Genomic DNA, 114,970 nt, shown 5'->3' with positions numbered 1-114,970 from the left:
GCGAAGTGAGCGGGGCACAGGCAATGCCGGGCTTTACCGGCGGCACGCTGAGCCGAGTCGCCGACCATCGCAACGACGCCGAGGCATTCGCCGCCGCGATGGGCGACTGGCGCGCGCGGCTGCTGAAGCTCGATGGTTACGACCCGGAGATCACCGAGGATGGCCGCCTCGGCTGGACGATGGTGACCGAGGCGCCCGACGACGCCCATATCGTGCTTCTCGGCTTCGACGAGGGACGGCCGCGCTTCGCCGCCGCGCCCGAAGGGGTGCCAGCGCCACCGCTCCGCTCGCCCGCGCTGTTCCGGGCGCTGGACCAGCTGGAGGCGGGTGAGGCGGCGACCTATGCCATGGCGCGTTCGGTGCTCGACTGGAACGCGCGGCATCGCTTCTGCGCGAACTGCGGCACACTGACCGAATCCTTCCGCGCCGGCTGGGGGCGCAAGTGCGGCAATTGCGCGACCGAGCATTTCCCGCGCGTCGACCCGGTGGTGATCATGATCGCCGAACATGACGGCCGGGCGCTGCTGGGCCGCCAGCCGAGCTGGCCGGCAGGGCGCTATTCGGCGCTGGCGGGCTTTCTCGAACCGGGCGAATCGATCGAGGAAGCGGTCGCGCGCGAGATTCAGGAGGAGGCCGGCGTCAGCGTCTCCGGCGTGCGCTATGTCGCCAGCCAGCCTTGGCCCTTCCCCTCACAGCTGATGATCGCCTGCATCGGGATCGCCGACGATGACGCGATCACGCTGGACGACAATGAGCTGGAAACGGCGGGATGGTTCACCCGTGACGAGGTGCGCGCCGCGCTTGCCGGCGACGGACCGTTCGTGGCGCCGCCGAACTACGCCATCGCCCATACGCTGCTGACCCGCTGGGCAGCGTAGGGATGATGCCCGGCCATCACCCCGGGGCTGGCCCGGGATGATGGCAGGAACGGCGCCGTTATTCCGCGGCGCCCAGCTGCTGCAGCACGAACGCGCCCCATTCGGCGTTCTGGCGATAGCGTTCGAAGCGGCCGGACTTGCCGCCGTGGCCCGCCTCCATGTTGACGCGGAACAGCAACGGATTGCTGTCGGTCTTCTTCTCGCGCAGGCGGGCGACCCATTTGGCCGGCTCGTAATATTGCACCTGGCTGTCCCACAGGCCGGTGCCGACGTACATCGACGGATAATTCTTCGCCGCCACCTGATCATAGGGCGAATAGCTCAGCATATAATCGTAATATTGCTTCTGCGCCGGATTGCCCCATTCGTCATATTCGAAGGTGGTGAGCGGGATCGAGGCGTCGAGCATCGTCGTCACCACGTCGACGAACGGCACCTGAGCGACGATCACCTTGTAATCCTCGGGCGCCATGTTCGCGACCGCGCCCATCAGCAGGCCGCCGGCCGAACCACCCATCGCCGCGACACGGTCCTTGGCGGCATATTTCTGCGCGACGAGATGGCGCGTCACGTCGATGAAGTCGGTGAAGCTGTTCTTTTTCTTCAGCAGATGGCCGTCGTCATACCATTGGCGGCCCATTTCCTGCCCGCCGCGGATGTGCGCGATGGCATAGACGACACCGCGATCGAGCAGGCCGATGCGGCCCGGATCGACCGACGGATCGGTCGAGGATCCGTAGCTGCCATAGGCATATTGGAAGAGCGGGGCGGTGCCGTCGCGCTTCACGCCCTTCTTGTACACCAGGCTGACCGGGATCTTGGTGCCGTCCCGCGCCGTCGCCCAGACCCGCTCGGTGACATAATTGGCCGGATCATAGCCGGGAACGGGCGCTACCTTCAGCACGCGGCGCTCGCCCGTCTTCGCATTCACCTCATAGGTGGTCGTCGGTGTGACGAGCGATCCGTAGGTGTAGCGCACCCACGGCGTGTCCGGCTCCTCATTGACGTCCAGCGTCATGCGATAGGCGGGTTCGTCCGCCTTGACCGGGATTGAGGTGCCCGCGGCATCGAGCAGGCGGATCATTCGGTTGCCGCCCTCGCGCTGGTTGATCGCGATGAAGCCGGCGAACGGCTTGAAATCCTCGATGAAGACGGTGTCGCTGGCCGGCGTCAGCGCCTTCCACGCAGCCGGCCCACCGGCGACCGCATCGTCCGCCACCGTCATCAGCGTATAATTTTTGTGATTGAGGTTGGTGCGGATGATCCAGCGGCCGTCCATGTGATCGGCCGAATAGCGCAGATCGCGCTTGCGCGGCGCGATCGTCTGGAAACTGGCCGGCGCGGTCGCAGCGGCCGCGCAACGCTGCTCGTTGCTGACGGTCGACTGGACGAAGACGCAGATGAAGCGATCGTCCGTGGTGCGGCCGATGCCCATCTGGAACGTGTCGTCCTTCTCCTCGTAGAGCAGCCTGTCCTGCGCCACCGGCGTGCCCAGGACGTGCGCCATCACCTTGTAGCCGCGCAGGGTGGTCGGATCCTTGGCGACATACAGGATCGTGCGATTGTCACCGGCCCAGACGATGTTCGGCTCCGCGTTGGTGATCGTGTCGCTGAGCAATTGCCCGGTGGCGAGGTCCTTCACCTTCAGCGTGTACTGACGGCGGCCGACGGTATCTTCGGCATAGGCGACCAGGCGATTGTCCGGGCTGACCTGCCAGTCGCTCAGCGCGAAGAAGCTGCGGTCCTTCGCCATCGCCGGCTGGTCGAACAGGATCTCGGCCGGCGCCGTCTTCTCGCCCTTGCGGCGCTCGATGATCGGATAATTGGCACCGGTCTCGAACCGAGTCTGATACCAGTAGCCGTTCGTGCGATAGGGGACGCTGCTGTCGTCCTGTTTGATGTGGCTGACCGTCTCCTGATACAATTTGTCCTGCAGCGGCTTCAGCGGGGCAAGCGCGGCATCGGCATAGCCGTTTTCCGCGTTGAGATAGGCTAGCATCTCCGGGTTCTTCCGGGTATCGTCGCGCAGCCAGTAATATTCGTCGGTCCGCGTGCCATTGGGCGAGGTGACCTGATGCGGCTTCTTCGCCGGCCGCGGCGGGGCCGGCATCTGCGCAGCGGCGCTGGCCGCCACAGTGAAGGCCACGCCAGCAAGCAACATCTTCCGCATCATCAACCCCCACGCCATGTCGTTGCTTGTGATACGACAGGCGCGGCAGGACGCAAGCCGCCCGGCTCAGCCGCGCTTGCGCGCCTGCCGATAGGTGCCCAGCACGCGCACCCATTTGGTGTGGAAGCCCAGTTCCTCCATCGCGCGGTCGAAGTTCAGGTCGCCCGGCTTCCCTTCCACATCGGCGTAGAAATCCGACGCGGCAAAGGTCCCGCCGCGCTGGTAGCTTTCCAGCTTGGTCATGTTGACCCCGTTGGTGGCAAAGCCGCCCAGCGCCTTGTACAGCGCGGCCGGCACGTTCTTCACCTCGAAGATGAACGTCGTCATCCACGGCCCGTCGCCGACCGGCGGCTTGCCGCCACGCGCCAGCACCACGAAACGGGTCATGTTGTGATCCGCGTCGGCAATGTCGGTGGCGAGGAGGTTCAGCCCGTAGATGTCGGCGGCCGCGGGCGGGGCGAGCGCGGCGATCGACGGCACGTTGCGCTCCGCCACCTCGGCGGCGGCGCCCGCCGTATCCGGATAGGCCACGGGGCGGATATCATGCGCCTTCAGCCAGTGGCGGCATTGTCCCAGCGCCTGCGGATGGCTCATCGCCTCGCGCACATCGGCCCGCTCGCCCACCCCCATCAGCGCGTGGCGAATCGGCAGGAAATGCTCGCCCGTGATGACCAGCCCGGATTCGGGCAGCAGGAAGTGGATGTCCGCGACGCGCCCGTGCAGCGAATTCTCGATCGGGATCATCGCGCGATCGGCGATCCCGCGCTTCACCGCGTCGATCGCATCCTCGAACGAAAAGCACGGCAGCGGCAGCGCGTCGGGAAAGGCTTCGCGCACCGCGACATGGCTGTTTGCGCCCGGAGCTCCCTGAAAAGCCACCGTTCGTTCGGGCGCGTTTTCGGCGGCCGCGATCATGCTGGCGACGATCGGACGGGCTGGCGCTGCGAAGTTTTCCATCGTTCTGACCGCTAAGCGACGATCTTGTTCGTCTCAAGCGCTTGCCGTTCGCCAAGGGCTTTTCTATGGACGCACGACTTTGGAGGGGTGACCTTAGACAATGGATGATCGCACCAACACGATTGCAGGCTGGGTTCTTGCTGCCTGTGGCGCCGCGCTGGGGCTGTCGATCGCCGGTGGCATGATCTTCCATTCGGGCGAAGTGGAGAAGCAGGGCTACCCGATCGAAGCAGCCGAGGAGGCTGGCGGCGGCGGCGCGGCCGAGGTTCCGATCGCGACCCTGCTGGCGAGCGCGGATGCCGCCAAGGGCGCCGACGTTTTCAAGAAGTGCGCTGCCTGCCACACCATCAACCAGGGTGGCGCCAACGGCATCGGGCCGAACCTGTACGCCATCATGGGCGATCCGGTCGCGCATGGCCGCGGCGGCTTTGCCTTCACCGATGCGCTGAAGAAGGTCGGCGGCAACTGGGACTTCGACAAGATGAACGCGTGGCTCACCAGCCCGCGTAAGTTCGCGCCGGGCACCAAGATGACCTTTGCCGGCCTGTCGAACCCGCAGGATCGCGCCAATCTGATCCTGTACATGAACCAGCAGGGCTCGAACCTGCCGCTGCCGGCAGCACCGGCGGCGGGCGAGGCACCGGCCACCGACGGCGGCAATGCGGTCGAGGGCGCTGGCGGCGCTGCGCCGGAAGCGGCCAATGCGGTCGACGCGGTCGCCACCGACGTGCGCGGCGAAACCGGTGACATCGCCAATGCCGCGACGCCGGCAAGCGGCGCGCCGTCGGTCGATCCGGCTGCGCAGAAGCAGACCGGCCGATAAGGGAAGGGCCGGCGTGCAGGTCGCGCCGGACACCCCCGCCGGGCGGCATAGCGAAATGCCCGCCCGCCCGGCCCCCATGTGGCGCGCCTTGACGCCGGCGCGCCGGAACGTGCCCAATCTTGGGACCGTCCGTGGCGACGGGCCATGGCGGTCCGGGTCGCCCCTCTCTAGGCTGGCGCGATGAACCATCGCCTGTGCCCCTCCATCCTGCGGGAATATGACATCCGGGGCACGGTCGGCCGCAATCTCGGCGCCGACGATGCAGCCGCGATCGGCCGGGCGTTCGGAACGATCGTCGCCCAGCGCGGCGGCACCCGCATCGCGGTGGGGCGCGACGGCCGATTGTCCTCCCCCATGCTCGAGGAGGCCCTGGTCCGTGGCCTGACGCAAAGCGGCATCCATGTGCTGCGCATCGGCATCGGCCCGTCACCGATGCTCTATCATGCAGAGCGCCACGCCGCGGTCGACGGCGGCATTCAGGTGACGGGCAGCCACAATCCCGGCGACGACAATGGTTTCAAGATGGTCCTCGGCCATCGCCCCTTTTTCGGCCGCGATATCGAGGCGCTGGCGCTTCTGTCGGCGGAGGGTGACTTGGCGAGCGGCAGCGGCACGGTCGATGAGGCCGACGTGCTGGACGATTATGTCGCGATCCTGCTGGCCCGCGGCCGCGACCTGCCGTCGTTCCGCATCGGCTGGGACGCGGGCAATGGCGCGGCCGGGCCGGCGATCGAGCGGCTGACGGCGGCACTGCCGGGCGAGCATCATCTGCTGTTCACCGCCGTCGATGGCCGCTTCCCCCATCATCATCCCGACCCGACGGAGGAGGAAAACCTCGCCGCCCTGCGCGCGCTGGTGGCGGACAAGGGCCTCGACGTCGGCCTCGCCTTTGATGGCGACGGTGATCGCATCGGCGTGGTGGACGGGCACGGGCGGGTGATCGCGGGCGACCAATTGCTGTCGATCCTGGCGGAATCGGTACTGCGCACCGCGCCCGGCGCGCCGATTGTCGCCGATGTAAAGGCCAGTGCGACGGTGTTCGACCGGATTGCCGAACTCGGTGGCCGGCCGGTGATGTGGAAAAGCGGCCACAGCAACATCAAGACCATGATGCATGAGGTCGGCGCCCCGCTCGCCGGGGAGATGAGCGGGCATATCTTCTTCGCCGAACTGGGCGGGCATGACGATGCGCTCTACGCGGCAGTCGCGCTGATCGGCGCCGTCGCCGAAAGCGGCGTGTCGCTCAGTGCGATGCGCGATGCCTTGCCCGATCTTGTCTCCACCCCGGAACTGCGCTTCCCGGTGGCGGAGGATCGCCGCGAGGCGGTCGTCGAGGAGGTACTTGCCCGGCTCGCCGCCGCAGGCGCGCAGGTCGACCGCACCGATGGCGCACGCGTGACGACGCCGGACGGATGGTGGCTGCTGCGTGCCTCCAACACCCAGGCGATGCTGACCGCGCGGGCCGAGGCACGCGACGAGGAGGCGCTCGGCCGACTGATCGCGGCGATCGACGCGCAACTGGCGCAAAGCGGCGTGTCGCGCGCCTGAGTTCAGCCCCGCACCGCCTCACAGCGTGACGCCGCAGGGCGCGCCGCCCGGCCCGGCGTCGGCGCGGCTGACACGCAGGTGATGACAGGAACCCTCGCAATCTCCACATGGGGTCCATGCGTCAGCAACCCAGCATCATTCGCGTCATCGACCTGGAGACCACCGGCAACGCCCCACCCACCCATGGCGTGTGCGAGATCGGCTGGCAGGATGTCGCGCTGGGCGCCGACGGCCGCTGGGAATTGTACGGGGAGGGCGGCAGCCGGCTGGTCAATCCGGGCCGCTCGATGCCCCCGATCACCCAGGCGATCCACCATATCCGTGACGAGGATGTCGCCGACGCGCCCTGGTGGCACGATGTCGCGCGCGCGGTGCTTGATCCCTATCCCCGGCGCGTCGCGCTGGCGGCGCACCGGGCGGATTTCGAACAGCAATTCTGCACCCCGGCGATGACTCACGGCGCACAATGGATCTGCACCTGGAAATGCGCGCTGCGTCTGTGGCCCGACAGCCCCAGTTTCTCCAACCAGGTGCTGCGCTATTGGCGCAAGCCCGACGGGCTGGAGCATGAACGCGGGCTGCCGGCGCACCGTGCCTTTCCCGACGCCTATGTCACCGCCCATCATCTGCGCGATCAGCTGAACGAGGCGAGCGTTGCCCAGCTGATCGAATGGTCGAGCATCCCCGCGCTCCTGCCGCGCGTTCGCTTCGGTGCCGATCGCGGCAAGCCGTGGAACGAGATCGAGGAGGAAAGTCTCGTGAAGTTCCTCACCGATCGCGATCCCGATGTCCGCTTCACCGCGGAAACCGAACTGGCGCGGCGCCGGGGCGGCGGGATGGTCGGTCGGATGAGCGCGCAGGACCTCCTTCTTTGATCCATCATAGGGCAGCGGCTCTGGTGTTCCTGGCGGCACGTCCCTAGACGCATCAACGATGGTAGCGGAAAAGGGGCAAGGCTTCGCCGTTGGCGAAGGGCGGATCGGACGCGTGCTCATCGCCTTCATGGCGGTGGGCTTCGTTGCGCTGATCGCCGCGGGCATTGCCGCCGCCTGGATGACGCGCGAATTCTCCCGGCACAGCGCGGCCGTGTCGCACACCTATGAGGTGGAACTGGCGATCGCTGACATGCGGCGGCTGATCGAGCAGGGGGAAACCACCCGTCGCGGCTATATCCTGGCGCCCGAGACCCCCGGCTTCCTGCAGGCCTATCGCGAGGCTGCCAATGCGCTGCCGAGATCCGCGAAGCGGCTGCGCCAGTTGACCTATGACAATCCCAAACAGCAGGCGAACATCACGCGCCTGGAAGGCGAGTTGTCGCAGCTGCTCGATCTGCGCGCACGCTCGGTCGATCTGGTCGCCAATGGCGAGGTCGCGCAGGCGAACGCGGAATTCCGCGAGGAGATGGGCGCGGCACGGCTGCGCGAAATCCGCGACATCTTCGACACCATGTCGAAGGAGGAACGCGTCCTGCTGATTGAGCGCGATCGCCAGCAGGAACGCGGCATCAACCTGTTCTACTCGGTGCTCACCGTCGCCGGGTTGCTGTTGCTCGCCGTGGCAATCGCCTCGCTGCTGGTCGTCGTCCGCTATACCAGTGATCTGACGCAGTCGCGCGAACAGCTTCAGCAGCTGAACGAAAGCCTGGAGGCGATCGTGGTCGATCGCACGGCGGACCTTTCGCGCGCGAACGACGAGATTCAGCGGTTCGCCTATATCGTCAGCCACGACCTGCGCTCGCCGTTGGTCAACGTCATGGGCTTCACCTCGGAGCTGGAGGCGGCCACCACTGCGCTGGGCGCGTTGGTCGACAGCGTGGAGGCCGAGGCGCCCGAGCTTCTGACCGAGGACGCAAGGCTCGCCGCGCGCGAGGATCTGCCGGAATCGATCAACTTCATCCGCACCTCGACGCAGAAGATGGATCGCCTGATCAATGCGATCCTCGCGCTGTCGCGTCAGGGGCGCCGCGTTCTCGCGCCCGAGCCGCTCGATCTGACGCGGCTGGTGGACAGCATCCGCGATTCGATGGCGCACAAGCTGGATGAAACCGGTGCGACGCTGACGATCCGCGGCACCTTGCCCAGCATCGTCTGCGACCGGGTGGCGGTGGAGCAGATCCTGTCCAACCTGATCGAAAACGCCGTGAAGTACCGCAGCCCCGATCGACCCGTTGAGGTCGACGTCAGCGGCGGGACGGTTGGCGACCGGATCTGGATTGAGGTCGCGGACAATGGCCGCGGCATCGACCCGCGCGACCATGAACGCGTGTTCGATCTCTTCCGGCGCTCCGGCACCCAGGATCAGCCCGGCGAGGGCATTGGTCTGGCACATGTCCGCGCCCTGGCCTATCGCCTGGGCGGCACGATCACCTTGCGGTCCGCGCTTGGCGAAGGGGCCACCTTCCGCGTATCGCTTCCAAAGACGCTGACCCTGCAGGAAAAACCATGAACGCACATCAATCCGTCAGCATCGTGATGATCGAGGACGATGAGGGTCACGCCCGGCTGATCGAAAAGAACATCCGTCGTGCCGGCATCCTCAATGACATCAAGCATTTCCTCGATGGCACGTCGGCGCTCGACTATCTGTTCAACTCGCCCGAGGGGCCGATGCTGAACGGCCCGGCGCTGGTGCTGCTCGATCTCAACCTGCCCGACATGAGCGGGACGGACATCCTGGCGAAGATCAAGGGCTCCGACGGCCCGGTGAAGCGCACGCCGGTGGTGGTGCTGACCACCACGGACGACAGCCGCGAGATCCAGCGCTGCTACGATCTGGGCGCCAACGTCTATATCACTAAGCCGGTGAACTATGAGAGCTTCGCCCAGGCGATCCGTCAGCTTGGCCTGTTCCTGTCGGTGATCCAGGTTCCCGACGTCGCCGACTGATGAACCGGATTCTCTACATCGACGATGACGAGGGCATTCGGCGGTTGGCGTCGCGTGCCCTTGCGCGTCGTGGATGGGACGTGACGACCGCCGACGGCGGCGAACTTGGCGTCCGGCTGGCGGCCGAGCAGAAGTTCAACCTCGTCGCGGTCGATCACTACATGCCCGGCATCGACGGGCTGGAAACGCTTGCTCGTCTGCGCGAGCTGCCCGATCCGCCCAGCGTCGTCTATGTGACGGGCTCGGAGGAACAGCGCGTCGCCGTCGCCGCGCTGCGCGCCGGCGCGTCTGAATATGTCGTGAAGTCGGTCGGCGACGATTTCTTCGATCTGCTCGACGCGTCGTTCAAGGCGGTGGTCGCCCGCGCGCAGCTCGAACGGCAGAAGGCGGCGGCCGAAGAGGAGCTGCGCCTGTCCAATCGCCGGCTCGAGGCGTTGCTGGCCGAGGTCAATCACCGCGTGGCCAATTCTCTCCAGCTCGTCTCTGCCATGGTCCGGTTGCAGGCCGGCGCGCTCTCCGATCCGGCCGCCCGCGCGGCCCTCGAAGACACGCAGCGGCGGATCAGCGCGATCGCCCAGGTGCACCGCCGCCTCTATACCGGCGGCGATGTCGAGCATGTCGACATGCGCGAATATCTCGGCGCGCTGGTCGACGAACTGGGCCAGACCTGGTCGACGGCGGAACAGCCGCGTGCCCTACGGCTGGTGGCGGATCCGATCCAGCTGCCCACCGATCGCGCGGTATCGCTGGGCGTGATCGTCACCGAACTCGTCAGCAACGCCTGCAAATATGCCTATCCCAGCGGCAGCGGCGAGGTGCGCGTGGCGCTCCATCGTGACGGCGACGACGTATTTCTGCTGGCGGTGGAGGATGACGGCGTCGGCATGTCGGGCGGGATTTCGCCGGGCGGCACGGGCGTTGGCACCAAGCTGATCCGCGCGATGGCGCAGAGCCTGCAGACGACGGTGGAATATGACGTCGCCCATCGCGGCACCCGCGCCGTCCTTCGCGCGGCGCTCGCCTGATCGTACATTGGATTGCGGCTGTCGCGGGGTGACGGGGGCTAGGGCTTTTCTCTAAAGGGCGGCGCATCAGCAAAGGAGCGCTCCATGAAGACCCGTGCCGCCGTCGCGTTCGAGGCGAAGAAACCGCTGGAGATCGTCGAGCTCGATCTCGAAGGACCCAAGGCCGGCGAAGTCCTGGTCGAGATCATGGCGACCGGCATCTGCCATACCGACGCCTATACACTGGACGGCCTGGACAGTGAGGGCATCTTCCCTTCGATCCTCGGCCACGAGGGCTGCGGCATCGTGCGCGAGGTCGGCCCCGGCGTCACCAGCGTCGCGCCCGACGATCACGTCATCCCGCTGTACACGCCGGAATGCCGCCAGTGTAAGTCGTGCCTCAGCCAGAAGACCAACCTGTGCACCGCGATCCGCGCAACGCAGGGCAAGGGGCTGATGCCCGACGGTACCAGCCGCTTCAGCTACAAGGGCCAGCAGATCTTCCATTACATGGGGTGCTCGACCTTCTCGAACTTCACCGTCCTGCCGGAAATTGCGGTCGCCAAGATCCGTCCCGACGCGCCGTTCGACACCAGCTGCTACATCGGTTGCGGCGTCACTACCGGCGTTGGCGCGGTGGTGAACACCGCGAAGGTGGAGCCGGGCGCGACGGTGATCGTATTCGGCCTGGGCGGCATCGGCCTCAACGTGATCCAGGGTGCGAAATTCGCTGGCGCCGCGCGTATCGTCGGCGTCGACATCAACCCCGATCGTGAGGAATGGGGCCGCAAGTTCGGCATGACCGACTTCGTGAACCCGAAGGACGTCGGCGATATCGTCCAGCACCTGATCGCCATGACCGATGGTGGCGGCGACTATACGTTCGACTGCACCGGCAACACGGTGGTGATGCGCCAGGCGCTGGAGGCGGCGCACCGCGGCTGGGGCGAATCGATCATCATCGGCGTCGCCGAGGCCGGTAAGGAGATCGCGACGCGGCCGTTCCAGCTTGTTACTGGACGCGTCTGGAAGGGCACGGCATTCGGCGGCGCACGCGGCCGTACCGACGTGCCGAAGATCGTCGACTGGTATATGAATGGCCTGATCGAGATCGATCCGATGATCACGCACCGCCTGACGCTGGACGAGATCAACAAGGGCTTCGACCTGATGCATGCGGGCGAGAGCATCCGCAGCGTCGTGGTTTACTGAGCCGGGATGACGCTGGCGCCGGCGCGGACTATGGGGTTCGTGCCGGCGCATGACCGGCGTTCTAGGGGAGAGGGTGAATGTACAGCCACATGATGGTGGGATCGAACGACATTGATCGGTCGAAAAAATTCTATGACGCGCTGTTCGGCGCGGTCGGCGGCAAGCCGGCGATGCAGGACGACAAGGGCCGCCTGATCTACATGCACAATGGCGGCCTGTTCCTGGTCACCAAGCCGATCGATGGGCAGCCCGCGACGCACGCCAATGGCGGCACGATCGGGTTCGCGATGGAATCGCCGGAGCAGGCGAACGCATGGCACCAGGCGGGTGTCGAAAATGGTGGCACCGCGATCGAGGACGCACCCGGCGTTCGCGAGGGTGGCTTTGCCAACCTCTACCTTGCCTATCTGCGCGATCCGGACGGCAACAAGCTGTGTGCGATGCACCGCATGGCGGGATAATCGCTACTTCCCTCTCCCCGCGCCGCGGGGAGAGGGAGGGCAGCTGATCAGGGCCGCATCGTACGGGCGTTCAGGGTGGTGGTGCGGACCAGCGTGCGATCGGTCGCGTCGCGTGCGATCGCCACGCGATAGGTGCCGGCAGCGATGCGCCAGCCCGGCAACTTGGTGTCATAATCGGCCACCACGCGCGGCTCCGCCGTCAGGGTAACTCGACGCATCTCACCAGGCTTCAGCTCGAACCGCTGGAACGCGGCGAGGCGCATCGGCCCCGCACCTTCGCGCGCGACGTACAGTTGCGGCACGTCGGCGCCGGCGCGCTTGCCGGTGTTCACGACGTCGACGGTCACGCGCAACGTGTCACCACCGCTGACCACCGGGTTGCGATAGGCAAAGCTGGTGTAGCTGAGCCCGTGTCCGAACGGGAAGAGCGGCTTCAATCCCTTCTTCTCGTACCAGCGGTAGCCGACGTCTGCGCCTTCCTGATAATCGACCGGGAAGCTCTTTGGCGCCGGCACCGGCGTCGCTGCTGAATTGGCCGCGGCGGCAAGCTCCGCCGCATTGAACATGTCGAGGCCCACCGGCGCGGGCCGCGGCGGCTGGCCGATCGAGGCCGGGAAGGTGATGGGCAGGCGCCCGGACGGGTTAACGGCTCCCGTCAGGATGGCAGCAATCGCCTCGCCGCCGCGCTGGCCCGGGTACCAGGCCTCGACGACGGCGGGCACCTTGTCGATCCACGGCATCAGCACCGGGCCGCCTGTTTCGAGCACCACCACCGTGTTCGGGTTCGCGTCGGCAACGGTGGCGATCAGCGCGTCCTGATTGTCGGGCAGCTTGATGTTGGGCACGTCCTCCGCCTCGGTTGTCCATTGGGTGGCGAACACGATGGCGAGGTCGGCCTGCTTTGCCGCAGCAATGTTGGCATTGTGGTTACGGCCGTCGAGGAACGAGATCTGCGCCCCCGGCAGCGCCTTGCGCAGTGCCGCCAGCGGTGAGGACGCATGGTAGGTGATGCGGACGAACGACGAAGCAGGTCCTTCGGATAGCGGGATTTCGATCGGTGCACCGCCGACGGAGCGCACCTGACTGGACCCCCCGCCCGACAGGACGCCGAGATCAGCCGCCCCGCCGATGACGACGATTTTCTTCGCAGTCCGGGCAATCGGCAGGACGTCGCGGTCGTTCTTCAGCAGGACGATCCCCGCCTCGGCAGTGCGCTGCGCCACGTCCGCGTTGCGGCTGTACGGCGGCGTCTGTGCGGTCGCAGGCATCGGTGCATCATAGGTGCCGGTTTCGATCAGGCCGGTCAGGTACCGGACGACCATGTCGTCGACGCGCGCCTGCGACACGGCGTTCTCCTGCACCGCTTCCTTCAGCGGCTCCCCGAAGAAGATCGCCTTGTCGAGTTCCTGGCCCGATTGCTGGTCGAGGCCGGCGTTGGCCGCCTTCACGGTCGAGTGTACGCCGCCCCAGTCGCTCATCACCCAGCCACGATAGCCCCAGTCCTGCTTCAGCACCTTGTTGAGCAGGAAGTCGTTCTCGCACGCCCAGTCGCCATTGACCTTGTTATAGGCGCACATGACGGAGCCCGGCTTGCCCTGTTCGATGGCGATCTGGAAGGCGAGGAGGTCGCTCATGCGCAGCGGGGCCTCCGCGATCCGCGCGTCGAGGATCATGCGCCCGGTTTCCTGCGAGTTGAGCGCGAAATGCTTCACCGTCGACACGATCTTGTTCGACTGGACGCCAGCAATATGCGCGCCGCCCAGCAGGCCCGACACGAGGGGGTCCTCACCGAGATATTCGAAGTTCCGGCCGTTCCACGGATCGCGCGTCAAATTGACGCCACCGGCGAGAAGGACGTTGAACCGCTTCGCCCGCGCCTCGGCGCCGATCATCGCGCCGCCCGCCCGCGCAATATCGGTTGAAAAGCTGGCGGCGGTGGCGAGTGCGGAGGGAAGGGCGGTGGCGACATCGCCCTTGCGCTGTTCGACCTGATTGGCGACGCCGAGCGACGCATCGCTTTCACGAACCAGCGGCACGCCGAGGCGCGGAATGCCATCGATATGGCCGGCTGACGGGATCAGTTCGTTGGTGGTCTTGCCCGCGGCCATCGGCGGGAACAGGCTGTGCAGCAGCTGGATCTTCTCATCGAGCGTCATGCGATCAACGATCGACTGCGCTCGCTGCCGCGCATCGGCAGTGCTCGTGGATCGCGCACTGCCCGCCCTGGGCGTTCCGCTCTGCGCGGCAAGCGGCTGAAGAGCCAGCATCGCGATAGCGGAGGCGCCGAGCCAAGTACGCTTGTTCCTGAACATGTCGATATCCCCCTGATGCTGTCCGGAAAGGCCCATTGTGGCACGCCAACAACACAATTTGGGAACGTTCACAAGTTTCGGCCGCGACTTCTTGACACCGCATGGAGCGCGGTAGAAGTGAACGTTCACAGTCCGCATTTTGCGGACCGTTCGACGTACGCAGGGTACAGGGGAGGACTTTCTGATGGGGAGCTTTGCGGCTCGCTCGCTTTCGCGCCTGGTGATTGGCGCATCGGTTGCGGCACTGGCGACAGCCCCAGGCATGGCCTGGGCGCAGGACGCGGCAGCAACGGTCGGCAGCACCGGCCCTGCCGAAACGCCCGCCACGGCTTCCGAGCCGACGCAGGGCGAGGACGATATCGTCGTCACCGGCATCCGTGCCTCGCTGCGCCAGGCGATCGACATCAAGCGCGACGCACAGGGCGTCGTTGATGCGATCTCGGCCGAGGACATCGGCAAGTTCCCGGACACCAACCTCGCCGAGTCGCTTCAGCGCATCACCGGCGTGTCGATCGATCGGTCGAACGGTGAAGGTTCGTTCGTCACCGTCCGTGGCTTCGGCCCGGAATATAATCTCGTCACGCTGAACGGCCGTCAGATGCCGACGTCGACGCTGGGCGATGGTGCCAGCGCGCCGGCCTCGCGTTCGTTCGACTTTGCGAACCTCGCCTCCGAGGGCATCGCTGGCGTCGAGGTGTACAAGACCGGCCGCGCGGCTGTTCCGTCGGGCGGCATCGGTTCGTCGATCAACATCCGCACCCCGCGCCCACTCGACAAGCCGGGCATGCGTGGCAGCATTGCCGCGCGCGGCGTTCTAGACTCCTCGCAGAACGGCAAGAACCAGATCCTGCCGGAAGTTTCCGGCATCTTCTCCACCACCTTCGCTGACGATCGCATCGGCATCATGGTCAACGGCGTGTACCAGCGCCGCAAGGCGAGCGCGAACGAGGCGTTCGTCGGCTTCCGCGACGGCTTCCTCGGCTCGCAGGACGACTGGGGCTCGCTGCCGCGTAATCCGGCGCAGGTGAACCGCCCCTCCGGCAATGACGTCTACGAGATTCCCCAGGAAGCATCGTACAACGTCCGCGACATCGACCGTGAGCGTATCAACGGCCAGGCCGTCTTGCAGATCAAGCCGACCGACACGCTGACCGCGACGGCCGACTTCACCTATTCGCGCAACAAGGTTGAAGTGCGCTCCAACAGCGTTGGCGTGTGGTTCAACTTCGGCGACGTGTCGAGCGAGTGGACCGACGGCCCGGTCGCCGGTCCGGTGTTCTACAGCGAGGCTTTCGGCCCGGGTAAGGACCTGTCGTACAGCGGCGCGCTGAGCGCCAATGTCAGCGAGAACAAGTCGCTCGGCTTCAACCTGAACTGGGAAGCGCCGGGTGGCGTCACCGTGTCGTTCGACGCGCATCACTCGACCGCGGAATCGCGCCCGACGAACGATTATGGCACCAGCACCAACATTGGCAGCGCCGTGTTCGGTGTGGCGCGCCAGACGATCGATTTCCGCAACGCGCTGCCGATCATTTCCTATTCGATGCAGCCCGGCATCGACCCGCTGAACGCATCTTTGGTCACGCCGACCGGCAATTCGTTCCGCAACGCGTATTTCCGTGACGAGATCAACCAGTTCCAGCTGAAGGGCCGGTACGAGCATGAGGGCGCGTTCCTCGACTCGATCGACTTCGGCTTCTCGTACATCGATAACGAAGTGCGGTCGGCCTATGGCTTCATCCAGAACGACACCTGGGGCGGCATCGACCCGCGCGGCGCCAGCTTCGGTGCGGCAGCGACGCCGGACGATCTGTTCAGCCTGATCAGCCTGCCGGACAAGTTCCGCGGCGTGCCGGGCGCCGGCGACGCGGCGCTGCCGCAGCAGATCCTGGGCTTCAACTTCGAACGCATGGCAGAGCTGCTGCGTGGCCAGTACAACATCTGCGGTGCGCCGCAGGTTGGTACGGCCCAGCCGGGTACCTGCCTTGCCGACTTCACCACGGACCGTCGCCTGCGCGAAAAGACGATCTCGCCATACGTCCAGGTGAACTCGAGCTTCGACCTGCTGGCCGGCTCGGCGCACATCATCGCTGGTGTACGCTACGACCAGACCACCGTTACCTCCAACGCGCTGGTGCAGGTGCCGACGGGAACCCGCTGGACGGCAGCGAACGAATTCGCGCTGGTCTATGCGCCGGAGCGCTCGTTCATCACGTCCAAGGGCAGCTACCAGAACTGGTTGCCAGCGATCGACTTCGACATGGAGCCAATCCGCAACGTGAAGCTGCGTGCGTCGTACAGCCACACCATCACGCGTCCCGACTATGGCGTGCTGCAGGGCGGGCTTGAGCTGGCGTCGAACCCGCGCATCGGCGGCGGCACCGGCACCAACGGCAACCCGAACCTGATCCCGTTCAAGTCGAAGAATATCGATGTGTCGGCCGAGTGGTATTACAACCGCGAAAGCTACATCTCGGTCGGCTTCTTCAACAAGGACGTGCAGAACTTCATCGGCACCACGCAGATCGACCAGTCGGCGTTCGGCCTGCGCAACCCTGCTGACGGCCCGCGGTATCGCGCCGCACAGGCGGCTCTGGGCGGCACGACGGATGCGATCCAGATCCGCGACTACATTCTGCGCAACTTCCCGGGATCCTCGCAGGTCACCGGCCAGGTTGAAGCAGGCGGGGTGACCTATCTGAACGGCAACATCTTCGGCCTGCCCGAGGACAATCTGTTCAACTTCCAGATCAACCAGCCGTTCAACAGCGACCAGACCGCCAATATCAACGGCTGGGAATTCGCGATACAGCACCGGTTCTGGGACACTGGCTTCGGCACGATCCTGAACTACACGATCGTGAACGGCGACGCGAAGTTCAACAACGCGCTGAACCCGAACACCAGCCAGTTCGCGCTCGTGGGTCTGAGCGACAGTGCGAACGCCGTGCTGTTCTTTGACAAATTCGGGCTGCAGGCACGTGCTGCGTACAACTGGCGCGCGTCGTTCCTGAACAGCAGCAACGGCTTCGATCCGACCTATGTCGAATCCTACGGCCAGCTGGACGCGAGCGTCGCCTATGAGTTCATCCCTGGACTCACCGTGTTCGGGGAGGCGATCAACCTGACCGGCGAAGCGCGCCGTGGGCATCGTCGATCGGACCGGATGGTCACCTTCTCGCAGCCGGGCTTTGCCCGCTACAGCGCAGGCGTCCGCTTCAACTTCTGATCGGACGCCCGGAGAGCCGCCCTTCCGCGATGGACGGGCGGCTCTTATGGGTGAAACGGCGCGTTGGTGCGCCGACAGAGGTGAGCGTGGGCGTGAAACGGCAGGTCGCCAACATCGTGATCGTCGGCGGGGGCACCGCCGGATGGCTCGCGGCCGCCACGATCGCGGCGTGCGCCGATCCTACTGCGCAACCTCCCGTGCAGGTCACGCTGATCGAATCCCCTGACGTGCCGACGATCGGTGTCGGGGAGGGGACCTGGCCGACAATCCGCCGTACGCTCGCCCGCATCGGGATCAGCGAGGCGGAATTTCTGCTCGCCTGCGACGCTTCGTTCAAGCAAGGCTCGCGCTTTGACAGCTGGCGCAATGGGGCGCCGGATGATTCCTACCTTCACCCCTTTTCAGCCCCGGTCGAGGCCGATCCGCGCGCGCTCGTTGCCGCGTGGCAGGCTGGCGGAGAGCCAGGCTTTGCGGCGGCCGTCACGCCGCAGGCGCGGGCCTGCGCACTGGATCTCGCACCAAGGCAGCGGGCAATGCCGGACTATGCCGGTGCGCTGAACTACGCCTATCATCTCGACGCGGTGAAGCTGGCTGCGCTGCTTCGTCGCCATGCGACCCAGCGGCTTGGCGTGCGCCATGTCCGCGATCATGTACTGTCGGTCGACCGCCGCCACGACGGGGACATCGCCGCCGTTCGCTGCCGCGATCATGGCGCGATGGAGGGCGATCTGTTTATCGATTGCACCGGTCATGCTGCGCTGTTGATTGGCGGCGCGCTCGGCGTGCCCTTCATCGACCGTGGCCACGAACTATTCAACGACCGCGCCTTGGCCGTGCAGGTGCCGGTGGCGGCGGGAAGTGCCATTGCGTCAACCACCAATGCCACCGCGCATGAGGCAGGCTGGATCTGGGACATCGGCCTGCCGACGCGGCGTGGCGTCGGATGCGTCTATTCGTCGGCGCACCTCACCGATGACGCGGCAGAGGGAATCTTGCGCGCGTATCTCGGGCGGACCACGCCCGCTGCCAATCTGGACGCACTTGCCCCGCGAAAGCTGACGTTCCGTTCGGGACATCGCACGCGGTTCTGGGAGCGCAATTGCCTCGCCATCGGCCTGTCGAGCGGCTTTCTGGAACCGCTGGAGGCGTCGGCGATCGTGACGATCGAACTGGCGCTGGATGCGCTTGTGGCGAACTTTCCCGCAACCCGCGCGAGCATGGATGCGCATGCCGACCGGTTCAACGCACTGTTCCGCTATCGCTGGGACCGCATCGTCGACTTCCTGAAACTTCACTACGTGCTCAGCGACCGCGGCCAGCCCTATTGGCGTGACAATCGCGATCGCTCGTCGATCCCGCATAGGCTTGCCGGCCTGCTGGCTATCTGGCGTGAGCAACCACCCAGCGGGCACGACCTTGGCATGGTGGACGAGGTGTTTCCCGCGGCCAGCTATCAATATGTGCTGTACGGCATGGGCATGGCGCCGCCCCCGCCCGGTCCCATGCGGATCGACGGCGTGCCCGCCGCGAGCGCCGCACTCCGGCAGGCGGCGCAGCGCGCGCGCGCGCTTGCGGCCAGCCTTCCCACCAATCGTGTCTATCTCGACGCCCTGCGCGCAGATCGGCAGAACGAGATCATCGCATGAACCCTCATCACTCCATTCTGACCCCCGAGGCCCATCGCGACCTGCGCGTCCGTATCGATCGCGACGTAGCACTGGGTGATGGCGTGATGACGAGCGTAGTCATGCCGGCGGAGTTCCGCGATGCGCAGCAGCATTACCCAATTCTCTTCCGGCTGAATGCGGAGCGTGACGATTTCACCGCGCACGCAATCTTCGGCTTCGAGACTGGAGAGAATCTGTTCCTGAAGGGGGCGCGCTGGGACGCCGATTACGTGCCGCTCGCGCTGGATGTGCAGCCATTCCTGATCGGTGGCCCCGACGCGTCCGGAGCGCGACAGGTCCATATCGACCTCGGCAGCCCGCGCATTGCTGGCGACGAGGGTGTGCGCGTGTTTGAGCCGGAAGGCACGCCGACGCCATTTCTCGAAGCGATCGCCGACCGGCTGGGCGCGCTGCATGCCGGTTTTGAGGAGTCGGCGGCATTTTTCGCCGCGCTTCGCCGGCATGATCTTCTCGAGCCGCTGATCCTTGAAGTGACCCTGAACGATGGTTCGACGCACCGGCTGGTCGGCTTTCACGTGATCGACGAGGGCCGGCTGCGCGCGCTCGACGGCGCGGCGCTGGGCGAGCTTCATGGAGAGGGCCATCTGATGCCGATCTTCATGGCCCTCGCCTCGCTCGGCAACCTGCGGGCGCTCGTCGCGCGCAAGAATAAGCGCGACGGCCATGGCTGACCCGGCCGCATCGCCCGGCATCTTTGCGCAAATGGCAGCGGTGCCCGAGCGCTCGGTTGCCGATGCTGCCGCGCTAGACGCGGCATTGCGCGATGCCACCGCCCCCTTCGTCGTGCGCGGCCTGGTACGTGACTGGCCGCTGGTGCAGGCGGGTCAGCAATCCGCACGGGCCGCGCGCGACTATATCGCGGCACGCGCCAAGGACGTCGCCTTCACCGTGTCCGTGGGCCAGCCGGGCAGCGGAGGGCGGCTGTTCTACGACGATACGATGGCGATGAACTTCCGCGTCGGACGCGGCAAGCTGCACGACATCTTCCGCCACATCGCCAGCGTCGAGGACCAGCGGGACGCCCCACCGATCTACCTTGCGTCGATCGACATGGAGGCGTTCTTCTCTGGCCTGACCAGCGACAATCCGATCGCGCTCGGTGATCGCGATCTTCTGAAGAGCATCTGGATCGGCACCAGAACGCGCATCGCCGCGCATAACGATTTTCCGCATAATCTCGCGTGCGTGGCGGTGGGACGGCGGCGCTTCACGCTGTTTCCGCGTGAGCAGTTCCGCAATTTGTATCTGGGACCGATCGACAACACGCCGGCCGGCCGCGCGGTCAGCATGGTCGATTTCCACGATCCCGACCTCGCCGCGCATCCCGATTTCGCGCAGGCGGTGGAAGCGGCGCAGACTGTGGTGCTGGAGCCGGGCGACGCGCTCTACATACCGTCGCTCTGGTGGCATCACGTGGAGGGCCTCGAGCCCTTCAACGTGCTGGTAAATTATTGGTGGCGGGAAACGCCGCGCTGGTTGGGGCAACCGCAGGACGCGCTGAACCATGCGATCATGTCCATTCGCGAGTTGCCGGCTGACGAACGAGCCTATTGGCGCGACATGTTCGATTATTACGTGTTCGGTGACCCCAATCTTCCGCGTGCGCACATTCCGGCGCAGGCACAAAGCGTGCTCGGCCCGCTTGATCCTGAAACGGCCGGGCGAATCCGCGGCTTCCTGTTGCGGCAGCTCAGTAAGTGACGCCGCGTCGGATCGTCATCGCGGGCGGTGGCACCGCCGGCTGGATGGCCGCCGCGGCGATCGCGCGCACCATGGGCCGCGCGGCGCAAGTGACGCTGGTCGAATCCGAGGCGATCGGAACGATCGGCGTCGGCGAAAGCACGATCCCGCCGATCGTCGGCTTCAATCGCTTGCTCGGCATCAACGAAGCCGAGTTCATGGCGGCGACCAATGCCACCTTCAAACTGGGCATCGTGTTCGATGGCTGGCGCAACGGCACCGATCGCTACGTTCACGCCTTTGGCCTGACCGGCAAGGATCATTGGGCAGCGGGATTTCAGCATTTCTGGCTCGCTGGGCGCGCCAAGGGGCATCAGGCGCCATTTGGCGATTATTCGGTTGAGCTCCAGGCGGCGCTCGCGGGGAAGTTCGCGCATCTGCCTGACGATCGCCTGAACTATGCCTACCAGCTCGATTCCGGCCTCTATGCGAAGTTCCTGCGCGGGATGGCGGAGCGCGACGGGGCGGTACGGATCGAGGGCAAGATCGCCACGGTACAGCTGGATGGCGACAGCGGAGACATCGCGGCGCTGGTGCTGGAGGATGGCACGGCGATCGCCGGCGACCTGTTCCTCGACTGCACAGGATTTCGCGCCCTGCTGATCGAGGGCGCGCTGCACGCCGGCTTCGATGACTGGACCCATTGGCTGCCGTGCGATTCCGCGATCGCGGTGCAAACGGCGAGCGTGGGGCCGGCGGTGCCCTACACCCGCGCCATGGCCCATGATGCCGGATGGCAGTGGCGCATCCCCCTGCAGCACCGGGTCGGAAACGGCATCGTGTGGTGCAGTCGCTATCTGTCACGCGAAGACGCGCTGGAACGGCTGCTCGGCAACGTCGAGGGTGAGGTGCTGACGCAGCCCAATCACCTGCGCTTCACCACAGGGGTGCGGCGTCGCCAATGGCATCGCAATTGCGTTGCCGTCGGCCTGTCGGGCGGGTTCATGGAGCCACTGGAGTCCACCAGCATCCACCTGATCCAGCGCGCCGTCCTGCGGTTGATCCGGATGATGCCGGCAGCCGGACCGATCAGCCCGCGCGACATTGCCGAGTTCAATGATCAGCAGCACGCCGACATGGTGCAGGTCCGCGACTTCCTGATCCTGCATTACAAGGCCACCGACCGGCGCGACAGCGCGTTCTGGCGGCAATGCGCCGCAATGCCGATCCCCGACAGTCTCGAACAGAAGATCGAGCTGTTCCGCGACACGGCGCGTGTGTTCCGCCGCAACGAGGAATTGTTCGCGGAGCATAGCTGGCTGCAGGTGCTGCTGGGGCAGGGGATCGAGCCGCATGCCTGGCATCCGATCACCGACAAGCTGACCGACGAGGAACTGGCGCGGCTGCTTCAGACGCTGCGTGCCCAGGTGACGCGCACGGTCAATGGGTTGCCGGCCCATGCCGATTATGTTGCCCGCTATTGCGCCGGCGCGCGCCAGACCGCTGCCTGAGGATCGTCATGGGGCGTCGCCGGCAGTCGGTCACCATCAAGCATGTCGCCGCCCATGCGGGGGTGTCGTTGCAGACGGTCAGCCGTGTCATCAACAAGGAGCCCAATGTCCGGCCCGAGATGATGCAACGCGTGCAGGAATCGATCGCGGCGCTTGGTTATGTGCCGTCAATCGCGGCGCAGCGGATGGGCGGTTCGCGATCCTATCTTCTGCTGGCTCTGAACGATCGCGACCGCACGATTGCGGACTGGCGCAAGCGCGAGGGGTCCGACTGGATCGACCAGATGCTGCTCGGTGGGATGCTGACCTGCGCGCAGCATGGCTATCGCATGATCTTTGAGCTGGTCGACACGCACAGTGACCATATCGAGCGGGAGTTGTCGGCCGCGCTCGCCGCGCTGCAACCCGATGGCGTGATCCTGACGCCGCCGCATTCGCACAACCCCATGATCACAGACCTGCTGGAAAAGGCGGGGATCGCCTTTGCGCGTATCGGGTCGCTGCGTGACGGGGGCGGGTTCCGGCTGACGATGGGTGACGAGGTGGCGGCGCGCGATGCGACGATGCACCTCGTCGGGTTGGGGCACCGGCGTATCGGTTTCATCGCAGGACCCACCGACTATGAGCTAAGCCATTGGCGGGTCGAGGGCTGGCGCTGGACGATGGAGACGGCGGGGCTTTCCGCCGATGGCCTGCTGGCGAACGGCGATTTCAGCTATGCCTCCGGCATCGCGGCGGCGAAGCAACTGATCGAGACCGGCGCCACGGCCATCGTCGCGAGTAACGATCAGATGGCGCTCGCCGCGATTGCGGAGGCGCGCGACTGCGGCATGGAAGTACCGCGCGACCTGTCCGTGGTCAGCTTCGACGACACGCCCGTCGTCCGCTTCCATCATCCGCCGCTCACCGCCATCGCGCAGCCGATCGCCGAGGTGACGGCGCGTGCCGCCGAATTGCTGATCACCACCGCCGCGGACGCCCGCGACCGCGCGCCGGTGGAGGTGCCGGCGCGGCTCGTGGTGCGCGAGTCCACCGCAGCGGTGCCGTCCGACCGCTGATCGCGTCAGGCCTTGACCATAACCGATAGCAGGTCGTCGACGTTGCCGATGGCGAAGGCGCTATATTCGTCACCGATCGCGTAGGGCAGCAGGATGCGCCGTTTGTGGAGCAGCGCGCCGCAGCTATAGGTGATGTTGGGCACATAGCCACCGCGCTGCTCCGCGCTCGGGAACAGCAGCGGCGATGCCGTGCGCAGCAGCACCCGCGATGGATCCGCCTTGTCCAGCAGGCACGCGCCGATGCTGTAGCCGCGCACCAGCCCGACGCCATGGGTGAATACCAGCCAGCCCTCGTCAATCTCGATCGGGGAGCCGCAATTCCCCATCTGAACGAACTCCCACGGGTATTTCGGTCCCATGATCTGCTGCCCCTCGTCCCAATGGTCGAGCCGGTCAGAGCGCAGCAACCAGATATTCTCATTGTCCTGGCGACCCAGCATGACGAACTTGCCATCGATCCGCCGCGGGAACAGCGCCATTCCCTTGTATGGGGCCAAGCGGCCGGTCAGCGCGCGCATCTCCACCGTGCGCAGGTCAACCCCGCGCAGCAACTCGGCGCGGGCGTGCATGCCGTCATAAGCGGTATAGGTGCCGATGACGCTTCGGGCACCATCATCATCGGTGAAGTTCACCATTCGGAGATCCTCGATCCCGGAACGCTGGCTCGGCAGCACCGGGAACAGCACGGTCTCGGACACGTCGTCGCTGTCGCTGCACAACAGACGCGTCCAGCCATCATGCTCATGATCGATGCGGGGCGGGATGCCGTGTTGGCTGGCCGGATTGACCTCGATGCGGTCGCTGCCGTCCCAGGTGCCGGTTCGGAACGTCACGGAGGAGATATGACCTTCGCCGATCCCGCGCAGCGACAGGAGGAAGGGCATCGCCTCATCATCGGGGCTGGCGTCGGGGACTCGGATGATGCTGGGATTGAACAATGCGGCGGATTCGAAGGCATATTCCTGGCTGAAATATGCTCCGATCAGAAGTCGGTCCGTGCTGTCGATGGTACCGTTGAGGTCAAGGGAGGCGGCAACCTCGTCATAGCGGCGCAGGAAGGTTTCGTCGGCGTTGCGATGGCGTTCGTGCATCGGCACGGCCAGCAGCATGCGCATCCGGGCGCGCAGTGCTGGCGGCAGCGACAGCAGCCGCTGCGCAACCTGTTTCATGCGCGCGGGGCGCCCGTCCGCCATGTCGTCGGGATAGTCGAAGCTGAACGGGCGGATCACGGTGCGGGAGGGATCGGGTTTCAGCTCGATATCCAGCGTGGTGAAGACGTCCGCTGCTTTCATCATGTCACCCCATTCCGAGTAGAAGATGATGAAGAACGGTCGAGATCGCCTGATGGTGCCTCGCCGGCATCATCGCTGGCCTCTGCGCGATCATCATTGGCGAAAAACAGCCGCCGCGCGGGTACCGCCAGCCGGATGGAGGCATCGTTCAGCCCCTCATAGATCGACAGCAAAAGGTCCTGCCGGATGACGGTGCTTTCGCCAAAGTCGCTGACCGCGATATAGGCGAAGATCTCCACCTCCAGCGCGTTCTCGCCGAAATTGGTGAACCTGGCGCGCGGGCCGTCCTGCAGCACCTTGTCGTGGCCTTTCAGCGCCCCCTCGATCAGGTCGACGGCTGCGCGAATCTTGTCGGGCGGGGTGTCGTAATCGAGCCGGATCACCGGATTGAACAGGAAGCGGTCGCGCTTGGCAAAGTTCTCGATCTGGCGGGACGAGAAATCGCCGTTGGGGATGGTGACGATCGTGCGATCGTTGGTGCGGATGCGGGTGGAACGGATCCCCACGTCTTCAACGGTCCCGACGACATCGCCGACGCGGCAGAAATCACCGACCTGCACCGGACGATCCGCAATGACCGTGACGCTGCCCACAAGATTTTCGACCGTCTTCTGCGCGCCGAGCGCAAGCGCGATACCGCCGATACCCAAAGCAGCGATGCCCGTCGTCACATCGATCCCGAACGTGTCGAGCACCGCGACGATGCTGAACACCAGCAGCAGGATCTTGGCCGCGCGACGCAGCAGGGTGACGACCGACACCGCCTGGCGTCGTGCGCGCCGCGTCATGCGCGCGATCGTGACGTCGGCGATTGCGTCGACCAGTCGCAGCCCGAACCACACCAGGGCAATCGCCGCGACACCGCCGGCGTAACGAAGCAGCGTCTGCCGGGCGACGATCGCCACCTCCAGCCGCTCCGCCCAGCCGTAAAAGGCGATGACCGCGATGAACAGGCTCAAGGGCGGCAGCGCGGCGTGGAAGAAACGGTACACGCCGCTGGAATCAGGATCGGTGATGCCGCGCCGCATCAGCGTCAGCGCCAGCGTGGCGAGCAACCGAAGAACAACAAAGCTGAGCGCCGCGATGCCGACGAGCAGCCCCCAATCCTCCGCCGGCGCACCCGCCACGGTGACGCTTGGCACGGCGGTCGGCTGAAGCGGCACGACCTGCGCGGCTGGGACCGTCATCAACCGGCGGATCGTGTCGTGTGAAATTTGCCAGACGCGCCGCCCGTCGGCCTCGCGCTGGACCAGGAAGATCGGCGCCTCGCCCTCACCGATCCGCAGGTCGCCGACCAGTTCACGGTCGACCGGCAGATTGTCGTCGATCCTGCCGCCGGGTTCGTTGGACAGGCCGGCAAAGGGCGTCAGCGACCCGCCGCTATCGAGCAGCCGCTGCAGACGACGCGCAAGCTCCGACGCGCCGTCCAGAACGCGCGGATCCTGCTGCACCGGCAGGTCGAAATAATTGGCCGCCCGCGCGTAATCGCGTTTGGCCAGCGCCTCGATCAGGCCAGTGACCGCGGCGCGCGGTGTTTCACGACCGAAAGGATCGGCCGGTACTGCAGGCGCGGTGCTGTTCGATGGGGCGGTTTCCTGCGCGGGTGCGACGGCCGGGGCCCCCGCGACAATCAGCAGCAGCAGAAGAATTTGCCGGAAGGTACGAACCACGAAAACCTGCTTGATCGAGGGAGCTGCCCAAAGAACGCGTCTATCGCGCTTACGGTCGCACGGGTCATGGCGACTGGGGAACAACTGACCGTGGCGAGCAAACCATGTTGGGTGATGTTGCCGCGTGGCGGGTTGATAGCGGACAGAATGTCCGCTTATAGCGCCGCGGCATCGGCAGCATGAAAAGGCCTCATGAGCGACCAACCACATCAGACCGCCGGCGACACGTCGATCATCGAGACGCCGGAGGCACAGGGTGAGACAACGCCGCGCCGTCGCCTCAGCGGACGCGCCCGCCTGATTCTTCTTCTAGTGCTGTTGGCAGCGATACTCGGCGGCGCGCTGTGGCTGGTGCGGTATCAGACCAGCGGCAAATTCATGCAGGAGACCAACGACGCCTACATCCGGGCCGATCTGGTCACCATCGCGCCCAAGGTGAGCGGCTATGTCGCCGAGGTGCTCGTTGCCGACAATCAGGACGTGACTGCGGGGCAGCCGCTCGTCCGGATCGATCCGCGATCCTACCGCGCGCAGGCGGCGCAAGCCGAAGCGCAGATCGCGCAGGCGGAGGCGAGTGCCAACGCCAGCCGTGCCCAGATTGCGCAGCAGCGCGCGGCGATTGAGCAGGCGCAGGCCCAGTTCGCCGCGGCGCAGGCCAAGGCACGCTACGATGCGGACGAGGTGCGCCGCTATACGCCGCTCGCCGAGTCGGGCGCCGAGAGCCGGCAGCAACTCGCCCAGCTGCGCGCTGCGGCCGATCAGTCGGCGGCGAATGCACGCGCGCAGGCCGCGGCGCTTGCCGCGCAGCAGCGCCAGGTCGCGACACTGGAGGCGCAGATCGGCCAGTCCCGCGCCCAGCGGCAGGGTGCCGCGGCACAATTGGCGGCGGCGAACGTGGACGTGTCGTCGACGGTCATCCGGTCGCCCGTGGCAGGTCGCATCGGCGACAAGACCGCGACGGTCGGCCAGTTCGCCACGGCCGGGACGCGATTGATGTCGGTGGTGCCGCTGCGCCAGATTTATGTGACCGCCAATTTCAAGGAAACGCAGCTCGCCCTGATGCGTCCCGGCCAGCCGGCGACGATCAAGGTTGACGCCCTTGACGGTACTGAGCTGCGCGGACGCGTCGCCAGCCTGTCGCCAGGAACGGGTGCGCAATTCTCCTTGCTGCCGCCACAAAATGCGACCGGCAATTTCACCAAGATCGTGCAGCGGGTGCCGGTGCGGATCGCGCTTGAGGCGAGCCCCGCCGCGCGTCGCCTGCTGGTGCCGGGCCTGTCGGTAACGGTGACGGTCGACACGCGCAGCGCCAAGGGACAGTTGGATCAGATCCGGTCGGAGCAGAAGCGGCTGTCGGAACGGAGCCGCTGAGCATGGCGAGCGCGGCGATCTCGCCAGCGGCGGCGCCACCTGAACGCGCCGATATGTCGGCGTGGGTGGCGGTGGCGGCCGGCACGTTGGGCGCGCTGATGGCGACGCTCGATATCTCCATCGTCAATTCCGCGCTGCCCGTCATCCAGGGCGAGATCGGCGCCAGCGGCACCGAAGGGACATGGGTCGCGACCGCCTATCTGGTGGCGGAGATCGTCGTCATCCCGATGGCGGCATGGCTGCAGCGGCTGCTGGGGCTTCGCACGTTCCTGTTGACCGCGGCGGGGCTGTTCACGCTGTTTTCAGTCGTATGCGGGACTGCGACGACGCTGACGATGATGATCATCGGGCGGGTGGGGCAGGGCTTCACTGGCGGCGCGATGATCCCGACGGCGCAGACGATCATCGCGCAACGCCTGCCGCCGCGCCAGCAACCGATCGGCATCGCCTTGTTCGGGGTGACCGCGATCCTCGGCCCGGTGGTGGGCCCGCTGGTCGGCGGGTGGCTGACCGAGAATATCAGCTGGCACTATGCCTTCTTCATCAACGTGCCGATCTGCGCCGTGCTGGTGACCATGCTGCTCGTCGGGCTGAAGCATGAAAAGCCAGACATGACCGAGCTGGGCAATGCCGACTGGCTGGGCATTGCGGGCCTCACCCTCGGGCTGGGTGGCCTCACCGTCTTCCTGGAAGACGGGCAGCGCGAACAATGGTTCGATTCCGGCCTGATCCGGCTGATGGCTTTGATATCATTGGTCGGCTTCGTGCTGCTGTTCATCGGGCAGCGCACGGCAACCCGGCCGATCATCAAGCTCAGCCTGCTGCTCGACCGTCAGTTCGGCTCGGTCGCGTTGATGGGACTGGTGCTCGGCATGGTGCTGTACGGCACGTCCTACGTCATCCCGCAGTTCCTCGCTGCACTGGCGGACTATAATGCGCTGCAATCGGGGAAGGTCGTGCTGCTGTCGGGCCTGCCCAGCCTGGTCATGATGGCGATCGTGCCGTTCCTGCTGCGCAGCGTCGATATCCGGCTGGCGGTGGGCGCGGGACTGCTGATCATGGCGGGATCTGCCTTTCTCGACTCCGGCCTCACCACCGAGACGAGCGGCGGCGACTTCACCGTGTCGCAGCTGATGCGCGGCGTGGGGCAGATACTGGGCATGTTGTTCCTGAGCCAGGCAGTGGTGCGATCCGTGCCCGCGGCCGACGCCGGCGATGCATCGGGATTGTTCAACGCGGTGCGCAACCTGGGCGGCAGTTTCGCGCTGGCCGGCATCTCGATCCTGCAGGAGCAGCGGCTGTGGCTGCACTCGCGCCGGATGGAAGAAACGCTGAACGCCAATTCGCCGATGGTGCAGGATTATGTCGGCGGGCTCAGCCAGTCGCTCGGCAGCACCCCCGCAGCACTCGGCATGATCGCGCAGCAGGTTCAGGCGCAGGCGCTGGTCATGGCCTATGCCGATATCTTCTGGATCATGGCGGTGGGTACGTTGATCGTGCTGCCGCTGGTCCTGTTCCTTCGTCCCCTGCCCAAGGACGCCGCGCCAGCGGCGATGCACTGATGCGCTCATCTGCTTTGCTCTGCCTCCTGCTGCTCGGCGCCTGCACGGTCGGGCCGGATTATAAGGGGCCGCCGGCGGTCGGCACCGATGCCGCGGCGCGGGGGCAGTTCGTCCGCGGAAACGAGGCGGCGGCGCCGTCGCCGGGCGTGGCGCGGTGGTGGGAAACGCTGGGCGATGCGACGCTCGACCGGCTGGTCGATGACGCGCTGGCGAACAGCCCGAGCATCGCTGCGGCAGAGGCGCGGATCCGGCAGGCGCAGGCGCAGGCGCGGCAGCAACGCGCCAATCAGGCGCCGAGCATCAGCGCCAATGGCACCTATTTGCGCGCCCAATTGCCCGGCATCGATCTGGCCGACAATAGCGGGGGATCGGCCGGTGGCGGGTCAGGATCGGAGTCAAATGGCCTCGATTTCTACAACCTTGGCCTGAATGCCTCGTGGGAGCCCGATCTGGTCGGCGGGGTGCGACGGGGGATTGAACAATCGCGCGCCGCGGTCGGGCAGCGTTACGCCGATCTGGCGGATGCACAGGTGAGCCTGACCGCGCAGGTGGCGCAGGCGTACGTCAATTATCGCGATGCGCAGGAGCGTATCGCGCTGAACGCCCGCTCGTCCGAGCTCCAGCGCCAGTCGCTGGCGCTGATGGAGCAAAGGCTGGCGGCGGGCACGGTGTCGGCCCTGCAGGTCGAACGGCTGAAGACCGACCTGGAAAGCACGGAGGCGCAGGCGATCCCGCTCACCGCGCAGGCGGACGAATATCGCGACGTGCTGGCGTTGCTGACCGGCCGTACGCCCGGCGCGCTGGATGCGACGCTCGCCGCGCCGGTGCCGGTGCCGCTGCCCCCGGCCAAGGTGGCGGTGGGCGATCCCGCCGCGCTGATCGCCAGTCGGCCCGACATCCGTGCCGCCGAACGAGCACTTGCCGCCAGCACCGCCGCAATCGGGGTGAACGAGGCGAAACGCTATCCCGCGATCCGGTTCATGGGGATCCTGGGCATGGGTGGTACGTCGCCCGGCGATGTGCTGGACCCGGGCAATCTGACGACGCTGCTGGCGCCGCAGATCAGCTGGTCGTTCCTCGATTTCGGGCGCACCGCCGCCGCCGTCCGCCAGTCCGAAGCACAGCGCGACGAGGCAGAGGCCAATTACCGCCAGACCGTGCTGGCCGCGTTGCAGGATGCGGAGACCAGCCTGTCGCGTTTCGCCGCCACCCGGCGGCAGCTGGCGCGGCTGGCGAGCGCCGAGCAATCGGCATCGCGCGCCGCCGCGCTGAACCGGCAGCGGGTGGAGGCGGGCACCAGCACGCTGATCGACCAGCTCGATGTCGAGCGGCAGCGACTGTCCGCAGCGATGGCGGTGGCGCAGGCCAAGGCACAGCTGACCAACAGCTTCGTCGCGGTGAACAAGGCGCTGGGGCTGGGATGGGCGCCGGTGGCAGGCGGGGAGCAGCCCGGCGGGTAGCTGATCCCCCCGCTAGCGCGGGGCGAGGCCGCGCAGCAGGAGATCGAGCGCCTCGGCAATTTCCGCCTCCACGGCGTCATTCACCTGCTTGTCGACGATGAAGCCCGACATCATCCGCATCGCGGTGACGAGGTGGCGGGCGGTGACGTCGGGCCTGAGCTCCCCCGCCGCGATGGCGCGTTCCACCGCCGTGGCGAACAGCCGTTCCAGCCGGTCGCCGAGCGCGGCGAAGGCGGCGAGATTGTCGCGCGACAGCTGCATGTCGAGCCGGAGGCGGGTGAACAGCTGCCAGGAGAACAGCCCGTCGCGCACCAGCAGCGGCAACAGCTGCGCGATCGGCATGGTGGGATCGAACCGTTCCTCGAACGCGGACACCTGCCGTTCGAAGATGGCGAAGGCGAGGTCGAGCCGATCCTTGAAATTGCGATACAGGGTGCCGCGCCCGACGCCGGCACGCGCAGCGATATCCTCCAGCGGGACACCGAAGCCGTCGGCGTCGAAACACGCCGCGGCGGCCTCCAGCAGCGCTTCGCGCCGGGCGCGTGCATCACGGCGCATGGCGGCATGGTCCGGTGTCGCGCGCGATCATGGCCACTGATTAGGCGGGCGTTCGCGCGGAAGGCAACCCGCAGGCGGCACAGGAGCAGCGCAGGAGGAGGGTGCCTGGAGTCATAACTCGGCGGCATGAACGCCCGAAGCCTAAGCAGCGCTGCGGATGCGCATATCCGCTATTACGGCGGGGACGCTTATCGGGCAGGTGGCGCCGCCATACGCTGCGCGGCGTTCCGGCGCAGCGGACGGAAGGCTGAGGGCATGAGTAACGTCCTGATCGAAATCCGCGTCGACGATGCGTCAGGGCTGGCCGCGGCCATCGCCGGCGGCGCCGACCGCATCGCGCTATGTTCGTCGCTGGGGCTGGGCGGGCTGACGCCGACGCCCGGCCTGCTGCGGCAAGCCGGACAATCGCCGGTTCCGGTGCGCGCGATGATCCGGCCGCGCGAGGGCAATTTTTCCTATGATGCGGCGGAGCGTGCCGCGATGCTGCACGATATCGATGTCGCGCGTGCCGAGGGCCTGAGCGGCGTGGTAATCGGCGCGCTGACCCCCGACGGCGAGCTGGACGTGGCGTTGCTGGAGGAGATGGTCGCCCGGGCGGTCGGCATGGACGTGACGCTGCATCGCGCGGTCGACCTGCTGCCCGACCCGGTGGCTGCGGTGGAGATCGCCGCCGAGCTTGGCATCGCCACCATCCTGACGTCCGGTGGCGCCCGCACCGCGGCGGCAGGGGCGGCCACCATTGGCCGGATGCGCGCGCAGGCGGGCGACCGGGTGGAGATCATGGCGGGCGGTACGATCCGGGCGACAGACGTCGCCGCGCTGGTCGAGGAGACCGGCGTTCGCGCGGTTCATGCCGCCGCATCCCGCCCGCGTGTCGCCTGGGCCCCGGCGCTGCGGCTGGGGTTTGAAAGCGAGCTTGCCCGCACCACCGACTGGGAGGAAGTGGCGCGGCTGCGCGCCGCGCTGCGCCGACCTGCCACCATGCGCCCGGTGCCGATCGCCGCCCCGCCGGCCAAGCCCGATCCGGCGGGCACGTTAATGCACAACGAGGCGGGTGAGGCGCCCGAAGCCGCCGCCCGCTTCCTGGCGCGCAACAGCGCAACGATCGCGCGGCTGGCGGCGCGATTGCAGCGCGACCCGCCGCCGTTCATCGTCACCTGCGCGCGCGGATCATCCGACCATGCGGCGACGTACGGCAAATATCTGTTCGAGACCAAGACGGGGATCACCGTCGCCTCCGCCGCCCCGTCGATCGCGTCGCTGTATCGCGCGCCGCTGGAGGCCAAGGGCGCCTTGTGCCTGGCGATTTCGCAATCGGGCCGCAGCCCCGACCTGCTGGCGACGGCGGCGGCCTACAAGGCCGGTGGCGCCTTGGTCGTCGCGATGGTCAATGACGAGGAATCGCCGCTGGCGGCGTGCGCCGACGAGGTGCTGCCGCTGTGCGCCGGGCCGGAGCGATCGATCGCGGCGACCAAATCCTATATCACGACGCTGGTCGCGCAGGCCGCGCTGGCAGCAGCATGGGCGAGCGACGCAGCGTTGCAGGAGCGGCTGGCGGCGCTACCCGATGCGCTGTCGCGCGCCTTTGCGCTACGCTGGGGCGCGGCGATCCCGCCGCTGGTCGGCGCGCGTGACCTGTTCGTGCTGGGGCGCGGCTATGGCTATGCCGTGGCGCTGGAGGCGGCGCTGAAGTTCAAGGAAACCTGCGGGCTGCATGCCGAGGCGTTTTCCGCAGCCGAGGTGCGGCACGGGCCGATGGCGATCGTCCGGCGCGGCTTTCCGGTACTGGGCTTTGCCAGTTCGGATGCGAGCGGCGACGATGTGCGCGACGCGGCGGCCTTGTTCGCCGAGCGCGGCGCGGTCACATTGCTGGCGGATGCCGGGGGGAAGGGCGTGTTGCCGGCCCTTGCCTGCGACCCGGTGCTGGAGCCGATCCTGCAGATCCAGAGCTTTTACCGGATGGTGAATGCGCTGGCGATCGCGCGCGGGAACGATCCCGACGCGCCGCCGCATTTGAGGAAAGTGACCGAGACGCGATGAGCAAGATCCTGTTCGAGAACGGCACGGTCGTGCTCGGCGAGGGCCGTGTCGTTGACCGACTGCTGATCGAGGGCGGCCGCGTCGCGGATGCCGGCACCGATGCCGCAGGCGCGGAGCGGGTCGACCTGGGGGGCGGGTGGCTGCTGCCCGGGTTCATCGACACGCAGGTGAATGGCGGCGGCGGCGTCCTGTTCAACGACGATCCCAGCGTGGCGACGATCGCCACCATCGGCGCGGCGCATGCGCGGTTCGGTACGACCGGTTTCCTGCCGACGCTGATTTCCGACACGATCGACAAGATCGACCGCGCGATGCGCGCGACGGAGCAGGCGATCGCGGCGGGCGTGCCCGGCGTGCTGGGCATCCATATCGAGGGGCCGTTCCTGAACCCGCGCCGGCGCGGCACGCATGATGCGGCGCATTTCACCCGGCTGGACGCGGAGAAGATCGCGCTTCTGTCCAGCCTGACGCATGGGCGCACGCTGGTGACGCTGGCACCGGAAATGACCACGACGGCGCATATTCGCGAACTGGTGGCGGCGGGGGTGATCGTCGCGGCGGGGCATAGCGACGCCGATTATGCGACGATGCGCGGCGCGTTCGATGCCGGGGTGACGGCCGTCACGCATCTGTTCAACGCCATGTCGCCGCTGCATCATCGCAAGCCCGGCGTGGTGGGTGCCGCGATCGAGAACCAGACGGCCTATGCCGGGCTGATCGTCGACGGGCGGCATGCCGCGCCGGCCGCGCTTCGCATCGCGCTTGCCGCGCGGCCGCATGACCGCTTCATGCTGGTCACCGATGCGATGCCGCCGGTCGGGACCGATGCCGATCATTTCGTGCTGCAGGGCAAGACGATCCGCATCGAGCAGGGCGTGTGCGTCGAGGAGGATGGCACGCTGGCGGGATCGGCACTCGACATGGCGACGGCGGTCGGCAATGCGGTGCGGCTGCTGCGGCTGGATGTGGCGGATGCGTCAATGATGGCGTCGGGCGCGCCGGCTGCCTTCCTGGGGCTGGGCGATCGCGGCGCGTTGCTGCCGGGGCTGCGCGCCGACCTTGCGTGGCTGGGCGCGAACTTCCGGCCGCGCGGCACCTGGATCGGTGGGGAGCGGGTGGCGGCAGGGGGCAGCGCCGCTGCGTCCCCGACCGCCACGATGGCTTGACGCTGGGACACTTGCTGTTCGATCAGGGACGCATGTTCAAGCACTTCGCTGCCTCGCTCACGCTCGCCGCGCTCGCCGCCGGCGCGTCCGCCCAGACCATCGGCCAGCAGACCGCCGGCGCCCAGCCAGTCGCCCAGCGGCAGGTGGGCAGCGCCACGCTGTCGGGCGTGCCGGAAATCCCGGCCGATGTGCGCGAGGCGGTGCAGCGCTATCAGAACAGCCGCGCGGCGCAGTTCGAGGATTGGCTGCCCGACGGCTCGATGCTGATCGCGACGCGGTTCGGCGCGACGCAGCAGTTGCATCATGTGGCGAAGCCCGGCGCGACGCGCACGCAGGTCACCTTCGGTGCGGAGCCGATCGCCAGCGCCACCGTCGTCCCGGGCACCGACCGCTTCGTGATGACGCGTGATACCGGCGGCGACGAATGGTTCCAGCTGTACACCCGCGGCCTGACCGGCACGGCGCAGCAGCTGACGCAGGCGGGCACGCGCAACGGATCGCCGGTGTTCAGCAAGGACGGCAGCCTGCTCGTCTGGGCGCGCGCCACCAAGGGTAGCGCGGCCTATACGATCCTGGGCGTCGACCCCAAGGCGGGCGGCACGCCGCGCACGCTGTATCAGGCGGATGGCGCAGTGGCCCCGGCGGATATTGCACCGGACAAGTCGCGGCTGATCTTCGTGCGCAGCCTGTCCAACCGCGAGGACCAGCTGTTCGAGCTCGATCTCGCCACCGGCAAGGCGCGGCGTATCGCGCCCAAGGCGGAAGCGGCGGTGTATGAATCGCCGCGCTATCTGCCGGGCGGCAAGAAGATCATCGCCATCTCCGACCGCGGCAACGACACGCGCCAGCTGGTCGAGATCGACCTCGCCACCGGCGCGCAGGTGGTGCTGACGCCGGGGCTGACGTGGGACGTCGAAAGCTATGACCTGACCGACGATGGCCGCGTGCTGGCCTATGCGGTGAACGAGGACGGTTTCTCGCGCGTCGTCGTGCAGGATCGGATCACGCGGCGCGCGCTGCCGCAGCCGACGCTGCCCAAGGGCGTGCTGACGGCGCTGAAATTCTCGCCCGATGGCAAGCAGCTGGCGATCGGCCTGACCTCCGCCACCTCGGCCGGGGACGTGTGGAGCTGGGACGTCGATGGCGGGGAGCTGACGCGCTGGACGACGTCGGAACTGGGCGATCTCGATCCCGCGCAGCTCGCCGAGCCGGAGCTGATCCGCTTCAAGTCGTTCGACGGCCTGTCGGTGCCGGCGTTCGTCTATCGTCCGAAGGGCGTGCCGGCGGGGACGCGCACCCCGGTGATCATCGATATCCACGGTGGGCCGGAGGCGCAGACGCGGCCGATCTGGAATTATGGCGCGCAATATTTCGCCGACGTGCTGAAGGCGACGGTGATCCTCCCCAACGTCCGCGGCAGCGACGGCTATGGCAAGCGCTACCTCAATCTCGACAACGCCGAGAAGCGCGAGGATTCGGTGAAGGACATCGGCGCGCTGCTGGACTGGATCGGGCAGCAGCCGAACCTCGATGCCAATCGCGTCGCCGTTTATGGCCAGTCCTATGGCGGCTACATGAGCCTTGCCGTGATGACGCATTATTCCGACCGGCTGGTCGGCGGCGTCGAGCGCTATGGCATCAGCAACTGGATCACCTTCCTCGAGAATACCGAGGCCTATCGCCGCGACAATCGCCGCGCCGAATATGGCGACGAGCGTGATCCCAAGATGCGCGCCGTGCTGCAGCGCGTGTCGCCGATCACCAACGTCGATCGCATCAAGGAGCCGATGCTGGTGATGCAGGGCGCCAACGACCCGCGCGTGCCGCAGCTTGAGTCCGACCAGGTGGTCGAGAAGCTGCGCGCGAACGGCAACGAGACCTGGTACGTGCTGTTCGCCGACGAAGGCCATGGTTTCCTGAAGAAGCCGAACAACGATCTTCGCCGCGAGGTGGAGACGGTGTTCCTGCGCCGCCTGTTCGAGCAGCAGCCCGCGCGCTGATGCCGGCGCTGCGCCGGGCGGCGGTGGTCGCCCGGTGTGCCGGTACGTAGATTATCGCATCGGCAAGCCGGCCCGTCGGGTCGATGCTCCCGGCCATTACGCTGGGAGAGTAAGATGCGCCTGATCGTCGCCGGAGCCCTGATCGCGACCACCGTCCTTGCGCTGCCATCCCAGGCGCAGGGGCCCCCAGGACCCCCGCCCGGACGCCCGGGCGGACCGGGCATCCGTCCGCCGCAGGGCGGCCCGCCACCAGGACCGCCGCCGGGCAATCCGTGGCGACCAGGTGGCGGGCCAGGCGCCCGTCCGCCGGGGATGCAGCCGCCCGGCGCCCGCCCGCGCCCACCCGCGCCGTTGCCGCCCGGTTGGGGGCGCAACCGGAACCAGTGGCGGCGCTATGACTTCGATCGCCCGCCGCCCGGGCAGCCATGGTATTATGCCGACCATTTCTATCGCGACGGCCGCTATTACCGGCCCCGCCGGCTGGGGCCGTATGACCGCATCTATCGCGGATACAACGGCCGCTATTATTGCCGCCGCAGCGACGGCACGACGGGGCTGATCATCGGCGGCATCAGCGGCGGGATCCTGGGCGGGTTGCTCAGCAACGGCGATTCCAGCCCGCTCGGCGCGCTGATCGGCGCCGGGGCTGGTGCGGCGCTGGGCACCGCGATCGACCAGGACCAGGTGATCTGCCGCTGACCGGATGAGGAAGGATGTACGACCGCTGGTCCCCGCCGGGGCTGGCGGTCGAGCCGTGCGCACGGGGCGTCGCCCAGCCGCGGTTCATCAACGGGAATGATATGGCGGCCGGTGCGTTGGTGTGCATCAACATGCCCGTGCATCATCTGCAGCCGAAGGAGTTCCCGTTGCCTGCCGTCCCGATCATCCCGCACGCCCGCCGCGATGGTGCCTGCCCGGCCCCCGTATCAAGGCGCCCCGCGACCGGCGGCCGGCGCCAGCGGGCGTGGCTGTTGCTGCCGGCGATGGCGATCGGCCTGTCAGCCGGCAGCGCGGCATCGGCGCAGGAATATGCGACGCGCGATGTCGGCGACTGGACGGTGGCACCGAGCAGCGACCGCAGCGGGTGCTTCCTGACGCGCACCTATCGCGGACCGCGGCAGACGACCTTGCTGTTCGGGCTCGACACCGACGGGAGCAACCGGCTGACGCTGCTGAACCCGAACTGGTCGTCGATCCGCGAGAAGGAGGAACTGCGGCTGACCTATCGCTTTTCGGGCGCCGCCTTTCCGAACCGCGCGGCGATCGGGATTGCCGCCAGCGGCCGCAAGGGGTTCGTGACCAGTTTCGGCGACGCCTTTCCACGCACGCTGGCCACCTCCGCCTTTCTTCATGTGCGGCGCGGCGACGTGCCGGTGGAGGAGCTGACGCTGGACGGCAGCGGTGCGGCGATCGCGGAACTGCGCAAGTGCGTCGACGTGTATCGCGCGACGCCGGCCAAGGCGACGAAGGCGGCCAAGGACGACGGGCGGATCCCCTTGGATCCGTTTGCCGCGAAGCAGCGGCGCGATTCGAAAAGGTAGTATCGCGCCCCTAGATGGTTCAGCCTTGGTTCAGGCGTGCAGTTAATCTAAGAAATAATACTAACGATGACTAAGTTAACGAGGAGTGGTAGGATCGGGAAGAGATCATTTCATCGTGTGATCGCCCCAATTCGCCGCCTGCTCTATTGCAGGAATGTGTCAGCTTGGGCTCCGTCACTTGGCTAATAATAATGGAAGAAGAGCAATGCTCCCAGCGATGACCAAAGTAGCCCCCGCAATTGCGATTATGGCGGCAGCCACCGTGCTTGGCGGATGTGCGACCAAATCCTATGTGCGCGAACAGGTGGCCCCAGTGGCGCAGCGCGTCGACGCGATCGAGACCCAGCTCCAGGCGACCGACAGCACCGCCAAGCAGGCGCTGGCCGAAGCGCAGGCCGCATCGGGCATGGCGCAGCAGAACGGGCAGCGGCTCGACCAGCTGAACGGCCGGGTCGACGGTGTCGAGCAGCGGATGATGCAGCAGGAAAGCCGGGGCAAGCGCCCGCGCCACTGAGGCCGTGGGCGTCAGCCGCCGCATCTTGCGCAATGACTGACATGGTGGCTGCCCGATGGCGGGCGGCCACCCTTCACCTGGGAACGGATGATCAAGACGTTTTTGATGGGTGCCGCTGCGGCGCTGACGATTACTGGCACAATGATCGGGACGACGACGGGGGCGCACGCCGCACCGAAGAAGGCGTCCGCCGGCAAGGCCAAGAAGGCGCGCGCCGCGGCGAAGCCGGCGGCTGCCCCTGCCGCGCCGGTCGAGATCAATCCGTCCGCCGAGGCGCGGCTGGTCGCGTCCTGGGTTCTCGCCTCCGGCGACAATCGCAAGCTCCCCTATGTCGTCCTCGACAAGAAGGCGGCATCGCTCATCCTGTATGATGCCAAGGGTAAGCCGCTTGCCCAGGAGCCGACGCTGATCGGTATCGCGCTCGGTGACGAGGCCAGCCCGGGCGTCGGCAGCAAGAAGCTGGGCGATCTGGGCCCGGCGGAAAAGACCACGCCGGCAGGGCGTTTTCTCGCCAAGTTCGGCTATGCCTTTGGCAAGCAGCAGGTGTTGTGGGTGGATTACACCAACAGCGTCGCCATTCACCCGATCCCGGCCGACGCGGCGAAGAAGGAGAAGCGGCGCGAGCGCATGCTGTCCGAGACGCCGGATGACAACCGCATCACCTTTGGCTGCATCAACGTGCCGCGTGCCTTTTACGGCAGCAAGCTGCGCCCGTTGTTCCAGAAGGGTGGCGGCTATGTCTATGTGCTGCCCGACAGCAAGCCGCTGGAAGAGGTATTCCCGCGGCTGCGCGTCCATGCGCTGACCCACGGCGTTACCGGGGACGCCGCCACGCCATAACGCTGGCGGCGCGGCGCCCGGCACGTCTTCTTGATCAGCCGCTGATGCCGCTCAGCAGCCCGACTCCCACCACGGCGGCGATCGTTCCGGCAGAACGCATCGCATGGCCGCCACGCGCGACGACCGTGTTGGTCAGCGCAGCGCCCGCACCCAGGCCGATCGCAAGCAGCGTCGCCGTCCCGAGCAGGAAGCCGCCGGCATAGGGCAGCGCGCCGGCACCGGCCGGCATCTCCGCGCCATGCGCGAACCCGTGGAAGATGGCGAACAGCCCGACGACCCCCGCGGCGACCGCGACCGGCGCCTTGATGTTGAACGCCACGGCAATGCCGAGCAGGATGACGGACAGGGCGATCGCGACCTCCACCAGGGTAGTCGCCGGAGCGGCAAAACCGAGGATGCCGCCCGCCACCATCGCCGCCAGGAAGGCGAGCGGCAGCATCCACAGCGCCCGGCCGCCGAGCCGATAGGCGAACAGGCCCACGAGGATCATTGCCAGCGCGTGGTCGAGCCCGGTGAACGGATGCATGAGGCCCTGGACGCCGCCCCCGCCGGCCGCCTCATGCCCTGGATGGGCGAAAGCCGCGCCGGGCAGCACGAGCAGGCCGGAGCCGACAAGACGGATCGCATTGTTCAGCGCCCGGGAGGAATTACGAGTCATCCTATCGCTCCATCGATATGCAGATTCCGCGCAAAGATATGACGCACCGCCTCGGCGAACGGGATCAGGGAAAACCGATGCTGTGGGGGAGCGCGCGCGCCGCTAATCTGCCCCGCACGCCGCCGGGCCGCAGCCAGCCGTCACGCTGATGCGTAGCCGGACGCGCTGCGCGGCGCGCCGTCGTGGACGGGGGAGTGCGTCAACGACACGGGACAGGGAGCCGATGCTGATGGTCATCGCAGTTTCCACGGCAAACGCCTTATGGTGCTGAGCGATATCGCGCTGGTCGCGCTGGGCGGTGGCACGGGTTCGTTGCTGCGCTGGCTGGTCGGCAAATTGCTCACGAGCCCGGCCAGGGGCGGCATTCCGTGGTCGACCGTAGCGGTCAACCTGATCGGAGCGTTCGTGATGGGCTATCTGTCGGTGCTGTTCTCGATCGAATGGCACGACCGGTACGGCAGCTTCCTGAAGGCTGCGATCCTGACCGGCGTGCTGGGTGGGTTCACGACGTTCAGCACGATGGAGCTCGATACCGCGAAGATGGCCGGGGCCACCGGGGCTGGTGCGGGTGCCGGCACGGCAACCGGCTATATCCTGGGCCAGACGGTGCTGGGGATTGCGGTCGCCGGACTTGGCGCGGGGCTGGCACATGCGGCGGGCTGAGGCGGGAGCGACTCGCTCGGGCGCGCGCCGGACGGAAGGACGCTGACATGGCGCAGGCGATCATATTGGTCTTCGTCGGCGGCGCGGCCGGGGCGGTGATCCGCGAATTGCTGATGCTGGGCGTGCCGACGGCGCGGGACGGCTTCGTCTGGTCGATCTTCGTCGCCAACGTGGTCGCCTCGTTAATCCTCGGGCTGATAACCGGCCTGCACGCGCGCCAGGCGCTGGGCGCGAAGGCGAACCTGCTGCTAGGCACCGGGCTGTGCGGCGGCATGTCGACCTTTTCCAGCCTGGTCTATGCCACCTACGTCCTGCTCGCCGGATCGGCGCTGAGTGCAGGGGTGGGCCTTGCCTATGTCGGGGCCAATCTGGTGGTCGGATTCGTGCTGGTGCTCGCGGGCCTGAGGGTGGGCGACGTGATTGGCGCGCGGAAGGCGTAGCGCTGAATCGCAGCCGGTTTTCTGCCGCCGCTCACGGACTTGTGACAGGGGGTACGTAGTAAACACAGACGGCGTTGGCGGGGGCATACAGTATTGGAGCAGGGAACATCAGCTGTTCCGAAGGTTGCTCCATTCGTCGCCAAACAAAGCGACGAAGAGGCGCGCCCAGGCTCTTGAGGTTGGACATGCATCTGACGCCACGAGAAAACGACAAGCTGCTCATCTACATGATGTCGATGGTAGCGCAGCGCCGCAAGGACGCCGGGCTCAAGCTCAATCATCCCGAGGCGGTCTCGCTGATCGCCGCAGCTGCGCTCGACAATGCACGCGCGGGCAAGACGGTGGAGGAGGTGATGGAGCTTGCCCGCAAGACCATCACCACCAGCGACGTGATGGAGGGGGTCGTCGACATGATCCCCTATGTCCAGGTCGAGGCGGTGTTCACCGATGGCAGCCGGCTCGTGACCGTCCACAATCCGATCCAATAGGCCCCCTCCAGCACGAAGGACATGCGCGATGGCGGCGAAGACAGACCCCAAGACGCAGACCGCGCCCGTCGGCGGGCTTATCCTCGCCGCGGGCGAAATCGAGATCAACGCCGGCTGCCCGACCACCACGATCAAGGTGCGCAACACCGGTGACCGGCCGATCCAGGTGGGATCGCATTTCCACTTCTTCGAGGTGAATGCGGCGCTGGAGTTTTCGCGCGAGCAGGCGTTCGGGCAGCGGATGAACATCCCGGCGACCACCGCCGTCCGGTTCGAACCGGGCGACGAGAAGGAAGTGGTGCTGATCCCGTTGCAGGGCCGTCAGCGCGCGGTGGGGTTCAACGGCCTCGTCAACGGCTGGGTCGGGAACGAGAGCTACGATGCCTTCCGCCCGCGGCTTGCCGACGCGAAGGAGCGGGTGGCGCGCTATGGGTTCAAGGACAAGGCGTGAGCATCGCCGATCCTTTCGCCCCCTCCAGAACAGGCAGCTGAACCATGGCGAACATCTCCCGGCGGCAATATGCCGACCTGTATGGCCCCACCACCGGCGACAAGATCCGGCTGGGCGATACGAACCTGTATATCGAGATCGAGCAGGACCTGCGGGTTTATGGCGAAGAGGTCATCTATGGCGGCGGCAAGACGCTGCGCGACGGCATGGGGTTCGACAATGAACTGACCAGCGTCGGCGGTGCGCCCGACCTTGTCATCACGAACGTCACCATCGTCGATGCGATCCAGGGGATCATCAAGGCCGATGTCGGGATCAAGAACTGCCTGATCTGCGGCATCGGCAAGGCCGGCAATCCGTCGATCATGCCGAATGTGACGCCCTCGCTGGCACTGGGGCCGGGGACGGACGCGATCTCGGGCGAGCATCTGATCCTGACCGCGGGCGGCATCGACGCGCACGTCCACTTCATCTCGCCGCAGCAGGCGCAGGCGGCGCTCAGCAACGGCATTACCACGTTGTTCGGCGGCGGCATCGGCCCGACCGATGGTACCAACGGCACGACGATCACGCCGGGCACCTGGAACATCGAGGCAATGCTGCGATCGTTCGATGGCTGGCCGGTCAATGCCGGCGTGCTGGGCAAGGGCAATTGTTCGACCGCAGGACCGATCGAGGAGCAACTGATCGCGGGCGCGATGGGGCTGAAGATCCACGAGGATTGGGGATCCACCCCCGCGGCGATCCGCTCCGCACTGGGGGTTGCCGACCGGTTCGACGTGCAGGTCTGCATCCACACCGACACGCTCAACGAGGCGGGCTTCGTCGAGAATACGATCGCCGCTTTCGAAGGGCGCACCATCCACACCTATCACACCGAGGGTGCCGGCGGCGGGCACGCGCCCGACATCATCCGCGTGGCGGGACAGCCCAATGTGCTGCCGAGTTCGACCAACCCGACGCTGCCTTATGGCGTCAATTCGCAGGCCGAACTCTTCGACATGACGATGATCTGCCACAATCTGAGCCCCAAGATCCCGACCGACGTGTCCTTCGCCGAAAGCCGCGTGCGGCCGGAGACGATCGCGGCGGAGAACGTGCTGCATGATCTGGGCGCGATCTCGATCATCTCCAGCGACAGCCAGGCGATGGGGCGGGTCGGAGAATCCTGGCTGCGCGCCGTCCAGATGGCGCATCTGATGAAAGCGCGGCGCGGGGCCTATGCGGGCGACACGTCGAACAACGACAATCAACGCGTGCTCCGTTTCGTTGCCAAGGTGACGATCAACCCCGCGATCGCGCAGGGGGTGAGCCAGGTCATCGGATCGGTCGAGGTCGGCAAGATGGCGGATCTGGTGCTGTGGTCGCCCGCCTTCTTCGGCGCCAAGCCCAAGATGGTGATCAAGGGCGGGTTCATTTCCTGGGCGTTGATGGGCGATCCGAACGCATCGCTGCCGACGCCCCAGCCGGTGACCTATCGCCCAATGTTCGGCCAGATGGGGTCGGCGCTGGCGCAGACGCGCGTCACCTTCACCTCGCGCGCGGCGTTCGAGGACGGGATCGTCGACCGGTACGACCTGCAGTCACAGGTGATGCCGGTGTACGCGACCCGCACGATCGGCAAGTCGAGCATGGTACGCAACAATGCGCTGCCCGTGATCGAGGTGAACCCGGAGACGTTCGCCGTGACGGTGGATGGCACGCACGCGACGATCGAGCCGGCGCAATCGCTGCCTTTGACGCAACTGCACTTCTTCAGCTGACCGCGAGAACAGAGATCGACGCCAATCGGAGAGAATGATGATCCTGGTGGAAAAGACGCTCGGCAATGTCAGGGATCAGGGGTGGGAGGGTGCGAGTGTCGAGGATCTCGTTCTCGAACAATGGGAAGCGCCGAAGAGCCGACTGCGCAAGAATACGCCGAGCGGGATCGAGCTCGCCATCTCGCTGCCGCGGTCCGAGCATCTGCACGACGGCGACGTCCTCTACCATGATCCCGACAATCGCCGGATCGTGGTTGCACGCATCCCGCTGAAAGAAGTGATGGTCATCGACCTGGACCTGCCGGCGCTGATGCCGCAGGCGGAGATGCTGCGGCTGGTGTTCGAGCTGGGCCACGCGCTCGGCAACCAGCATTGGCCCGCCGTCATTAAGGGGCAGACGATCTACGTGCCGCTGTCGGTCGACCGGAAGGTCATGCTGTCGGTGATGAAGACCCATGCGTTCCAGCATGCGTCGATCCGCTTCGAGCCGGGCGAGACGGTGGCGCAGCGCCTGGAGCCGAGCGAGATCCGGCTGCTGTTCGGCGGCGCGGACGCCACCCCGCACCATCATCATGGCAACGGCCAGGTGCAGGGGCAGGGGCAGGGCAGGGCCCTATGAAGCTCGCGGCGCAGACGATCGGCCCCGATGTGGGTCGCCTCGCGCGCTTGTTGCAATTTGCCGATTCCACCCTGCCGGTCGGTGCCTTCTCCTTTTCCCAGGGGCTGGAATCCGCGGTCCAGCTGCACATCGTCACCGACGCCGACAGCCTGCGGGATTACCTGACGCTCATCCTCCGGCAGGCGGCCCATATGGATGGCGTCGCGCTGCTCCATGCCTGCCGCGCGGCGGCGCTCGGCGACTACGCGGCGCTGCTGGCCGCCGACAGCGCGCTGTGGATCCGCCGTGTCGGCGAGGAGCAGCAGATGATGCTGGCGCGCATGGGCAAGAAGTTCGCCGAGCTCGCGTCCGCCATCGCGCCGTCGCCGCTGCTGACGCGCTGGCTGGACGATATACGCAGCAATGCGACGCCCGGATGCCTGCCGGTCGCGCAGGGGATCGTGCTTACGGGCCTTGGCGCGCATGAGGCGGAGGCGTTCGCCGTCCACCAATATGGGCTGGCGTCGATGATCCTGAACGCCGCGCTTCGGCTGATGCGGATCGATCATGTCGCGACGCAGCGGCTGTTGTTCGAGGCGCAAGCCGCCACCCACGACCAGTACCGCGGCGCGCGGGCGCTGGAGCTTGAGGAAATGTCGAGCTTCGCCCCCGTGTTCGAAGTCGTCGTTGCCCATCACACCAGGACGCACCTGCGCCTGTTCATGAACTGACCTGTCCAATCAGGAGCATTCGATGAAGAAGATCACGCGCATTGGCATCGGGGGACCGGTCGGTTCCGGCAAGACCGCGGTGATCGAGACGATCACCCCGCGGCTAATCGCGCGCGGTGTCCGGCCGCTGATCATCACCAATGACGTGGTGACCACGGAGGACGCCAAGCAGGTCCGGCGCACGCTGAACGGCATCCTGGTCGAGGAAAAGATCGTCGGCGTCGAAACCGGCGCCTGCCCGCACACCGCAGTGCGCGAGGATCCGTCGATGAACATCGCCGCGGTCGAGGAACTGGAAGGGCGCTATCCCGACAGCGACGTCGTGCTGATCGAATCCGGCGGCGACAATCTGACGCTGACGTTCAGCCCCGCGCTCGCCGATTTCTACATCTACGTCATTGATGTCGCGGCGGGCGACAAGATCCCGCGCAAGAACGGCGCCGGCGTCTGCCAGTCCGACATCCTGGTGATCAACAAGATCGACCTGGCGCCCTACGTCGACGCCAGCCTTGAGGTGATGGACCGCGATTCACGCCTGATGCGCGGCACCAAGCCGTTCGTGTTCACCAACTGCAAGACCGGTGAGGGCGTCGAGACGCTGATGGACATGATCATGGACATGGCGCTGTTCGACGTGAGCCCGCCGGCGACGACCCCAACGACGGCGCCGGCGATGGCGGGGGCGCAAGGGTAGGCGATGGCGCTCCACGAGCAACTGGCGCGGATCGACCGCTACCGGGAACTCGCCGGGTTCCAGACCGAGCCGGCGCAGATGCGCGCGGCCGGGCCGGGCAAGATTGGCGAATTGCGGCTGGGCTTCTCGCTACGCGACGGCCGTTCCGTGCTGCACGACTTGTACCGGGTGGCGCCGCTGCTCGTGCAGCAGGCGCTCTATTGGGACGAGGCGATGCCGGAGTTGCCGATCGTCTCGGTAATCTCGGTCGGCGGCGGCATCCTGCAGGGCGATCGCTACCATATCGCGATCGACGTGGCGGAGGGGGCATCAGCGCATGTCACCTCGCAGGGCGCGAACCGTATCCATCAGATGGATGCCAATTACGCCTCGCAGCATCAGGAGATACGCGCGGCGGCGGGATCCTATCTGGAGTTTCTGCCCAACTTCACCATTCCCTATCGTACCTCGCGCTTCGTCAGCGAGACCGAGATCACCGCCGACGAGACCGCGACCGTGCTTTATGCCGAGATGGCGATGACCGGGCGCAAGCATCACCATGCGCTGGAGCGGTTCGGCTTTGACCTTCTGTCGATGCGGGTGCGCGCACGGCGGCCCGATGGGCGATTGCTGTTCGCCGAGAAGCTGCTGATCGACCAAGGCAATGACACGCTCGACCTGCCGGCGGTGGCGCGGGGCTATGACGCCTTTGCCAATGTGCTGTGCTTGACGCCGCCCGAGACGGCGGCGCGGATCGACGAACGGATGACGATCAACGCCGCGCCGGGCCATCCGCGCGCCATGTCGGGCGTGTCGCGACTGCCCAATGGTGCAGGGCTGATGTTCCGGGCGGTCGGCGTCGAAAGCTATGACGTGCGAGCGGAGGTGAAGCGCTTCTGGACCGTGGTGCGCGAAGAGGCGCGGGGGCGAACGCTGCCCGACGATTTCCTGTGGCAATGACATTCTGAGGGAATGATCATGCGTTGCGAGAACGGTAATTTCATCACGGTCTGCCTGAAGGGGGCCTCGCAGGTCTTCTTCATGGAGAATGTGGTCACGGGCGCGCTGTTCCTTGTCGCGATCTTCTATGCCTCGTTCGTCAGCCAGTGGTGGGCGACGTCGATCGGCGCGATCGTCGGCGTGATCGTGGCCACCGCGGTTGCCTATATGCTCGATTTCGATGCCAGTTCGCGCGCATCGGGCCTGTTCGGGTTCAACGGCATCCTGATCGGCGTCGCGCTGCCAACCTTCGTCGCGCCATCGCCCGAGCTGTGGCTGTACATCATCGTCGGTGCGGCGCTCACCACGATCGTCACCGCTGCCTTTGCCGCGACGCTGACCAAGAGCTGGGGCGTGCCGGGCTCAACCGGGCCGTTCGTGCTGATCGCCTGGTTGATGCTCGCGGGCGCTTACTCCTTCGGATCGCTGCGCGTGCTGAGCGAGACGCAGAAGCTGGCAACCGATTACCAGTTGGGTGCGGCGTCGCTGCCGGGGTTGGTGGAGGCGGTCGAGATTTTCTTCCGCAACATCGGGCAGGTCTATTTGCTGGGCAGCTGGATCTCCGGGGCGATCATCCTGCTTGGCATCTTCATCGCGTCGCGTGCGGCCGGGTTGGCGGCGGTGGGCGGATCGCTGCTGGCGATGGGGACGGCGTTCGTAATGCGCGCCGATCCGAGCCTGGTGTCGCAGGGGCTGTACGGGTTCAGCCCAGTGCTGGCCGCGATGGCGCTGAGCGTCGTGTTCGTTCAGCCGTCGCCGGTCGTGATCGGCTATGCCGCGCTGGGCGTGATCGGCTATGCCGCGCTGGGCGTGATCGTGACGGTGTTCCTGCAGGCCGCGTTCGACCTGATCCTCGCGCCAATCGGGCTGCCATCCTTCACCGCGGCCTATGTGCTGACGATGTACCTGTTCATCGCGCCGCGCAAATTCGCACCGCCGCATCCGCACAAGCCGGTCGTCGATCATGCGCTGAACCCGGCCGCTCACGCGCCTGCCGATCCCACTCCCGAGACGAGAGCCACTGCCGCAACCAATCCATCCTGAGAGCCAAATCCTGAAAGGAAGCGCTGATGAGAGGAATTGAACCGGGCGATACCGCCTTTCTGCTCGCCTGTACGGCGCTCGTCCTCATGATGACGCCGGCGCTGGCGCTGTTCTACGGGGGGCTGGTTCGGGAACGGAACGTCCTGTCGGTGATGATCCAGAACTTCGTCTGTATCGGCGTGGTCGGCATCATCTGGGTGTTCGGCGGCTTCAGCCTGGCGTTTGGCCCATCGATCGGCGGTTTTATCGGTGACGTCCGTACTTATTTCGGGATGCATGGCATCGGTGTTGCGGCCGATCCCACCTATGCCGCCAACGTGCCGTTCATCCTGGTGTTCGGTTACCAGATGATGTTCGCGATCATCACGCCGGCGCTGATGACCGGGGCTTTCGTCGGGCGCATGCGGTTCGGCCCGTTCCTCTGGTTCGTCGCGCTGTGGACGATCTTCGTCTATCTGCCGGTGGCCCACTGGATCTGGGGTGGCGGGTTCCTCTCGCAGCTGGGCGTCGTCGATTTTGCTGGTGGGATCGTGATCCATGCCTCAGCCGGCGCATCGGCGCTGGTGACCGCCATCTATCTTGGGCGGCGGCCAACGGGAGATAGCGGGCCGATTCCGGCGAGCCTGCCGTTGGTTGCTCTTGGTGCCGGCCTGTTATGGTTCGGATGGTTCGGCTTCAACGCAGGCGGCGCTTACGCTGCCGATGGCCTTGCGGCTTATGCCTTCACCAACACCATGCTTGCCGGATCGATGGCGATGCTGGTGTGGATGTTCTGGGAATGGCGCGATGCGGGGCATCCGACATTCTCGGGTGTGCTGGTCGGATCAGTGACGGGTCTGGCCACGATCACCCCCGCATCGGGATATGTGGAACCGATGGCGGCCCTGCTGATCGGCGCGATCGGTGCGACCTGCTGCTATTTCGCCAAATACATCCAGTCGTGGCTGAAGGCGGAGGATACGCTGGAGGTGTTCCGCGCCCACGGCATCGGCGGAATCACCGGTTCGCTGTTGATCGGTGTCTTGGCAAGCCCCACGATCAACGCCGTGGCGGCAGGGGGCCGGCAGTTGTCGGTCCAGGCGATCGCGGTGGCGATCGTCGTCATCTACGCCGTCATCGTCACCACCATCATCCTGTTCCTGCTCGACAAGCTGAGCAAGCTGCGCGTGCCGGTGGAGGTGCAGCGCGAGGGGCTGGACGAGCCATTCTACGGGGAGAGCGCCTTCGCCTTGTGGGGCATGAAATCCGGCAAGCCTGAATGATCGCGGTTCGTCATCTGGCGGCCGGGCGCCGGTTGCACGCGCCGCCCCATGATCCGCCTGCCGCCTGAGGTGCAATCGGTGATGCCATGGACCTGACGCTCGTCATCTTCTTCCTCGTGTATCTGGTGATGGGGCTGGGTGCGCTGCCGTTCTTCCGGGTGGGGCGCACCGGCGCGGCGCTGATCGGCGGCATGGCGATGATGACGGTCGGCAGCATCACGCCGCAGCAGGCGTGGAGCGCGATCGATTATTCGACGATGGGCATGTTGTTCGGGCTGATGGTGGTGTCCTCGGCCTTTGTCGTGTCCGGTTTCTACGGTTGGCTCGCGCGCAAGGCCGCGGGCTCGAAGATGTCGGAACGTGGCCTGCTCGCGCTGCTGATCGTGGTCGGCGGCGTGATGGCGGCATTCCTGACCAACGATGTCGTCGCGGTATCGATGTGCCCGCTGCTGCTGTCGATCACCATGGCGCGCGGGTTGAACCCGGTGCCGTTCCTCCTCGGCTTCTGCTTTGCCGTCAACACCGGCGCGGCGGGCACGATCATCGGCAGCCCGCAGAACATCATCGCCGCGCAGAAGCTGCATTTGTCCTTCGCCGGCCTGTCCGAAATAACCGTCGGGCCCGCCCTGCTGTCGCTGCCGGTGATCTGGGGCGTCATTTCGATGCTCTACCGCAATCGCTGGGCCCTGCCGGCGGCAAATCAGGAGGCGGGCGCAGGTCGGGGCGCCGGCGCGGAAGCAGCGTCGGCCAAGACGGTGGAGACGTCCGAGCCGCCGCCCTTCTCGCTTGGCGAGACGCTGAAGGCGGCGGTCACGGCGGTCGCGGTTATTCTGGCCTTCATCTTCAGTGACTGGCCGCGCGAGACCATCGCGCTGACCGCGGCGGGTTTCCTGCTGCTCAGCCGCAAGGTGTCGTCCCGGTCGCTGCTGCATGAGGTGGACGGCGATCTCCTGCTGCTGGTGATAGGACTGTTCGTGGTCAACGCCGGGCTTTCCGCCACCGGACTGCCGCAGAAACTGGTGACCGACCTTGCGTCGCAGGGCATCAACCTTGCCGACCCGCCGGTCCTGTTCCTGATCAGCAGCGTCATCAGCGACCTGGTCGGCAACAATCCCGCGGTGATGATGCTGGTGCCGTATCTTCATGCCGATGCCGATCCCAATGCTCTGGGCGCGGCGCTGTCGCTGGGGACGCATTTCTCCAGCAACCTGGTCGTGTTCGGCAGCCTTGCGGGGATCATCATCGTCGAGCAGGCGAAGGATCGCGGGGTGCGGATATCGGGCGGCGAGTTTTCCAAGGCGGGCTGCCTGGTGACGCTGGCGACGATGGTGATCGCCGGCCTCTGGCTGTGGATCTGAGCGCGGGGCGCCGTGCAGGGGGCACCGAGAAGGGGGCGGCGCTCAGGGAGCGGCGTGGCGCTCGGTCTCGATCTTATCGAGGGTTCGCGTCAGGATGGCGAGCGACGATCCGGTCATGTCATCCGGTCCCGACATGTTGGCCGCCGCACCGGTGGGTGCTGACGTCCCGCGCGCTTCGGCACTCGCAGGGGCACCGGCCGCCGCCTTCAGGCGCTCCCCCAGCGCGCGCATTGCCTGGATCTCGTCCGGGGTTGGTGGATGATGGCGGATGCTGCGTTCCAGCCGACGCGCGGTGTAGGTCATGAGTTGCGCCTGCCTCAGCACGTCGCGGCCGGAAGTGAGCATCGTGCCGAACGACCATGCGGTGCGTAGCGGCGCGAAGGCGGTCAGCACGCCCTCCAGTGCGTGATCGACCGCGGTTGCCTTCAGCGCCAGCGGGTGACCCTCGCTCCCTTCCGACGTCTCGGCAGCGGAGAGCAGCAGGTCGCCAAGCGCGGAGAGAAGCGCATTCATCGCCGTGGTTGCCTGCTGCTGGATGCTGATCGGCAGCAGCAGCAGCGCGGCGAGCATTCCCGACGCCACGCCGACCGCGGTTTCCTCCAGCCGCAGGACCAGCAGTTCCGGGGTGAAGATGCCGATCAGGCCGTAGATCAGTGACAGAGCGATGGTGAGGAACAGGCTCATCGCGACATAGGAGACGCGCGCGATGAAGAAGGTGGCGAAGATCGAGATCGCCAGCGCGGCGCTGAGCCAGAACAGGTGATTGTGGGTCAGCGTCGCGAGCGCGATGCCGATGACGATGCCGATTGCGGTACCCCAGGCGCGGTCCAGCCCCTTGATCGCCACCGCCGTGCCCGATTTTGTGTTGTTGAAGATCATGAACGCGGCGATCACGGCCCAGAACCAGCGCTGGCCGGAAACCGCCTCCCCCACCACCGCGGCGAGCGCGCAGGCGAGCGTCACTTGCAGCGATTGCCGCAGCGTCTGGTCGCGCAGCCATTCCCCGCGTCGCGGCAGGATGCCGGTGGGGGCGGGCGGCGCCTTGGCGCCACCGGCCGCGGTAAATGTCGGCGGCAGCGTGGCGACGGCAGCGTTCAGCGCGTCCTCCGCATCCTGCACGTCCTGCAGCGCCTTTGCGATGCTGCCCTCGTGGTAGTCCGCGGCCTGTCGTTCTCGTCGGGTGATCCGCTCGACCAGCGTTTCGGCCGCGAAATGCAAGTCGAGCAGCCGCAGGGTGATCGCGGTCACGGCGGAATGCTGGTCGGGGACCTCCAGCGGGAGCGACGCCTGGCACGCCCTGATGTCCGCACCGAGCGTGCGCGTGACGAGGTGAAGGTCCGCCATCTGCCTCTTGCCGGCGCGTGGGCTCGCCGCCTTGGGGGGCATGGCGCTGGCGGCGACCCCGCGCAGCTGCTTCGATACGGACAGGGCCGCTGCGACAAGGCGCCTGAACTCGCGCGCCGGATCATCCGGCATGATGAAATGGCGCAGGACATGGACCACCGCGGCGGAGATCACCAAGGCCGCTGCCGCCGACCACAGGTCCCGCTCATCCTCTTGCAGGAAGGCCGCGACCGTCGCGCACATGAAGGCGAACACGCCGACCGCGCGCCAGCGCGTGCCGAAGCGTGCAGCATAGCTGGCGGCAAAGACGATGATCACCAGCAGGATGTTGATGATCCGAAGCGAATCGTGCGCCGCCGCCATCGCTGCGATGGCCACGAACGAGGCGATGACGGCATAGATGCGGGTCGTCGCGCGCGCAGATTCGGTCCGGTCGTTGACCTGCAGCGTCCCCTGCATGGTCGCGATCAACGCCAGCACATAGGCGGGGCGGGGCAGGGGATAGGCCTTGCCGATCAGCGTCATGACGCCGGCAACGACGATCATCGACACGACGACGCACCCCGACATGCGCAGGGCAAGGAGCGAGGGATCGACTTCCAGGATCCGCAGTCGGAGCCGTTGAATGCGTGTCATCACGGGCGACTTCATGTTGGGCGCGGCGGCGCCGATCGGGCCAGGTGGACGGCAACAAGAGGGTGCTGCGGGCGAGTGTAACCCGCAGGACATGGAACGAGCGTTACGTGTTTGTCCCACGATGCGCCGCGGCGTCCCGGCCGGGGCGGGCCAGCGCGAGACACACCCGGTGCCGTGACCGTCGGCGCCTAGAATTTCTTCCTGACACCCAGCCGGATCGAGCGGCCGAGCGGATCGATATAGGCGGGTTGGAAGCGGTTGGGGGTGGCGCCGGTTCGGTCGGTGACGTTGATCCGGTCGTTGAGCAGGTTCTCGATCGTGAACATCAGCGACACGTTCCTGGCCCAGGGCTCGCTGACGACCTTGCTTGCGTCGAGCGAGCCATAGGCGACAAGCCACGTCCGGCCCGAGAAGAACAGGTCCGCGGAGGCAAGCTCGCTGCGGATGCGCGTCGCGCCCCTGAGGCGGCCGTAGAGGCCAAGGCTCAGCGGCCCGGCCGTTCCGCGCAGGTCGATCTCGGTCTCCCATCTGGGGCGCCCACCGGTGCCGTCCCGGGTCGCGCCGTCGAGCAGATCGAGCGGGGCGGCGCCCGGCCGCAGGACCAGGCGATTCTCCAGCCGCAGCGTCGTCGTCACGAAGGCGCTGATGGTCGGCCGCGGCTTGGGCGGCGGCGGTGGCGGCGACCCGGCAGGAGCATCGTCGGTCGCAGGCGGCGGTGGCGGGGCCTTGCCGATCGGGGTCGACAGGTTGAACGCGAGCCGCAGCTGACGGTCCCGCTCACTGGCGAGGTTCACCGGGCGCAGGTCGACGCTGACCAGGCGCCCGGCGGGATCGCGGATGAACGCGTCCGGGAAAGCGGCCTGGAATGCCGGCGTCGCACTGCCGAGGCTGGCGGTCTGGTTGGAGAAGCTCGTGTCGATATAATCGAGGCTGAGCCGCAGTTCCTTGTTCCCGATCGGTGACAGCGCGATGCCGAACTGTGACCTGCGCCGCCGTTCTGGCAACAGCTCGGCGCGCCCACCGGTCAGCGTGGTCACGAACGTGCTGCTGCCATTGGTGAAATCGAAGAAGGGGGTATTCGGGCTGGTCACCAGCGGGTTGGTCAACAGCGCGATCGCCGGGGGTGTCAGCGCATCGCTGATCGTCGCGCTAAGCTGGACCCGCCGCTCCGGCGACCATGTCGCGCCGTAGCTGTAATTTACCAGCTGTCCAAATTGCGAGACGTCCGTGATGCCGATCATGCCGCTGAGCGCAAACCGCCCGAGGAACGGCAGCACGTCACGGTCGGGCGACGCGATCGGCAGGGCGGCGCTCAGGCTGCCGGTCTTGACGGTTCTGGCGAAACCGATGCGTTGGCCCGGGGTGACGAACTGGTCGCCGCTGCTGCTGGAGCGGGCGAGGTCCGCCGACACCGTTAGTTGAGCATCCCCGGCGGGCAGGCGCAGCAATGGGCCGTTCGCGACGGCCTTGGTGACCAACGTGTCGGTTACGGTGTCGCGGCGATCGACCAGCACGTGATTGCTGCCGTCCACGGGGATCGGAGCGAGCGGATCTGCGCCGGCCGCCACGGCAGCAATGAATGGATCAAGGACAATTCCCTGGTCGGAGCGCGCCTTGCTGCGGAAGCGATCATAGCTGCCGGTGACGTTCCAGCTCCACCGGCTGATCCCGCCCTGCACCGTGCCGCCAGCATGCAGGTTGAGGTTCCTGTTGCGCTGTCGCAGCGGGATGCCGGGCAGGTAGCGATAGAGCAACACATCCTGCGTGAAGGGCAGGAAGCCGCTGTCACCCGGCACCGGCACGATTGCGGGCGCGAGGCCGTTGAGCCCGCGATGTATCTGCGCCTCCATCGACAGGTTGAGTGACCCGTCGATCGCCTTGCCGATGGGGGATGCGACGGTGGCGCTGGCGTTGACCATGTCCTGACGCTGCGCGAGCGTTCGAAAGGCGCCGATATCGGTGCCGGGCAACGTATGTGCGCCCGGAAGGTAGCCGCTCAACCGCTGTCGGGCGTCGGCATCGAATGGGACCGGTGCCCGCATGACCGGCGTCCGCGCGAGTGCGTCGAGCGCGGGATCGATGCTTCCCCCGTCCAGGCCGGTGACGATGCCGCCGATCGCGAACGGCGCATCGGGATCGGGGGCGATGTCCCGCTCCGATTGCAGCACCGGATTGTGACGGAACATCGCCGCGCTGAGCGACAGCCTGCGCGGGCCGTCGATACGCGTTGCGTTCGCCTCGACATAATTGGTCTCCCCGCCACCGTCCGTCGTAGAGCCGGCAAGCTGCTGGATCAGCAGTCCGCGGAAGTGCTTCTTGGTCACGAAGTTGGAGACGCGCACGGTTGGCGGGAAACCAAACCTTGCCGCCTCGCTTTCCGGAAGCACCTCGGTACGCTCGATCGCCTCCGGCGGCAGCGTGCCCAGTTCGGCGAGGCCCGAGATGCGGCGGCCGTTCAACAAATAGACCGGCTCGCTACCATCCACCGACGACGTCAATGGCTTCAGCCGCTCGATCAGTTCCTTCAGGCTGGTCGCGCCGATCGAGCGGATGGCGTCCTGGTCAAGTACCGCAATCGGCGCAACGTCAGCGATCGCAGTTCCGGCGACGCGTCGGCCAAGGATAACGATGTCGCGGTCCGGTTCTGTGCCTTGTTCCGCCGATGCGTCCGCTGGCGTGGCGCTGGGACCGATCTCCACCTCCTGAGCGTCTGCGACATTCGCAAGAAGCAGACAATTGGTGAGGAAAGCGGTTCTAAGATGCCACGTAACCGTGGAGGAGAGCCTGCGGCTGGGACGATCTTGTTTCACTGACCCCCGTCATCATTAATGCGGTTCCGTCTTGGAAGCGCGCCATGATGAGCGGTCGTTGTTGGTGAAAATAAGGCGGGCGTTTCCTTATGCTTGTTAAGACATCAGGTGGTCGACTTGGATCATGCTGGCGATTGAACTGGGTCTGCGGCTGTGACATCAATGACGGCAGTACCTGCATTGCAGCGTGGTGGCGGTGTTTTCTTGCCGACAAGGCGGACGCGGCCTGATAGCGGCTAGGCGCGACCAGCGGCAGGAAGCTCTTGTGCGCCCAGGACTGCTTTAGGCGACGGCGCCAAAGCAACTTATGCTTCAATCACCCGGTCGCCGTGCGCGTTCGCAGAAGTGCCATAAAGAAGGTGGTGCCGCTTACAGGACTCGAACCTGTGACCCCCGCATTACGAATGCGATGCTCTACCAGCTGAGCTAAAGCGGCACGGGCGCTCTGGCGAGCGCGCTGGAAGCGGGCGCCTAGCAGGGGTTTGCGTGGCGCGCAAGTGGCTGTCGCTCACATGGGCACGGCCGAGAATTTACGCGCTTTTTACCATGGTCGTGGCACAAGGCGGGACGGACAAGACGTCCAGAGGGATGATGGCATGGATAACCGCGGCTTCGATCGGCCCGGCGCGGACCGGGGCAGTGATCCGACCGATGGTGGGATCGGCGAGGCGACGTTTGCGATCGGCGCCGATGAGCGGCGCATGCACGTGCGCGCGTACAACCATTGGGTGTCGCTGCTGAAGGGCGGCGCGTATCCGCGGATCAGCGATCTTGATCCCGCCGGCAACATGGATTTTGGCGCGCACGGCGTCCTGCTCGATTTCACCGACGGGCTCGACGATCCGGTCATCACCTTCCTGGGCGACGCGCTGCGCGAGGAATGCGGCGTCGATCGTGCGATCTCGCGCATCGGGCAGGTGCCCGCACGCTCGCTGCTGTCGCGGCTGACCGATCATTATCTAAAGATCATCGCGAACCGTGCGCCGATCGGCTTCGAGGCCGAGTTCGTCGGCACGCGTGGCCACAACACGCTGTATCGCGGCATCCTGATGCCGTTCACGTCCAACGGCGAAACGATCGACTTCGTCTATGGCGTGATTAACTGGAAGGAGATCGTCGGCGCCGAGGAGCAGGCGATGCTTGCCGCGGAGCTCGACGCGGCGGTGCGCAGCGCACCGCGCCATGAGGTCGTCGGCGCCGTCTGGGCAGATGGCCCCGGCGCGTCGCGCGGCAGCGAGGCAGAGGCGCCCCCTGCGCGCACCCCGCTGGCGACATTGGCGCTCGACCTGCCCTCGGCAGCCGACCAGATGGTCGTGCTGCTGGCGAAGGCGCGCGGCGATGGCATGTTCGATGTGATCGGCAGCGTCAGTGAGGACCAGGACCTGATCCGGCGGGTATCGACGACGATCGGCTGAACTTTGCTTCCGAAGCCGTTGATAAGACCCCGCGCCACCTAACTGGGGTTGAGCCCCGCGACAGGGCGGCGCATAGGCCGCGGCCATGTCGAAAGCTTCGATGAAGGCGCTGACGCAAGCGCTAGCCGAGCGGCTCACAAAGGGCGCTCTCCCGGGGGAACTGGACGGCTTCGGTCCGGACGAGCGGATGGAGGCGGCCGCCTTCCTTGCCGCGACCGCGCAGACCCGCGCGGCGGGGACTGCGGCGGTAACGCTGGAGCAGCTGCCGGGCGACGGCCCCCAGCGCCGGATGCGGCTGGCGATCGTCAATGACGACATGCCCTTCCTGGTCGATTCGATTGCCGGCATGATCGGGGCGCACGGCCTTGCCATCGACCGGATCCTTCATCCCGTGGTGCCGGTGCGCCGCGATGCCGACGGCGCGCTGGAGAGCGTGGACGAAGCGGGCAACCGCGAATCGATGATCTATATCGAAACCGAGCGCGCCGATGCGCGTGAACGACGTGAACTGGTTGACGATCTGACGGCCGCTCTGGCCGATGTGCGCGTGGCGGTGGCCGATTGGCGCCGGATGCAGGCGACGCTCGCGGCCGATGCCGCCAGCATCGAGGATGTTGGCGGCGATGCGGAAGGCGCCGCGCTGATTCGCTGGTTCCTCGATCGGCATTTCACCCTGCTGGGTCACGAGCGTTGGCTCGCCGACGGCAGCAGCGATGGCGAGCCGCTGGGCATCAGCCGTCATGAGCATGAGCCGCCGCTGCTCGCCGAACGGTCGCGCCGGCTGGCGATGGATTACTTCAACAGCGGCAAGTCCGCGCCATTGCTGCTCAAGTCCAGCCTGTTGTCGCCGGTGCACCGGCGCGTACCGCTTGACCTGGTCGTCGTGCCGATCTGTCGCGGCGCGACGGTCGCCGGGCTGTCGATCCACGCGGGCCTGTGGACTTCGGCCGCGCTCAACGCCCCGCCGCGCAGCGTGCCGGTGCTTCGCCAGCGGCTGGCCGACCTGGAGGCAAAGCTCGGGTTCGATCCGCTCGGCCATACCGGCAAGGCGCTGACCCACGCGCTGGCCACCCTGCCGCACGATCTGGTCACCGCCGTGTCCGCGGAATCGGTCGAGGAACTGGCGCTCGCGGCAATGAGCCTTGCCGATCGCCCGCGGCCCAAGCTGGTGCTGGTCCGCTCCGCACTGGGCCGGCACCTGTTCGCCTTCGCCTGGGTGCCGCGTGACGATCTGTCGACCGCGCGGCGCGTGGCGATCGGCGATATGCTGGCGGAAGCGGCCAACGGGTCGATCCTCAACTGGTCGATCGCGCTGGAGGACGGCCGTGTCGCGCTAATCCGCTACACCATCGATCTGCGCCAGTCCGGCGTCGTTCCCGACGTCGCGCCGCTCGATGCGCGGCTCGAAAAGATGGTGCGCGGCTGGGAGCGCGACGTGGAGGCGGCGCTGGCCGAGCGTATCACGCCTTCGCGCGCGGCCCGGCTGGCGATCCGCTGGGCCGGGGCTTTCCCGCCCAACTATCGCAACCTGTCGACCGCGGAGGAAGCGGCGGAGGACGTGCTGCGCGTCTCCGACCTGGCGGACGAGAATGATCGAGCGGTGCACATCTACCCGACGGTGGCGGGCGATGATCACCGGCTGAAGATCTACAAGTCGCATGGCGCGCTGGCGCTGTCCGAAGCGGTGCCGGTGCTGGAGAATTTCGGCTACCGCGTGATCGGCGAACTGCCGACGCGGCTGCGCGATGACAGCGACAGCTTCGTCCACGATTTCATGGTTCAGCCGCAGGGCGATGTCGCCAACATCGACCGCGTCGTCCTGGAAGAGGCGATCACCGCGGTGCTGAAGGGCGTGGCGGAGAATGATGCCTTCAACCGCTTGATGCTGGTGGCTGGCCTTACCCCGTCCGCGGTGCTGCTGTACCGCGCCTGGTTCCGCTATCTGCGTCAGGCGGGGATGACCTACGGCCTGTCGACGGTGGCCGATGCGCTCGGCCGTGCACCGGTGCTGGCCAAGGCGCTGATCGACCGCTTCACGCTGGCGCATGATCCTGCCGCGACCGGGGATGTCGAGGCGATCGATGCGGAAATCGCGGCCGGGCTCGACACGATCGTGGCGATCGACGACGACCGCATCCTGCGCGCGTTCAAGGCGGTGATCGCCGCGACGCTGCGCACCAACGCCTTCGCGCCGGCGGCGGCAGAGGCGCTGGCGTTCAAGCTCGACAGCAGCCGCATCCCCGGGCTGCCGGCACCGCTGCCGTGGCGCGAGGTGTGGGTCTATTCCCCGCGCGTGGAGGGCATCCACCTGCGCTCCGGCCCGGTCGCGCGCGGCGGCCTGCGCTGGTCCGACCGGCGCGACGATTTCCGCACCGAGATCCTCGGCCTGATGAAGGCGCAGCGGGTCAAGAACGCGGTCATCGTGCCGAGCGGCGCGAAGGGCGGCTTCTATCCGAAGCAATTGCCCAGTCCGGCGGTCGATCGCGATGCATGGCTGGCGGAGGGTACCGAGAGCTACCGCATCTTCATCCGCACCTTGTTGTCGATCACCGACAATGTGGTCGCGGGCGAGGTGGTGCATCCGGACGGCGTGCGGGTCCACGACGGCGAGGATCCCTATTTCGTGGTCGCGGCGGACAAGGGCACGGCGACGTTCAGTGACGTTGCCAATGCGATTGCGCTGGAGCGTGGGTTCTGGCTCGGCGACGCCTTCGCCAGCGGTGGCAGCCACGGCTATGACCACAAGGCGATGGGCATCACCGCGCGGGGCGCCTGGGTATCGGTACAGCGCCACTTTGCGGAGCGCGGCGTCGACGTGCAGCGCGAGCCGATCCGCGTGGTTGGCTGCGGCGACATGTCGGGCGACGTGTTCGGCAACGGCATGCTGCTGTCCAAGACGCTCAAGATCGTCGCGGCGTTCGACCACCGTCACATCTTCCTCGATCCCGATCCCGATCCGGCGGCAAGCTGGACCGAACGGGCGCGGCTGTTCGCGCTGCCACGGTCGAGCTGGGAGGATTATGACAAGGGGCTGATCTCGGCTGGCGGCGGCGTCTTCTCGCGCACTGCCAAGACCATCCGCCTGACCCCGGAGGTGAAGGCGGCGCTCGACATCGCGGTGGACGAGATCGAGCCCACGGCGTTGATCTCGGCGATCCTGAAGGCGCCGGTCGACCTCATCTGGTTCGGCGGCATCGGCACCTATGTGAAGGCGGCGTCGGAGAACAATGCGACCGTCGGCGATCCCGCCAATGACCGGCTGCGCGTTGACGCGGAGGACCTTCGCGCGATCGCGGTTGGCGAAGGGGCCAATCTGGGCGTCACCCAGGCCGCGCGTATCGCGTTCGCGGCCAAAGGTGGCCGGATCAATACCGACTTCATCGACAATTCGGCCGGCGTCGATTGTTCGGACAATGAGGTGAACATCAAGATCGCGCTGAATCGCGAGATGGCCGAAGGGCGGCTCGCGTTCGACGATCGCAACACGCTGCTCGAGGCGATGACCGACGATGTCGCCCATCTGGTGCTGGAGGATAACCGGCTCCAGACGCTGGCGCTGTCGATCGCCGAGCGTGGCGGCGTGCGCGCCGTGCCCAGCTACATCCGCGCGATCGAGATCTTCGAGGCGGCGGGCCGGCTGGATCGACGCGTCGAGGGGCTGGCGTCCAACGCCGACCTGTCGCGCCGCGCGGCGGAGGGTGAGGGGCTGACCCGGCCCGAACTGGCGGTGCTGCTGTCGACCGCCAAGCTCGCGCTTCAGGATGCGATCGAGCAGGCGGGCCTTGGTGCCGACGCCTTGCTGGAGCCGGACCTGCGCGCAGCCTTCCCGACGGCGATGCAGGAGAAGTTCGGCAAGGCGATCGACGAGCACCAGCTGCGCGGCGAGATCGTCGCGACGAAGCTCGCCAACCGCATTGTCAATCGCATCGGCCTGCTCAACCCGTTCGAACTGGCGGAAGAGGAAGGCGCGGCACTCGGCGATGTGGCGTCGATGTTCGTCGTGGTCGAGCGGCTGTTCGACCTCGGCGCGCTGTGGCGCGACATCGAGACGACCGCCATGTCGGAGGACGGCCGCCTCGCGCTGTTCGAAGGCGTGGCGCGCGCCGTGCGCGGGCAGGTGGCGGACCTGTTGCGGGTGGTCGATCCCGGCACGATGCCGGGCGAGGTGCTGAAGCGGATTGGCGGCGGCGTCGCCAAGCTGGAAGGGCAGGCGAGCGAGCTGCTGCTGCAGGAGGCACGTGCCGCCAGCGCGCGGATGGCGGAATCGCTGACCGCCACCGGCGCGCCCGCGTCGCTGGTGGCGCGGGTCGTCCGGCTGCATGAAATGGACGGCGCGATCGGCCTCGTCGATCTGAGCGGCAAGAACCACACCGACGAAACCAAGCTCACCCGCGCTTATACGCGGCTGGGCGCAGCGCTGGGCATCGACTGGGCCCAGGCGATGGCGGCGCGGCTGGTGCCGGCCGACCCGTGGGAGCGGCTGCTGGTAGCGGGGCTCGCCCGTGACTTCGAGCAGATGCGGCTGGATTTCCTCGCCCGCGACAATCGCGCCGACATCGATGCGGTGGATGCGTGGCTGACGGAGAACGAGGCGGCCGTGGCCCGCTTCACCGCCGTGGTGAGCCGCGCACGCGGCGCTGCCGCACCGAGCGCCGCGATGCTGGCGCAGGTAGCCAGCCAAGCGCGGGTGTTGCTCGGCCGCTAGACCAGAAAAAGAGCCCCTCCTCGTGGTGAGGAGGGGCTCTTCCTTGTTTGCTCAGCCGCGCCGCGACGGCGCGAGCCGATCAATCGGCGACGCGCACCACCAGCTTGCCGATTGCCGCGCGGCTTTCCATCTTCGCGATTGCATCGCCGCCCCGGTCGAACGGGAAGATCTCGGTCACCTTGGGCGCAATCTTGCCCTCTGCCCACAGATCAAACAGCTGTTTGATGCTGGCGCGGTTCTTCACCGGCTCGCGCGCCGCGTAAGCGCCCCAGAACACGCCGCGGATGTCGCAGCTCTTCAGCAGGGTCAGGTTCAGCGCGATCTTGGGAATGCCGGCGGGGAAGCCGATCACGAGATAGCGGCCTTCCCAGGCGATCGAGCGGAGCGCAGGCTCGGCATAGTCGCCGCCGACCGCGTCATAGACGATGTCGAACCCGTTCTTGCCGGCCTTTTCCTTGAAGGTATCGGCCAGTGCCTTGCTCTCGTCCTTGGAGAAGGGCGCGCGGCCATAGATGATGACGTCATCGGCGCCTGCATCACGCACCGCCTGTGCCTTTTCCTCGCTCGACACCGCGCCGACAACGCGTGCGCCGAACGCCTTGCCAAGTTCGACCGCGGCCAGGCCGACGCCACCCGCTGCGCCCAGGACCAGCAGATTGTCGCCCGCCTTGATGTTACCGCGATCGACCAGCGCGTGGATGGTCGTGCCATAGGTGAGCAGCATCGCCGCCCCTTCCTCGAACGAACGCTCGTCGGGGATGGCGTAGATGTTGTCTGCCTTCATCGCGATCTTCTCGACGAGGCCACCGTTGCCGGTGTTGCCCATCACCCGGTCGCCCGGCTTCCACGCCGTCACGCCTTCGCCGACGCTTTCGACGACGCCCGACACCTCACCGCCCGGCGCGAAGGGGCGCGGCGGCTTGAACTGATATTTGTCCTGGATGATCAGCACGTCGGGATAATTGATCGCGCATGCCTTCACGGCGACGATCACTTCACCGGGTTTGGCAACGGGATCGGGAAGCTCCCCAATCTCCAGCGTTTCAGGTCCGCCCGGCGCCCTCGACAGCAATGCTCGCATTCGTCTCTCCCGCAATCCACGGACGATGCTCATCAAGCATCGTCTCGTATTTCGAAATCGCGGTATCCCTTGCCAGCGTCAGACCGACCTCGTCCAGCCCCTCCATCAGGCACTGGCGACGGAACGGGTCCAGTTCAAAGGTGAAGCGATCCTGGAAGGGTGTGGTGACGGTCATCGTTTCCAGGTCGATGGTGATCTCATCGGTCTTCGCGACTTCGATCAGGCGGTCCACCGCTTCCTGCGGCAGAACAACGGGTACGATCCCGTTCTTGAACGCGTTGCCGGAGAAGATGTCGGAGAAGCTCGGCGCGATCACCGCCTTGATGCCCATGTCGCCCAGCGCCCAAGCGGCATGTTCTCGGCTGGATCCGCAGCCGAAATTATCGCCAGCGATCAGGATCGGGCTGCCGGCATAGGCGGGATCGTCGAAGATGTTGCCGGGCTGCGCGCGCACCGTCTCGAACGCGCCGCGGCCAAGGCCGGCGCGCGTAATGGTCTTCAGCCAGTGGGCGGGAATGATCACATCGGTGTCGATGTTCTTCGCGCCCCACGGATAGGCCTTGCCCGAAACGGTACGAACGGCCTCCATCAGCGTTGCTGGACCGTGGCCAGCGTGCTGGGGGTGGCGATCGCGCTATAGGCCGCGACGCCGCTGAGCAGTGAGCCTGCGATCAGCAGGACGAATACTTTCTTCATGTGGCCAAGCCCCTGTTTAAGCCATCAACTCGCGAACGTCGACGAGGTGCCCCGTGACAGCCGCGGCGGCGGCCATCGCGGGCGATAGCAGATGCGTACGCGCACCAGGACCCTGACGGCCAACGAAATTTCGGTTGGAGGTGGAGGCGCAGCGCTCGCCCGGCGGCACCTTGTCCGGGTTCATCGCGAGGCACATGGAGCAACCCGGCTCCCGCCATTCGAAGCCGGCGGCGGTGAAGATGCGATCGAGCCCCTCCGCCTCTGCCTGGCGCTTCACCAGGCCAGAGCCGGGGACCACCATGGCGCGCACGCCATCCGCAACGCGCCGGCCATCCGCGACGGCGGCGGCGGCGCGCAGGTCCTCGATCCGGCTGTTAGTGCACGATCCGATGAAGACATGCTGGACGGGGACGTCCTGAAGCCGGGTGCCGGGCGTCAGGCCCATATAATCGAGCGATTTCCTGGCTGCCTCGCGCTTCGACGCATCGGCAAAGCTGTCGGGTTCCGGCACGGTGCCGGTGATCGACACCACGTCCTCCGGGCTGGTGCCCCAGGTGAGCGCCGGCGCGATTTCGGACGCATCGATCACCACGGTGCGGTCGTAGCGCGCGCCCGGATCCGTCGCCAGGGTTCGCCACCAGGCGACGGCCTTGTCCCAATCCGCGCCCTTGGGCGCCATCGGCCGCCCCTTGATATAGGCGAAGGTGGTTTCGTCGGGGGCAATCATGCCGGCGCGCGCGCCTGCCTCGATCGACATGTTCGCGACGGTCAACCGTCCCTCGACTGACATCTCGCGGATGACGTTGCCGGTATATTCGATGACATAGCCGGTGCCGCCCGCCGCGCCGATGCGGCCGATGATCGCCAGGATAACGTCCTTGGGGGTCACGCCGAAGCCCAGCGTCCCCTCCACCCGCACTTCCATCGTCTTCGACGGGCTGAGCAGCAGCGTCTGCGTGGCGAGCACATGCTCGACCTCGCTGGTGCCGATACCGAAGGCGAGCGCGCCGAGCGCCCCGTGCGCCGAGGTGTGGCTGTCGCCGCATACGACGGTGGTGCCGGGGAGGGTGAACCCCTGTTCGGGGCCGACGACATGGACGATGCCCTGTTCAGCAGCGAGTGCATCGATGTACGGCACGCCGAAGTCAGCGACATTCTGCCGCAGCGCGGACAATTGCGTCGCGCTGTCGGCGTCGGCGATCGGCAGTTCGCGCCCCTCAATGTCGACCCGCGCCGTCGTGGGCAGGTTGTGATCGGGAACGGCGAGCGTCAGGTCAGGACGACGCACCCGGCGGCCGGCGACGCGCAGCCCCTCGAACGCCTGCGGGCTGGTAACCTCATGAACGAGGTGGCGATCGATGTAGATCAGGCACGTGCCGTCGTCACGTCGTTCGACGACATGCGCGGCCCAGACCTTTTCGTAGAGGGTAAGCGGACGACTGGCCATGACGCGCGCGCTTTAGCCGCAGATGCGCAACAAATGGAAGAGCGTTAGGCGTTGCGCTGCACAAAGATTGCGCCGAGCTGTTCGCCTTCCGCCCTTCTGTCGGTGATCAGAGCGCGACGTCGTAGGTGGCCGTCGTCTTTCCGGCGATCTCCTCTACGGTCACACCGGGCGCCAGTTCGACCAGCCGGAAGCGGCTCTGGTGATCGGGGCGCTGGAAAACGGCGAGGTCGGTGACGATCATGTCGACCACATTCCTGCCCGTCAGCGGCAGCGTGCATGCCGGGATGAACTTCGGACTGCCGTCCTTCGCGACATGCTCCATCACGACGATGATCTTCTTCACGCCAGCGACGAGATCCATCGCGCCGCCCATGCCCTTGATCATCTTGCCGGGGATCATCCAGTTGGCGATGTCGCCGTTTTCCGCGACTTCCATCGCGCCGAGCACGGTCAGGTCGATATGCCCGCCGCGGATCATCGCGAAGCTCTGGTCGGAGCCGAAATAGACGCTGCTTGGCAGTGCGCTGATCGTCTGCTTGCCGGCGTTGATGAGGTCCGGATCCTCTTCGCCTTCATAGGGGAACGGCCCGATGCCGAGCATGCCGTTCTCGCTCTGCAGCGTCACCGTCATGCCGTCCGGGATGTTGTTCGCGACCAGCGTCGGGATGCCGATGCCCAGGTTCACATAATAGCCGTCGCGCAATTCCTGGGCGGCGCGCGCTGCCATCTGGTTGCGATCCCACGCCATCACTTCGCTCCTTGCATGTCGGTCCAGCGCTTGTCCGCCGGGAAGGTATCGTCCCAGCCGCTGCCGAGGCCGGTGCCGTAAACGGGATTGGGGAGGATGAACCAGCTTCTGCCCCAGCGCGCCGCATAAGGGGGCGACGAGGCGGCCACGCGCCGTGCTGCCGGTGTTCCCTCCAGCGCATCGCTGAAATCCCCGATCTGGTCACCGCCCAGCGCCAGCACGCACCAGCGCGCGGCGATCGCGCGACGGCGGCCGTCCTTTGCGGACTTGCCGTCTGCGTCGCCCTTCAGGAACAATGTTTCGCCATGCACGAAGCTGCCGAGACCGGCGCGCGCCAGAGCGTCAGCGGTCTCCTTTGCGGCGGCGACATTGCGGTTGGTGTTGATGATCGGCGTCACGCCCATCGTGCGCAGCGCGGCGAAGGCGGCGGTGGCGCCCGGCACTGCGGCCACCTTGTCCGCGCCGCCCGATTCCCATCGCGCCCAGCGACCGGCGTCGAACGCCGCGCCGCTCACTGCGTCGTTATATTCGTAGCCGAGATTGAGGATCGCGGTCTCATCCATGTCGAACACGGCGGCAAAGGGCTTGTCGCCGCACGACGCGGCAACCGGCGCACCGTCGCCGGGCAGTACGATCGCCGATTCTGATGGACGTGGCTCGGCGACGCGCAGCCGGACATTGTCCACCAGCGCATTATAGGCCTGTTCGCTCAACGCTGCCGCCTCAGCCGAACCGTAGAGAAATTGCATGGCGCCGGGCACGACCGCCGGTCGGGCGCTGCGCGACGGCGCCGGCATGGTCGCGCAGCCCGCCAACGATGCGGCGGCGGCAAGCGCCAGAACCTTCCTCACGCGGCAGTGCCGGTGGGGCGAGGACGCGTCATGCGGAATTCGATCTTCTTGTCGTAGGGCGCGCCGACGACCAGCCGGTTGACGTAGATGCCGGGGAGGTGGATCGCGTCGGGATCAAGGCTGCCGACGGAAACGATTTCCTCCACCTCGGCGACGCAGATGCGGCCGGCGGTCGCCATCGGCTGGTTGAAGTTGCGCGCCGTCTTGCGGAAGATGAGGTTGCCGCTCTCGTCCGCCTTCCAGCCCTTGATGATGCTGAGGTCAGCGCGGATGCCCCGTTCGAGGATATATTCCTCGCCGTCGAACACCTTCACTTCCTTGCCCTCGGCGACCAGCGTGCCGACGCCGGTCTTGGTGTAGAAGCCCGGGATGCCCGCACCGCCAGCGCGGCACCGCTCGGCCAGCGTCCCCTGCGGGCAGAATTCCACCTCCAGCTCGCCCGACAGATACTGGCGCTCGAACTCCTTGTTCTCGCCGACATAGCTGGAGATCATCTTCTTGATCTGGCGTGTGCGCAGCAGCTTGCCGAGGCCCTCGCCATCGATGCCGGCGTTGTTGCTGGCGACGGTGAGGTCCCTCACGCCGGACGCCTGCACCGCGTCGATCAGGCGTTCGGGAATGCCGCACAGGCCAAAGCCGCCGGCGCAGATCAACATCCCGTCATGCAGCAGACCATCGAGCGCCGCCGCGGCATCGGGATAGAGCTTGTTCATGAAACGCCGCCTCTTTTCGCTGGTTTGCGCCGGTTAGCGGCTGGGCGAAAGGGGTTCAAGGCGGCGGGCTCGGCGGGAATGCGGGGGCGAGCGGCGGCAAGAGCCAACCTCCCGGCGAGGCGCTCCGCCGGGCCATTGGCGTAGTGCCGCCCCTCGATCAGAAAACCGCGCGATCGACCCCAAGCGCGTCGGCAAGATCGGCCAGCGCCTGCGTCTCGTCGCTTACCTTGATCGCGTGAATGCCGAGCTGCGCAGCCGGCTTGCAGTTGATGCCGAGGTCATCGAGGTACACGCACTTGTCGGCTGGCTTGCCCAGCGTTTCGAGCATCATTTCATAGATACGCGGATCGGGCTTGCGGATGCCCACCTTGCTCGATTCGATCACATGATCGAACCGCGCCATGATCTCGGCGACCTTGGCTGCCTTTTCGGCGCTGCGCGACATGCCGGCACCTTCGCCAGCGGGCACATTGTTAGTGATGCAGCCAAGGCGATAGCCGTTGCGCTTCAGCCAATCGAGCGCGTGGACCATGCGGGGACGGATGTCGCCGGAGAGCAGGAGCAGGACATCCTCGCCGCGCAGTTCATGGCCCAGGGCGCGCGCTTCTTCGGCGAACTGCGCGTCGAAACCGGCAGCATCGATTTCCGCCCGCTCGAACAAGGCCCAGGCGTTTTCGTCCGGGTTGGTGGCGTTGATCTGCCGGATCAGATCCTCCGGCAGACCACGTTCGCGCTCCAGCCGGTTGAAGGCCTCGAAAGGCGAAGAGGTGATTACCCCGCCGAAGTCAAAGATCACGGTGTCGCGCATGAAGTGGTCCTTAAAGGTGGTTGAGATGTCCGAGGGGGCTGGCCGATCGCAAACGCCGCGTGCGGCGCTTATTTCCCGCGCGGCTGCGCGGCGAGGCGCGAGATGAGGACCGCGCTGCGCAGCGCCTGGCGCGGCAGGCTGGTGAGATCGACCCACTCGCCCACCGCATGCGCGCCGCCACCGGCCACGCCCATCCCGCCCAGCGTTACCGCGTCCGCGGCGACGAAGCTGGAATCCGCCGCGCCGCGCTTGGCGGGGTCCATTTCCAGCATCTCGGGCAGGCCGAGGTCGCGATTGACCGCGTTCAGCTCGTTCATCAGCGCGCGGTTGGCCGCGGTCGGCGGCATCGAGGGATAGCCTTCGAAGAAGCGGATCGACGCCTGGGTGCCGGGCAGGTGGCGGGCAACGATTGCCGTCATCGCCGCCTTTGCCTTGGCATCCTGTTCCGGCGTCAGGCTGCGCAGATCGCCGCGCACGACCGCCCGGGCGGGGATCACGTTGGTCTTGCCCTCCGCGGTGCCCTTCACGCCGGCATCGTCGAGCGCGGCGGGCGTGCCGCCGACGACGACGCTGGCATTGTAGGTGAGGTTCGGTTCCGCAAGCGTGCGGCGAAATTCGTCGAGGATGCGCGCCATCTCGTACACCGCGCCATAGCCCATCGACGCATTGAAGATGCCGCTGGAATGGCCCGTCTTGCCGGCCGTGACGAGTTCCCAGTTGGTCGAGCTTCGCCGCGCGGTGGTGGCATATTCCTGGTCGCCATCGCGGGCGACATTCTCATATTCCAGTGCGATGTCGGCCCATTTGCCCGCGTCGACGAGATCGCGGCGGGCGACGTCCAGCGGCGCGCCGGTCTTTTCCTCGTCGCCGGTCAGGACGATCTTGATATCGGCATTGCGCAGGGTTCCGGCGGCCTGCATCGCACGCAAGGCGGCGACGATCACGACCAGCCCGCCCTTGTCATCGCCAACGCCGGGGCCGGTCACGCGGTCGCCCTCCCGCTTCCAGCCGGTGAAGGGACTGTCGGGTTCGAACACGGTGTCGAGGTGGCCGATCAGCAGGATGCGCTTGCCACGGCCGTTACCCTTGTGGGTCGCGACGATGTGGCCTGCGCGGCCCGTCGCCGTCATGTCGACCCAGTCAACGGTGAAGCCAAGTGGCGCCAGTTCGGCGCGCATCATCTCGCCGACGGCCTTCACCCCGGCAAGGTTGAGGCTGCCCGAATTCTGCAGCACCAGCTTTTCCAGCAAGGCCTCGTGGCGCGGCGCTTCGCTCGCGACCACCTCCCCCATCCGCTTTTCCGGCGCGCTGGTGGCGGCGGTGGTGAGCAGGGCGAGGGCGGCAAGGGCGGTGCGCAGGATCATGCACGGCGGGCTAACAAAGCAGCCGGTCCGTGAACAGGGTGGGTGTATCAAATCGTTGCGTTACGGGGCGCAGATTGAACCCCCGGCGACGCTGCGCCATGGGAGGATTGCTGCACGGGTCGGTGCGGCAGTGGCGATCGGGCACCAAGCCGGACGCACCGCAGGAGACCGAACATGAATGTTGCCATCCTTGCCGGGCTGTTGCTCGGCGCGCCTCAGCCGGAGGCGCACCGTGTCGAGATTGATCATCAGGGCCAGCGGGTCGACGTGACGTACCAGAGCGCGACTGACGTCACCCATAAGCAGGTCGGCGCAGTGGGCGCCGCCGGCCGCGCCAGCACGCTGCGTTGCGTCTGGCGTGCCAACGTCAGCGTCGCACGCGAGGCGCGTAGCACGGCGGGCCATGTTCTCGCCCGCACGATCGCTGGCGATGCGCCGGTGGAGGGCAGCCGCGCGGGCTGGTGCTCGGCGCAGCGCGGCGCGATCGCGCAGGACATTGCGGCCCGCAGCGCAGATACGCGCGCGCATCTTCTCGCGGTGGCTGAGCGGGACCGTGAGGTTCTGGCGCTAGAGCTTGATACCGCCCATGCCGCGGGGCGCAGCTAAGTGCGCGCAGTCGGGATGATGGCGGCCGCCGGCCTATGTGCCCTGGCCTCGCCCGCGATCGCGCAGGTTGCGGTTGGCGGCAGTGTCGAGATCGCGACGGATGAGCGTCGTCGTGGCATCAGCTGGAGCGACGGAAAGGTGGCGCCCGCGGCGAGCGTGCGGGCCAGTGTGCCGTTCGGGCTGGACCTGGGCGTGCGGGCCACCGGCACGCGGGGCGACCCACGACATGGCGGCGCTGACGCCGTGTTCGACGTGACGGGCGGCTTCACGCGTGACATTGGCGGCGGGCTGCGGCTGGACGGTTTCGTCGCCGGGCACCTGTTTGCCGGGGCGAGGGGCGGCATGGACTATGTCGAGGGCGGCCTTGGCGCGAGCTATGCGCTGGGCCCGGCAGAGCTTGGCGTGGACGCGCGCTACGCACCCAGCCAGTCCGCGATCGGCGGCGACAATCTATGGATCGGCGCACGCGCGCGCGTGGGGGTGCCGGCGACGCCATTTACCGTGAACGCCTCCGTCGGGCATTCGTCCGGCAGCGTGGATGACTGGCAGCGCGCGGCGCGGCTTCGCCCCGGCGGGAATTACACCGATTGGTCGCTGGGCGTGGATCACATCACCGGGCCATTCAGCATCGGCGTGCTGTACACCGGCACCGACATCGATGATCGCGTGCTCGCCTCCCCCTTCGCCAATCCGCGGCACACCGGTGACAAGGTGACGGCACGGCTGGCGATCAGCTTCTGACAACGGGTGCCGGGAATTCAGCCCGCTGAAGCGGGGCTGCACCCCGGCGCAAAATTTCCTGACGAGGTCTCTTTTCTTCCCCCGCTGAAACGGCAACAAAGCTGCAAAACACCGTGGGAGAAGATGTATGAAGTCGCCAATCTGCGCGATGCTGGGAATCGATTTCCCGCTGCTCGCCTTCAGCCACTGCCGCAACGTGGTCGCCGCGGTCAGCCGCGCTGGCGGGTTTGGCGTGCTGGGCGCGACCGGGCACACGCTGGAAAGCCTGGAGACCGAGCTGGCGTGGATCGACGCGCATGTCGACGGCAAGCCTTATGGCCTCGACGTGCTGATCCCCGAAAATCTGGCGACCGGCGGTGCGAAGGGGCTGACCCGCGCGTCGATCATGGACAAGGTGCCGCCGCAGCACCGCGCCTTCGTCGGCGAACTGGCGGAAAAGCATCACTTCTCGCTGCCGCCCGAGCGCCCTGACAGCGACGCACCGGCGCCGTTCGATCCCAATCTGGCGCTGGCGATGCTCGACGTGGCGTTCCGCCACCCGATCAAGCTGATCGCCAACGCGCTGGGCGTGCCGCCGCAGGCGATGATCGACATGGGGCGCGAGCGCGGCGTGCCGGTCGCGGCGCTGGTCGGGGCGAAGGAACATGCCCTGCGGCAGGTGGACGCAGGCGTCGACATTCTGGTGGTGCAGGGCGGCGAGGCCGGCGGCCATTGCGGCGAGGTTTCTACCATGGTGCTGGTGCCCGAGGTGATCCGCGCGCTGGAGGCGCAAGGGAAGCGCGTGCCGATCCTTGCCGCGGGTGGGATCATGACCGGCAGCCAGATGGCGGGGGCAATGGCGATGGGGGCCGACGGCGTGTGGACCGGATCGGTCTGGCTCGCGACGCCGGAGAGCGAATGTTCGGACGTGTTCCGCGAGAAGATGGTCGAGGCGACGTCACGCGACACGGTGCGGTCGAAGAGCCGCACCGGCAAGCCTTCCCGCCAGCTGCGCTCGGCGTGGACCGATGCGTGGGAAGGGCCGAACTCGCCCGGACCGCTGCCGATGCCGTACCAGAGCCTGATCAGCGAACCTGCGATCCGCGCGTGCGATATCGCGGCGCAGAAAGGGGACCCGGCCGCGCGCGACATGGTGACATACTTCGTGGGGCAGGGCGTCGGCCTTGTCGATCAGGTCCGGCCAGCGGGGCAAGTGGTGCAGGATTTCAAGCTGGAGTTCGCCGAGGCGATGGAGCGGATGATGGGACTGGTCGAAAGCTGAAACGATTGGTCGCATTCGGCCGCATCCTCGGCTGACCGTCAATCTTTGAGTAAGGTTCGCGTCGCCATGCCGGCCAGGCAACGCTGAGACTGGCGTGTGCACGGAGGATCTGGTTCGTATGCGCTTGTACCGGGCAAGCTCATTCATTTTCCCGCGAAGCTTGCAGCTGCGGATCTTTGCCGTCTGCTTCGTTGCGACTCATCTTCCGCTGCTCGGCTTCATCATCTGGGCGGCGGCGACGCATCGGCTGGATCCGACGGGGGTGTTGGTGGTCGTCGGCGCGACGGTGCTGGGTCTGGCGCTGGCGCTGGCGGGTATCTTCGCGCTGCTCGCACCGATCCATCTTGCGGCCAAGGCGCTGAACGAGGCGGAGGAGGGCCAGGTGCCGAGCGTGCCGTTGGTATCGGGCAATGATCTGGTCGCGCGCCTGCTCGCCGGGATCAACCGCGCGGCGCAATCGACCGCCGAACGGATGCGGTCGCTTCAGCGCGACGCTGTGCAGGATCCGCTGACCAGCGTGCTCAATCGCCGCGGCCTGCTGGCGCAGCTCGACGCCATGCCCGAACATCATACCGCCGGCGCCCTGGCTTTGGTCGACCTCGACCATTTCAAGCTGGTCAACGACCTGCTTGGCCATGAGACGGGCGACCGGGTGCTGCACGATTTCGCGCACAGGCTGGTTGCCGCCGTGCGCCGCACGGACATGGTGGCGCGCTGGGGTGGCGAGGAATTCCTGATCTATTTCCCCGGTGCGACCGAGGCGGTGGCCCAGGCAGTGCTGATGCGGATCGCGGAGCGGCTGCGCGCCGATCCGCTGGCGCATGTCGGGGACCGGCCGCTCAGCTTCTCCGCCGGCACCACCGCTGCATCGCGCGGGACCTTCGACGAGGCGACGCGACGGGCAGACGCAGCGCTGTACGAGGCAAAACATCGCGGGCGCGCCCGCATTCTGAGCAGTGCGGAGCTGCGCATCTGACCAGCGCAGCGGCAGTCAGATGCCGTCGGGAAAGACCGTGTGGCCGGCCGCTTCCAGCGCGGCGGTCAGATCGGTGATACAGGCGTCGACGGCGGCAGGATCCGACGAGCGCACGACGAAGTTCGCGCCGGTGCGCCCCTCGCGAAAGAACGGGTAGCTGCCGATCGCGACGCCGGCATGGGTGCGTTCCGCGTGGCTGAGTAGCTCCGCGATCTCGCTTTCCGCCACCCAGCAGCCGATCTGCCGGCTGACGACGGGGCGGCCGCCCTCCAGCGTGCCGGTGAGCGAATCAAGCATTCCGGCCGTGATGTTGGGCACGCCCGCCATGATGAAGATGTTGCCGATGTGGATGCCCGGTGCACCCGACATGCGGTTTTCGATCAGGCTCGCACCCTCGGGCACGCGCGCCATGCGAAGCCGCGCATCGGTGATCCCGTCGCGCGATCCATAATAACGTTCCAGCACCGCCACCGCCTTGGGGTGATGAACGACGCCGACGCCAAGCGCCGTGGCGATCGCGTCCACCGTGATGTCGTCATGCGTCGGCCCGATGCCGCCGGTGGTGAACAGGTAATCGTTGCGCGCGCGCAGGATGTTGACCGCCTCGACGATCGCCTCCTGCCGGTCGGGCACCACGCGCACCTCAACCAGGCGGATGCCCTGGACGTTCAGCCATTGCGCGATCTGCGCGACGTTCTTGTCCTGCGTGCGTCCGGAGAGAATCTCGTCCCCGATCACCACGAGAGCGGCGGTCCAGATGCGTTCGCTGTTCATGCGGCACTGGCATAGCCTCGCAAAAGTGCGCCCGTCACGCTATATCCGCGGGCATGACCGAATATGTGACCGTGACCAGCGACGCGCCGCTGGGACGCAATGGAGCGATCAAGCTTCATGGACCAGAGGCCTTCGCCGGAATGCACGCCGCAGGGCGGTTGGCGGCCGAAACGCTCGACATGATCGTGCCGCACATGGTGCCTGGCGTGACCACGGCCGAGATCGATCGGCTGGTGTACGATTTCATCACCAGCCGTGGCGCGGTGCCGGCGACGCTGGGCTATCGCGGATACACGCACAGTTGCTGCATCTCGATCAACCATGTGGTCTGCCATGGCATCCCCAGCGAGAAGACGCTAAAGTCGGGCGATATCGTCAACGTCGACGTGACCCCGATCGTCGATGGCTGGCACGGCGATTCGTCGCGGATGTACCTGATTGGTGACGTGCCGCTGAAGGCGCGGCGCCTGGTCGACGTGACCTATGAATGCCTGATGCTCGGCATCGAGCAGGCGAAGCCGGGCAACACGATGGGCGATGTGGCGCATGTCATTCAGCGCCATGCAGAGTCGCACCGCTATGGCGTGGTGCGCGATTTCTGCGGCCATGGCCTGGGACGCCTGTTCCACGACGCGCCGGAAGTGGTTCATGTCGGGCGGCCGGGAACGGGGCCGGAGCTGAAGCCGGGGATGATCTTCACCATCGAGCCGATGATCAACATCGGGCGGCCCGATGTGAAGCTGCTCGACGATGGCTGGACGGCGGTGACGCGCGACCGGTCGCTGTCGGCGCAGTTCGAGCATTCGATCGGCATCACCGAGGACGGATGCGAAATCTTCACGCTCTCGCCCGCCGGTCTGCACAAGCCGCCGTATCTTTGACCGGACCGTCGCCGCGCCGTTCAGGGCGGCGCGCTGACTAAGATCACCTGTCCATTGTGACAGGTGATCGCCACTTCCCTTCCGAACCAACCTGCGTCAGTCTCCCGCGCCAAAGCCTCAGCAAGGGGCGGGGGAGAGGAACATGCGGCTTGGATATGCGCTGGTCGCGGCGCTCGCGCTGACGGCGTGCAAGGCGGCGACAACCACCGAAAATGCAGCCGATCGCAGCGCCGCCACCGGCGTTGGCAAGGTCGATGGCGCGCTTCTGACCACCGGCGGCGACGGCCGCGATTGGGCGATGGCCGGCTTCAACTATCAGGAACAGCGTTTCTCCCCGCTGACCCAGATCAACGCCGGCAATGTCGATCAGCTGGGCCTCGTCTGGTATGCGGACATGCCCGATGCGCGCGGCCAGGAGGCGACCCCCGTCGTCATCGACGGCAAGCTCTTCGTCACGGGTCCCTGGTCCAAGGTGTTCGCTTATGATGCGGGAACCGGGCAGAAATTGTGGGAGTTCGATCCCGGCGTCGACAAGGCGAAGGGTGTCGAGGCCTGTTGTGACGTGGTCAACCGCGGCGTCGCGGCATGGAAGGGGCGGCTGTATGTCGGCACGATCGACGGTCGTCTGATCGCGCTCGACGCCGCCACCGGCAAGCAGGACTGGTCGGTCCAGACGACCGACAATTCAAAGCCTTACACCATCACCGGCGCGCCGCGCGTGGTGAAGGGCATGGTCGTCATCGGCAATGGCGGCGCGGAGTTCGGCGTGCGCGGCTATGTCACCGCTTATGATGCCGGCACCGGCGCGAAGAAGTGGCGCTTCTACACCGTCCCCAACCCGACCGGTGCGCCGGACGGCGAGGCAAGCGACGCGGCGATGGCGAAGGTCGCGCCGACCTGGTCGGAGAACGGCCAGTGGAAGCAGTCCGGCGGCGGCGGCACGGTGTGGGATTCGATCGTCTATGACGCGGAGCTAGACCAGCTGTACCTCGGCGTCGGCAACGGTTCGCCCTGGAACCATGGTCTGCGGAGCGAGGGCAAGGGCGACAACCTGTTCCTTTCCTCGATTGTCGCGCTGAAGCCCGATACCGGCGAATATGTCTGGCATTATCAGGAGACGCCGGGCGAGACGTGGGACTTCACCGCCACCCAGCCGATCAACCTCGCCACGCTCAACATTGGCGGCAAGCAGCGCCGCGTGTTGATGCAGGCGCCCAAGAACGGCTTTTTCTACGTGGTCGATCGCACGAACGGGAAGCTGATCAACGCCGGCCAGTTCATCCCCGGCGTCAACTGGGCGAGCGGCTATGATCTGAAGACGGGGCGCCCGATCGAGAACCCGGAAGCGCGCTATTACAAGACGGGCAAGCCGTTCGTTGCGGTGCCGAGCGCCATCGCCGCGCACAATTGGCAGCCGATGAGCTTCAACCCGCAGGCAGGCCTTGCCTATATTCCGGCACAGATCGTCGGCTCGGCCTATCTCAACCCGTCGTCGGATCTGGATCAGGCGAAGCCGCTTGGCTTCAACGTCGGCCAGGATCTCGGCAATGCCATGTATCCGCGCGATCCCGCGGCGGTGAAGCAGGCGATTGCGGGCGCCACCGGGCGGCTCGTCGCCTGGGATCCGGTCGCCAACAAGGCGCGCTGGACGGTGAATTATCCGACGCCGTGGAACGGCGGCACGATGACCACCGCGGGCAATCTCGTGTTCCAGGGGACGGCGCTGGGCGAGTTCCGGGCCTATGCCGCGGATACCGGCAAGCAGCTCTTCACCTATCCGGTCGGCACCGGGATCATGGCCGGCGCCGCGACCTTCATGATCGGCAACGACCAATATGTCGCGGTGCTCGCCGGGCGTGGCGGCGCGCTGCCGCTGTCGATCGGCTATGCCATCGGCAAGGCCCGCGACGTGCCCAACGTGCCGCGCCTGTTGGTGTTCAAGCTCGGCGGCACGGCCAAGCTACCCGGTACCACGCCGCAGGATTCGACCCCGGTGAACCTGCCCGAGAACAAGGCGACGCCGCAGCAGGTGGCGCAGGGCCAGGCGCTGTTCGGCCGCTATTGCCAGGTCTGCCACGGCGCGAGCGCTGGCGGCGGCGGCGTGCTGCCGAACCTGCAGCGCTCCGCGACGCTGAGCGACCCCGACACGTGGAAGGCGATCCTGATCGACGGGATGCTGAAGGTCCGCGGCATGGTCAGCTTCGCCAAGGTGCTGACGCCCGAACAGGCGCAGCTGATCCGCCTCTATGTCATCGACGAGGCGCATTGGGCGCAGAAGAACCTCGCCGGTGCCACCAAGGTGGTAACGCCCCGGCCGGGCGCCGCCGCCTCTCCCGTACCGACGGGGGTTCGGTGACGGCGACCTGGTGATCGGCGCATGCATGGGTGGGCGCTGCCCTAGAAAGTGGCATCGCCCGCCGGCTGCCTGATTTTTGGGCGGCGCTTTCTCAAGGGAAGAAGGCGAGTCGCCACCTTGCCCTTCGCGGCCCCGGCTGGCACGTTCGATGCAAGCACCAGACACCGGGGCGAGGGTTCTAACCAGGGGTGGGCGTTTCCGCGTGAAGAAGATCGAAGCGATCATCAAACCGTTCAAGCTCGATGAGGTGAAGGAGGCGCTCCATGAGGTGGGCGTGTCCGGAATCACGGTGACCGAGGCGAAGGGGTTCGGGCGGCAGAAGGGCCATACCGAATTATATCGCGGTGCCGAATATGTCGTCGACTTCCTGCCCAAGGTGAAGCTCGAGGTGGTCGTCGAGGACGGCCTGGTCGAACGCGTGGTCGAGGCGATTGCCCAGGCCGCGCAGACCGGGCGGATCGGCGACGGCAAGATCTTCGTCATCCCGGTCGAAACGGCAATGCGCATCCGCACGGGTGAGCGAAACGACGACGCGATCTGAACCCTTAACAAACGGCCCGGCATAGAATCGGGCCGCCCCGGCAACGAGAAAGTCCTGGCCGCGCCAGGAACCCGCAGAGGAAGATCAGAGCAATGGCAACGACCGCCGCAGACGTCATCAAGCGTATCAAGGACGAAGAGATCGAGTGGATCGATCTCCGCTTCACCGATCCCAAGGGCAAGTGGCAGCACCTGACCATGGTCGCCAGCGTGATGGGCGAGGATGAGTGGACCGACGGCCTGATGTTCGACGGCTCGTCGATCGAAGGCTGGAAGGCGATCAACGAGAGCGACATGATCCTGAAGCCGGATCTGGACGCGATCTATAACGATCCCTTCTCCGCGACGCCAATGCTGATCGTGTTCTGCGACATCCTCGAGCCGTCGACCGGCGAGGGCTATACCCGTGATCCGCGCACCACGGCGAAGCGCGCCGAGGCTTATGTCGCCTCGACCGGCGTTGGCGACACCGTCTATGTCGGCCCCGAAGCCGAATTCTTCATGTTCGACAACGTGCAGTTCGACACGAATTACGCCGAATCCTACTTCAAGATCGACGATATCGAGCTGCCGACCAACACCGGCCGCGAGTACGAGGGTGGCAACCTTGCGCATCGCCCGCGTGCCAAGGGCGGCTATTTCCCGGTCGCGCCGGTCGACAGCGCCGTCGATATCCGCGGCGAGATGGTGTCGACCATGCTCGAAATGGGCCTGCCGTGCGACAAGCATCACCATGAGGTGGCGGCCGCGCAGCATGAGCTGGGCCTCACCTTCGGCACGCTGACCACGACCGCCGACCGGATGCAGATCTACAAGTACGTCGTGCATCAGGTGGCGCATGCCTATGGCAAGTCGGCGACCTTCATGCCCAAGCCGATCAAGGAAGATAACGGTTCGGGCATGCACACGCACTTCTCGATTTGGGAGAAGGGCAACCCGCTGTTCGCCGGCAACGGCTATGCCGGGCTGAGCGACACCTGCCTGTATTTCATTGGCGGCATCATCAAGCACGCCAAGGCGATCAACGCCTTCACCAACCCGACCACTAACAGCTACAAGCGGCTGGTGCCGGGTTATGAGGCGCCGGTGCTGCTGGCCTATTCGAGCCGCAACCGGTCGGCCTCCTGCCGTATTCCGTACGGCACGGGCGCCAAGTCGAAGCGTGTCGAGGTGCGCTTCCCGGATGCGATGGCGAACCCGTACCTCGCTTATGCCGCGCTGCTGATGGCTGGTCTGGATGGCATCCAGAACAAGATCCATCCGGGCGATGCGATGGACAAGAACCTCTATGACCTGCCGCCGGCAGAGCTGGCCGAGGTTCCGACCGTCGCCGCGTCGCTGCGCGAGGCGCTCGACAGCCTGCTGGCCGATCACGACTTCCTGCTGAAGGGCGACGTGTTCACCAAGGATCAGATCGAGGCTTATGTCGAGCTGAAGTGGAGCGAAGTCGCACGCTGGGAAATGACGCCGAGCCCGGTCGAATACGACATGTATTACAGCGCCTAAGCGCCTAAGATCTGACGAAGAAAGGGGGTGTCCGCCGGTGCGGGCGCCCCTTTTTTCATGCGCATTGTCCGGGCATTCAGCCGCGGAACAGACCGCCGAGGACGCCGCGCAGGATCGAGCCAGCAAGGTTGCCGGAGGATGATTTCCGGCGGCCGCCGCCGAAGACCTGGCGGCCGAGTTCGTTAGCCACCTGACGCCCGATCGAGGAGCCGGCGGCGCGGGTGGCGGAGTCCATCGCGCGGCCCCAGGGAGATGAGGCGGCCGCCCGTTCTTCCGCGATACGGGCCCGTTCGGCGGCCTTCGCCGCGCGGGCGGCGGCCTGTGCCTGGCTCGCTTCGGCCCGTTTCATGTCATTTTCGGCCTTGGTCTGCGCAGCCGCGGCCAGTGCCTCCGCGCTCTTCGCCGCGAGCAGTTCCTCGGCCGATTCACGGTCGATCGGCGTGTCGTAGCGATTGCCGATCGCATCGGTGGTGATGATCATCCGCCGCTCATCGGCGGTCAACGGCCCGACGCGGCTTTGTGGTGCGCGGATCAGCGTGCGGGTGACCGGTGAGGGGGCGCCATCGGGCTGGAGCAGCGAGACGAGCGCCTCGCCGATCTGCAACTGCGTGATCGCGGCGGCGACGTCGACGCCGGGGTTGGCGCGGAACGTCTCGGCGGCGCTGCGCACCGCCTTCTGATCGCGCGGGGTGAAGGCGTTCAGCTTGTGCTGGATGCGGTTGTTGAGCTGTCCCGCGATGCTGTCGGGAATGTCGATCGGGTTCTGGGTGATGAAATAGACGCCGACGCCCTTGGAGCGGATCAGGCGGACGACCTGCTCGATCTTGTCGACCAGCGAGGCAGGCGCATCATCGAACAGGAGATGCGCCTCGTCGAAGAAGAAGCACAGCGCTGGGCGGTCAGGGTCGCCGATCTCGGGCAGCGTTTCGAACAGCTCCGACAAGAGCCACAGGAGGAAGGTCGCATAGAGCTTCGGCGCGGCCATCAGCCGGTCGGCGGCGAGGATGTTGACCACGCCGCGGCCGCGATCGTCGGTCTGCATGAAATCGGTAAGATCGAGCGCGGGTTCGCCGAAGAAACGGTCGCCGCCCTGGCTGCGCAATTGCATCAGCGAACGCTGGATCGCGCCGATCGACTGCTTGGAGACATTGCCATAGCGGGTGGTGAGTTCCGCCGCACGCTCCGCGCAATGCACCAGCATGGCCTGTAGATCGTCGAGGTCGAGCAGCAGGAGGCCGTCCTCGTCCGCGAGGTGGAAGGCGATCGTCATCACCCCTTCCTGCACCTCGTTCAGCCCGAGCAGCCGCGAGAGCATGAGCGGGCCCATTTCGGAGATGGTGGTGCGGACAGGATGGCCCTGTTCCCCGTAGAGATCCCAGAATTGCACCGGGCGATCGGCATAGGCCCAGCCACTGTCGCCGATCGCGGCGGCGCGCGCGGCAAAGGCGGCGTGGGCTTTCGCCTGCGGCGCACCGGGCATGGCGAGGCCGGCGAGATCGCCCTTCACGTCGGCGACGAAGCAGGGGACGCCGGCGGCCGAGAAGCCTTCGATGATGCCCTGCACGGTCACCGTCTTGCCGGTACCGGTGGCGCCGGCGATCAGCCCGTGGCGGTTGGCGAGACGAAGGCTGAGATATTGCGGCGACGTGCCGCCCGAAGCCGCGCCGATGAAGATGCCGTCGCCCATGCTGACCTCCCGTCCGTATCGTTCCCGCCTAGCGCATGTGGCGTGAGCGCGGCGAGCATCGTTCAACCAAAAAAAGGCCCCGCACCATCGGTGCGAGGCCCCTTTTTCAGTTCAGCACGCGGTGGTGATTACTTGATCTTCACCGCGATGAACGCCGGGGGGTTGCGCCCGCGCACGACCGACAGCAGCACCTGCGGACGGTTGGCCGACTTGGCCGCCTGAACGCCGCGGGCGATATCGGCCGCGGTGCGCACCGGCGTCGAGTTGATCGAGACGATCACGTCGCCGCGGCGCAGCTTGCGGCCGGCGTCGCTGGAGGGATCGACGGCCGAAATCACTGCGCCCTGCACGGTGGAATCGACACCGACCTGACGGGCGATCGTCGGAGTGAGCGGCTGCACCGTCACGCCGATGCTGTTCGAGGCCGGAACGGCGGGTCCCTCACTATCCTCGCCGAAGCTGTCGTCGCCGCCGCCGAGCTGCTGGGCGAGCTGCTCCTCGGCCGGACGCACCGTGGTGGTCACGGTGACCGTGGTCGGCTTGCCGTCACGGATCACGTCGAGCTTTGCCTGCTGGCCCGGCGCGACATTGGCGACGAGGTAGGACAAGGTCGTTTCCGGCGTGACCTGCTCGCCGTTGACGCGGGTGACGACGTCACCGGCGCGCAGGCCGCCCTTCGCCGCCGGGCCACCCGGCTCGGCGCGGGCGATGATCTCACCCGAATTCTTCGGCAGGCCGAGCGCCGCGGCGATGTCGTCGTTCAGCGGCTGGATCTGCACGCCGATATAGCCGCGCTGAACCGGCTTGCCCTTCATCAGCGTGTCGATGATCGGCTTTGCGTCCTCCGCCGGAATGGCGAAGCCGATGCCGATGTTGCCGCCCGACTGCGAGAAGATCTGGCTGTTGATGCCGATCACTTCGCCGTTCAGGTTGAACATCGGGCCGCCCGAATTGCCCTGGTTGATCGAGGCGTCGGTCTGAATGAAGCGATCGTTGGCGCCGCCCTGGCCCGTCACGCGGTGAACCGCCGAGACGATGCCGGCGGTGACGGTGCCGCCAAGGCCGAACGGGTTGCCGATCGCGACCACCCAGTCACCGACACGCGCGCGCGCCGAATCGCCGAAGCGCACATAGGGCAGCGGGCCCGGAGCATCGATCTTCAGCAGCGCGAGGTCGGACGCGGTGTCGCGGCCGACGAGCTTCGCCACATATTCCTTGCGATCGGGCAGCGTGACGCGGATCGCCTCCACGGTCGCCTGGCGGTTGCCCGGCGCGACGACGTGGTTGTTGGTGACGACATAGCCGTCGGGCGAGATGATGAAGCCCGAGCCGAGCGACTGCGCCTCACGCGTGATCGGTGCGCCATTCTGCCCGCCGCGACCGCCGAACTGGCCGAACAATTCGGCGAAGGGCGTGCCGGCGAACGGATTGGCGGGCTGCGCCACCGTCACCTTCTGATCGGTGGAAATGTTGACAACCGCCGGCTGAAGCTTTGCGACCAGATCGGCAAAGCTCATCGGCGCGCCGGCGCGCGGCGCCGATGCCTGCATCGTCCCCGGCTCGTTCTGCGCGCTCTGCGCAGAGGCAGGGTGCTGCAAGGCAAGCGAAGCGGCAGTGCCGCCGAGGAGAAGAGCGCCAGTAAGCGCATAGGCGTAACGCACGATCGTCATGTTCCTCTCGTTTGTCCGGCAGGACCGGACCAAGTTTCCAATGCCGCCGGGTCGATGAACGGCGTTTGAATGTGAACGAACCGGCCGCTTTCCCGTTGCGCTTGCGCGAAATCAGGTCAGCGCCCGTTGAATTCCTTCAGATAGGCATTGTCCCGGCTCATTATAATATTCGTCGATCCTTCCGGCCGCGCATTTCCGTCAGCACCGAAGGTGTGGCGGTAGGACTGCATCGCCCGATAGAAATCGTAGAACTTGGGATCCTTGCTGAAGGCGTCGGCATAGATGCTCGCGGCGCGGGCATCCGCCTCCGCGCGCACGATCTGTGCCTGCTTCTGGCCCTGCGCCCGGATCGTATTCGCCTCCTGCTGGCGCGCGGTGCGCATCCGCTGGAGCGCGCTGTCGAGCGGGCTGCCGTCGGGGAGGTCGGCATGCTTGATCCGGACGTCGACGATCGCCGCGCCATATTGGCGCGCGTCGCGTTGCAGCGAGGCCTGGATCGCGTCCATCACCTTGCCCCGCTCGGGGCTGAGCAGGACGGCGAAGGGCACCTTGCCCAGTTCGTTGCGAAGCGCCGTGCCGAGCAGCGGGCGAAGCTGATCCGCCACGCGTTCCTCGGTGTTCGACGTGCTGCCGGTCGAGGTGACCGCGCGCAGCGGATCGACGATGCGGAAGCGCGCGAAGGCGTCCACGTTCAGTCGCAGCTGATCGGTCGAGAGCACCAGCGTATTGTCGAGATCGGCGTCGAGCACGCGCTTGTCGATCCAAACGATCTTGTCGATGAACGGGACGCGCGCGATCAGGCCGGCGCCGGTGCGCCCGATCACCTGATCGTTCTGCCACTGGTTCACCAGGCGGATCGGATTGTTGAGGCGCAGGATCACCGCCTGCTTCGTCTCCGGCACGATCGCGAAGCTGGCGGCGCCGACGATCACCGCGCCGAGCGCGGCGAAGCCGACCGCAACGGGATTGCGGAACAGCGCGCTCATCGGCCGGCCTCCGCCGCCGGGGCGGGCGTTGCCGCCGCCGCCGCGCCGGTCTGCGGCTCGGTCAGCTTGCGTGCACGGTCGAGCGGCAGCAGCGGCGAGACGCCGGGGGTTTCAACAATCGTCTTGTCAGTCTTGGCCAGCACGGCCTCCATGGTTTCATAATACATGCGGCGGCGGGTCACCTCCGGCGCAAGGCGATACTGTTCGTAGACCTTGTCGAACGCCGCGGCCTCACCCTGGGCGCGGGCGATCACCTGCTCCGAATAGCTGCGCGCATTGTTGAGATTGCCGACCGCTTCCTGCTGGGCGGCGGTGACGGCGTTGAAATCGTCGATCAGGCTGGCGGGGGCAGCGGCCTGGCGGATCGAGACGCCCTGGACGCGCACGCCAGCGTGATATTCGTTCAGGATCTGCTGCATCATCTGGGCGACGCGCGCCTCGATGTTGGTACGGCCGGCGCCGATCGCCTCGTTGAGCGTCGTCGTCGCGAGCACCGCGCGCATCGCGCTTTCGGCGGTGGCGCGGACGGTTTCGACCGGGTCCTTAATCTCGAACACGAAGTCGCGCGGGTTATCGACGCGCCAGCGGACGGTGTAGGCGAGGTCGAGGATGTTCTGGTCGCCCGTCAGCACGTTTTCGCTGCCGTCGCGGGGGAATTCGTCGACGCGCACCGCCTCCACGTCGACCTTTTGCACCGACACGAGGGGGGCGGGCAGGGTGAGGCGGATGCCCGGATCGAGCATGCCCGAATAGCGGCCGAGGAACGTCACCACGCCGCGCTGCTGCGGGCCGATCTGGTGGACCGAGGTGAACAGGATCCAGGCCGCGACGATCAGCGCGGCGCCGATCAGCCACAGGTTACGCGAATTGGCGCCGAGTGGCATCTGCGGCCCACCACCGCCGCCGCCACCCGAACCGCCGCCACGGGCTCGTTTCAGGAATTCGTCGAGCGCGGTCGCCTTTGGCGCACCCTTGCGACCGCCGGGCGGCACCGCCCAGGGATTGCGCGGGCCGGCGTTGGTATCGTCGCTGCCGCCGTTGCCCCACGGGCCATTGGAGGAATCGTTCATCAGGATAGGCGGTCGGCGCAGCCACTGCGGCATCATGGTCATAGGGTCTTTATAGGTACACGACGCGCGAAAAACAGTGCCCCGCGCGTCCGAAGGGCGTATCGGGCCGCGGCATGGACGAGAAAGAGGCAAAACAGGCGGTGGCCGCGGTCGCCGGCGAGCGTGCGAGCGTGCGAGTGGAAGGCGACCGGATCGGCGTGGTGCTGGACGCGACCGGGCTCGACGCCAAGGCGCGCGACGCGATGGAAGCGGCGGTGCGGATGGCGATCGGCCCCAACGGCCGTGTCGTGGTGACGGCGGAGCGCGCGACCCGCCGGCTGATCGCGGTGGCGAGCGGCAAGGGCGGGGTGGGCAAGTCGACGGTGTCGGCGAACCTTGCCATCGCGCTTCGCCATGCCGGGCGGCGCGTCGGGCTGGTCGATGCCGATATCTATGGCCCGTCGCAGCCGCGACTGATGGCGGCGGAGGGCGAACGGCCGCAGGCGAAGGACAAGGTGCTGCTGCCGGTGCCGACGCCCTATGGCGTGCCGATGCTGTCGATGGGGCAGCTGATCGAGCCGGGCAAGGCGATCGCGTGGCGCGGGCCGATGGCGGCGGGCGCGCTGGGGCAGCTGGTCGAGGCGGACTGGGGCGCGACCGACACGCTGGTGCTCGACCTGCCGCCGGGCACGGGCGATGTGCAGCTGACGATGATCCAGAAATATCGCCCGGCGGGCGCGGTGATCGTGTCGACGCCGCAGGACCTGGCGCTGATCGATGCGCGCCGCGCGATCGACCTGTTCGGCAAGGCGGGGATCCCGATCATCGGCCTCATTGAGAACATGGCCGGCTATGTCTGTCCGCATTGCGGCGAAGTGTCGGACCCGTTCGGCTGTGGCGGCGCTGAGGCGGCGGCGGCGGAGCTGGGCGTGCCGTTCCTGGGCCGGGTGCCGCTGACGATCGATATCCGCACCGCGTCGGACGCCGGCGAGCCGCCGGCGGCGCGGCCCGACGACACCGTGTTCCGCCCGCTGGGCGAAGCGGTGGCGCGGTGGCTGGAAACCAGCGGCGGCGGCGGGCGTTAGGAAAGCACCGGTCGTGCCGCATGCACCAGGCGGCGGCTCGGGCGGACCACCCGACGAAAGGCCGTTTCATGCCGCTGACCGCCGATGCTGATATCAAGGCGCTGCTCGAGGAAACCCGCACCATCGCGCTGATCGGCGCCTCCGACCGTCCCGACCGGCCAAGCTATGGCGTGATGAAGAAGCTGCAGGATCATGGCTATCGCGTGATCCCGGTGAACCCGCAGATCACCGGCGAACATGTCCACGGCGAATATGTCTTTCGCGAGCTGTCGCAGATCGGCGAGCCGATCGACATGGTCGATATCTTCCGCCGTCCCGAGGCCGCAGGCGAAGCGGTGGACGAGGCGATTGCCGCGGGCGCCAAGGCGGTGTGGATGCAATTGGGCGTGGTCAACAACGAGGCCGCGGCGCGCGCCGAACAGGCCGGGCTCAAGGTGGTGATGGACCGTTGCCCGGCGATCGACATCCCGCGGCTGGGCGTGGCGCCGGTAAGCGCGGACTGACCCGCCGGCAGCGGGCAACCCCGCCCGCTCATGATTTCACCATTGGCGCGTCGCCGCTGGCTTGTCGCGGCGCGCGGGATGCCGCAAGAAACAGGACATGACCGGCGACAAGCCGGCGCCAGCGTTGAGGGAGCGGGGCGAGATGGATGAACCGGTCGCCCATGTGCACGGCCGCCCCGGTCAGCGCGATCTGACGACGGGGCCGATCGGATCGGCGCTGCTGATGTTCGCACTGCCGACGCTGGCCTCCAACGTGCTCCAGTCGCTGAACGGATCGATCAACGCGATCTGGGTCGGGCGTTTCCTGGGCGAAGGGGCACTGGCGGCGACGTCCAACGCCAATATCATCATGTTCCTGATGTTCGGCGCGGTCTTCGGCTTCGGCATGGCGGCGACGATCATCGTCGGGCAAAGCTGGGGCCGGCGCGACGTCGACGCGGCGCGGCGCGCGTTCGGATCGGCGATCGGCTTGGTGCTGATGGGGTCGATTACCGTCGGCGCGCTCGGCTGGGTCTATGCGCCGCAAATCCTGACCGCGCTTGCCACCCCGCCCGATGCCTTCGAGCCGGCGCTGGATTACTTGCGCGTCATCTTCCTCGCGCTGCCGCCGTCGATGCTGCTGGTGCTGATGTTCATGGGGCTGCGCGGCACCGGGGATTCAGTAACGCCCTTGTGGTTCATGGGGCTGGCGGTGCTGATCGATGCGGTGATGAACCCGCTGCTGATCGCCGGAATCGGGCCGTTTCCGCGCATGGGCATCGCCGGGTCGGCCACCGCGACGCTGATCGCCAATATCGTCGCGCTGGGCGCCCTGGTGGCGTGGATCGCGTGGCGCGACCTGCCGCTGCGGCTGAAGGGCGAGGAGATACGCTACATCCTGCCCGAACCGACACTGGTGCGCACGATCGTTGGCAAGGGCGTGCCGATCGGGGCGCAGATGCTGGTGCTATCGGTGTCGGCGCTCGCGATGGTCGGGCTGGTTAACCGCAACGGGATCGACACGGTGGCGGCGTACGGCATCGTCCAGCAACTGTGGGGCTATGTGCAGATGCCGGCGATGGCGATCGGCGCGGCGGTATCGGCGATGGCGGCGCAGAATATCGGTGCCGGGCGGTGGGACCGGGTCGCGCAGATCACGCGGGCGGGCATCATCTACAATGTCGCGATCACCGCGGCGACCGTCGTGCTGGTGCTGGTGCTCGACACCGTCATCATCGGCCTGTTCATTCCCGGGGCCAGCCCGGTGCTGCCGATCGCGCAGCATATCAACCTGCTGGCCACCTGGGGCTTCATCATGTTCGGCGGGACGATGGTGCTGTTCGGGGTGATCCGCGCCAATGGCGCCGTCTGGGGCCCGCTGGCGATCATGACGATCGCGATGTTCCCGGTGCGGCTGGGCGTTGCCTTTGCCTTGCTGCCGATCATCGGCCCGGACGCCTTGTGGTGGAGTTTTCCCGTGGGCTCGGGTGCCAACCTGCTGCTGGCGGCGCTCTATTACCGTTATGGCGGGTGGCGCGAGGGCGGGCTGCTGGTGCCGGAAAGCCATTCCGATGAGCGCAGCCATGCCGATATCGAGCCGGCGGGAAGCCTGAAGCCGGTGCCCTGACGGGCCCTACCCGTGCGGTGTATCGGGATCGCGCGGGGCCATGACACGGATCGCCCCGGCGGCGATCCGCGCGCGGACCGGCGTATGCGCCAGCACCTCTCCATCGATCGAGATCGGCAGGCTGGGCCGGGTCGAGATCTTCAGGTCCTTGCCGGTGAAGGTGATCGTGTCCTGATGCCGCGCATCGAGGCCGAAGAAGCTGGCGAACCAGTTCTTCACCAGCGTCCGGCGATAACGGCCAGTGACCGCCTGAACGACGATCTGGCCCGAATCGACATGCGCCTCGTCCACCAGCCAGGTGCCGCCATGATAGGGGCCGTTGGATATGCGCACCTCGACCACGCGCATCCGTTTTTCCTCAACGCCATCGTCGACGGTGAGGATGAAGGGGCGGAATTTCAGATATTGCAGCCCCGCCCAGCCGAGATAGCCGATGCGGCCCATGAACTTCTTCAGATTGTGCGGCACCGTCTCCGCGATTTGCGGCGACAGGCCCATGGCGGCGCAATTGGCGAAATAATCATTGTCGATCATGCCGAGGTCGATGCGCCGCGGCACGCCGTTCGCCAGCACGTCGATTGCCCCGTCGATGTCGAGCGGCAGGCCAAGCGTGCGCGCGAAACTGTTCGCGGTGCCGAGCGGCAGCACACCGAGGATCACGTCCTCCCCCACCAGCCGGTCGACTAGCCCGCTGACGGTGCCGTCGCCGCCGCCCAGGATGACGAGATCGGGCTTCTTGGCGAGCGCGGCATCGATCGTCTGTTCGAGTTTGTCGGGATCCTCCACGGCATGGGCATCGACCGGGAAGGGCAGCACCTCCAGTCGTTTGCAGGCGCGGCGGAACAGCTTCTGCCCCTTGCGCGACTTGGCGTTGACGATCAGGGCCGCGGACCGGATTTCGCTCATGACGCCGCAACGCACGAGGCGCGGTTTCGCCCCCGTAACGCTTGCGTGGCCGCGCGACGCGGCGCACATGCCATGGCCATGAGTGCATCCTTTCCCGCCATTCGCCTTCGCCGTACCCGCGCCGCGGACTGGAGCCGCCGGCTGCATCGCGAGACGATGCTGACCCCGGCCGACCTGATCTGGCCGCTGTTCATCGCTGACGGGGAAGGCGTGGAGGAGCCGATCGCGAGCCTGCCGGGCGTGTCGCGCTGGTCGGTCGACCGGATCGTCGAGCGCGCGCGCGAGGCACAGGCGCTGGGCATTCCCTGCCTTGCCCTGTTCCCCAACACGCCGGGCCATCTGCGCAGCGAGGACGGGCGCGAGGCGCTCAATCCCGACAACCTCATGTGCCGCGCGATCCGTGCGGTGAAGGATGCGGTGCCCGATATCGGCATCCTGACCGACGTCGCGCTCGATCCCTATACCGCGCACGGGCATGACGGGCTGGTCGATGAGGCGGGCTATGTGCTGAACGATGCGACGGTCGAACTGCTCGTCGGCCAGTCGCTGAACCAGGCGGCGGCGGGGGCGGATATCATCGCACCGTCGGACATGATGGACGGCCGCATCGGCACGATCCGCACCGCGCTGGAGGCGACCGGGCATGCCAACGTCCAGATCATGGCCTATGCCGCTAAATATGCCAGCGCCTTCTACGGCCCGTTCCGCGATGCGGTGGGCAGCCGCGGGCTGCTGAAGGGCGACAAGAAGACGTATCAGATGGATTATGGCAACGCGGAGGAAGCGCTGCGCGAGGTGGCGTTGGACCTCGCGGAGGGCGCGGACAGCGTGATGGTGAAGCCGGGGCTGCCGTATCTCGACATTGCGCGCCGCGTGAAGGAGCGGTTCGAGGTGCCGGTGTTCGCATATCAGGTGTCGGGCGAATATGCGATGATCGAGGCGGCGGTCGCGGCCGGCGCGGCGGATCGCGACGCGATGGTGATCGAGACGCTGACCGCGTTCAAGCGCGCCGGCTGTTCGGGCGTGCTGACCTATCACGCCGTCCATGCCGCGAGGCTGCTGACCGCGTGATCGAGACCGACCGCCTGATCCTGCGCGTGCCGGAGGCGCGCGACCGCGCGCCGCTGCATGCGATGTGGGCGGACCCGGCGGTGATGGCGGATCTCGGCCCGGTGAAGGACGCGGCGGCGAGCGATATGGCGTTGCAGCGGCACGCGAGCTACGCGCCGCTCGGCTTTCGCGCGGTTGTGGAGCGCGGGAGTGGTGAGACGATCGGATTTTGCGGGCTGAAGCCCGGCGCGCCCGATACGCCGATCGCGGGGATGCTGGAGATCGGCTGGATGCTGGCGACCCCCTGGTGGGGCGCGGGCTATGCGCGCGAGGCGGCGGGCGCGATCATCGCCTGGGGCTGGCAAGCGCGGCACGAGGATGCGATCGTCGCGATCACCGCGCGGCAGAACGGGCGGAGCCGGGCGCTGATGGAGCGGCTGGGCATGGCGCACGACCCAGCGCTCGATTTCGATCACCCGCTGTTCGACGCTGAAGACCCGCGGCGCGACACGGTGACCTACCGGATCGTGCGCCCGTGATCGCGACCGGGCGCCCGGCGCATGGCTGAGCCGCAGCGCGCAGGCCGTGCGCTTTACGTCCTGACGATCCTGGCGGGATCGTTCCTGTTGTTCCTGGTCCAGCCGATGGTGGCGCGGATCGCGCTGCCGCGGCTGGGCGGCGCGCCGGCGGTGTGGAACTCGGCGATGCTGGTGTACCAGGCGCTGCTGCTCGCCGGCTATGGCTATGCCCATGCGCTGGACCGGTTGCCGGTGCGGCGGCAGGCGGCGGTGCACCTGGGGCTGCTGGCGATCGCCAGCCTGTGGCTGCCGATCGGGGTGCTCGGCTGGACGCTGCCGAGCGGGACGGCGCCCGAATTGTGGGTGCCTTGGCTGCTCGCCGCGTCCATCGGGCCATTGTTTGTCGCGGTGTCGGCGCAGGCGCCGCTGATCCAGCGCTGGTTCGCCGCGGCGCGGCCCGGGCAGGACCCCTATCGGCTGTATGCCGCGTCGAACCTTGGCAGCTTTGCCGGGCTGCTTGCCTATCCGTTGCTGGTCGAGCCGCTGGTGTCGGTGGCCGGGCAAAGGTGGCTGTGGACGGGCGGGTATTTGCTGCTGATCGCGCTGGTCGCCGCGATTGCGTGGCGGCTACCCAACGCGGCGGTGCAGCGTGCAGAGCCCGTCGCCGAAGATACGCCGCCGGGCTGGCGGCGGATCGCGATGTGGATCGCACTGGCGCTGGTCCCGTCGGGACTGATGCTGGCGACGTCGACCTATATCACCACCGACATCGTCGCCATGCCGCTGCTGTGGGTGCTGCCGCTGGGGCTGTACCTCCTCAGCTTCAGCATCGCCTTTGCCGACCGGCGCGCGCCGGCCGATTTCATCACGAGCGTGGCGCCGATCACCATCATCCTGTTCGGCGGGGTGATGATCGGCGGGTTCACGCTGGAGCCCGCGCTGGGGCTGCTGCTGGCGCTGGCGCTGCTGTTCATGGTCGCGGTGGCGCTGCATACCGCGATGTACCGGTTGCGCCCCGCGCCGCAGCGGCTGACGGGTTTCTACCTGGCCATGTCGGTCGGCGGGGCGCTGGGCGGGCTGTTCGCCGGGCTGATCGCGCCGGGGCTGTTCGACTGGACATGGGAATATCCGCTGCTGATCCTGGCGGCGGGCGCGCTGGTGCCGCAATCGATCCTGCTGCCGCCGCTGCAGGCGCTGTGGCGGCGCGGCCGGGGCATTCCGGCGCTGGCCGTGGTGGGCGCGATCTGCGCGCTGCTGCTGATGCTGCGCGAATGGGGGCCGCCGGCGTGGTTTGGCGAGGACAGCCCTGGGCTGATCTTTGCGGTGATCGCGGTGGTGGGGCTGGCGTCGATCGGCGTGCGCGCGGCCTATGTCACGGTGCTGGCGGTATCGCTGCTGCTGTTCGGCGGGATCAACGCGCTGCGCATCACGGCGGCGGGCGACATCCGCACGCGCAGCTATTTCGGTGTTTATACTTTGTCCGAGCGGGCCGATGAGCGCACGCTGGCGCATGGCACGACGCTGCACGGCGTCCAGCTGCTGGGATCACCCGAGCGCGAGCAGCAGCCGACGACCTATTATACGCCATCCTCGGGCGTCGGCCGCGCGCTGACCATTGCGCCGGCGCTGTACGGACCGGAGGGGCGGATCGGCGTCGTCGGGCTGGGGACGGGGACGCTCGCCTGCTATGCGCTGCCGACGCAATATTGGACGTTCTTCGAAATCGATCCGGTGGTGGCGGAGCTGGCCCGGACGCGTTTCTCGTTCCTGCGCACCTGTACGCCCGACGCGCAGACGGTGATCGGGGATGCACGCGTGTCGATCGCGGCGGCGAGGCCGCAATCGTTCGACCTCCTCGCGCTCGACGCCTTTTCGTCGGATGCGGTGCCGATCCACCTGCTGACGCGCGAAGCCTTTGCCGATTACGGCCGCGCGCTGCAGCCCAAGGGGTTGCTGCTGGTGCATATCTCCAACCGCTACATGGACCTGACGCCGATCGTCGCGGCGGCGGCGCGGGCGGGCGGATGGCAGGCGATCGAGCTGATGGACCGGCCGCCGCTGAACGAGGATGGCGCATCGCTGTCGCACTGGATCGCGCTGTCGCGTGATCCGGGGGTGATCGACGCACTGAAGGGCTATGGCACTGGGTGGGTGGCGATCGACCAGGCGGGGGCGGGTGCAGGCTGGACCGACGATTATGCGTCGATCCTGCCGCTGCTTCATCCCTGAGGGCGGGACGGGTCGCGGCTCACTCGGCGCTGCGTTCAACCGAATCGAGGATGCGCGCGCCGGCCATGAAGACGGCGATCGGGCAGACCGAGAAGAGCAGCCAGCCGGCGGGGCCGGGATAATCCTGAAGATAGTGAACGCCGCGTTCGGTTGCGCCAAGGCCGAGGCCGTAGATGACGACGAAAGCTTCGAACTTGGTCTTGATCGTGAAGAGGCGAGCGAGACGAGCGAACATGCTGAAACATCAGCAAGTTTCGGACCAGCGGCGCAGATCCGCCATTTATGCACGTCGGCCAAGAGTTAACTGTCAATTAACCTTACAAGATCGAGTGCCTCGTGCAGCGCGCGGTGGGCCGTTTCCACCTGAGCAAGCAACGCCGGATCGCCGATCCGGTCGAAGGCGATTTCCTCCGGCCAGTGCGCGGCGATCACATCGGCGATGGAATCGAGCTTTGCCGCATCGACCAGGAAGCGCAGATCGACCGTCGCGGGATCGCACACCACGCGTAGCCGCAAGCAGGCGGGGCCGCCGCCATTCGCCATGGACTCGCGCACGTCGACCACCTCCGCCGCGCGGATCGGGCCGTTGCTGGCGAGATGATCCTGCAGCCACGACCAGACAGGGGCGCTGTCGCGCGCCTCTCCGGGGACGATCAGCGTCTGCCCGCCGCCGGGCACGGTGACGAGCTGGGCGTTGAAGAGGTAGGATCTGATCGCCTCGGCGAGGCTGACCTGTGCCGCCGGCACCTCGACGATCTCCACCTCCGGCAGGAGGCGGCGCAGGTCCGCGTAGAAGGCCGCGGGGTCAGCGAAGGCATGTTCGTGGGTGAAGAGCGTGCGTTCGTTGGCGACGGCGACCACGTCATTGTGGAACGCACCGGCAGCGATCGCGGCCTCAGACTGCTGCACGAACAGCGTGCGCGCGGGATCGAGGCGGTGGCCGCGCGCGATCGCCTCGCTCGCCTCACGATTCTGGCGGGCGGGGAAGGGGCCGCTGCTTTCGCCATAGACGAAGACCTCCACGCCCGGCGCGTCATGCGCGGCGCATAGCCGCATGTGATTGGCCGCGCCCTCGTCACCAAATGGGGCGGGGATCGGCGGATGAACGACAAAGGCGCTGTCGGCGAAGGCGAGGCGAAGCTGCGCCAGCGTCACCGGCCATTCGTGGCTGCGATGCGGCATGGTGACGAGGTTGGCGACGGTGAGGTGGCAGCGGCGATCGGCGCAATCGGCGGCGGGGGAGACGGTGGCGGCGTTGGCCGCCCACATCGGCGAGGCGGAAAAGGCCCGCGCCTGAAGATGCGGGCGCGCGGTGGCATAATCGCTGTTCAGCGCGGCGAGCCAGCGGTGGTCGGGGCGGGGATGGGGGAGAAGGACGCCCTGCGTCAGCCCGAGCGCCAGGTTGCGGCGCATCTTCTCGATCCCCTGCAGCGCGGCGGCACGGGGATGCGAGGTCGCGCCGGCATTGCGCGCGGCGGCGAGGTTGCCGGGGCTGAGCCCGGCATAATTGTGGCTGGGACCGACGATGCCGTCGAAGTTGATCTCCTGAATCATGCGCCGCGTTCCTCTCGCCAGATGGGTTCAGATCCGTTCGACGTGCAGGACCTTGTCGCCGTCCTGCGCGTGGATCGCGGCGGCGCAGGCCGGATCGAGGGCAACGCCCGCGTCCTGCGGCGCCACCGTGCCGAAGGCGCAGCGGAAATCGGACAGGCGGCCATGCGCCACCAGCGATTCGATGCCGGCATCGGCGTTGGCGGCAATGACGGCCGCTTCCTTTGCCTCACGGACCGAGCGCACGGCATCGATCCGCGCGGTCATGGTCGGGCCGCCATCAAAGATGTCGATATATTTTTCGAAGGCGAACCCTTCGTTTTCCAGCATCCGCATCGCGGCGCGGCCTGAGGGGTGGGGCATGCCGATCGCGGCGCGCGCGCTTTCGGACAGCATCGCGGTATAGATCGGATGCTTGGGCATCAGATCGGCGATGAACTGGTGGCCGTTGATGGCATTGAAGGCGTCCGCCTCCTGGAAGTTCATGCCGAAGAAGCGCCCGGCGAGGCCGTCCCAGAAGGGCGAGCCGCCCGCTTCGTCGATCACGCCGCGAAGCTCCGCCAGCACGCGATCGCCGAAGCGCGCGCGATGCGCCCGGATAAAGAGGTAGCGGCTGCGCGCGAGCAGCAGGCCGAGCCCGCCGGCGCGCTCCCCCGGGTGGAGGAACAGGCCGCCGACCTCGCTCGACCCCTCCAGATCGGTGGTCAGCGACAGCATCTCCGCGCGGAAGGTGCGGTCGAGTTCGCGGCTGTGCTGGGTCAGCGTGCTGATGCGGTAGCTGTAGAAGGGGTGTTTCTGGCCAACCTGGGTGAAGATCTGGCAGGTACCGCGCACGTCGCCGGTGGCGGTGTTTTCGAGGATGAGGACGAACAGTTCATCCTCCACCGTCGGCTCATCACGGGCAAAGGCGGCGTGGCTGCGATCGAGCTTCGCCTTCAGCGCGCGGCGGTCGGGGGGAAGATTGGTGAATCCGCCGCCGGTCAGCTTTGCCATCTCATAGAGATGCGCAAGATCTTCATCACGTGCCGCCCGGACAACAAATGTCACAAACCCTCCTCAGCCAGTCGCAAGATGGTGACCGCCGACAGCGCGGCGCGTTCGGCCAGGCTATCGACGATCAGGAATTCCTCAGGTGAATGGATCCCGCCGCCGCGCACCCCCATCGTGTCGATGACCGGCGTGCCGACCGCGGCGATATTGTTGCCGTCGCACACCCCGCCGGTGTCGCGCCAGGCGATCGACAGGTCGAGATCGGCGCCGGTGCGGCGCACCAGATCGAACAGGCGCGCCGCCTGCGCGTCGATCGGCTTGGGCGGGCGATTGAAGCTGCCGTGCACCTCTACGGCCACGTCGTGCGCGGTGGTGACGGCAGCGACCGCCTCGTCGATCGCCTGTCGCGCACGGGCGATCTCGTCGGCATCCTTGGGTCGGAAATTGACGCGCAGGACGGCAAGGTCGGGCACGACATTGTTGGGGCCGCCGCCATCGATGCGCGCGGGATTGACCGAGAGGCGCGGGCTTTTTGCCGCGTCGAGGCGAAGCGCGATGGCGGCGGCGGCGACGACCGCGTTGCGGCCCTCCTCCGGATTGCGCCCCGCATGGGCCGCGCGGCCGCGCACGACGATCGAGAAATTGCCCGTGCCGCCGCGCGCGCCGGCAAGTGTGCCGTCGGGGAGGGCGGGTTCATAGGTGAGCGCGGCGAGCTTGCCCCGTGCGGCCGCTTCGATCAGCGCAGCGGAGGAGAAGGAGCCGGTTTCCTCGTCCGAATTGATGACCACGTCATAGCCGATCGGGCAGCCGACCGCCTCGATCCCCTCCAGTGCGGCGATCATCACCGCCAGCCCGCCCTTCATGTCGGCAACGCCGGGGCCGTTGATCGTGCCGTCAGGACGAGCGACGAGCGTCTGGAAGGGGTGGTCGGCCGGATAGACGGTGTCCATATGCCCGGTCAGCAGCAGCCGGCGCGGCGCATCGGGACGCACCGCGAGATGAAGGTGCCGGCCATGGTCGATCGCGCGGACGGCGCCGTCGGGGGTCACCCGCTCCGCCGCGGCGGGCGCAACCAACGTCACCTCGCCCGGAAGCGCCGACAAAGCCTCGGCCAGCATGTCCGCGACGGTCGCGAGGCCGGCGAGGTTTGCGGTGCCGCTGTTCACCGCCGACCAGGCGCGGGTGCGGGCGAGCATGGGGGATTGCGCCGCGTGCGCCACCGCTCGTTCCTCGGTCGGGTTCAGCCTTGCCATCAATGGCGGCTGCTAGCCGATGCGGCGAGCATCGACCACCCCGCGGTTCTGCGAGTGATTCTCAAGGGCCCCATGCCTTGCCCCGAGGGGCCGCGAGGCCTAAAGCGACCGCGAATTTTTTCAATCGCACATGCGAGAGCAGCCCGAGAAAGCGCCATGGTCGACCTGTCGCAATATCTGCCGATTCTGATGTTCCTCGCGGTTGCGCTGGTGCTGTCGACGGCGTTCGTTTTCCTGCCGATGGCGATTTCGCGAGTCACCGGTTCGTACAAGCCCACGCCCGAGAAGCTGAGCGAATATGAATGCGGTTTCCCCGCGTTCGAGGATAGCCGCGCGCAATTTGACGTGCGTTTCTATCTGGTTGCGATCCTTTTTATCATCTTTGATCTCGAAGCCGCGTTCCTATTTCCCTGGGCGGTAAGCGTGTTCGACCTGGGCTGGACCGCCTGGGTCAGCATGATGATCTTCATCGGCGAGCTCGCGCTCGGGCTCGTCTACGCCTGGAAGACAGGCGCACTGGATTGGGAATGACCATGCACTCCGGCCCCGTTGAATTGCCGCGCGATGCCCGCGCGATCTCCAGTGGAACGGGCCTCGTTCAGCCCGATCCCGGTTTCTTCAACGATCTGAACGGCGAGCTGACCGACAAGGGTTTCCTCGTCACGTCGACCGAGGAATTGTTCCAGTGGGCCCGCACGGGCTCGCTGTGGTGGATGACGTTCGGCCTCGCCTGCTGCGCGGTGGAGATGATCCACGTGAACATGCCGCGCTACGACCTGGAGCGCTTCGGCGCTGCGCCGCGCGCGTCCCCGCGCCAGTCGGACGTGATGATCGTCGCGGGCACGCTCTGCAACAAGATGGCTCCGGCGCTGCGCCGGGTGTACGACCAGATGTCGGAGCCCAAGTACGTGATCTCGATGGGGTCGTGCGCGAACGGCGGCGGCTATTACCATTATAGCTACAGCGTCGTGCGCGGTTGCGACCGTGTGGTGCCGGTCGACATCTATGTCCCGGGCTGCCCGCCGACCGCCGAGGCGCTGCTGTACGGGATCATGCAGCTGCAGCGGAAGATCCGCCGTTCGGGGAGCATCGAACGGTGAGGGCGCCTGCACCCCGCTGGGCCGCTGAGCTCAACGACGCGACGCTGGAGGCGGCGCGCGCCGCCATTCCGAACGGGCTGGTCGATGCGTTCGCGCATGTCGGTGAGATCCAGCTGCACGTCCACCGCGATCACCTGATCGCCGCGCTGACGGCGCTGCGTGATACGCCGGGCCTTGAATACCAGCAGCTGATGGACATCGCCGGGGTCGATTATCCCGGTCGCGGCGAGGAGCGGTTCGAGGTGGTCTATTGCCTCCTGTCGCTGACCCGCAACCATCGCCTGCACGTCCATGTCACCGCCAGCGAGGATACGCCGGTGCCGACCGTGACCGAGCTGTGGCCGGTCGCCGGCTGGTATGAGCGCGAAGTGTACGACATGTACGGCGTGCTGTTCGCCGGCAACCGCGACCTGCGCCGCATCCTGACCGACTATGGCTTCCGAGGGCATCCCCAGCGCAAGGACTTCCCGCTGACCGGGTTCGTCGAGATGCGCTATTCGGAAGAGGTGAAGCGCGTCGTCTATGAGCCGGTGAAGCTGGCGCAGGATTTCCGCACGTTTGACTTCACGAGTCCCTGGGAAGGCGCAGAATACGTGCTGCCGGGCGACGAGAAGGGCGCGGCGCTGCCCGAGGCGAAGGGTGCGCCGACGCCGCTCAACGCCGATGTGATCCGCAAGGCGGGCGACAGCCAGAGCGCGACCAAGCCGGCCGATGCGCCGAGCCAGCCCTATGCCAAGGAGCCGGCGACCAGCACCGCCCAGACCGGCGCGGGCAACCCGCATCCGAACGCGACGCCAAAGCCATCCGACCCTGATGTCGTTCCCGGCAAGGGAGGGCAGAACCAATGACCGATACGCTGCGCAACGATTCCATCGACCCCGCGGTTGAGCGGCTGGCCGACGCCTTCCAGGACGGACATGTCCAGGATGAGGTGGCGATCCAGAACTACACGATCAACTTCGGCCCGCAGCACCCGGCGGCGCACGGCGTGCTCCGGCTCGTCATGGAGCTGGACGGCGAGATCGTCGAGCGGATCGATCCGCACGTCGGGCTGCTCCACCGCGGCACCGAGAAGCTGATCGAATACAAGACCTACGCGCAGGCGATCCCCTATTTCGATCGCCTCGATTATTGCTCGCCGGCGTGCATGGAGCACACGTTCGTGCTGGCGATCGAGAAGCTGCTCGACCTCGAAGTGCCGCTGCGCGCGCAGTACCTGCGCGTGTTCTTCGCCGAGCTGACGCGCATCTCGAACCACATGCTCAACCTCGGCTCGCACGTCATGGACGTCGGCGCGATGACGCCGAACCTGTGGCTGTTCGAGATTCGCGAGGATTGCTACGGCTTCCTCGAGCGCGCGACCGGTGCGCGCATGCACCACAATTACTTCCGCCCGGGCGGCGTCCACCAGGACGTGCCGCTGAAGCTGTTGACCGACATCGCCGAGTGGCTCGACACGCGGCTGCCGCGCCTGTTCGAGGATGCGATCAGCCTGGTTGCCGACAATCGCATCTTCAAGCAGCGCAACGTCGACATCGCGGTGGTGAGCCGCGACGATGCGATCCGCTGGGGTTTCTCCGGCCCGATGATCCGCGCCGCGGGCATTCCGTGGGATCTGCGCAAGCAGCAGCCGTATGACGTGTACGACCGAATGGATTTCGAGATCCCCGTCGGCACCAAGGGCGATTGCTACGACCGGTTCATGGTGCGCGTCGAGGAGGTCCGCCAGTCGGCGCGGATCATGAAGCAGTGTCTGGCGGAAATGCCCGAAGGGCCGATCGCCAGCCTCGATCGCAAGGTCGTGCCGCCCAAGCGGGGCGAGATGAAGCAGTCGATGGAAGCGCTGATCCACCACTTCAAGCTGTATTCCGAAGGCTATCACGTGCCGGCTGGCGAAGTGTATGTCGCGACGGAAAGCCCGAAGGGTGAGTTCGGCGTCTATCTGGTGTCCGACGGCACCAACAAGCCGTACCGTTGCAAGATCCGTCCGACCGCCTTCAGCCACCTGCAGGCAATGGATTTCATGAGCCGCGGCCACATGCTCGCGGACACCACCGCCATTCTCGGCGCGATGGATATCGTTTTTGGTGAATGTGACCGCTGATGGCTGACGCACCCCAGATCCCCGACGAGGCAGAGGTCCGCGCCCGCTGGGGCAATTTCCAGTGGACCGACGAAAGCCGTGAGAAGTGCAACGCGATCCTCGCGCGCTATCCGGCGGGTCGTGAGCAATCGGCGTCGATCCCGCTGCTCGACCTGGCACAGCGCCAGGTTGGGGCGGAGACGAACACGCAAGGGTGGCTGCCGATCCCGGTGATCGAGTTCGTCGCGCGCGAGATCGGCGTGCCGTACATCCGCGTGCTGGAGGTCGCGACCTTCTACACCATGTTCAACCTGGCGCCGGTCGGCCGGTTCCACGTGCAGGTCTGCGGGACGACGCCGTGCATGCTGCGCGGGTCGGACGACGTGCTGGCGGCGTGCAAGAACAAGGGGCTGATCAAGGGCAAGACGACGCCCGACGGCCTGTTCACGCTGACCGAGGTCGAGTGCATGGGCAATTGCGCGTCCGCACCGATGGTCCAGATCAACGACGACAATTATGAGGACCTGGATTACGACCGTACGGTCGCGATCCTCGACGCGCTGGCGCGGGGCGAGCAGCCCAAGGCGGGCACGCAGGAGCCGGGCCGGCACACGGTGGAGCCGTTGGGCGGGCCGACGACGCTGAAAGCGATGGTCGACGAGAACCACGATTATCGCAACGAATGGAACACCCCTGCCGTGGGAGCGAGCGCATGAGCGTCATCACGTCCCTGACGGACAAGGACCGCATCTTCACCAACCTCTACGGATATCAGCCGTGGACGTTGCAGGCGGCCCGCCAGCGCGGCGACTGGGACAATACCAAGGCGCTGCTGGAGCTTGGCCAGGACAAGATCATCGACGTGATCAAGGCCTCGGGCCTGCGCGGTCGCGGCGGTGCGGGCTTCCCGACCGGCACCAAATGGTCGTTCATGCCCAAGACGCCGAGCCCCGAGCGGCCGAGCTTCCTGGTCATCAACGCCGACGAATCCGAACCGGGTTCGTGCAAGGATCGCGAGATCATCCGCCACGATCCGCACAAGCTGATCGAGGGCGCGCTAGTCGCGGGCTTCGCGATGCGCGCGCGGGCGGCCTACATCTACATCCGCGGCGAGTATATTCGCGAGGCCGAGACGCTGTTTGCCGCCGTGCAGGAGGCATATGACGCCGGCCTGGTCGGCAAGAACGCTTGCGGCTCCGGCTATGACTTCGACGTCTTCGTCCACCGTGGCGCCGGCGCGTACATCTGCGGCGAAGAGACCGCAATGATCGAGAGCCTGGAGGGCAAGAAGGGCCAGCCGCGCCTGAAGCCGCCGTTCCCGGCGGGTGCCGGCCTGTATGGCTGTCCGACGACGGTCAACAACGTCGAGAGCATCGCGGTCGCGCCGACGATTCTGCGGCGTGGCGCGGAATGGTTCGCCAGCTTCGGCGCGGAGAACAACCGCGGCACCAAGCTGTTCCAGATCAGCGGTCACGTGGAAAAGCCGTGCGTCGTCGAGGAATCGATGAGCATTCCGTTCCGCGAGCTGATCGAGAAGCATTGCGGCGGCATTCGCGGCGGGTGGGACAATCTGCTCGCGGTTATTCCGGGTGGTTCGTCGGTGCCGTTGGTGCCAGCGAAGGACATCATGGATGCGCCGATGGACTTTGATGGCCTGAAAGCGGTGGGCTCCGGCCTCGGCACCGCGGCGATCATCGTCATGGACAAGTCGACCGACATCGTCCGCGCGATCAGCCGTATCTCCTACTTCTACAAGCATGAGAGCTGCGGCCAGTGCACGCCGTGCCGCGAGGGCACCGGCTGGATGTGGCGCGTGATGGAGCGGCTGCGCACCGGTGACGCCGAGATCGGCGAGATCGACATGTTGCAGCAGGTGACCAAGCAGGTCGAGGGCCACACCATCTGCGCGCTGGGCGACGCGGCTGCCTGGCCGATCCAGGGCCTCATCCGCCACTTCCGCCCCGAGCTGGAACGCCGCATCACCGAACGTCAGGGCGGCGGGCTCGCCCCCATGCAGGAAGCTGCAGAATAATGCCAAAGCTGAAGGTAGACGGGATCGAGGTCGAAGTGCCGCAGGGAGCCACCGTGCTCCAGGCGTGCGAAGCGGCTGGCAAGGAAATCCCCCGTTTCTGTTATCATGAGCGGCTGAGCATCGCGGGCAATTGCCGCATGTGCCTGGTCGAGGTGAAGCCCGGGCCGCCCAAGCCGCAGGCGTCGTGCGCGCTGCCGGCGGCGGAAAACCAGGAAGTGTTCACCAACACGCCGATGGTGAAGCATGCCCGCGAGGGCGTGATGGAATTCCTGCTGATCAACCACCCGCTGGATTGCCCGATCTGCGATCAGGGCGGCGAGTGCGATCTGCAGGACCAGGCGGTTGCTTATGGTCGTGGCCACAGCCGCTTCCAGGAGAACAAGCGCGCCGTCACCGAGAAGTACATGGGCCCCATCGTGAAGACGGTGATGACCCGGTGCATCCAGTGCACGCGCTGCGTCCGCTTCGCCGAGGAAGTGTCGGGCGTGGAGGAAATCGGCGCGCTGTATCGCGGCGAGAACATGCAGATCACCTCCTACCTCGAGAAGGCGGTGACGAGCGAGCTCAGCGGCAATGTCGTCGACCTGTGCCCGGTCGGTGCGCTGACGTCCAAGCCCTATGCGTTCGAAGCGCGCCCGTGGGAGCTGAAGAAGACGCTGACGATCGACGTCATGGACGCGGTCGGCACCAACATCCGCCTCGACAGCCGTGGCCGTCAGGTGCTGCGCGCGCTGCCGCGGGTGAATGACGACGTCAACGAGGAGTGGGCGACCGACAAGACCCGCCACGCCGTCGACGGCCTGGTGCGTCGCCGGCTCGACCGCCCTTATGTGCGGCGTGACGGCAAGCTGGTTGCGGCCAGCTGGGACGAGGCGTTCGCTGCGATCGCCGATGCGGCCAAGGCTGCGGGCAACAGCGTCGCGGCGGTGGCCGGCGATATCGTCGATTGCGAGACGATGTTCGCGGCCAAGGCGCTGCTGGCGTCGATGGGCTCGTCGCTGCTCGAGGGTCGTCAGACCGGCATGGACTATGACGTGTCGAGCCTGGCGGCGGTGAATTTCAACACCACCATTGCCGGCATGGAGCGCGCCGACGCGATCCTGTTGGTCGGCACCAACCTTCGCTGGGAAGCGAGCCTGGTCAACACGCGCGTGCGCAAGGCGATCAAGCGCGGCGCCAAGGTGTTTGCGATCGGCCCGGAGACGGACCTGTCGTACAAGGTCGAGTGGCTGGGCCAGGATCTCTCGATCCTTTCCAACCTGCCAGAGGCGGTGACCGAGGCGTTCGGCAAGGCCGAGCGGCCGGCAGTGGTTGTCGGTGGCGGCGCGCTGAAGCATGCGCATGGCGCGACGCTGGAGCTCGCCAAGTCGCTGAACCTCGTTCGCGATGGTTGGAACGGCTATAATGTCGTGCATTTCTCGGCCGCACGCATGGGCGGGCTGATGCTCGGCTACGCGCAAAAGGCCGGCATTTCCGCGCTTTACGACGCGAAGCTCACCTTCTTCCTGGGGGCCGACGAGTGCGATTTCACGCGCTTCACCGGCTTCAAGGTCTATGTCGGCCATCATGGCGACAAGGGCGCGGCCGCGGCGGACGTGGTGCTGCCCGGTGCGAGCTATGCCGAGAAGTCGGGTACCTATGTGAACCTCGAAGGGCGTGTTCAGCGCGGCAACCGCGCGGTGTTCGCGCCGGGCGATGCGCGCGAGGACTGGACGATCTTCCGCGCACTGTCGGAAAAGCTGGGCGCGGTCCTGCCGTTCGACACGCTGGACGAGCTGCGCGCCGCGATGGCGCTGGATTGTCCGGAGCTTGCCAACGAGGGGCTGGTGACCTTCCCCTGGGCGCCCCCGTCGCTCGACACCGCGGCGCAGGGCGCGCTGGAGGGATATCCCATCAAGGATTTCTATCTCACCAACGCGATCTGCCGCGCGTCGCCGACGATGCAGCGCTGCTCGGCTGAACTGGTCCATGGCGAAACCTTCGCGGAGGCCGCGGAATGACCGCCTTCTTCAACACGACCCTCGGCCTGCCCTATAACTGGGCCTGGTTCCTGGCGACGCTGGTCGGCATCCTGGTCATCGCGCTGCCGCTGATGCTGGCAGTGGCGATGATCATCTATGCCGATCGCAAGATCTGGGCGGCGATGGCGCTGCGCCGCGGCCCGAACGTGGTCGGCCCGCTCGGCCTGCTGCAGTCCTTCGCCGACGGCCTGAAGGTGTTCCTGCAGGAGACGATCGTCCCCACGGCCGCCAACCGCGGGCTGTTCCTGCTCGCGCCGATCATCACCTTCACGGTGGCGCTGATCGTCTGGGCGGTGGTGCCGTTCGACCTTGGCGTCGTGCTGGCGGACATCAACGTCGGGCTGCTGTACGTTCTCGCGGCATCGTCGCTGGGCGTGTACGGCATCATCCTGGCGGGCTGGTCGTCCAACTCCAAATACCCGTTCTTCTCCGCGATCCGCGCCGCGGCGCAGATGGTGAGCTATGAAGTCGCGATCGGCTTCGTGCTGATCTCGGTCATCTTGTGGGCGGGGACGTTCAACCTGACCGGGATCGTCGAGGCGCAGCGCGGCGTGCTGGGGACGCCGATCAACGGCTTCTTCCTCAACCCGCTGCTGTTCCCGATGGCGATCGTGTTCTTCATCTCGGCCCTGGCCGAAACGGCGCGCGCGCCGTTCGACCTGACCGAGGCGGAATCGGAGCTCGTCGCGGGTTACCAGACCGAATATTCGTCGATGAGCTTCGCGCTCTACTGGCTCGGCGAATATGCCAATGTGATCCTGATGTGCGTGCTGAACGCGACGCTGTTCTGGGGTGGCTATCTGCCGCCGTTCGACTGGGCGCCGCTCTATTACGTGCCGGGCATCATCTGGCTGTTTGCCAAGACGCTGTTCTTCTTCTTCTGCTTCAGCTGGGTGAAGGCGACGGTGCCGAGGTATCGTTATGACCAGCTGATGCGGCTGGGCTGGAAGGTGTTCCTTCCGCTGTCACTGTTCTGGGTATTTCTCGTGTCGGGCGTGCTGATGCTCTACCGGGTTGGGATCTGACGATGGGTATCGCTTCGACGATCAAGGCCTTCACCCTCTGGGAGTTCGTGAAGGCGCACGCTTTGACCTTGAGGTATTTCTTCAAGCCCAAGGCGACGATCAACTATCCGTTCGAGCGCAACCCGCTCTCGCCGCGGTTCCGTGGGGAGCATGCGCTGCGCCGCTATCCCAATGGCGAGGAACGCTGCATCGCATGCAAGCTGTGCGAGGCGGTGTGCCCGGCGCAGGCGATCACGATCGAGGCCGAGCCGCGCGACGACGGCAGCCGCCGGACGACGCGCTACGACATCGACATGACCAAGTGCATCTATTGCGGGCTGTGCCAGGAGGCCTGCCCGGTGGACGCGATCGTCGAAGGGCCGAACTACGAATTCTCGACCGAGACCCGCGAGGAGCTGATCTACGACAAGGCCAAGCTGCTCGATAACGGGGATCGCTGGGAAAGCGCGATTGCGGCAAACATTGCCGCGGACGCGGCATATCGATAGGCGGCGCGCGATGATTCAACGGCTTTTCCAGGTGTCGGCATGATCCAGGCCCTCGCCTTCTACCTTTTCGCGATCGTGGTGCTCGTTTCGGGCGTGATGACGATTGCCTCGCGCAATCCGGTGCACAGCGTGCTGTGGCTGATCCTGGCGTTCTTCAACGCCGCGGGCCTGATGGTGCTGGTCGGCGCCGAGTTCATCGCGATGCTGCTCGTCATCGTGTACGTCGGCGCGGTCGCCGTGCTGTTCCTGTTCGTGGTCATGATGCTCGACATCGACTTCGCCGAGCTGCGCGCTGGTTTCGTGCGCTATTTCGGGATCGGCCTGGTCCTGGCGGTGGCGCTGGTGTGCGAGATCATCATCGGGGTCGGCGCATGGAGCGAGGGCGGGGTTGACCTGGCACGCCGCGGTGCGCCGATCGATCCGACCATCCCGAACGTCCAGGCGATCGGCAACCTGCTGTACACCCGCTACCTCTTCGTGTTCGAAGCGGCGGGCCTGGTGCTGCTGGTCGCGATGATCGGCGCGATCGTGCTGACGCATCGCCAGCGTGGCGGGGTCATCAGGCAGAACATCGCGCAGCAGATCGCGCGGCGTCCGCAGGATGCGACGCGTAACGTGCGACCGGAAATCGGGCAGGGGGTGAAGCTGTGAGTGGCGGAATCGGTCTGGTCCATTACCTCGTCGTGGCGGCATTGCTGTTCACGACCGGGGTGCTGGGCATCTTCCTCAACCGGAAGAACATCATCGTCATCCTGATGGCGATCGAGCTGATCCTGCTGGCGGTGAACATCAACCTCGTCGCCTTTTCCTCGGCGCTGGGCGATCTGGTGGGGCAGGTCTTTGCGATGTTCGTGCTGACCGTGGCTGCCGGCGAGGCGGCGATCGGTCTGGCGATCCTCGTCATCTTCTTCCGTGGCCGGGGCTCGATCTCGGTTGATGATCCCAGCCGGATGAAGGGCTGAACGACCCGTGACCTCGATCCTCTTCATCGTATTCCTGCCGCTGCTCGCGGCGATCATCGCTGGCTTCGGCAACAAGTCGATCCCCGGCGTCGTCGCCAAGGGCGTGACGACGGGCGCGCTGTTCATCTCCTGCGCGCTGTCGTGGCCGATCTTCCTCGGCTTCATGTCGGGCGGGATGAGCGCCAGCGTGACGCCGGTGCTGCACTTCCTCACCTCCGGCACGTTTGACGCGTCCTGGACGCTGCGGCTCGACGCGCTGACCAGCGTGATGCTGGTGGTGATCACCAGCGTCTCGGCGCTCGTTCACCTCTATAGCTGGGGCTATATGAGCGAGGACCCGGATCAGCCGCGGTTCTTCGCCTATCTGTCGCTGTTCACCTTCGCGATGCTGATGCTGGTGACGGCCGACAACCTGATCCAAATGTTCTTCGGCTGGGAAGGCGTCGGCCTCGCCAGCTATCTGCTGATCGGTTTCTGGTTCAAGAAGCCGAGCGCACAGGCGGCGGCGATCAAGGCATTCGTCGTCAACCGTGTCGGCGACCTTGGCTTCATGCTGGGCATCTTTGCCACCTATCTGGTGTTCGACACCGTCTCGATCCCCGCCATCCTCGAGATGGCGCCGGGCATGGCCGGCTCGACGATCGGCTTCCTTGGCTATCGCTTCGACACGATGACGGTGATCTGTCTGCTGCTGTTCGTCGGCGCGATGGGCAAGTCGGCGCAGCTGGGCCTCCACACTTGGTTGCCGGACGCGATGGAAGGTCCGACCCCGGTGTCGGCGCTGATCCACGCGGCGACGATGGTCACCGCGGGCGTCTTCATGGTCTGCCGCCTGTCGCCGATGTTCGAAGCGTCGCCGACCGCGCTGATGGTCGTCACCGGCGTTGGCGCCGCGACCTGCCTGTTCGCCGCGACCGTCGGCACGACGCAGACCGACATCAAGCGCGTGATCGCTTATTCGACCTGTTCGCAGCTCGGCTATATGTTCTTCGCCGCGGGCGTTGGTGCGTATGGCGCGGCGATGTTCCACCTGTTCACGCACGCCTTCTTCAAGGCGCTGCTGTTCCTGGGTGCCGGCTCAGTCATCCATGCGATGCACCATGAGCAGGACATGCGCTTCTACGGTGGCCTGCGTAAGCATATCCCGATCACCTTCTGGGCGATGATGCTGGGTACGCTGGCGATCACGGGCGTGGGCATCTACGGCATCGGTGGCTTTGCCGGCTTCCACTCGAAGGACGCGATCCTTGAAGTGGCCTGGGCATCGGGCCGCGGGCAGGGCGCCTTCTGGGTCGGTACCTTCGCTGCGCTGCTGACGAGCTTCTACTCGTGGCGCCTGATGTTCCTGACCTTCTGGGGCAAGCCGCGCTGGGCCGGGTCGGAGCATATCCAGCACGCGGTGCACGACCGTCACCATGATCATCCCGTCCATGACGCGGACGATCATGCCGCGGAGGCGCATGGTGGCGGTGTCGCGCATGAGGATGCCGGCCATTCGCCGCACGCGCATGGCGCGGACACCGATGACGTGCCGACCGGCACCGCTGGCTATCATCCGCATGAGAGCCCGCTGGTCATGCTGATCCCGCTGATCGTCCTGTCGATCGGCGCGGTGCTCGCCGGCTATGTGTTCCATTACTGGTTCATCGAGCCGGAGGCGGGCGAGGCGTTCTGGCGCGGGTCGCTCGCGTTCAACGAGCATCTGGCGCACGAGATGCACGAGGTGCCGCTGCTGGTGAAACTGGCCGCGACGATCGTGATGATCATCGGCCTGGCGCTGGCGTGGATCGCCTACATCTGGCGGACCGACATACCGAAGCGGTTCACCACGACGTTCGACGTCCTGTACAATTTCATCGCCCACAAATGGTATTTCGATGAGCTGTACGACCTGTTGTTCGTGCGCCCGTCCTTCGCCATCGGCCGCTTCCTGTGGCACATGGGTGATGAAGGTACGATCGACCGCTTCGGGCCGAACGGATCGGCCTGGATCGTGGCTCAGTCGAGCCGCGTCGCCGGGCGGATCCAGACGGGCTACGTCTATACCTATGCGTTCGTGATGCTGATCGGCCTCACCGCCGCGGTAACTTGGGTGATCGCAGGATGACCCACGCCGCTTCTTTCGTTCGCGCCGAGCCTGGCAAGGCGCTGTACTTCTTCACCCCGTTCGAAGGGGCAGGGCTGGACGTCGTGACGTTCGGCCCGAACGGTCTGTTGGGGGCGAAGTGACCGGTTTCCCGATCCTTTCCGTGATGCTCGCGATCCCGGCCATTGCCGCGATCGCCTGCTTCTTCCTGTCCGCCCAGAGTGCGCGCTGGCTCGCCCTTGCGGCGACGCTGGCCGATCTCGCGCTGGGCGTCATCCTGTGGCTCAGCTTCGACATTGGCGGGGCGCAGTGGCAGTTCGTCGAATATGCGCCGGTGTTCGGGCGGTTCGCCTGGGCGCTGGGCATCGATGGCTATGCGCTGCTGCTGATCATGCTGAGCGTGTTCCTGATGCCGATCTGCATTGGGGCATCGTGGCAGGCGATCGAAAAGCGCGTGCCGGAATATATGGCGATGTTCCTGCTGACCGAGGTGCTGATGATCGGCACCTTCGCGGCGCAGGATATCTTCCTGTTCTACATCTTCTTCGAAGCCGGCCTGATCCCGATGTTCCTGATCATCGGCATCTGGGGCGGGGCGAACCGCATCTACGCGTCGTACAAGTTCTTCCTGTACACGCTGCTCGGCTCGCTGCTGATGTTCATCGCCATGCTTTACATGAGCATCACCGCCGACACGACGTCGATCCCGGTGCTGATGAACTATGACTTCCCGCCGGACGTCCAGACGTGGCTGTGGCTCGCCTTCTTCGCCTCGTTCGCGGTGAAGATGCCGATGTGGCCGGTGCACACCTGGCTGCCCGACGCGCACGTGCAGGCGCCGACCGCGGGGTCGGTGATCCTGGCGGGCGTGCTGCTGAAGCTGGGCGGTTATGGCTTCCTGCGCTTCAGCCTGCCGATGTTCCCGGAGGCGTCCGCATCGCTGGTGTGGCTGGTGTTCGGCCTGAGCGCAGTCGCGGTGATTTACACCAGCCTTGTCGCGCTGGTGCAGTCCGACATGAAGAAGCTGATCGCTTATTCGTCGGTCGCGCACATGGCGATCGTGACGATCGGCCTGTTCGCGTTCAACGCGCAGGGCATCGAGGGTGCGATGCTGGTGATGCTGGGCCACGGCCTGGTGTCGGGCGCGCTGTTCCTGTGCGTCGGCGTCATCTACGACCGGCTGCACACCCGCGAGATTTCGCGTTACGGTGGCCTCGCCAACAACATGCCGCGCTACGCGATCCTGTTCCTGTTGTTCACCATGGCCTCAATCGGCCTGCCGGGCACCAGCAACTTCCCGGGCGAACTGCTGGCACTGATGGGCACTTATCAAGTGTCGACCACGATCGCGCTGCTGTGCACGACCGGCATCATCCTGGGCGCGGCGTATATGCTGTATCTGTACCGTCGCGTCGTGTGGGGTGAGATCAAGTCGGAGGAAGTGCGCGCGATGCCCGACCTGTCGGCGCGCGAGATGTGGCTGCTGGCACCGATCGCCGCGGTCGTCCTGTGGATGGGCGTGTATCCGGAAAGCTTCATTGCGCCGATGCGTGCCGACACCGAGCGCCTGCTTGCCCGGATCGATCGTGATCGTCCGGCGGGCGATTCACTGCCCACGCCGGGTACTGGCGTGGCGCCTGCCGCGCATGGTGCGGGCCATTCGGCCGCCGGTTCTTCTGCTGCTGTATCTGACGCCCATGGGGAGGCGCATTGATGGACTACGCATCGCAGGTCGCGATGACCCTTCCCGAGATCGTGCTGGCGCTGGGTGCGCTGGCACTGATGCTGGTGGCTGCGTGGGGCGGCTCCGCGTCGACGCGCGCCGTGTCCTGGACCGCGGTGGCGATCCTTGGCGGCGCGTGCCTGGCGCTGATCGGCCCGGCAACCAACGGCGGCGCTGCGTTCGACGGCATGTACCGCGCGGATGCCTTTGCCGGTTTCGCCAAGGTACTGATCTATTTCGCCGCGGCGGTCGCGATCCTGCTCGCGCCGCGCTTCTTCGAGCGGACGGCGGGTGAGAATCTGCGCCCGGAATATCCGGTGCTGATCCTTCTGTCGGCAATCGGCATGGGCGTGATGGTATCGGCGGGCGATCTGCTGACGCTGTACATCGGCCTCGAGCTGCAGAGCCTTGCCGCCTATGTCCTTGCCAGCTTCATGCGGCAGGACCAACGGTCGGCCGAGGCGGGCCTGAAGTATTTCGTGCTCGGCGCGCTGGCGAGCGGCATCCTGCTCTATGGCATCAGCCTGGTGTACGGCTTCACCGGTTCGACCATGTTCGACGAAATCGCCGGCGCCTATGCCGCATCGCCGCTGAGCGGTGACGGACGGTCGATCGGCCTGATGTTCGGCCTGGTTTTCGTGTTCGCCGGCATCGCCTTCAAGATCAGCGCCGTGCCGTTCCACATGTGGACCCCGGACGTGTACGAAGGCGCACCGACGCCGGTCACTGCCTTCTTCGCCTCGGCGCCGAAGGTTGCCGCCGTCGGACTCGCCGTTCGTGTCGCGATCGAGGCGATGGGCCCGGCCGAGGACCAGTGGCGCCAGATCGTGATCTTCGCGGCGCTCGCCTCGATCATCTTCGGTGCGGTTGCCGCGATCGGCCAGAGCAACATCAAGCGACTGCTTGCCTATTCGTCGATCAACAACGTTGGCTTCGCGCTGATCGGTCTTGCCGCGGGCACGCCCGAGGGCGTCGCCTCCGTGCTGACCTATATGACGATCTACGTCATCATGACGCTGGGCTCGTTCCTGGTCGTGCTGCAGATGCGCACGCCCGAAGGACAGCCGGTGGAGACGCTGGCGTCGCTGTCGGGCCTGTCGCGCACGCGGCCGTGGCTGGCGGCCGGGCTCGCGATCTTCATGTTCAGCCTGGCTGGCATTCCGCCGCTGTTCGGCTTCTGGGCGAAGTTCGCGGTGTTCGATGCGGCGGTGCGCGCCGGGCTGTTCCCGCTGGCCGTCATCGGCATCGCGGCGAGCACGATCGGTGCCTATTATTACCTGCGCGTCGTCAAGACGATGTACTTCGACGAGCCGACGGTGCCGTTTGGCGAGGGTGACAAGCTGGAGGGCGGGATGATCGCTGTCGCGGCAGTGGCCGTGTCGCCGCTCGGCTATTTGGCCATCCCGCTGCTCAGTGCCTGGTCGATCAACGCTGCGCAGGCGCTGTTCTGACGGTTCAGCGGCGTGACGGTGTCGCGGTGAAGGGCACGGCGGGCGACCGCATCCGCACGGTCGCGGAAACCGGCTCCACCAACGCCGACATGCTGGCCCTCGCCGCGGCCGGCGCCCCGGAAGGGAGCTGGCTGCGTGCCGAGCGGCAGACCGCCGGGCGCGGGCGGCAGGGGAAGGCCTGGAGCTCCCCGATCGGGAATGTCTATGCCAGCACGCTGGTGCGGGTGCGGGCCGATGACCCGCCCGCCGCGTCGCTGGCGCTGGTGTGCGCGGTCGCGCTGGCGGACACGATCGGGACGCTCGGCTGCCCGACCGTCACGATCAAATGGCCCAACGACCTGCTGCTCGATAACGCCAAGCTTGCCGGCATCCTGCTGGAGCGGCACGGCGATGCGATCGTCGCTGGTTTTGGCGTCAATCTGTCGAGCCATCCGTCGATCGAGGGGCGGCAGACCGCCAGCCTTGCCGGCCGGCTGTGGGTCCACTCCGCTGCCGAGCTGTTCGAGCATCTGGTGGCAGATTTCGCGACATGGCTGGAGACGTGGCGCCGTGACGGGCTGCCGCCGGTCATCGCGCGGTGGGAGCGGCAGGCGCATGCGCCGGGTACGCCGCTGATTGCCAACCTGTCCGACGGGACGTCGGTTGCCGGCAAATATGATGGTCTGGCCAGCGACGGCGCGCTACGGCTGCGCTTGGCGGATGGAACCACGCGTGTCATTCACGCGGCCGACGTGTTCCTGGTGTAGGGGAGGGGATGATGCTGCTCGCGGTTGATGCGGGAAATACCAATGTGGTGTTCGCGCTGATCGCCTTGCGGCCAGAGGGCGGCCGTGAGATCCGCGCCCGGTGGCGGATTGCCACCGACCCGCGCCGTACCGCCGACGAATATGCCGTCTGGCTGAGCCAGCTGCTGGCGCTGGAAGGCTATCAGCGCAGCGATGTCGACGGGGTGATCATCTCCACGGTGGTGCCGCGCGCGCTGCACAACCTGGAAGTGCTTTCGAGCAAATATTTCGGCACCGATGCGCTGATCGCCGGACGGCCGCCGGTGGAATGGGGCGTCGCGCTGGACGTTGACGAGCCGCAAAGCCTGGGTGCGGACCGCGCGGTGAATACGATTGCGGCGCATGCGCTGCACGCGGGTGACCTGATCGTGATCGATTTCGGCACCGCGACGACGCTGGACGTGTCCGACTTCAACGGCGCCTATAAGGGCGGGATCATCGCGCCGGGAATTAACCTGTCGCTCGACGCATTGGTCAATGCCGCGGCGAAGCTGCCGCGGATCGCCATCGAGGCGCCCAAGGGCAATGTCGGCGTGATCGGCCGCAACACGGTAGATCAGATGAACATCGGCATCTACTGGGGCTATATCGCCATGATCGAGGGGCTGGTCAGCCGCATGAAGGCGGAGATCGGCCGGCCCGCCAAGGTGATCGCCACCGGTGGCCTCGCGACATTGTTCGAGCAGCATACCGACGTGTTCGACGCGATCGAGCCCGACCTGACGATCCAGGGGCTGGCGATCATGTGGGAGCGCGCCCATATTGCTGCGTGAGTTTCTCTGCCGCTGAAGGGCAAGGTTGCCCGCCGGCTACGATACCGGCGTCGAGACGACGGCCCTATCGGCAGCAGCATTAGGCGCCCGCTGGACAAAGCGGGGGACGGGATTGGGGAAGGCCTCCCCCATATTGGAGGTCGCGTGAAACGGCGCGCCGGAGCGTGCGCCTACCCGCCGGGCGTTGCTTCGCGGGCAGTGAAGGATTGAGATCATTTCCAAGAAGAAGAACGAACTGCTCTTCTGCGCCCTCGGCGGCTCAGGTGAAATCGGGATGAACGTGAACCTGTACGGCCATGATGGCCGGTGGGTGATGGTGGATTGCGGCGTTACCTTTGCCGACCATCAATATCCGGGGATCGACCTGGTCCTGCCGGACCTGAGCTTCATCGAGGATCAGCTCGACACGCTGGACGGCATCGTCATCACGCACGGCCATGAGGACCATATCGGCGCGCTGCCGTATCTGGCTGATGACCTGGGCGTGCCGATCTATGCGACGCCGTTCACCGCGGGCCTGATCCGGCACAAGCTGGAGGAGGAGCGGATCGCCGACCGGGTGAAGATCCGCGTGATCCAGCCGGGCGAGGCGTTCCGCGTCGGACCGTTCGGGTTCGAGTTCGTGCCGATGTCGCACTCCATCCCAGAGGCCAATGCGCTGGTGATCGAGACGCCCGCGGGCCGGGTGTTCCACACCGGCGACTGGAAGCTGGATGCGGCGCCGGTGATCGGGACGCCCGCCTCGCCCGAGCAGCTGACGGCGATCGGCGACCGCGGCATCGACGTCCTCGTGTGCGATTCGACCAATGTCTTCAATGCCGAGGCGTCGGGATCGGAGAGCACGGTGCAGACCGGTCTGCTGGAGGCGATCTCCGCCGCACGGGGCCGCGTGGTGGTGACGACCTTTGCCTCCAACGCGGCGCGCCTGCACACGCTGGGGCAGGTCGCGTTGGAGACCGGGCGGGCGCTGTGCGTTGCGGGGCGCTCGCTCGACCGGATCATCAAGGTCGCGCGCGCGTGCGGCTATCTGAAGGACTTCCCCGACACCGTGTCGCCCGAGGAGGCAATGCGGATGCCGCGCAATAAGGTGCTGGTCGTAGCGACGGGCGGCCAAGGCGAGGATCGCGCCGCGCTGGCGCGGATTGCGACGGGCAACCACCCGATCAAGCTGGAGTCGGGTGACACGGTCATCTTCTCGTCCAAGCAGATCCCCGGCAACGAGGTCGCGATCGGCCGGATCCAGAACACGCTGGCGGGACGCGGCGTGAAGATGGTGACGGAGAAGCAGGCGCATGTTCACGTGTCCGGCCACCCCGGACAGCCCGAGCTGGAGGCGCTGTACGGCTGGCTGCGGCCGCGCATCCTGGTGCCGGTGCATGGCGAGATGCGCCACCTGATGGAGCATGCGCGGTTCGGCCTGTCGAAGGGGATTCCCGAGACGTTGGTGCAGAACGATGGCGACCTGGTGCGGCTGGCCCCGGGCGCCCCTGCCAAGATCGGCCATGCGCCGGTCGGGCGACTGGTGCTGGACGGTGACGTGATCCTGCCGGCGGATGGCGGCACGATCAACGAACGTCGCCGGATCAGCCTGCATGGCCAGATCTCCGTCGCGGTGGCGGTGGGCAAGAACCGGCGCGTCGCCGGATCGCCGCAGGTCCGCTTGCAGGGCATTCCGGTCGAGGAAGAGCGCGACGCCTTCATCGCCGATGCCGAGGACGCCGCAGCCGAGGCGGTTTCGGGCGGCGCGCGTGACATGGATCGCCTGCGGGAGGACATTCGCCTCGCGGTTCGGCGCTGTGCCACCCGCTGGACGGGCAAGAAGCCCGTGGTCGATGTTCTGCTGCTGGAGGTCTGACGAGCGATGAACTGGACGTCGGCGCTGGCGATCTACATCCTGTTCTGGGCGTTCTCCGTGTTTCTGGTGCTGCCGTTCGGGGTGCGCACCAGCGCGGAAGCGGGCGAGGAACATGTGCCCGGCCAGGCAGACAGCGCGCCGCATCAATTTGCCGCCGGGCGCACTGCCCTGCGCGTCACGATCGTCGCAACGGTGCTGTTCGCGCTGTTCTTCGCCAATTACCTCTACGGCTGGATCACGCCTGACATGGTCGACATGACCAAATACGGGATCGGGACCTCGACCGTCGATTGATACAAAAAAGCGCAGGAGCGGCGACCGCCCCTGCGCTCTTTCTTGTGTGCCGATGCGGCGGGGTGCCGCGGGTCAGCGCAGCCGCTCGATCGCCTGGGCGAGCGCGACGTAGAGCTTGCCCACATCCGACGACAGCAACGTCACGCCAAGCGGCGAGCCGTCGCGCTGCGCCAGGATTGTGCGCAGCATCGCCTCAAAATCATGAATGTAGCGGTTCACCTGATCGCGGAACGCCTCATCCTCGTCATACAGAGCCGCGATCTCGCGATGCTCGACATCGCCCAGCAGGCGGACGGCACGACGGGTGAAGACGCCGCGATCGCCCTTCAGATAGGCCGCCCAGGCACTGTCGGCGACGTCGGTGGCGAAGTTGCGCGTGATGTCGATCGCGG

Annotated in this window: 101 protein-coding genes and 1 tRNA gene (2 of these 102 cut by a window edge); 73 read left to right on the top strand and 29 right to left on the bottom strand. The window is 66.6% G+C overall.

What is annotated here, in order from left to right:
* On the top strand, positions 1–9 hold the 3' end of the coding sequence (locus tag L8F96_RS05475) for a serine hydrolase domain-containing protein (RefSeq protein ID WP_334655435.1). Its footprint begins 1,347 nt before the window's first position; 9 of the gene's 1,356 nt are visible here — the last part of the coding sequence; the start codon falls outside the window, past its left edge; it ends in the stop codon at positions 7–9.
* A gap of 14 nt (positions 10–23) precedes the next feature.
* The gene (gene nudC, locus L8F96_RS05470; protein ID WP_046409833.1) at positions 24–878 is read left to right on the top strand and encodes an NAD(+) diphosphatase; all 855 of its coding nucleotides are present in this window, start codon (positions 24–26) and stop codon (positions 876–878) included.
* A 58-nt stretch (positions 879–936) separates the two neighbouring features.
* On the opposite strand, the gene L8F96_RS05465 is transcribed toward nudC, so the two are convergent.
* Complete coding sequence (locus L8F96_RS05465) at positions 937–3,048, bottom strand: S9 family peptidase (RefSeq protein ID WP_334655433.1); 2,112 nt, start codon at positions 3,046–3,048, stop codon at positions 937–939.
* A gap of 66 nt (positions 3,049–3,114) precedes the next feature.
* Entirely contained in the window at positions 3,115–4,005 is an 891-nt protein-coding gene (locus L8F96_RS05460) for a prephenate dehydratase (RefSeq protein WP_136452093.1), read from the bottom strand.
* Between the two features lie 100 nt (positions 4,006–4,105).
* Between L8F96_RS05460 and L8F96_RS05455 the strand changes: the two genes are divergently transcribed.
* The 8 genes from L8F96_RS05455 to L8F96_RS05420 all read left to right on the top strand — a co-directional run bounded on the left by L8F96_RS05455 (position 4,106) and on the right by L8F96_RS05420 (position 11,938).
* Positions 4,106–4,828: a c-type cytochrome gene (locus tag L8F96_RS05455; protein ID WP_125945931.1), complete on the top strand. Its 723-nt coding sequence runs from the start codon at positions 4,106–4,108 to the stop codon at positions 4,826–4,828.
* 180 nt (positions 4,829–5,008) lie between these two features.
* Positions 5,009–6,376: a phosphoglucomutase/phosphomannomutase PgmG gene (pgmG, locus tag L8F96_RS05450; protein ID WP_046409841.1), complete on the top strand. Its 1,368-nt coding sequence runs from the start codon at positions 5,009–5,011 to the stop codon at positions 6,374–6,376.
* A 116-nt stretch (positions 6,377–6,492) separates the two neighbouring features.
* Complete coding sequence (locus tag L8F96_RS05445) at positions 6,493–7,251, top strand: exonuclease domain-containing protein (protein WP_046409843.1); 759 nt, start codon at positions 6,493–6,495, stop codon at positions 7,249–7,251.
* A gap of 58 nt (positions 7,252–7,309) precedes the next feature.
* Positions 7,310–8,821, top strand: coding sequence for a sensor histidine kinase (locus L8F96_RS05440; protein ID WP_046409844.1), 1,512 nt, complete (start codon positions 7,310–7,312; stop codon positions 8,819–8,821).
* The gene (locus L8F96_RS05435) at positions 8,818–9,261 is read left to right on the top strand and encodes a response regulator (RefSeq protein ID WP_125946616.1); all 444 of its coding nucleotides are present in this window, start codon (positions 8,818–8,820) and stop codon (positions 9,259–9,261) included. The genes L8F96_RS05440 and L8F96_RS05435 overlap by 4 nt, the downstream gene beginning before the upstream one ends.
* Positions 9,261–10,286, top strand: a complete 1,026-nt coding sequence (locus L8F96_RS05430; protein WP_046409848.1) for a sensor histidine kinase — start codon at positions 9,261–9,263, stop codon at positions 10,284–10,286. The genes L8F96_RS05435 and L8F96_RS05430 overlap by 1 nt, the downstream gene beginning before the upstream one ends.
* Positions 10,287–10,370: 84 nt before the next feature.
* On the top strand, positions 10,371–11,477 hold the full coding sequence (locus L8F96_RS05425) for an S-(hydroxymethyl)glutathione dehydrogenase/class III alcohol dehydrogenase (protein WP_046409850.1): 1,107 nt from the start codon (positions 10,371–10,373) through the stop codon (positions 11,475–11,477).
* Between the two features lie 77 nt (positions 11,478–11,554).
* On the top strand, positions 11,555–11,938 hold the full coding sequence (locus tag L8F96_RS05420; protein WP_046409852.1) for a VOC family protein: 384 nt from the start codon (positions 11,555–11,557) through the stop codon (positions 11,936–11,938).
* 47 nt (positions 11,939–11,985) lie between these two features.
* Here L8F96_RS05420 and L8F96_RS05415 read toward each other — a convergent pair whose 3' ends face one another.
* Positions 11,986–14,250: a beta-glucosidase gene (locus L8F96_RS05415; protein ID WP_334655424.1), complete on the bottom strand. Its 2,265-nt coding sequence runs from the start codon at positions 14,248–14,250 to the stop codon at positions 11,986–11,988.
* Between the two features lie 184 nt (positions 14,251–14,434).
* Here L8F96_RS05415 and L8F96_RS05410 point away from each other — a divergent pair, with 184 nt between their 5' ends.
* The 6 genes from L8F96_RS05410 (at position 14,435) to L8F96_RS05385 (ending at position 23,416) form a co-directional block, all read left to right on the top strand.
* A complete protein-coding gene (locus L8F96_RS05410; protein WP_334655423.1) occupies positions 14,435–17,479 on the top strand; it encodes a TonB-dependent receptor in 3,045 nt (1,014 codons plus the stop codon).
* Positions 17,480–17,571: 92 nt separating this feature from the next.
* Complete coding sequence (locus tag L8F96_RS05405; RefSeq protein ID WP_334655420.1) at positions 17,572–19,125, top strand: tryptophan halogenase family protein; 1,554 nt, start codon at positions 17,572–17,574, stop codon at positions 19,123–19,125.
* Positions 19,122–19,838, top strand: coding sequence for a SapC family protein (locus L8F96_RS05400; RefSeq protein WP_334655418.1), 717 nt, complete (start codon positions 19,122–19,124; stop codon positions 19,836–19,838). The genes L8F96_RS05405 and L8F96_RS05400 overlap by 4 nt, the downstream gene beginning before the upstream one ends.
* Complete coding sequence (locus L8F96_RS05395; RefSeq protein WP_334655416.1) at positions 19,831–20,868, top strand: cupin-like domain-containing protein; 1,038 nt, start codon at positions 19,831–19,833, stop codon at positions 20,866–20,868. Before L8F96_RS05400 ends, L8F96_RS05395 begins: the two co-directional genes overlap by 8 nt.
* A complete protein-coding gene (locus tag L8F96_RS05390; protein ID WP_277600075.1) occupies positions 20,865–22,358 on the top strand; it encodes a tryptophan halogenase family protein in 1,494 nt (497 codons plus the stop codon). Before L8F96_RS05395 ends, L8F96_RS05390 begins: the two co-directional genes overlap by 4 nt.
* A gap of 8 nt (positions 22,359–22,366) precedes the next feature.
* Positions 22,367–23,416 carry a LacI family DNA-binding transcriptional regulator gene (locus tag L8F96_RS05385; protein ID WP_136450823.1) on the top strand — a complete coding sequence of 350 codons (1,050 nt, stop codon included), beginning with the start codon at positions 22,367–22,369 and terminating at the stop codon, positions 23,414–23,416.
* Positions 23,417–23,421: 5 nt separating this feature from the next.
* Here the strand turns inward: L8F96_RS05385 and L8F96_RS05380 are convergent, their stop codons facing one another.
* Both L8F96_RS05380 and L8F96_RS05375 read right to left on the bottom strand, forming a co-directional pair.
* Complete coding sequence (locus L8F96_RS05380; protein WP_125946629.1) at positions 23,422–24,708, bottom strand: glycoside hydrolase family 130 protein; 1,287 nt, start codon at positions 24,706–24,708, stop codon at positions 23,422–23,424.
* Positions 24,708–26,378 (bottom strand): mechanosensitive ion channel family protein, encoded by a 1,671-nt coding sequence (locus tag L8F96_RS05375; RefSeq protein WP_168770670.1) that lies wholly within the window; start codon positions 26,376–26,378, stop codon positions 24,708–24,710. Before L8F96_RS05375 ends, L8F96_RS05380 begins: the two co-directional genes overlap by 1 nt.
* 192 nt (positions 26,379–26,570) lie before the next feature.
* On the opposite strand from L8F96_RS05375, the gene L8F96_RS05370 reads away from it, so the two are divergent.
* Genes L8F96_RS05370 through L8F96_RS05360 form a run of 3 tightly spaced genes read left to right on the top strand, consistent with a single transcriptional unit; the run spans position 26,571 to position 30,771 of the window.
* A complete protein-coding gene (locus tag L8F96_RS05370; protein WP_082103040.1) occupies positions 26,571–27,749 on the top strand; it encodes an HlyD family secretion protein in 1,179 nt (392 codons plus the stop codon).
* 2 nt (positions 27,750–27,751) lie between these two features.
* Entirely contained in the window at positions 27,752–29,311 is a 1,560-nt protein-coding gene (locus tag L8F96_RS05365; protein ID WP_334655411.1) for an MDR family MFS transporter, read from the top strand.
* A complete protein-coding gene (locus tag L8F96_RS05360) occupies positions 29,311–30,771 on the top strand; it encodes an efflux transporter outer membrane subunit (protein WP_334655410.1) in 1,461 nt (486 codons plus the stop codon). Before L8F96_RS05365 ends, L8F96_RS05360 begins: the two co-directional genes overlap by 1 nt.
* Positions 30,772–30,783: 12 nt before the next feature.
* Here L8F96_RS05360 and L8F96_RS05355 read toward each other — a convergent pair whose 3' ends face one another.
* Positions 30,784–31,329, bottom strand: a complete 546-nt coding sequence (locus L8F96_RS05355) for a TetR/AcrR family transcriptional regulator (protein WP_125946632.1) — start codon at positions 31,327–31,329, stop codon at positions 30,784–30,786.
* Positions 31,330–31,584: 255 nt separating this feature from the next.
* On the opposite strand from L8F96_RS05355, the gene L8F96_RS05350 reads away from it, so the two are divergent.
* The 7 genes from L8F96_RS05350 (at position 31,585) to L8F96_RS05320 (ending at position 39,430) form a co-directional block, all read left to right on the top strand.
* Positions 31,585–33,369: a copper homeostasis protein CutC gene (locus L8F96_RS05350; protein ID WP_334655407.1), complete on the top strand. Its 1,785-nt coding sequence runs from the start codon at positions 31,585–31,587 to the stop codon at positions 33,367–33,369.
* Positions 33,366–34,535, top strand: a complete 1,170-nt coding sequence (nagA, locus tag L8F96_RS05345; protein WP_334655405.1) for an N-acetylglucosamine-6-phosphate deacetylase — start codon at positions 33,366–33,368, stop codon at positions 34,533–34,535. The genes L8F96_RS05350 and nagA overlap by 4 nt, the downstream gene beginning before the upstream one ends.
* A 32-nt stretch (positions 34,536–34,567) precedes the next feature.
* The gene (locus L8F96_RS05340; RefSeq protein WP_334655403.1) at positions 34,568–36,535 is read left to right on the top strand and encodes a S9 family peptidase; all 1,968 of its coding nucleotides are present in this window, start codon (positions 34,568–34,570) and stop codon (positions 36,533–36,535) included.
* A gap of 114 nt (positions 36,536–36,649) precedes the next feature.
* Entirely contained in the window at positions 36,650–37,234 is a 585-nt protein-coding gene (locus tag L8F96_RS05335) for a glycine zipper 2TM domain-containing protein (protein ID WP_334655402.1), read from the top strand.
* A 14-nt stretch (positions 37,235–37,248) separates the two neighbouring features.
* Positions 37,249–38,076, top strand: a complete 828-nt coding sequence (locus tag L8F96_RS05330; RefSeq protein ID WP_334655401.1) for a hypothetical protein — start codon at positions 37,249–37,251, stop codon at positions 38,074–38,076.
* 217 nt (positions 38,077–38,293) lie between these two features.
* Positions 38,294–38,590 carry a hypothetical protein gene (locus tag L8F96_RS05325; protein ID WP_164518990.1) on the top strand — a complete coding sequence of 99 codons (297 nt, stop codon included), beginning with the start codon at positions 38,294–38,296 and terminating at the stop codon, positions 38,588–38,590.
* 141 nt (positions 38,591–38,731) lie between these two features.
* Positions 38,732–39,430 (top strand): hypothetical protein, encoded by a 699-nt coding sequence (locus L8F96_RS05320; protein ID WP_417158946.1) that lies wholly within the window; start codon positions 38,732–38,734, stop codon positions 39,428–39,430.
* 34 nt (positions 39,431–39,464) lie between these two features.
* On the opposite strand, the gene L8F96_RS05315 is transcribed toward L8F96_RS05320, so the two are convergent.
* On the bottom strand, positions 39,465–40,088 hold the full coding sequence (locus L8F96_RS05315; protein ID WP_334655397.1) for a HupE/UreJ family protein: 624 nt from the start codon (positions 40,086–40,088) through the stop codon (positions 39,465–39,467).
* Between the two features lie 261 nt (positions 40,089–40,349).
* Between L8F96_RS05315 and L8F96_RS05310 the strand changes: the two genes are divergently transcribed.
* The 12 genes from L8F96_RS05310 (at position 40,350) to L8F96_RS05255 (ending at position 50,558) form a co-directional block, all read left to right on the top strand.
* Positions 40,350–40,751 carry a fluoride efflux transporter FluC gene (locus L8F96_RS05310; RefSeq protein ID WP_334655395.1) on the top strand — a complete coding sequence of 134 codons (402 nt, stop codon included), beginning with the start codon at positions 40,350–40,352 and terminating at the stop codon, positions 40,749–40,751.
* A gap of 47 nt (positions 40,752–40,798) precedes the next feature.
* On the top strand, positions 40,799–41,191 hold the full coding sequence (locus L8F96_RS05305) for a CrcB family protein (protein ID WP_136450816.1): 393 nt from the start codon (positions 40,799–40,801) through the stop codon (positions 41,189–41,191).
* 185 nt (positions 41,192–41,376) lie between these two features.
* On the top strand, positions 41,377–41,679 hold the full coding sequence (locus L8F96_RS05300; protein ID WP_046409877.1) for an urease subunit gamma: 303 nt from the start codon (positions 41,377–41,379) through the stop codon (positions 41,677–41,679).
* Positions 41,680–41,707: 28 nt separating this feature from the next.
* Positions 41,708–42,130 carry an urease subunit beta gene (locus L8F96_RS05295; protein WP_334655392.1) on the top strand — a complete coding sequence of 141 codons (423 nt, stop codon included), beginning with the start codon at positions 41,708–41,710 and terminating at the stop codon, positions 42,128–42,130.
* A gap of 44 nt (positions 42,131–42,174) precedes the next feature.
* Positions 42,175–43,893, top strand: coding sequence for an urease subunit alpha (locus tag L8F96_RS05290; protein ID WP_145118088.1), 1,719 nt, complete (start codon positions 42,175–42,177; stop codon positions 43,891–43,893).
* Positions 43,894–43,930: 37 nt separating this feature from the next.
* Positions 43,931–44,512, top strand: a complete 582-nt coding sequence (locus L8F96_RS05285) for an urease accessory protein UreE (protein ID WP_145118090.1) — start codon at positions 43,931–43,933, stop codon at positions 44,510–44,512.
* Positions 44,509–45,222: an urease accessory UreF family protein gene (locus L8F96_RS05280; protein ID WP_145118092.1), complete on the top strand. Its 714-nt coding sequence runs from the start codon at positions 44,509–44,511 to the stop codon at positions 45,220–45,222. Before L8F96_RS05285 ends, L8F96_RS05280 begins: the two co-directional genes overlap by 4 nt.
* Before the next feature lie 22 nt (positions 45,223–45,244).
* Entirely contained in the window at positions 45,245–45,916 is a 672-nt protein-coding gene (gene ureG, locus L8F96_RS05275) for an urease accessory protein UreG (RefSeq protein WP_046409883.1), read from the top strand.
* Between the two features lie 3 nt (positions 45,917–45,919).
* Positions 45,920–46,855, top strand: a complete 936-nt coding sequence (locus L8F96_RS05270; RefSeq protein WP_334655389.1) for an urease accessory protein UreD — start codon at positions 45,920–45,922, stop codon at positions 46,853–46,855.
* A gap of 18 nt (positions 46,856–46,873) precedes the next feature.
* Positions 46,874–47,938 (top strand): urea transporter, encoded by a 1,065-nt coding sequence (gene yut, locus L8F96_RS05265; RefSeq protein WP_334655388.1) that lies wholly within the window; start codon positions 46,874–46,876, stop codon positions 47,936–47,938.
* 26 nt (positions 47,939–47,964) lie between these two features.
* Positions 47,965–49,200: an ammonium transporter gene (locus tag L8F96_RS05260; RefSeq protein ID WP_334655387.1), complete on the top strand. Its 1,236-nt coding sequence runs from the start codon at positions 47,965–47,967 to the stop codon at positions 49,198–49,200.
* Positions 49,201–49,286: 86 nt separating this feature from the next.
* Complete coding sequence (locus tag L8F96_RS05255; protein WP_334655386.1) at positions 49,287–50,558, top strand: ArsB/NhaD family transporter; 1,272 nt, start codon at positions 49,287–49,289, stop codon at positions 50,556–50,558.
* A 42-nt stretch (positions 50,559–50,600) separates the two neighbouring features.
* On the opposite strand, the gene L8F96_RS05250 is transcribed toward L8F96_RS05255, so the two are convergent.
* The 3 genes from L8F96_RS05250 to L8F96_RS05240 all read right to left on the bottom strand — a co-directional run bounded on the left by L8F96_RS05250 (position 50,601) and on the right by L8F96_RS05240 (position 55,784).
* A complete protein-coding gene (locus L8F96_RS05250; RefSeq protein ID WP_334655384.1) occupies positions 50,601–52,538 on the bottom strand; it encodes an FUSC family protein in 1,938 nt (645 codons plus the stop codon).
* Positions 52,539–52,726: 188 nt separating this feature from the next.
* Entirely contained in the window at positions 52,727–55,237 is a 2,511-nt protein-coding gene (locus tag L8F96_RS05245; RefSeq protein WP_334655382.1) for a TonB-dependent receptor, read from the bottom strand.
* Between the two features lie 471 nt (positions 55,238–55,708).
* A tRNA-Thr gene (locus tag L8F96_RS05240) sits at positions 55,709–55,784 on the bottom strand.
* 160 nt (positions 55,785–55,944) lie between these two features.
* Here L8F96_RS05240 and L8F96_RS05235 point away from each other — a divergent pair.
* Positions 55,945–56,763, top strand: a complete 819-nt coding sequence (locus L8F96_RS05235; protein WP_052742564.1) for a PAS domain-containing protein — start codon at positions 55,945–55,947, stop codon at positions 56,761–56,763.
* An 85-nt stretch (positions 56,764–56,848) separates the two neighbouring features.
* Positions 56,849–61,468: an NAD-glutamate dehydrogenase gene (locus L8F96_RS05230; protein ID WP_334655380.1), complete on the top strand. Its 4,620-nt coding sequence runs from the start codon at positions 56,849–56,851 to the stop codon at positions 61,466–61,468.
* Positions 61,469–61,547: 79 nt separating this feature from the next.
* Here the strand turns inward: L8F96_RS05230 and L8F96_RS05225 are convergent, their stop codons facing one another.
* The 8 genes from L8F96_RS05225 to L8F96_RS05190 all read right to left on the bottom strand — a co-directional run bounded on the left by L8F96_RS05225 (position 61,548) and on the right by L8F96_RS05190 (position 69,176).
* The gene (locus L8F96_RS05225; RefSeq protein WP_125944102.1) at positions 61,548–62,549 is read right to left on the bottom strand and encodes an NADPH:quinone oxidoreductase family protein; all 1,002 of its coding nucleotides are present in this window, start codon (positions 62,547–62,549) and stop codon (positions 61,548–61,550) included.
* On the bottom strand, positions 62,512–63,138 hold the full coding sequence (gene leuD, locus L8F96_RS05220; protein WP_125944103.1) for a 3-isopropylmalate dehydratase small subunit: 627 nt from the start codon (positions 63,136–63,138) through the stop codon (positions 62,512–62,514). The genes L8F96_RS05225 and leuD overlap by 38 nt, the downstream gene beginning before the upstream one ends.
* Positions 63,139–63,261: 123 nt before the next feature.
* Positions 63,262–64,692 (bottom strand): 3-isopropylmalate dehydratase large subunit, encoded by a 1,431-nt coding sequence (leuC, locus tag L8F96_RS05215; RefSeq protein WP_145118106.1) that lies wholly within the window; start codon positions 64,690–64,692, stop codon positions 63,262–63,264.
* Between the two features lie 106 nt (positions 64,693–64,798).
* Positions 64,799–65,440, bottom strand: coding sequence for a CoA transferase subunit B (locus L8F96_RS05210; protein ID WP_334655376.1), 642 nt, complete (start codon positions 65,438–65,440; stop codon positions 64,799–64,801).
* Positions 65,440–66,237 (bottom strand): HAD family acid phosphatase, encoded by a 798-nt coding sequence (locus L8F96_RS05205; protein WP_417158945.1) that lies wholly within the window; start codon positions 66,235–66,237, stop codon positions 65,440–65,442. The genes L8F96_RS05210 and L8F96_RS05205 overlap by 1 nt, the downstream gene beginning before the upstream one ends.
* A 50-nt stretch (positions 66,238–66,287) precedes the next feature.
* Positions 66,288–67,004: a CoA transferase subunit A gene (locus L8F96_RS05200; RefSeq protein ID WP_125944107.1), complete on the bottom strand. Its 717-nt coding sequence runs from the start codon at positions 67,002–67,004 to the stop codon at positions 66,288–66,290.
* 157 nt (positions 67,005–67,161) lie between these two features.
* The gene (locus L8F96_RS05195) at positions 67,162–67,812 is read right to left on the bottom strand and encodes an HAD-IA family hydrolase (RefSeq protein ID WP_046409899.1); all 651 of its coding nucleotides are present in this window, start codon (positions 67,810–67,812) and stop codon (positions 67,162–67,164) included.
* Between the two features lie 68 nt (positions 67,813–67,880).
* On the bottom strand, positions 67,881–69,176 hold the full coding sequence (locus L8F96_RS05190) for a M20/M25/M40 family metallo-hydrolase (RefSeq protein WP_334655373.1): 1,296 nt from the start codon (positions 69,174–69,176) through the stop codon (positions 67,881–67,883).
* 174 nt (positions 69,177–69,350) lie between these two features.
* Between L8F96_RS05190 and L8F96_RS05185 the strand changes: the two genes are divergently transcribed.
* The 4 genes from L8F96_RS05185 (at position 69,351) to L8F96_RS05170 (ending at position 72,760) form a co-directional block, all read left to right on the top strand.
* Positions 69,351–69,782 (top strand): hypothetical protein, encoded by a 432-nt coding sequence (locus L8F96_RS05185; protein ID WP_125944109.1) that lies wholly within the window; start codon positions 69,351–69,353, stop codon positions 69,780–69,782.
* Positions 69,783–70,523, top strand: a complete 741-nt coding sequence (locus tag L8F96_RS05180) for a TorF family putative porin (protein WP_301091017.1) — start codon at positions 69,783–69,785, stop codon at positions 70,521–70,523. It abuts the gene before it with no gap.
* 127 nt (positions 70,524–70,650) lie between these two features.
* Positions 70,651–71,784: an NAD(P)H-dependent flavin oxidoreductase gene (locus L8F96_RS05175; protein WP_334655369.1), complete on the top strand. Its 1,134-nt coding sequence runs from the start codon at positions 70,651–70,653 to the stop codon at positions 71,782–71,784.
* 160 nt (positions 71,785–71,944) lie between these two features.
* On the top strand, positions 71,945–72,760 hold the full coding sequence (locus tag L8F96_RS05170; RefSeq protein WP_331386567.1) for a GGDEF domain-containing protein: 816 nt from the start codon (positions 71,945–71,947) through the stop codon (positions 72,758–72,760).
* Between the two features lie 15 nt (positions 72,761–72,775).
* Here L8F96_RS05170 and L8F96_RS05165 read toward each other — a convergent pair whose 3' ends face one another.
* Positions 72,776–73,534 carry a competence/damage-inducible protein A gene (locus tag L8F96_RS05165; RefSeq protein ID WP_334655364.1) on the bottom strand — a complete coding sequence of 253 codons (759 nt, stop codon included), beginning with the start codon at positions 73,532–73,534 and terminating at the stop codon, positions 72,776–72,778.
* Between the two features lie 53 nt (positions 73,535–73,587).
* On the opposite strand from L8F96_RS05165, the gene map reads away from it, so the two are divergent.
* The 4 genes from map to glnA all read left to right on the top strand — a co-directional run bounded on the left by map (position 73,588) and on the right by glnA (position 78,817).
* Positions 73,588–74,415, top strand: a complete 828-nt coding sequence (map, locus tag L8F96_RS05160) for a type I methionyl aminopeptidase (protein WP_301091011.1) — start codon at positions 73,588–73,590, stop codon at positions 74,413–74,415.
* A 142-nt stretch (positions 74,416–74,557) separates the two neighbouring features.
* Positions 74,558–76,771 carry a PQQ-dependent dehydrogenase, methanol/ethanol family gene (locus L8F96_RS05155; protein ID WP_334655360.1) on the top strand — a complete coding sequence of 738 codons (2,214 nt, stop codon included), beginning with the start codon at positions 74,558–74,560 and terminating at the stop codon, positions 76,769–76,771.
* Positions 76,772–76,973: 202 nt separating this feature from the next.
* Positions 76,974–77,312: a P-II family nitrogen regulator gene (locus tag L8F96_RS05150; RefSeq protein WP_046409910.1), complete on the top strand. Its 339-nt coding sequence runs from the start codon at positions 76,974–76,976 to the stop codon at positions 77,310–77,312.
* A 92-nt stretch (positions 77,313–77,404) separates the two neighbouring features.
* Positions 77,405–78,817 (top strand): type I glutamate--ammonia ligase, encoded by a 1,413-nt coding sequence (glnA, locus tag L8F96_RS05145; RefSeq protein ID WP_046409911.1) that lies wholly within the window; start codon positions 77,405–77,407, stop codon positions 78,815–78,817.
* Between the two features lie 76 nt (positions 78,818–78,893).
* Here glnA and L8F96_RS05140 read toward each other — a convergent pair whose 3' ends face one another.
* From L8F96_RS05140 to hflK, 4 genes are all read right to left on the bottom strand, one after another.
* Entirely contained in the window at positions 78,894–80,504 is a 1,611-nt protein-coding gene (locus tag L8F96_RS05140) for a helicase HerA-like domain-containing protein (RefSeq protein ID WP_334655358.1), read from the bottom strand.
* 128 nt (positions 80,505–80,632) lie between these two features.
* Positions 80,633–82,165: a Do family serine endopeptidase gene (locus L8F96_RS05135; protein ID WP_046410041.1), complete on the bottom strand. Its 1,533-nt coding sequence runs from the start codon at positions 82,163–82,165 to the stop codon at positions 80,633–80,635.
* Between the two features lie 125 nt (positions 82,166–82,290).
* Positions 82,291–83,160 (bottom strand): protease modulator HflC, encoded by an 870-nt coding sequence (gene hflC / locus L8F96_RS05130; protein WP_046409915.1) that lies wholly within the window; start codon positions 83,158–83,160, stop codon positions 82,291–82,293.
* Positions 83,157–84,272, bottom strand: coding sequence for a protease modulator HflK (gene hflK / locus L8F96_RS05125; protein ID WP_046409916.1), 1,116 nt, complete (start codon positions 84,270–84,272; stop codon positions 83,157–83,159). Before hflK ends, hflC begins: the two co-directional genes overlap by 4 nt.
* 71 nt (positions 84,273–84,343) lie before the next feature.
* Between hflK and L8F96_RS05120 the strand changes: the two genes are divergently transcribed.
* The 3 genes from L8F96_RS05120 to L8F96_RS05110 all read left to right on the top strand — a co-directional run bounded on the left by L8F96_RS05120 (position 84,344) and on the right by L8F96_RS05110 (position 87,403).
* On the top strand, positions 84,344–85,294 hold the full coding sequence (locus tag L8F96_RS05120; protein WP_334655354.1) for an Mrp/NBP35 family ATP-binding protein: 951 nt from the start codon (positions 84,344–84,346) through the stop codon (positions 85,292–85,294).
* 68 nt (positions 85,295–85,362) lie between these two features.
* Entirely contained in the window at positions 85,363–85,797 is a 435-nt protein-coding gene (locus tag L8F96_RS05115) for a CoA-binding protein (RefSeq protein ID WP_046409919.1), read from the top strand.
* Between the two features lie 142 nt (positions 85,798–85,939).
* Positions 85,940–87,403: an MATE family efflux transporter gene (locus L8F96_RS05110; RefSeq protein WP_125944326.1), complete on the top strand. Its 1,464-nt coding sequence runs from the start codon at positions 85,940–85,942 to the stop codon at positions 87,401–87,403.
* Positions 87,404–87,409: 6 nt separating this feature from the next.
* Here the strand turns inward: L8F96_RS05110 and L8F96_RS05105 are convergent, their stop codons facing one another.
* Positions 87,410–88,309 carry a diacylglycerol/lipid kinase family protein gene (locus L8F96_RS05105; protein ID WP_125944116.1) on the bottom strand — a complete coding sequence of 300 codons (900 nt, stop codon included), beginning with the start codon at positions 88,307–88,309 and terminating at the stop codon, positions 87,410–87,412.
* A gap of 78 nt (positions 88,310–88,387) precedes the next feature.
* Between L8F96_RS05105 and hemB the strand changes: the two genes are divergently transcribed.
* Genes hemB through L8F96_RS05090 form a run of 3 tightly spaced genes read left to right on the top strand, consistent with a single transcriptional unit; the run spans position 88,388 to position 92,106 of the window.
* On the top strand, positions 88,388–89,380 hold the full coding sequence (gene hemB, locus L8F96_RS05100) for a porphobilinogen synthase (RefSeq protein WP_334655352.1): 993 nt from the start codon (positions 88,388–88,390) through the stop codon (positions 89,378–89,380).
* Complete coding sequence (locus tag L8F96_RS05095; protein WP_334655350.1) at positions 89,377–89,898, top strand: GNAT family N-acetyltransferase; 522 nt, start codon at positions 89,377–89,379, stop codon at positions 89,896–89,898. Before hemB ends, L8F96_RS05095 begins: the two co-directional genes overlap by 4 nt.
* Positions 89,899–89,919: 21 nt before the next feature.
* Positions 89,920–92,106, top strand: coding sequence for a fused MFS/spermidine synthase (locus L8F96_RS05090; RefSeq protein ID WP_334655348.1), 2,187 nt, complete (start codon positions 89,920–89,922; stop codon positions 92,104–92,106).
* Between the two features lie 19 nt (positions 92,107–92,125).
* Here L8F96_RS05090 and L8F96_RS05085 read toward each other — a convergent pair whose 3' ends face one another.
* From L8F96_RS05085 to L8F96_RS05070, 4 genes are all read right to left on the bottom strand, one after another.
* Positions 92,126–92,341, bottom strand: a complete 216-nt coding sequence (locus L8F96_RS05085; RefSeq protein ID WP_046409928.1) for a hypothetical protein — start codon at positions 92,339–92,341, stop codon at positions 92,126–92,128.
* A 65-nt stretch (positions 92,342–92,406) separates the two neighbouring features.
* On the bottom strand, positions 92,407–93,660 hold the full coding sequence (locus L8F96_RS05080) for an N-succinylarginine dihydrolase (protein WP_334655345.1): 1,254 nt from the start codon (positions 93,658–93,660) through the stop codon (positions 92,407–92,409).
* Between the two features lie 27 nt (positions 93,661–93,687).
* The gene (locus L8F96_RS05075) at positions 93,688–94,704 is read right to left on the bottom strand and encodes an arginine N-succinyltransferase (RefSeq protein WP_136450785.1); all 1,017 of its coding nucleotides are present in this window, start codon (positions 94,702–94,704) and stop codon (positions 93,688–93,690) included.
* On the bottom strand, positions 94,701–95,900 hold the full coding sequence (locus L8F96_RS05070) for a hydrolase (RefSeq protein WP_334655343.1): 1,200 nt from the start codon (positions 95,898–95,900) through the stop codon (positions 94,701–94,703). The genes L8F96_RS05075 and L8F96_RS05070 overlap by 4 nt, the downstream gene beginning before the upstream one ends.
* 156 nt (positions 95,901–96,056) lie before the next feature.
* Here L8F96_RS05070 and ndhC point away from each other — a divergent pair, with 156 nt between their 5' ends.
* From ndhC to L8F96_RS04975, 19 genes are all read left to right on the top strand, one after another.
* A complete protein-coding gene (gene ndhC / locus L8F96_RS05065; protein ID WP_046409935.1) occupies positions 96,057–96,431 on the top strand; it encodes an NADH-quinone oxidoreductase subunit A in 375 nt (124 codons plus the stop codon).
* Between the two features lie 2 nt (positions 96,432–96,433).
* Positions 96,434–97,000 carry a NuoB/complex I 20 kDa subunit family protein gene (locus tag L8F96_RS05060; protein ID WP_046410043.1) on the top strand — a complete coding sequence of 189 codons (567 nt, stop codon included), beginning with the start codon at positions 96,434–96,436 and terminating at the stop codon, positions 96,998–97,000.
* On the top strand, positions 96,997–97,848 hold the full coding sequence (locus tag L8F96_RS05055) for an NADH-quinone oxidoreductase subunit C (protein ID WP_334655341.1): 852 nt from the start codon (positions 96,997–96,999) through the stop codon (positions 97,846–97,848). Before L8F96_RS05060 ends, L8F96_RS05055 begins: the two co-directional genes overlap by 4 nt.
* Positions 97,845–99,104, top strand: coding sequence for an NADH-quinone oxidoreductase subunit D (locus L8F96_RS05050; protein WP_046409937.1), 1,260 nt, complete (start codon positions 97,845–97,847; stop codon positions 99,102–99,104). The genes L8F96_RS05055 and L8F96_RS05050 overlap by 4 nt, the downstream gene beginning before the upstream one ends.
* On the top strand, positions 99,104–99,799 hold the full coding sequence (locus L8F96_RS05045) for a complex I 24 kDa subunit family protein (protein WP_334655340.1): 696 nt from the start codon (positions 99,104–99,106) through the stop codon (positions 99,797–99,799). Before L8F96_RS05050 ends, L8F96_RS05045 begins: the two co-directional genes overlap by 1 nt.
* A complete protein-coding gene (gene nuoF, locus L8F96_RS05040) occupies positions 99,796–101,115 on the top strand; it encodes an NADH-quinone oxidoreductase subunit NuoF (RefSeq protein ID WP_046409940.1) in 1,320 nt (439 codons plus the stop codon). The genes L8F96_RS05045 and nuoF overlap by 4 nt, the downstream gene beginning before the upstream one ends.
* On the top strand, positions 101,115–103,115 hold the full coding sequence (gene nuoG, locus L8F96_RS05035) for an NADH-quinone oxidoreductase subunit NuoG (protein WP_296221175.1): 2,001 nt from the start codon (positions 101,115–101,117) through the stop codon (positions 103,113–103,115). The genes nuoF and nuoG overlap by 1 nt, the downstream gene beginning before the upstream one ends.
* Positions 103,112–104,161, top strand: a complete 1,050-nt coding sequence (gene nuoH, locus L8F96_RS05030; protein WP_046409942.1) for an NADH-quinone oxidoreductase subunit NuoH — start codon at positions 103,112–103,114, stop codon at positions 104,159–104,161. Before nuoG ends, nuoH begins: the two co-directional genes overlap by 4 nt.
* 2 nt (positions 104,162–104,163) lie before the next feature.
* Positions 104,164–104,649, top strand: a complete 486-nt coding sequence (gene nuoI, locus L8F96_RS05025; protein WP_046409943.1) for an NADH-quinone oxidoreductase subunit NuoI — start codon at positions 104,164–104,166, stop codon at positions 104,647–104,649.
* 39 nt (positions 104,650–104,688) lie between these two features.
* Positions 104,689–105,300 carry an NADH-quinone oxidoreductase subunit J gene (locus tag L8F96_RS05020; RefSeq protein WP_046409944.1) on the top strand — a complete coding sequence of 204 codons (612 nt, stop codon included), beginning with the start codon at positions 104,689–104,691 and terminating at the stop codon, positions 105,298–105,300.
* Positions 105,301–105,308: 8 nt separating this feature from the next.
* Positions 105,309–105,611 (top strand): NADH-quinone oxidoreductase subunit NuoK, encoded by a 303-nt coding sequence (gene nuoK / locus L8F96_RS05015; RefSeq protein ID WP_046410045.1) that lies wholly within the window; start codon positions 105,309–105,311, stop codon positions 105,609–105,611.
* Between the two features lie 7 nt (positions 105,612–105,618).
* Positions 105,619–107,718 (top strand): NADH-quinone oxidoreductase subunit L, encoded by a 2,100-nt coding sequence (gene nuoL, locus L8F96_RS05010; protein ID WP_334655337.1) that lies wholly within the window; start codon positions 105,619–105,621, stop codon positions 107,716–107,718.
* Positions 107,715–107,840 (top strand): hypothetical protein, encoded by a 126-nt coding sequence (locus L8F96_RS05005; protein WP_296221171.1) that lies wholly within the window; start codon positions 107,715–107,717, stop codon positions 107,838–107,840. The genes nuoL and L8F96_RS05005 overlap by 4 nt, the downstream gene beginning before the upstream one ends.
* Positions 107,837–109,411: an NADH-quinone oxidoreductase subunit M gene (locus L8F96_RS05000; protein WP_145118133.1), complete on the top strand. Its 1,575-nt coding sequence runs from the start codon at positions 107,837–107,839 to the stop codon at positions 109,409–109,411. Before L8F96_RS05005 ends, L8F96_RS05000 begins: the two co-directional genes overlap by 4 nt.
* The gene (nuoN, locus tag L8F96_RS04995) at positions 109,411–110,871 is read left to right on the top strand and encodes an NADH-quinone oxidoreductase subunit NuoN (protein ID WP_046409947.1); all 1,461 of its coding nucleotides are present in this window, start codon (positions 109,411–109,413) and stop codon (positions 110,869–110,871) included. The genes L8F96_RS05000 and nuoN overlap by 1 nt, the downstream gene beginning before the upstream one ends.
* A gap of 26 nt (positions 110,872–110,897) precedes the next feature.
* Positions 110,898–111,617, top strand: coding sequence for a biotin--[acetyl-CoA-carboxylase] ligase (locus L8F96_RS04990; RefSeq protein WP_269430572.1), 720 nt, complete (start codon positions 110,898–110,900; stop codon positions 111,615–111,617).
* Positions 111,618–111,628: 11 nt separating this feature from the next.
* Positions 111,629–112,429 carry a type III pantothenate kinase gene (locus L8F96_RS04985; RefSeq protein ID WP_046410048.1) on the top strand — a complete coding sequence of 267 codons (801 nt, stop codon included), beginning with the start codon at positions 111,629–111,631 and terminating at the stop codon, positions 112,427–112,429.
* Positions 112,430–112,703: 274 nt separating this feature from the next.
* Positions 112,704–114,284 carry a ribonuclease J gene (locus L8F96_RS04980; protein ID WP_334655332.1) on the top strand — a complete coding sequence of 527 codons (1,581 nt, stop codon included), beginning with the start codon at positions 112,704–112,706 and terminating at the stop codon, positions 114,282–114,284.
* A gap of 6 nt (positions 114,285–114,290) precedes the next feature.
* Positions 114,291–114,578, top strand: a complete 288-nt coding sequence (locus L8F96_RS04975) for a DUF1467 family protein (protein WP_046409950.1) — start codon at positions 114,291–114,293, stop codon at positions 114,576–114,578.
* Between the two features lie 72 nt (positions 114,579–114,650).
* On the opposite strand, the gene L8F96_RS04970 is transcribed toward L8F96_RS04975, so the two are convergent.
* A protein-coding gene (locus L8F96_RS04970; protein ID WP_334655330.1) for a coiled-coil domain-containing protein crosses the window boundary here: on the bottom strand, positions 114,651–114,970 show its end. Its footprint extends 1,987 nt past the window's final position; only the last 320 of its 2,307 coding nucleotides appear in the window; the start codon falls outside the window, past its right edge; it ends in the stop codon at positions 114,651–114,653.

Source organism: Sphingomonas panaciterrae, from assembly GCF_036890205.1.
Classification (GTDB): Bacteria; Pseudomonadota; Alphaproteobacteria; order Sphingomonadales; family Sphingomonadaceae; genus Sphingomonas; species Sphingomonas panaciterrae.
Note: the sequence above shows the minus strand (reverse complement) of the source record. Positions and strands in the feature narration are given on the sequence as shown.

Bases quoted from the DNA above. Each gene is read 5' to 3' on its own strand.
- L8F96_RS05260 (WP_334655387.1), top strand. From the start codon at position 47,965: ATGAGAGGAATTGAACCGGGCGATACCGCCTTTCTGCTCGCCTGTACG.
- L8F96_RS05355 (WP_125946632.1), bottom strand. From the start codon at position 31,329: ATGCGCCGTGATGCACGCGCCCGGCGCGAAGCGCTGCTGGAGGCCGCC.
- nuoG (WP_296221175.1), top strand. From the start codon at position 101,115: ATGCCAAAGCTGAAGGTAGACGGGATCGAGGTCGAAGTGCCGCAGGGA.
- L8F96_RS05305 (WP_136450816.1), top strand. From the start codon at position 40,799: ATGGCGCAGGCGATCATATTGGTCTTCGTCGGCGGCGCGGCCGGGGCG.
- L8F96_RS05110 (WP_125944326.1), top strand. From the start codon at position 85,940: ATGGATGAACCGGTCGCCCATGTGCACGGCCGCCCCGGTCAGCGCGAT.
- L8F96_RS05175 (WP_334655369.1), top strand. From the start codon at position 70,651: ATGAAGTCGCCAATCTGCGCGATGCTGGGAATCGATTTCCCGCTGCTC.
- L8F96_RS05335 (WP_334655402.1), top strand. From the start codon at position 36,650: ATGCGCCTGATCGTCGCCGGAGCCCTGATCGCGACCACCGTCCTTGCG.
- nudC (WP_046409833.1), top strand. From the start codon at position 24: ATGCCGGGCTTTACCGGCGGCACGCTGAGCCGAGTCGCCGACCATCGC.
- L8F96_RS05455 (WP_125945931.1), top strand. From the start codon at position 4,106: ATGGATGATCGCACCAACACGATTGCAGGCTGGGTTCTTGCTGCCTGT.
- ureG (WP_046409883.1), top strand. From the start codon at position 45,245: ATGAAGAAGATCACGCGCATTGGCATCGGGGGACCGGTCGGTTCCGGC.
- L8F96_RS05325 (WP_164518990.1), top strand. From the start codon at position 38,294: ATGACCAAAGTAGCCCCCGCAATTGCGATTATGGCGGCAGCCACCGTG.
- L8F96_RS05340 (WP_334655403.1), top strand. From the start codon at position 34,568: ATGTTCAAGCACTTCGCTGCCTCGCTCACGCTCGCCGCGCTCGCCGCC.
- L8F96_RS05370 (WP_082103040.1), top strand. From the start codon at position 26,571: ATGAGCGACCAACCACATCAGACCGCCGGCGACACGTCGATCATCGAG.
- L8F96_RS05120 (WP_334655354.1), top strand. From the start codon at position 84,344: ATGGACGAGAAAGAGGCAAAACAGGCGGTGGCCGCGGTCGCCGGCGAG.
- yut (WP_334655388.1), top strand. From the start codon at position 46,874: ATGCGTTGCGAGAACGGTAATTTCATCACGGTCTGCCTGAAGGGGGCC.
- L8F96_RS05235 (WP_052742564.1), top strand. From the start codon at position 55,945: ATGGATAACCGCGGCTTCGATCGGCCCGGCGCGGACCGGGGCAGTGAT.
- L8F96_RS05185 (WP_125944109.1), top strand. From the start codon at position 69,351: ATGAATGTTGCCATCCTTGCCGGGCTGTTGCTCGGCGCGCCTCAGCCG.
- L8F96_RS05195 (WP_046409899.1), bottom strand. From the start codon at position 67,812: ATGCGCGACACCGTGATCTTTGACTTCGGCGGGGTAATCACCTCTTCG.
- L8F96_RS05290 (WP_145118088.1), top strand. From the start codon at position 42,175: ATGGCGAACATCTCCCGGCGGCAATATGCCGACCTGTATGGCCCCACC.
- L8F96_RS05190 (WP_334655373.1), bottom strand. From the start codon at position 69,176: ATGATCCTGCGCACCGCCCTTGCCGCCCTCGCCCTGCTCACCACCGCC.
- hflC (WP_046409915.1), bottom strand. From the start codon at position 83,160: ATGAGCGCGCTGTTCCGCAATCCCGTTGCGGTCGGCTTCGCCGCGCTC.
- L8F96_RS05090 (WP_334655348.1), top strand. From the start codon at position 89,920: ATGGCTGAGCCGCAGCGCGCAGGCCGTGCGCTTTACGTCCTGACGATC.
- L8F96_RS05460 (WP_136452093.1), bottom strand. From the start codon at position 4,005: ATGGAAAACTTCGCAGCGCCAGCCCGTCCGATCGTCGCCAGCATGATC.
- L8F96_RS05315 (WP_334655397.1), bottom strand. From the start codon at position 40,088: ATGACTCGTAATTCCTCCCGGGCGCTGAACAATGCGATCCGTCTTGTC.
- L8F96_RS05300 (WP_046409877.1), top strand. From the start codon at position 41,377: ATGCATCTGACGCCACGAGAAAACGACAAGCTGCTCATCTACATGATG.
- L8F96_RS05365 (WP_334655411.1), top strand. From the start codon at position 27,752: ATGGCGAGCGCGGCGATCTCGCCAGCGGCGGCGCCACCTGAACGCGCC.
- L8F96_RS05285 (WP_145118090.1), top strand. From the start codon at position 43,931: ATGATCCTGGTGGAAAAGACGCTCGGCAATGTCAGGGATCAGGGGTGG.
- L8F96_RS05270 (WP_334655389.1), top strand. From the start codon at position 45,920: ATGGCGCTCCACGAGCAACTGGCGCGGATCGACCGCTACCGGGAACTC.
- L8F96_RS05225 (WP_125944102.1), bottom strand. From the start codon at position 62,549: ATGCGAGCATTGCTGTCGAGGGCGCCGGGCGGACCTGAAACGCTGGAG.
- nagA (WP_334655405.1), top strand. From the start codon at position 33,366: ATGAGCAAGATCCTGTTCGAGAACGGCACGGTCGTGCTCGGCGAGGGC.
- L8F96_RS05440 (WP_046409844.1), top strand. From the start codon at position 7,310: ATGGTAGCGGAAAAGGGGCAAGGCTTCGCCGTTGGCGAAGGGCGGATC.
- L8F96_RS05430 (WP_046409848.1), top strand. From the start codon at position 9,261: ATGAACCGGATTCTCTACATCGACGATGACGAGGGCATTCGGCGGTTG.
- L8F96_RS05400 (WP_334655418.1), top strand. From the start codon at position 19,122: ATGAACCCTCATCACTCCATTCTGACCCCCGAGGCCCATCGCGACCTG.
- L8F96_RS05360 (WP_334655410.1), top strand. From the start codon at position 29,311: ATGCGCTCATCTGCTTTGCTCTGCCTCCTGCTGCTCGGCGCCTGCACG.
- L8F96_RS05435 (WP_125946616.1), top strand. From the start codon at position 8,818: ATGAACGCACATCAATCCGTCAGCATCGTGATGATCGAGGACGATGAG.
- L8F96_RS05230 (WP_334655380.1), top strand. From the start codon at position 56,849: ATGTCGAAAGCTTCGATGAAGGCGCTGACGCAAGCGCTAGCCGAGCGG.
- L8F96_RS05415 (WP_334655424.1), bottom strand. From the start codon at position 14,250: ATGTTCAGGAACAAGCGTACTTGGCTCGGCGCCTCCGCTATCGCGATG.
- L8F96_RS05310 (WP_334655395.1), top strand. From the start codon at position 40,350: ATGGTGCTGAGCGATATCGCGCTGGTCGCGCTGGGCGGTGGCACGGGT.
- hflK (WP_046409916.1), bottom strand. From the start codon at position 84,272: ATGACCATGATGCCGCAGTGGCTGCGCCGACCGCCTATCCTGATGAAC.
- L8F96_RS05005 (WP_296221171.1), top strand. From the start codon at position 107,715: ATGACCCACGCCGCTTCTTTCGTTCGCGCCGAGCCTGGCAAGGCGCTG.
- L8F96_RS05420 (WP_046409852.1), top strand. From the start codon at position 11,555: ATGTACAGCCACATGATGGTGGGATCGAACGACATTGATCGGTCGAAA.
- L8F96_RS05320 (WP_417158946.1), top strand. From the start codon at position 38,732: ATGATCGGGACGACGACGGGGGCGCACGCCGCACCGAAGAAGGCGTCC.
- L8F96_RS05070 (WP_334655343.1), bottom strand. From the start codon at position 95,900: ATGGCAAGGCTGAACCCGACCGAGGAACGAGCGGTGGCGCACGCGGCG.
- L8F96_RS05250 (WP_334655384.1), bottom strand. From the start codon at position 52,538: ATGACACGCATTCAACGGCTCCGACTGCGGATCCTGGAAGTCGATCCC.
- hemB (WP_334655352.1), top strand. From the start codon at position 88,388: ATGAGTGCATCCTTTCCCGCCATTCGCCTTCGCCGTACCCGCGCCGCG.
- L8F96_RS05140 (WP_334655358.1), bottom strand. From the start codon at position 80,504: ATGGGCGACGGCATCTTCATCGGCGCGGCTTCGGGCGGCACGTCGCCG.
- L8F96_RS05210 (WP_334655376.1), bottom strand. From the start codon at position 65,440: ATGGCGTGGGATCGCAACCAGATGGCAGCGCGCGCCGCCCAGGAATTG.
- L8F96_RS05425 (WP_046409850.1), top strand. From the start codon at position 10,371: ATGAAGACCCGTGCCGCCGTCGCGTTCGAGGCGAAGAAACCGCTGGAG.
- L8F96_RS05465 (WP_334655433.1), bottom strand. From the start codon at position 3,048: ATGCGGAAGATGTTGCTTGCTGGCGTGGCCTTCACTGTGGCGGCCAGC.
- L8F96_RS05165 (WP_334655364.1), bottom strand. From the start codon at position 73,534: ATGAACAGCGAACGCATCTGGACCGCCGCTCTCGTGGTGATCGGGGAC.
- nuoI (WP_046409943.1), top strand. From the start codon at position 104,164: ATGGGTATCGCTTCGACGATCAAGGCCTTCACCCTCTGGGAGTTCGTG.
- L8F96_RS05395 (WP_334655416.1), top strand. From the start codon at position 19,831: ATGGCTGACCCGGCCGCATCGCCCGGCATCTTTGCGCAAATGGCAGCG.
- L8F96_RS05200 (WP_125944107.1), bottom strand. From the start codon at position 67,004: ATGAACAAGCTCTATCCCGATGCCGCGGCGGCGCTCGATGGTCTGCTG.
- L8F96_RS05045 (WP_334655340.1), top strand. From the start codon at position 99,104: ATGGCTGACGCACCCCAGATCCCCGACGAGGCAGAGGTCCGCGCCCGC.
- L8F96_RS05205 (WP_417158945.1), bottom strand. From the start codon at position 66,237: ATGCCGGCGCCGTCGCGCAGCGCCCGACCGGCGGTCGTGCCCGGCGCC.
- L8F96_RS05020 (WP_046409944.1), top strand. From the start codon at position 104,689: ATGATCCAGGCCCTCGCCTTCTACCTTTTCGCGATCGTGGTGCTCGTT.
- L8F96_RS04985 (WP_046410048.1), top strand. From the start codon at position 111,629: ATGCTGCTCGCGGTTGATGCGGGAAATACCAATGTGGTGTTCGCGCTG.
- L8F96_RS05350 (WP_334655407.1), top strand. From the start codon at position 31,585: ATGAGTAACGTCCTGATCGAAATCCGCGTCGACGATGCGTCAGGGCTG.
- L8F96_RS05115 (WP_046409919.1), top strand. From the start codon at position 85,363: ATGCCGCTGACCGCCGATGCTGATATCAAGGCGCTGCTCGAGGAAACC.
- L8F96_RS05050 (WP_046409937.1), top strand. From the start codon at position 97,845: ATGACCGATACGCTGCGCAACGATTCCATCGACCCCGCGGTTGAGCGG.
- leuD (WP_125944103.1), bottom strand. From the start codon at position 63,138: ATGGAGGCCGTTCGTACCGTTTCGGGCAAGGCCTATCCGTGGGGCGCG.
- glnA (WP_046409911.1), top strand. From the start codon at position 77,405: ATGGCAACGACCGCCGCAGACGTCATCAAGCGTATCAAGGACGAAGAG.
- ndhC (WP_046409935.1), top strand. From the start codon at position 96,057: ATGGTCGACCTGTCGCAATATCTGCCGATTCTGATGTTCCTCGCGGTT.
- L8F96_RS05105 (WP_125944116.1), bottom strand. From the start codon at position 88,309: ATGAGCGAAATCCGGTCCGCGGCCCTGATCGTCAACGCCAAGTCGCGC.
- nuoN (WP_046409947.1), top strand. From the start codon at position 109,411: ATGGACTACGCATCGCAGGTCGCGATGACCCTTCCCGAGATCGTGCTG.
- L8F96_RS05410 (WP_334655423.1), top strand. From the start codon at position 14,435: ATGGGGAGCTTTGCGGCTCGCTCGCTTTCGCGCCTGGTGATTGGCGCA.
- L8F96_RS04980 (WP_334655332.1), top strand. From the start codon at position 112,704: ATGAACGTGAACCTGTACGGCCATGATGGCCGGTGGGTGATGGTGGAT.
- pgmG (WP_046409841.1), top strand. From the start codon at position 5,009: ATGAACCATCGCCTGTGCCCCTCCATCCTGCGGGAATATGACATCCGG.
- L8F96_RS05280 (WP_145118092.1), top strand. From the start codon at position 44,509: ATGAAGCTCGCGGCGCAGACGATCGGCCCCGATGTGGGTCGCCTCGCG.
- L8F96_RS04975 (WP_046409950.1), top strand. From the start codon at position 114,291: ATGAACTGGACGTCGGCGCTGGCGATCTACATCCTGTTCTGGGCGTTC.
- L8F96_RS05295 (WP_334655392.1), top strand. From the start codon at position 41,708: ATGGCGGCGAAGACAGACCCCAAGACGCAGACCGCGCCCGTCGGCGGG.
- L8F96_RS05060 (WP_046410043.1), top strand. From the start codon at position 96,434: ATGCACTCCGGCCCCGTTGAATTGCCGCGCGATGCCCGCGCGATCTCC.
- L8F96_RS05255 (WP_334655386.1), top strand. From the start codon at position 49,287: ATGGACCTGACGCTCGTCATCTTCTTCCTCGTGTATCTGGTGATGGGG.
- L8F96_RS05380 (WP_125946629.1), bottom strand. From the start codon at position 24,708: ATGAAAGCAGCGGACGTCTTCACCACGCTGGATATCGAGCTGAAACCC.
- L8F96_RS05085 (WP_046409928.1), bottom strand. From the start codon at position 92,341: ATGTTCGCTCGTCTCGCTCGCCTCTTCACGATCAAGACCAAGTTCGAA.
- L8F96_RS05080 (WP_334655345.1), bottom strand. From the start codon at position 93,660: ATGATTCAGGAGATCAACTTCGACGGCATCGTCGGTCCCAGCCACAAT.
- L8F96_RS05155 (WP_334655360.1), top strand. From the start codon at position 74,558: ATGCGGCTTGGATATGCGCTGGTCGCGGCGCTCGCGCTGACGGCGTGC.
- L8F96_RS05330 (WP_334655401.1), top strand. From the start codon at position 37,249: ATGTACGACCGCTGGTCCCCGCCGGGGCTGGCGGTCGAGCCGTGCGCA.
- nuoH (WP_046409942.1), top strand. From the start codon at position 103,112: ATGACCGCCTTCTTCAACACGACCCTCGGCCTGCCCTATAACTGGGCC.
- L8F96_RS05445 (WP_046409843.1), top strand. From the start codon at position 6,493: ATGCGTCAGCAACCCAGCATCATTCGCGTCATCGACCTGGAGACCACC.
- leuC (WP_145118106.1), bottom strand. From the start codon at position 64,692: ATGGCCAGTCGTCCGCTTACCCTCTACGAAAAGGTCTGGGCCGCGCAT.
- L8F96_RS05385 (WP_136450823.1), top strand. From the start codon at position 22,367: ATGGGGCGTCGCCGGCAGTCGGTCACCATCAAGCATGTCGCCGCCCAT.
- nuoF (WP_046409940.1), top strand. From the start codon at position 99,796: ATGAGCGTCATCACGTCCCTGACGGACAAGGACCGCATCTTCACCAAC.
- map (WP_301091011.1), top strand. From the start codon at position 73,588: ATGACCGAATATGTGACCGTGACCAGCGACGCGCCGCTGGGACGCAAT.